This window comes from Yersinia sp. 2545 StPb PI (assembly GCF_052217125.1).
GTDB classification, from domain to species: domain Bacteria; phylum Pseudomonadota; class Gammaproteobacteria; order Enterobacterales; family Enterobacteriaceae; genus Yersinia; species Yersinia enterocolitica_E.
Genome location: NZ_JAZGPY010000001.1, coordinates 3,280,365 through 3,395,707, shown reverse-complemented (window position 1 = coordinate 3,395,707; position 115,343 = coordinate 3,280,365). Strand labels below are relative to the sequence as shown.

The following is a 115,343-nucleotide window of genomic DNA, read 5'->3' as shown; positions in this document are numbered from 1 at the left end:
GGGCTGAGGCGCCTGCCAGCGCTTTCGCCATATCGCCACCCGCCAGGCCCTGTATGGCCGCTGTTGCGGCCTGAAGACCTTGTTGCAGTGCACTGCCGGTGCCGTATTTCTGCATTTCGGCTTTGTATTCTTTTGTCTCACGCAAGGCTTCCGCATCGCCTTTCAACGTCGGATTGGCCTTCAGCGCTGCTTCCAGACCGATGATATCCCCTTGCGTGCGCGCAATATCCATTGCCTGACCGCCAATCTCGCCAATCAGCTGTGCTTCTTTCAGGCGATTCTGCTCTTTCTCTTTATCAAAGATAGGATTGATGCTGCCGTTGGCATTGTCGGTGTCGCGGCTCAGGTCATCGACATTCTGCTGTTGTTTATCGGTGTCACGAATAGTGATGCTGCCCTCACTGACCGCTGCCTGCGTGGTACCTTCGGCATGACCGTCATTACCCAGACCCGACAGCACCACACTGCCCAGATTGCTCAGCAGGTCAGACCCCACCGGGCCACCGGTACTCAGACTGCCCCCTTGATGTTCCGCTTTAAAATCGGCTTTATTTTCAATATTGCTAAAGCCCAGTGTGCCGGTATCCAGACTGTTTTTGCTCTTGTCCGCGGTGCTGGCAATCACTGCGCCATCGAGCTGAGTGTGTTCACCCACGGTGATATCAAAGCCGCCAGAGCCTGCAAAAATACCGGTCTGCTCCTGTACCGAGTCATAATTGCTGTGCAGCTTATCTTTACTGATGCTCAGGTTGGCAGAGCCACCGCCGCCGACCACCGCCATGCTGACACCGCCGCTGGTACTGGTCTGCTTCGCATCATAGTTATCGCTGTCTTGCTGGCTTTGCAGTAACAGGTCACGGCCGACATCCACTTTGACAGTTTCACCGCTGGCTTGCGCACCTATCAGCGAAGTATCACGCCCGCTGCTGAGCGACAGTGTGCCGCCTGTGTCAATCTGCGTTTCAGTCCAGAAGGTGCCGTCGCCGCGCTCATTGCCCTGACCCTTGTTGGCATTGGCAAAGATGCTCAGGCCACCGCCAGCGCTACCGAACCCCAGACTGACCCCCACACTGCCACCGCTGCTGCTGTTGCTGCCGTCGGTTTTCTGCGTGTTGGCGGCACCGAGCAACAGCAAGTCGCGGGCGGCTACTCGGCGGTACGGGATAACGGCGAGCTAATTATAGGCGGCTACTGGCTCACCGAGTCCGGTATCAATGACGCCGAACAACTGGAGGTGACAGCTGCGCCCGGTGTTATTCGGTTGCAGCGGCGGGGGAGAGGGAGTTTTTAGGGCTTAAAGACAGTGACCCCGGTTACTATTGGTCGGGGTTGTATGTCAGATAAGAGCCAAACTACTACAGACTGCTTTAGCTGTAGACATATAAGTCAATGGAGCTTTCCGCGCCTATATCACCCAGAAATTTATTCGTTTCTGCCGACCAATAAATGGATGGTTTTTCGCCATTTTCTATCTCTATTAAGAGAGAGAAAATGAACGTAACAGCATATTTTTGTTTTATTTTCTCTAGGATTTCAGTTTTATCTTTGAATAAAAAAAGCAACTTTTTGGTCTGTTCATTAACATCATAAGACTCTTCCTTTTCTGTACATACTGACCAACTAGTCTCTGTACTAGGTCTTTTCCTTGTGCCACTGATAACACCTTTGATATAAATTTCAGATGGTTCTATTTGTAGCATGGCTGTTATTTCTTCTGGGTCAAAAACATCTCCACAAATAGAAAACTCAGCTTTAACTGTTGTTTTTTCCATGTAACTATCCTATTTTTTGATAAATTCGCCAGTTGGAATGCCTTCACCTGTACCGCCCTTTCTAAAAATCCATAGCTGCCCACTGTCTTTATCAACGTAAATATCATAAAGCTTGATTTCCGCTTTAGAACCTAGGAAGTCTTTTTTGATTTGATGAGCATCTATTTCATTATTTTTTAGAAATTTATCATCGGCAACTTTTATGTTGGAGGGGTTTTCAGCTCCATTGTCCTGTCCATCACTTACCATATGGTTAGGTAGGTCAGGTACAGCTTCAGTATTCCCCGTGTTGTTTGGTGATGGGTCTACAGTTTGGTTTCCACCTGTATTATTTGGCCCTGTATCAGTCTGACCATTATTGTTACCTGTATGAGTCACACCCTGTTCTGATAATTGGTTTCCACCCGTATTGGCTGGGCCCGAACCGGCGATCTGATCACCACCAGTATTAGAAGGGCCATTTTCTCCTTGCCCCATCATTGCCTGGATAGCCAATATTGCAACTTGCGCAGCCATTGGGCAATCCCCGCCAGAGAGGCATTTTGTCACAACATCTTTGCCAAACTCTTTCACCGCTGTATCCAGCTTTTGCGCTATCGGCGATAAGTTTAGTAATATATTCTCCACGTAGGTGAGTGACAGGTAAAAAAATCCCAGCTGTTAAGAGCTGGGATTCATCATTTAGAAGCCACTTAAAACCACTTCACCATGATCATATTTATTTGTGTCATACCCATTATTTTTAAAGATGCATCGATTAAAGTTTTTAATTAACAGATTGCATCCCTCATCCTCGATCTTTGTGTTTCCAATAAAGTGAAGCATCAGGTTATCCGAAAGGAATATTTTAAAACCATCTGAAGTTTCTTCTATTCTTTCAACCAAATACTGGTTATCAAAAGGTCTTCCATAGGGACCATCTGGCAGAAAGAAGTAAAATGAACTTCTCTTACTTACCCATTGTTCAACTATTTCATACGGCTTCATTTTTTTATGATCCAGTCATTTTGCGGAGTAGGTAAAAATATTTGAGTACCACCGCCATGTAGTGTTGGATTTGTCCCTTGAGTACCCGTTTGGGCTGCTGCTGCACCTTCGTAGTACGTCGTACCTTTAGGTATTTTTATAACGGCTTGATTTTGGAACGTATTTCCCCACTCAGGGAGAACCGCGCTGTCTAGTTGAGATTGTAATGGTCCTTTGGATGGTTCTGGTGTCCAATAACGACCATCAACTTTTGCTGAACCACCATAATCCCGGTATAGATAAATATCTGTTTCTGCAACTTTCTCAGTATATGAACCACTTCTGAATGTCGAAGCTGGCGCACGTTGATCATTTGGGTTTCCTAACGGACCAGATTCATGCGGCCCATAAGACTTTATTATTTGTGCTGATTGAGATGCTTCAGCCGACACAATTTTATTAGTCAAAGAACTTAGTTTATTTGCTGCTGCGGTTCCCAAAATAGGTGTTACTGACGCTGCAACGATCTTCATCCCATCGTAGGTTTCGATGTACGCCGTAGCAGTGGCTTTATCAACCCCAAGTTGCGCCATTGCATAATTCACCATAGCATCTTTCACCTGCTGCTGATTCTGTGCATCAACGCTGGTGATATTCAGCAGGTTTACTATCTGGCCGTAAGCATCCGGGTACATCTGACTGACTTTGTTGTTGTACTGCCCGGTTTCATACTCACCTTTGGCCACAATAACGTCTAATCTTGCACTCGCACAGGCGGCGCTACCCGCGGCACCATTCCCGCAAGCCTCTATTACCTTCTTGTCACGACTGATATCTAACTCAATCAGTTCGTTTATTTTTTGCTGCGCCTGCTCACGCTCTGCGGGGTCTTTGCTGTTCTGGAGTTTTTGTTTCTGTATGTTCAGCTCTGATTTCTCAGATACATTCAGATAGTTATTCTCCAGAGCATTCTTCCCAGCCTGCGCCCCGGCAACGGCGTCAGCGGTGCTGTCACCGGTCAAACCACCGGCCAATCCTGCCGCCAGTGTACCCAAGGCGCTGATGGTCTGTCGCTGCTCTTCAGTCAGGTCTTCACGATTAATCCCCGGATACATCTGCTGGGCGATATACTCACCCATCACTGCACCCGAAGCGCCCGCCAGTGCACTGTTGCCGTTTACCTGCGCCACTACCGCACCCAATACCGCATGAGCCATCAGATTGGCTTCAGTGTTTACCTTACCCGTAACCGGGTCGGTAGTCATATTGTGAATGACTTCAGCCAGATAAGGTGCAGAGGCTCCCGCCAGCGCTTTCGCCATATCTCCACCGGCCAAGCCCTGTACCGCTGCCGTTGCCGCCTGAATACCCTGTTGCAACGCGCTACCGGTGCCATATTGCTTCATGGAGTCTTTATATTCTTTGGTTTCACGCAGTTGATCCACTGGCAAATTGCCATACTTCTCTTTCGCGGCTTTTAGGCCGTTAATATCCCCCTGCGTCCGCACGATATCAGCGGCCTGACTACCAATTTCACCAATCAACTGCGCTTCTCGCAGGCGATTTTGCTCTTTCTCTTTATCGAAAATAGGGGAGAGGGCGTTATTAGCATGTTCAACATCACGGCTCAGGTCAGGTCATCAACATTTTTACTTATTATAAGTAAGAGTAGTCATATTTTTATAAAAATCATTTATATCAATAAAATACCGCCATGAATCATTACTAGTAAACATAGATATTTCATGTTTACTACCTAATTTACCAATGTAAATCTCAGGAAAATCAGTTCCTCGCACCCCAAATCTAAGACAATGGCTTGCTCGATAGTCGAACATTGCATCAACTATAATATCATTTCCTATTTCTTCACTTTCGTAGAAGTGCCAAATTTGATAAGCCAAGGATCCACTATCTGTGATATCTATCGGTAATTCTGATGTTTTGATTTCAGATTCATTATCAAGTAACCATTCAATAAATCTGGATAGATTAATATTTCCACAGAAAATAGATATTGAAATAGCCTTATTTTTTATTGATATATCAACTAATTGATATTCATCCTGTAATGAATTTTTAAGCAAACTGATTTTTAATTTATTCATCATTTTCCCTTTATCAATTTGTTATATTCAGCCTTATTAATATCACCACGAGCAAGAAACTCACGTAATATTTTTGGTGGTGCTTCAGTTCCTGGTATTGGATACCCATGCCAACCGCCAGCATTATCTGGTTGAAATTCATAGACTTTACTATCACTTATACCATATTTCTGTTTGCCACCTAGGATTGAGTTGTTTAGTACCTCTTGCGCTTTTGCATCACTTAAATCCATTGGTGTTCCCCAGCCTCCGGCTGCATGTTTTGGGCTAGGTACATACTTACTGCTGTCAGATGTATATGCCAAATCATCTTTATTCTGTTCAGGGATCGGCGTTACCGTGCTATTCCCACCCACATCAGGCTTACCATCAGTACTCCCAGTATTACTGGCACCATTCTCACCATTTTTATCCGGTGAGACCAACGCCGTTCCCTTGTTTTGATCGGGCGCAGGATTTACCAGCTTACCGCCTGTGGGATCATCAACTGGAGTAGGGAACCCCGTAATTAAACCCTTACCATTTTTTAATTCTTCGTAGGCTGCTCGCTCGGAAGGTGACAGTTTATCTATTTGTTCCTGATCACCTGACATTGCAGCCAGCATAACATTGGTTTTCTGTACGCCAGAAAGTTCTTCAATCGCCGATGTGGCAACACCAACACCGATGAGAGCACCAAACCCAAGATCTATGACCGCTTTGCTACAAACGGCTATCTCTGCACAAGCGGCTGCACCGGTACGCAAGATAGCAAGGTTATTATTCTCCAGAGCATTCTTCCCAGCCTGCGCCCCGGTAACGGCGTCAGCGGTGCTGCCACCTGCCAATCCACCCGCCAGCCCTGCCGCCAGTGTACCCAAGGCGCTGATGGTCTGTCGTTGCTCTTCAGTCAGGTCTTCACGATTAATCCCCGGATACATCTTCTGGGCGATATACTCACCCATCGCTGCACCCGAAGCGCCCGCCAGCGCACTGTTGCCGTTTACCTGCGCCACGACTGCACCCAGTACTGCATGGGCCATCAGGTTAGCTTCAGTATTCACCTTACCCGTAACCGGATCGGTAGTCATATTATGAATGACTTCAGCCAGATACGGTGCACTGCCTCCTGCCAGCGCTTTCGCCATATCTCCACCGGCCAAGCCTTGGATAGCCGCAGTTGCTGCCTGCGCCGCCTGCTGGAATTTGCCACCGGTGCCGTAGCCTGACTCATTGAACGCCTGATCATAGGCCGTTTTATAAACCTGCCCGTTGATATTCTCAGCCGTTGCAACCTGACCCGGATTGGCTTTCTCCCACTGTGCTTTGGCGTCACCCTTATCCTTTTCACTCACATTCAGCATTTTTTCATTCGCCGCTTTAGTGGCGATAATCTGTCCCTGTGTCCGAATAACATCACTGACCTGACTACCAATCTCACCAATAAGTTGCGCTTCCCGCAGGCGATTTTGTTCTTTCTCTTTATCAAAGATTGGCGAAAGCGCATTGTTGGCGTGTTCGACATCACGGCTCAGGTCATCAACATTTTGCTGTTGCTTATCCGTGTCACGCACCGTGATAGTGCCATCGGAGACGGCGGCATGGGTGGTGCTGTCGGCGTGGCCTTCATTGTTAGCGCCAACCAACAAGCCGTTGGCCATATTCCCGGCAAACTGACCGCCGATGCTACCGCCGGTACTGATGCCCACACTTTGATGCTCCACCTTGAAGTCCGCTTTATTCCCGATATCACTGAACCCCAGCGTGCCGGTATCCAGCGTGTTTTTATCGGCGGTAGCCGTTGAGCCAATCACTGCGCCATCGAGCTGAGTATGCTCGCCCACGGTGATATCAAAGCCACCAGAGCCTGCAAAGATACCCGTCTGCTCCTGCACCGAGTCAAAGTTGCTGTGCATTTTATCGCGGCTGGCATTGATGCTGGCACTGCCGGTCATCGAACCAAAATTGAAGCTGCCACCCACACTGGCGTCTTGCTGCTTCGAATCGTAACGGTCACTGTCTTGCTGGCTTTGCAGCAGCAGGTCACGCCCCACATCCACCTTGACGGTTTCCCCACTGACCTGCGCACCTTGCAGCACCGCATCGCGGCCACTGGTGATGTTGAGCTGGTTACCGGCGTTGACTGTGGTTTCCGTGTGAGTCACGCCGTTGCCACTTTCACTGCCTTTGCCCTTGTTCAGGCTGGCGGAGACATTAATCCCCCAGCCGCCCTGACCGGCACCTATTCCTATCCCCAATGAGCCGCCGCTGCTTTTGTTACTGCCGTCCAGCGTTTGGCTCTCTTGTGTTGATTGCAATATCACATCGCGATTGGCCGTCAGACGGGTGTCTTTGCCCGCCTGTAACTGGCTGCCCTGCACCACAATATCACCATCCTGACCCTTCACGCCGTTACCGGTGGCGGTGATATTCAGGTTATTACCCGCCGTCAGGCTGCTGCCTTGGTGGGTGGTCTGGTTGACGGTTTGTTCTGATTTTGACGACTGGCTGCCATAAGACAGGCTCACGCCAATAGCATTTTGGTCACTGGCATTCACGGCGGCCAGTTGCCCACCTTGCACCGCCTGAACACCACTCAATGCCGCTTTAACACCTTGCAGCGCAGCCAACCGGCCATTGCTTTCTTCGCTGGCGGCTTTAGCCGTGGTGACGGCGGTATTGGCAGCACTGCCAATGGTGCCAGACAACGCCAGTGTCAGGCCGCTCTGTTTTTGCTCAACGGTATGAGTCTGGCTAAGCTGATTTTCCGCCGCCACAATAGCGACATTTTTACCGGTCAGACTGATGTCTTTACCGGCTAACACGTCAGAGCCTTGCACCGTCAGGTCTTTACCGGCGGTCATGCTGACATTACCCCCCACACTGCCCACCGTGCTGCCCACGTTGGAGAGAGATTTGCCAGTGTCGGTGGTTTTTTGGCTGTTGCTGCCCACCGTGACACCAATCCCGCCAGTACTCATCAGGCCCGATTTTTTCTGCTCATACAGATGAGACTCACTCTCGATCTGTTGCGCGGTGCCCACGGTAATGTTTTCTTTTGCCCGCAGGGTAATATCCTTGTCTGCCACCACATTACTGCCGGTGACCGCGATATTGTTGCCGCTGACATCGATAGAACCCGCTGACAGCATGGAGCCCACCGCCAGCGTCTGGCTAATACTGTCTTCGGTACGCGTGGTGGTGCTGGAGGCCAGCCCTTTTTTGGTGCCGGTATGAGTGCGCTGCGCATCATGCTGTTCAGTCTGGGTGGTGAGGGTGACATCACCGCCCGCCGCCAGATTCAGTGCGCCATGGGTTTGTACCGCACTGGCACTGATATTGATGTCTTTTGCCGTCTGCAAATTGATATCGCCGGTGGCGTTCAACTGGCTGCCGCGCAGCGTTTCATCGTAGAGATCCACTGAACTGGTATGGCGCTTGCTCGACGATTCGCCGGTGACGTGCAGGCTGTCGGTCGCTGCACTCAGGTTAATGTTCTGCGCCTGCACATCCACCGTGCCGGCGTTAATGTTAGCCCCCACCGCAGTCAGGTTGTTGACGTTGGCCGTCAGCGCACCACCGACATTCACCTCGCTGCCCAGTTGGCGAATATGCTCACTGGTGGCGCTGCCACTGCCATAATTCGTGCTGATCTGGTCGCTGCTTTGTACCGTATTCAGCAGCCAGTCGCCGCCCGTATTGACTTGAAGATCCTGACCGACATTGAGGCTGGCACCTTGCATGATAAAATCACGTTCGGTATTGATAGTCGCGTTATGACTGACATTGATACTCGCCAGCGGCCCCAGTACGGTTTGGCTGCGCTGAACCGCACCATTATCACTGGTGAGTTGCTCACTGCTGGTGCGTAGGATCACATCGCGGCCGCTATCGAGTTGCAGGTTGGTGGCATTTAACCGCGCGCTGGTCAGGTCAATATCGCTGTTCAGTGTACTGAGCCGCATATTGCCACCGGCCTGAAGTAAGCCGCCGCGGTTATTGAGCGTGATGCCTTGCGCCATGCTAATGCTCAGGTTATTGCCGGCTTTCATCGCGCCCTGATTAGTGAACCCCTGAACCTCGGTTAAGCTGATATTCTCGGCGGCAATTAATGCGCCGTTGGCCTGTAAATCGCCCGGCTTGACCCCCGCCAGATAGACCACCGGCACCAGCACGGTTTGCCCGGCGACTTCGCGGCTTTCCATCAGCACAATGTTACGGGTCAATGCCGCCATCTGCTCGGCACTGAGGTGGGTGCCAAGGGCAAGATTGAACGTCTTGCTGTACTCGAGTCCCGCCGCAAACAGTTGTTCGAACTGTTCTTGTGCACTGCGGTAATCACTGGCGACCGCCTGACCGGTCAGTGCCAGTACCTGATCGCGCACCAGACGCTGTTCATAGGCGTTATCCCCCAGGCGTTTGAATATCACATCCGGGTTACTATTCAACTGCTGGAGCACGTAGTCTGATCCGCGCCAGTTATTCAGATTGGCAAACGCCGGGTTAGTTTCAATCAGATAACCGCCGCTGACTGTGTAGTCGGTATTGAACTTATACAGTCCACCGTTGGGCTGTGTCAGCGAGATACCGTTAAACTCGATGGCCAGATCTTTTCCGCTATTGTCGCTACTCTGGGGAGGCGCAATGGCACCGGGGTTGGCACCGTTATTGATCGTGGTGCCACTGCCGCTGAGGGTTTGTGCGGTAATACTGGAGGCATATTGGTTAGTCGCGTGCTCTTTGACCTCTGGCCCCCAACTTCTGCTCCACAAGCCGCCTTTATAGTTACGGTAATTCCACTGACCGCTGGAGGTGGTGCGTTCGATCAGGCGTTGTGCGCTGCCCCAGCCATCCTGTTGCAACGTGACGCCAGAGAGTGAAATCTCGCCCTGTGCGCTCACTTTACTCCAGAAGTTTTCCAGCGTGCTGACCTGCGGCGTCAGGTTCCCGCCGGCCAGCAGTTGTGCCTCTGGGCTGATTTGATCAATGCTGTTATAGGCAATAGTCGACGTATAATCGGTGCCGATATAATCGCTATTATTTGCCCCGCCATGTTCGGGTTCACTGTAGCGTCCGCCTGGAATATCAGGGTTTTCTTCTGTCCAGACCGCCGACCCATTCACGGTGTCGGCCACAACAAAGTTACTATTGGCGGTGAGAATATGACGGCGATTGGTCAGCGTCGTGGCGTAAATCAACATATCTTTGCCGGATTCAATCAAACCCGAAATATTGAGCACCTGAGCCGCCGCCAGATAATTGCCGCTATTGTCCAACGCACCGGCAAAGATAACCTTGCCCATGCCTAAAAGGGTGGTGGTTGGGGCGGAATCAGTGTTGGTGACGGTATCACTGTTTTCAATTACCGGTGCCAACAAGGCTAAGGTGCCGTTTTCATCGGTGGCACCGATCAGGGCACCAGGGCCGGAGTTGGTAATACGCTCCCGTGCTTTAAGCGTGGCTTCGGCACTGATCAGGGTGCCGGTGTTGAACAGGGTATTGGAGTCGGTATCAAGTCGCCCGCGGGTTAATATCTCACCACGGTTAATTAATGCGCCCGCTGCGCTGAGGCTGGCTTGCGTCGCAATAATATGGCCACTATTGAGCAAGCTGCTTGAGCCGGTGCTGAGTTTGCCACCCGCTAATAATTGCCCGTCATTGGTTAACGCGCCGCGGGTGGTTAAGGTTAAATCATGTCCGGCCTGCAGTGTCGAGTCGGCCAGATTGCTGAAATCACGCTGTAAATCAAGGGTCAGATCCTGACTGGCAACTATCTTGCCTGCGTTATTGTCAAGCTGGCCCAGATTCAATGCGATGTTATTCGCCGCCAGTGTGCCACTCTGGTTATTGAGGGTTTGCCCGGCATTCGCCCCCGCATTAATGGTCAGCGTTCCAAGGGCGAGAATATTGGCGCGCTGCGTACTGATATCGCCACTGTTGGCGGTGATGTCTATCTCTCGGGCTTGGGTATGGCTGTCGGTCAAATCAACCCGGCTACCGGTTAGCGTCATCGCACCGGCGGCGAGGGTCTGCCCTTGCGCGATCAGGTCCTGACGGGTGGTTACCCTCAAGTCACCGCTCTCCATCAGGCGGCCATCACTGTGTACGCCCGCCGCTAACAGGCTGCCCCCGTTGCTATTCAGGCGCTGTGCATTGACCGCCACATTGCCTTTAGAGAGAATTGTGCCGCCCCGGTTATCGACATCACCCGGCAGATTCAGGTTGAAGTCCGTAGTACCGGTTTGCGCTATCACCCCGCCAACATTGGAGAGCGATTGGGCGTTCAGCGTGACCCTCTCCGCAATCAGTCTGGCGCTGTCGGTACGTAACAGCGCGGCGGTCGACGCAGACAGGTTGCCACTGGCTAACAGTTCAGCGCCGGTGAGATCGATAGCGCCACCTTGTGCGGTGAGTGTCAGGTCACGGCTCTGGGTTTGGCTGCCACTCAGATCGATACTGTGCGCGTTAAGCACTTGCGCCGTCCCGCTAATATTTTTGCCTTGGGCGGTTAACATCCCGCTGGCATCAACGCGCAAGGTGCCACTGGTGATCGCGCTGTTGTCGGACTTGACACCGGCACCCAGTACCGAGTTGCGGCTACTATTGACTTCTGCCGCGCGCAGCGAGGTATCACCCGCCGCCGCGACAGTGCCGGTGTTATTCAACTTGCCTGCGGTGGTGAGCTGGGTATTGCCCTGCGCATAGAGCACACCTGCGTTCGCTATACCGGCGGCGGTATTCACCGCCAAATGTTGAGCACTGTTGATCTGACCGCTGTTGACCAGCATGCCATCCGCCGTGATAGTGATATCACCGGCTGACGCCCCTATCTCACCGGCATTGCGCACCCCGACACCGGTTTCAGTCCCGATCAGGCGAATTTTACCGGCGTACATGCCACCCAAATTGGCGACATCCACCGCCACGGTAGGGCGGGCGCTGCCATCGTCGGCTTTGGTGGTAATATTTTGGTGCGCGGCGTCAACCTGATTGCGTCCGGCGGTGACTTTTAGATCATTGGCCCAGAGACCGGCATTGACTTTAACCGAACGGGCAATCAGGTCGGTATGGTCCTGACGGCTGCTGTCCAGACCTTTGCCCTGAATAACAATCTCACCCCGATCCACATTGTAGCCAGTGAGTTGGCCGTTATTGAGCTGTGCCTGACCGGTGGTTAAGGTCGCACGGTTGGCGTTGATAAAGCCGCAGCCATCACAGGTAATGCCTGATGGGTTGGCGATAACCACCTGCGCTTTGCGGCCAGCGACCTCGATATAACCGTTAAGTTTACTCGGGTCGCGACTGTTGACTTCGTTGAGGATAATACTGGCTTCACCGCGCGCCAGCGACGGGTTACCGTTGACAAAACCGCCGAGTTGGGTCTGGTTGACACCGTGGCCGTTATTGAGGATCACCCCGCGATTATCAACATCGAACTGGCTGTAAACGTTACGCGAAACCCCACCGCTACTGGGTGTCTGGATATTGACCTGTGGCGTACCGTTGGCACTGCTGATAATGGTCGGCTGTTGGTTACCCGGCGCACTGGCATCGGCGACAATAGTGGCTTGCGCGGATAACGAGACGCAGCCCAAGGCCAGTAACAGACTAAAACTCAGCGACGATAAGGCACTGATACGGCGGCGTTGAGTATGCCCAAGACCTGATGAAGGCGACGAGGCGGCCCGACCGGAGGCGGCGATATCGGCTACCACCATTAATAAGCCACGCGCCTTGTTAAATACGATACGGTACAGGTTCTTATTCATGGTGACTCTCAACAGCTAAAGGGTTAATAAGGTGCATCAGTATTGCCAGTTCAGGTTAAAGCCCACAGTCACTGAGTCGGCTTTGAAGCCATCAGGTTTTGACAGTGGCTTGCCAGCAAACAGGTCATAACGGGTATTCAGCACAGTGCCGCGCACACCGACGACACTGCCCGCCAGATGGTGGCCCAGCAGATAAGGGTCGCTGCGACCACTGACCTCGCCGTAATCCACGCCGACATACAGTTCATGGCCTGGTAGCGGGGTATACCAGCCGAGATCATTGCGCACCGTCCAGCCGCGATCGGCATTCAGCGTGCGTTCGCCATCAAATCCGCGCACTGACCAGCGGCCGCCGATGGAGAATTGATCCTGTGGTGTCAGGGGTGTGTTGGTGCTTTGCCGTTGATATTGCAGGTTGTAATGGACGTTTTGCGTCGCAATCACAAAAGGAATATCCAGTTGCGCATTCAAACGCAGAATTTTGCTCAGGGCAGTGGCTTCGCCGAAATACTCTTCTTGTGCCGGTACTGCACCCAACCAGCGGGTGCCGCGCTGGTAACTGATACCTGCGTCCAGTGTGGCCTGCGAGATAAAGTGGCGATGTTCCAGCCCGACACGCCAGGCCGAGGTACGGCGGCGCTGCACTTCAATTTCGGTATCATTGATATAGTTTTTCGACGAGCGGGTCAGCACATCGTAGGTCAGGGTAGTTTTTTGGCTGGCATTGCGGTGCAGCAGGCGGCTGAGTTGCAGCGTGACGTTCTCCGTCTCCCCCCGGTAATGGATATCGCCATTGAGGCCTGCCACCGTTTGGTGGTAGTCATAGCTGCTGGCGGTGATGCCCGCGGTCCAGTAACCGAACGGCAGCGAGTAATGGCCGGTGAGGTTATTGGTGCCTTTGTCGCCGCGATTTTTTATTGAGCCACCCGCAGAGACATAAAACAGGTCACTCAGTGAAAGCGGGTTATCCAGAAACAAGGTTGCGCCCCCTTGATAACGGCCGGTACTGCGGGTGCCGGAGTCATCCAGTGAAGCCGCCAGCCGCCACATTTTGCTCTGCTGCCAGCTCAGGGCGATATCGGTCTCGCCGGGGGCCTCACCGGGGACCAATTCCATGCTGGCTTGCACGGTGGGGACGCGCTGTAGGTTCTCCAGTCCTTGCTCGATATCACGCAAATCCAACAGGTTACCGGGGCGGGCAGGGAAGGCACTGAACAACGTGACATGGCGGTCACTGCCGGGCGTCAGCTCAACATGGCGTATTTTGCCGGGCACCACGTGTAACGCCAGCGTGCCGCGGTTTAAGTCCTGCTGCGGAGCCAGTACCCGGGTAGTCACATAGCCGTGGTCGATCAGGCGGTTTTGCATCTGGCTCATCAGCAGGTTAATGCCCTGGCCCCCCAAACACTGGCCTTGCGCCTGATTGGCGATACGTTGCAGTGGCAACCAGCGAGGTAATGGCTCTGCGCCACTGATTTTTATACGATCAATGGCAAAGCAGGGGTGCTCAACCGGGAAGATAATACGGCCCAAAGAGGCCGCTGGCGCTGATAAGCGCACATCCGGTGTTGCGGGGGCCAAACGCTCTTCCAGTGCCCGTTGCCGGGCCTGTTGATGAATACTTTGCTCAACGGGGGGGAATTCCGCGCCATAACTGACAGGCGAAATAGCCAGTAACGGGAATAACACACTCGCGATAAAGGAGAAATAACAGGCGCGCAGCACAGGGCATATCCTCTTTGCCCGGCTGGGGCAGAATAAAAGGGCTGAATAAAATTTCGCCGCATTATGCCTAGGTAAAAGTTATTTTCAATCTATTTTCAGAATATAAGAAAATATGAGAAATAACTCGTGTGATTCATGGGAAATATCCTACAAAAAGGCGTTTTTGTGGGAAATATCTTGTTGATTGTCTTTTTTTGAATAAAAAATAAAAGAGAGGGAGTAATAAATATCGCCGTAAATAAGATGCCCCTCAGAGGAGGGGCAGAAAAATTAGAACCGTAGGCGGAATCCGATATTAGCTGTTACCGGTGTTTCAATTTTTGAACCATTGAGATAATTCACTTCAGCAAAAATAGAAGTGTTACTGGCAACGGTGGCATCAATACCCACACCATATTTGCCGACATTACCGGAGAAATTGTTATCGAAGCCAATACCGTTAATGGCGACGGTATTCGTTTTGATAAATTCACGGGCAATAGCCAGTTTAACGTAAGGCTTGACTGCCATTTGATTGACGGTATAAGAAGCCGACAATATCGTGCCTAACTCACCTTGCACACTGTCTGCTTTCGCCACGTCCGCAGCCATTCCGTTACTGAGGGTATAATCTGCACTACCTATACGTGAATAACTCACTTTGCCATAGGGTTCCAGTACCAGGTTGTTATAAACAGGTAACTGATAGCCACTTTCTACCGAGGCGGTAAACGCATTCTGGCTGTATTCCGCCCGCGCGCTTTGCGTACTCAGTTCATTATTAAAACGGTTAGCTTTCAACACCGTATCAATATAAAGTCCGCTTTTATCCAGGTAGGTTAGGTAGAGGCCACCACTGTAACTGCGAATATCACCATTGGCCCCCGCACTGTGAGTGGCTTTGACATCTGATGAACTGTAGCCGGTAAATGCCCCAATTAGCACATTACCCCGGTTCAATCCCAATTGTTTATCTGCCCCGATCTCCATACCGTTCAAGGTATTCTTGAAAGCGACGTTTTTATTGTCGGACAAGCGGCTATCATCGGTGAGATAACGCGCCCAAACGCCGACGGTGCCATCAGCATCGGTTTTCAACTCGCCCTGGCGCTGGCGCAAGGTACTCAATTCCGCATTCAGGATATGCCGTGGTGCTGCCGCCATATTCAACACACCTTGTGCCGCAGAGCTGAGCACGGGAACCGCCGTGTTTGGCCTGTTCGGCGTTATGCCGGGGAGGTCGGCTGCCTTGGTAGCTAAATACCAGTCAGTACTGCCATTGCTTTCCTGACTGTATAGCCCGTATTGGTAAACGCCTAAATCCACCACGCCGCCCGCATTAAGCAAACGGAACTGAGCATCGCCACGATTAATATGCACCAAGGCCAGGCTGTTGGCAGATTGCGGTTCTTTACCGCTGTCCTGAACGGTAATACCAAATTGGCCGGTCGCCTGCTGCGAGACCGTAATAAAATCACCGGCATTGCTGGCAAGCTGGGTAGTCATCGCAAAATTACCCTGACCAGACAGATTCTCTATCTCCAGCCGGTTAAATTGCCCGCCGGCAGAATAGGGCAGCAGGTTGATATCCCCCCCTTGCATCGTCACATTATTGATGCGGGTAACCAGCACCGGTCCCAAGACTTCAGGAGGAGAAACCGGCACCACACTTGCTCCTATCCAGGAAGGGCCAATGTCGACTAAGCCAGCCACATTGAGGTTCTCAATGGTAACATTGGCAGGCAGGGCGGGATTGTTGGTGGTCACATCGCTGGTATAGGTATCGTTATTGGTAATAAACAGTTCCGCACCCGCCGCGATATTAAGATAACCTTTCGACTGGCTATTGAGTCCTAGATTCATATAGCCGCCATTATTTATCTGGCTATCTGTCACGATCCCTGCGGTTTTAACCTCAAGCAACCCGCCCTGATTAACAACAGTACCGGTTGCAAAAGCATCGGTAACCTGTAACCAACCGCCATCACCCACGGTGGTATTATTGGCTGTACCGGCACTGCTCCCGTTGGTGATAGCAATTGCGACTCTCGTCATTATTCCATTATTGGTGGAGCCATAAACCCAGCCATTATTAATGACGCCACCGTTACGTACAATTTGTTCGCCACTATCGACGACTTCATTGTTGACGGTTATTCCCTCTACAATCGGTGTAAAAGCCAATACCTGAGCAGGTAATGTAATCAAAGACAGACTAATTGCTCCGGCCAAAAATGTTTTGTCCATAAAACCTCAAAAAGATTAAACGTAATGTAATGATGTTATGTAACCCGTTGCAAAAAGAGAGGCTCTGTCCTTGGAACAGATTAAATATAATGTTTATCCGTGGTGATATGCCTTGGGAGGAAATACGCTGAGTCTCAAGAGTTATTTACTCCAGATAAAAGAATATTACCTTATATTTTTGCGCGATGAAGGTATCACATTTTCTCTTGGAACTATAATAGGATTAAAGCTGTTTTTTGATAGATGCGGCAAAGAATGAAGTGAGTTCCTATTGTGTGAGACTTTTCTTGATTACGATCAAGAAAAGTCTCAAATAACATCAAAACTATTCTTGTAAATAACACCAGATTTATTGCTGGTAAGGATGGCGGGTATTTAGGCTATTTCTGGATTCACCCATGAAGAACCTGATAACACGCCACCATCAATGGTAATCGCTTGCCCGGTCAAATAGGCCGAGGCAGACGAGCTTAAAAAGAGTACCGCGCCAATCAAATCATCTGGGTTACCTAAACGCCCTTGCGGAATAAAGTTCTGGAACCATTTTGAACGATATTCGTCATCCCACAAGGGGCGCGTAAATTCGGTTTTAATAAAACCAGGTTCAATCGCATTAACTTGAATATTGTCACCCACCCATTCGCGGGCCATCGCCTTGGTTAATTGGCTGACGGCTGCTTTTGATGCGGCATAAACAGAGATCGTATTGAATGCATGTTTCGCGCTAAGTGAGCTGATATTAACGATTTTACCGCCACCCTGTTTCGCCATATAGGGTTGGACGGCTTGTGCCAAAAAGTAGACGCTACGTAAATTAATATCAATGATGGCATCAAAGTCTTCAGCAGTGACATCTTTAATAGGTTTTCTGCGATTGACACCAGCACTGGTGAGCAAAACATCAATCTGCCCCAGTTTGTCATACACGGTATCGACCAACTGTCGGCAAGCCGCGACATCACTCAAATCAGCGGTAATCGATAAGGCGTTGCCTCCTTCAGCTTCAATCGCTTCTTGCACCGGTTTGATACGTGCGATGTCAATATCGTGTAATGCCACGGTCGCACCAGCATTTGCCAGCGCCTTACTTAGCACACTGCCAATCGCTCCGCCAGCCCCAGAAACCAGCACCACTTTGCCCTGTAAAGAAAACAACTTATCAATAATATTACTCATAGATACCTTCAGATAGTGACCTGCTGACGCGACAGCCAGCATTGAGATAAAATGTTAAACGCCGTATCTCCACGAAAAGCTACAATTCAACGGCACGGGTGGGATCAATAATCCATTCACTCCAAGAACCTACATAATGTTTGGCATCCCCCAGACCGGCATGCGCTACAGCCAACAGATTCTGTGCCGCAGTGACCCCAGATCCACAGTAAAATACTGTGCGATCAATCGGCACATCCCCCAATAAGCGGGTGTAATGCTGGCGTAACTCTTGTGGTGAGCGAAATTGCCCATTGCTATCGAGCGTGTTCGCACGGTCAGCCAACCTGGCGCCAAGAATGTGGCCACGAACGGGATCATGATAGACCCCCCCGCCATGGAAACCTTCTTCCGAGCGGGAATCAAACACCGCCCACTCAGGGTTCTGGCGAACGTTATCGACCAGCGTTACGTTCGCGATATAATCAGGGCGCTCTTGCGCAACGAAGGTGGCAAAAGCCGGTGGCGGAATCTCGATGGTGGTTGGGTAACCGGACTTAAGCCATAAAGGCCAGCCGCCATCCAATACCGCCACCGCATCATGTCCCAACCAGCGCAACATCCACCATGTTCGTGATGCAGCCATCAATCCCCCGCTTGCGTCATACACAATAACTTGGGTGTTGGGGCCAATTCCCCACTGAGACAGCGTTTTTGCAAACACATCAATTTGTGGCAGTGGTCGCCGGCCGGTATGCCCTGGAATGACGGTGCCAGATAAATCAGTGGCCAAATTTGCATAGTGAGCGCCGGGGATGTGCCCCACCAAGTACTGACTTTGCCCCCAACTTTCATCATCCAGTGTGAAGCGTGCATCCAAAATGACCCAATCGGTATCATGTAGATGTTCAGCTAATTCTTTGGCAGAAATTATTGTTTTGTATGTCATAAAACCCCCTGGTAAAAATAACGGGTCTGCGTTTATACCGGCAGGCCGGGTAGTGGAATATGTTCCGCAATCAACCCCTGCGTTCTTAAGGTATGCCAAAATGCTGTTGGAATAGGGTGCTGAAAACTCAATGAATTTTGCGTAACTTCAGCGAATCTGGAGGGGCCGTACAGCACACTAGTGACGGCACTGAATCCTAACGGAAATTGCAAGGCGGCCGCCGCGAGTGGCACCGCAAAGTCAGCCGCGACGGCTTGCAGTTTTTTGACTCTATCAGCAACAGAAACCGGTAATTTGCCATAGTCATAACGTGCGCCATCATGGATGCCGGTCGCCAATACACCGGAGTTAAATACGCCGCCAATGACAATGCCGGCCCCTTGTTGTTGCGCCCGCAATAGCTCGTCAGCGTAGATCTCTTGCTCCAGTAAGGTGTAGCGAGACGCTACCAGAAACACATCTAAGGGATAGCGATCCAGAAAGCGGTTAATCATACCCGGCTCATTAATTCCAGCCCCGAACGCGGCAATCTCACCGGCTGCTTTCAACTCTTCCAATGCCCTGAAACCGCCAGACTCCAACTCTTTTAACTTGCCAAGTAACGCTTGCTCATGGGGGAAATAGCCAGTATCTAAGTCATGGATATATAAAATATCGACTTTATTGATCCCCAATCGCTGTAGGCTGTCTTCATACGAGCGCAAGATGCCGTCATAGGTGTAATCATGGACATGGTCAAAGGCCAGGCCACCTTGCCAGGGTGCTGTTTGGAAGGTGTCACGCGAGCGGGGCGCTAACAAGCGTCGGCCTACTTTGGTTGACAGCACATAATCGTCACGATGCTTTCTATACAGAAATCGCCCGGTTCTATGCTCTCCTTGGCCGCGCCCATACCAAGGTGCGGTGTCATATAAGCGGATACCACTATTCCATGCGGTTTCTAGTGTTGCTTGCGCATCCTGTTCAGTAATTTCTTCGAACAATTCGCCGAGTGGGCATGTTCCTACCCCAATGGTCGGTATTTGCAACCCTGATCTTCCCAGCGGCCGTGTATTTTCTAATCCCATCATTTCACCTCGTGATACTTAATCTCTCTCGGGCAGAACTTGCTGCGCAGTGGCCGCTGACAAATAGGCCGCCTCAAGCAAACCATAGGTTAATAAACTGTCCCGCCCCGACGTCTCCGGTTCGCGATTCTGGCGCAAACACTCAATAAAATGGCGTTGCGTATGCACCACGCTGTCCTGAATCTGTTTCCATGGCTCACTCGTCCATGAACGCGCGTCATGTTCGATCTTTTCTTGCCGGGACTCACCCTGGGTATGGAGGGTTAGCACCTGATCGGCGCCAATTAACAAGGTGCCTGCGGTACCTTCAATCTCGACCAATGTTTGTGGGAAGGGGTCTGGATAGCGTTGTGAGGCATAGCTGAAATCGAGCACTGTCGTTGCGCCATTCTCATGTGAGAGCAAGAGGGTGGCAGCATCTTCACCGGCAATACCCACCTTGATTTGCTGCGTGCGGCAAAACACCCCCTGAACCTCGCCAAATAGGAATCTCGCCAGATCCAATAAGTGGATCCCGACGTCCATGATCATGAAACGTTTAACTTTTATCAGATAGGATTGGTTCGAATAGACATCAATGGCGGTTCGCCAGGAGAGCCGGCCAAAGGTTAATTGGCCCAATTCACCACGGTCGATAATCTTTTTGGCGGCCCTGAATACATTCTGAAAGCGAAAGTCTTCATGGACCATCAGCGGCACATTCGCGGCTTGTGCCATGGCAACCATCCGTCGGCATCCCGCAAGGTCGGGCGCAAACGGTTTTTGCACAATCACCGCGATATGGTGTGACACCGCAGTGCGAACCAAGGCTTCATGGGTTTCCATCGTGGTGGGAAGATCGACAAAATCTAATGTTTGTGCCGCCAACAGCGCATTAGCATCGTCGGTATAATGCGCGATGCCGAATTTCTCTGCCGCTGCTTTGGCTTTCTCAATATCCAGATCACATACCGCGACAATGTCGACATCTTCAATATCTTTCCAACCGGCCAGATGATTTTGGGCAAAAAAGCCACAGCCAATAACGGCCCCTTTCAGTTTTGAAGTCATTTATTTAATGGTCTCTGATAACTGATTCTTGCGACCGCATAGGCATCCAGACTGATGCCCTGACCAATATCCCGTGCCTCACTTGCTTGGCGGAATAGCTGTGGTGATAGTGCGGCCTGCTCACTGTGAGCAACATCCAGGATACGAACCTTTACAAGATCCACATCTGCCACCGTGACATTCACCGGTTCACTGGCAAGATTGGCAATCAACAAGATGTTTTCACGGTTTTCCTGCCAGCCAATAACGGCCAGTTTTTCATTGCTTGATGTCACCTCAAGGCGCGGTTTACCACTGGCGGAAGCCAAATCAGCCACCACATGAAATAACGGATACACGCTACCTTGACTCTGTTCATCCCACCACTGGCGGGCATAGCGCTGTTTAGTTGAAATCACGCCAAACGGCCCGGTCGGTGCCGCCAGAACCAAGCTATCAATGCCATATTTTGCGATTACGGCGGCGTAGCCAACATGCCACGCCGCAGCAAATAGGCCGCGCTGGCGAGGATCATTCGCGGCCAGCCCCACGCGGGCAGAATTCGGATTAACGACCGGACCCTCGCCATATGGGTTTAACCGCGCGCCAATCCCAATAGGGCCAATGCGATATGGCACATTGCCAGCGATGTGCCGAGCGGAGCGAATGATGTGTGGTAATGACTGCAAGGTTTCTATTACTGAGGCATCATCCGCCGCATGAACGGTGGGTGTTGTCGCATGTGTAATAAAATCAAATGCACCAAGAGAAGGGCGCTTGCGGTTGAATTCAGTAAAGAATGCAGGGCTTCCGCCCCCTACCGGAATACCAGGGAAGGCGTTTTTAGCTTCAGCATAGATAGTGGTATCAGTGGGGGATGGTGGGCGAACCTCACCGGGCTGGAATGAGCGTTCATCCGTTTTGGCGAAAATAGCCACTGATACCGGCGAGATGCCAACATCTTGCAACAGTTTTGCTGCCTGTGCTATCTCCGGTGCCGGGTCATGGCTGGCGGTTAACAGTAATTCAACCGCTACCGGAAACGTTGTGCGGGAAGCCAGTTGGCTTGCGGCGGCGAGATGTTCAATATTGTGTGACGAGGAGGGGTCATAGCGCAGCAAAAAATGTACCGGGCCAATATTGGCCAGTTGTGATGTATAAGCGATAGCCTGTGCACTCTCATCAGCAGACAGCCCCAAGCCAATGGCTGGCATGGATTGTTGGGTTAGCGCGCCAACATCCACGCGGGCAATGGGTGCCGCATCAATGACCGGTTTATCTGGTGATCGGTTGGTGTTGTCGCTGATATGAATGATGACTGATTGATGCAACACCTGCTCTGGTAGCAAGCGATAGGGATAAGGCAAACCAATCGGGCGGTTGTATATCTTAAAAGAGGCATCCGACCAATTGCGATGGTCTTCGGCTTCAAAAATATCACCATCAAATCGAGTGACAACGGAGATATTCTCAATCGGCCGATGGGTAATTGCCCGAATATTGAATATAGGTTGCCCAGGGCTGATGGCATCAGGGATGGTTAAATCGGTACTTTCTCCCGTCGCATGTTCGACATGAACGGTGGTACCGGCAAACCCGACCAAGGGATACAGTACAACAAAACCGGTACGATTGGTTTCAAAAGAGGTGTCGGCAGCAATACGGGCGCTTGCTGACAATGTTCCATCGCTACGGCCTGCAAAGTGGATATTGACCCTGAGTTGTTCGCTGCCATTAACGTAATGTGCCTGATAGTTCACTTCAAAGGCATCATCACTCTGATGAATATCCAACCCACTAACCTGCGGTTCTGGCGTTCCCCATCCCGGAGTGCGAACCAAGAAGGTCACCGCCCGTAAAATTTCTACGCCATGCCAGCGAATCCAACGTAAAGATCCATTGTCAAATTCAGCGGATAAAGAGGTTGCTGACAGAGTTTGTTTGGCCGCCTCGATGACAGAGGTGCCGGTAAGGAAGATAGCTCTGCTCATCTTTTTTGCCTCTTGATGAAAATATCAAATGTCACGGCTGCAACAATAATGATGCCGATCAGCAACTGCTGTATGTATGGGGATATATTTAGAATGACCAGTCCGTTTAACAACACACCAATCAGCAGTGTGCCAATTACCGTTCCCCAAATACTGCCGGTTCCGCCATACAAACTGGTGCCACCAATAACTACCGCCGCTATCACATACAATTCATACTGGTTACCCGCCACGGCTTCTGCCGAATTCAGGCGTGCGGTGAGTAAAAAGCCGCCTAGCCCGGCGAATAATCCGGTTAGCGCATAAACACTGGTCACCACGCCTTTCACATTCAGGCCACATAAACGTGCCGCTTCAGGATTCGATCCAATGGCATAAATGGATCGGCCATAGCGGGTAAAGTGCAACGTGAGTGAGGCAATAATCGCGACCAGCGCAAAGACGATGACTGGCACCGGAACCGGGCCAACCATGCCACGCCCCCACCAACCAAAGGCTTCATCAACCCCACTGACCGGGCTGCCATTACTTATCATCAGCGTTAGCCCGCGAAATACGGTCAGCCCGCCCAAGGTCACGACAAAGGCGGGTACAGTCAGGCGGGCAATAATCAATCCTTGTAATGCGCCCGCTAGTCCGCCGGTGATAATTGCGGCCAATGCTGCCCATTGCCAGGCAATTTCCCGCCCATCAGAGAACAACATAAACTGGCCTTCAATACCGCCTTTGGCGACTACCGCGGCGACCATTCCCGATAAAGCGGCAATCGCCCCGACGGATAAATCAATGCCACGGGTCAGAATAATAAATGTCATTCCCACCGCGATAATGCCGTAGATAGAAACTTGCCTGACAATATTAAAAAGATTGATTGATGAGAGAAAACGCGGAGCCAATAACGTAAATAGCGCCATCAACAACACAAGAAAAATAAGTGGGGCATAACGCGCCAGAAGAGCTTTTTTCTTATTGCTGTTTTGATTTTTAATCAGGATTGTCGAGCTCATAGTCATATCTCTAATCCAATAAATTAATTCACACTTGCGCAATAGGGCGCGTCATTAATTGCATAACGTTTTCTTCATTCGCTTCCTGTGCCGACAACTCCCCGGTCAATTGACCGGCGCGCAGAGTGAGAATACGGTCACTGACGGCAAGGACTTCAGGTAAATCCGAGGAAATCAGAATGATAGCGACACCCTTTGCCGCCATATCACGTAGCAACCGGTGGACATCCGCTTTTGCGGCAATATCGACGCCGCGCGTCGGCTCATCGACAATCAGCAACGCTGGGTGCTGAGCCATCCAACGTGCCAGTACTACCTTTTGCTGATTGCCCCCTGATAAGGTGGCAATATTGGCCCCTAAACTGACGGCGCGCAGGTTTAGCTGTTTTTTAAAATCAAGAAAGGAAATCCGTTCACGTTGACGATCAATGACGTGGCGGGTCGTGCGTAAAGGGGAGTAGATAATCGCGAAATTCTCTTCCACCGTGAGCGACATAAACAAGGCTTGCTGCTTACGGTCTTCCGGCACCAGACCAATACCGGCAGCAATTGCATCACGGGGGGAGGCCGGGTGGTAGGCTTTGCCCTTAATACGTAATGTCCCGCTTCCTATTGGGTCTGCGCCAAATAACAGCCGGGCAATCTCAGTTCTTCCGGCCCCTACCAGCCCGGCAAAACCGACAATTTGACCCGCCCTGACCGTAAAGCTGACATTACGTACGGTGATACGTTCAGCTCCCGTCGCTGCACTCGACAGGTTTTCGACTTCCAGAATATTGCTACCTGTAATATGGCTCGCATTGCGGTCGAACTGTGCTAAATCGCGCCCTACCATCAAACGGACCAGACTCTCAATAGAGATATCTTTGACGTCTCCTTCTCCGACCAGTAGACCATCTCTTAACACGCTGTAGGTTTGGCATAAGGCTTTAATTTCTTCAAGGCGGTGACTGACGTAAATAACAGCCACTCCGCTTTTAGCAATGGTACGTACCACCTGTTGTAATTTATCCACTTCCGTTGGACTTAATGCAGCGGTTGGCTCATCCATAATAATTAATCGGGGTTTGGAGGTTAGCGCCCGTGCAATTTCAACTAACTGCTGTTCAGCAATGCTTAATTCAGCAATCTTGCGTAAGGGATTGATAGTCACGCCAAGTAATGCCAATACGTGGTGCGCATCTTTCACTATGGTGTTCCAACGGACAAAACCAAATCGATTCACCGGTAAATGTCCGGTGAAAATAGTTTCGGCCACCGTTAAATCAGGGAACAGGCTAAATTCCTGATGAATAGTTGTAATACCCGCCTTCCAGGCATCAAGTGGTTTATTAAATGAGGCCGTATGACCTTGCAAAATAATAGTGCCGCCATCAGGTTGGTGCACGCCACTTAATATATTAATTAGTGTTGATTTACCGGCCCCATTTTCGCCTAATAACGCTCTTATTTCCCCCACCTGCAAAGAAAAAGAGACGTTATCAAGCACCGTCTGACCAAAAAATAATTTGGTCAGATTCCTGACACTAATATATTCATCTATTTCCCGATTGATTTCCGGAGAATCGGGTGGCGATGAGAGTGATAACATAGTGGACGACATTATTTTACGAGCCCGATTCGTTCTGCATCATTAAGATTTTTGCTGGTAATTGCGACAGGGCTAACCAAGACATCTGCTGTTGCCGGGCGAGCACCTGTACGGATGTAATCGGTCAGAATTTTTACTGCCTCTCGGCCTTGTTTCCCTGGGTACTGATCGATTGTCGCGGTGAGTACACCGTCTCGTACCGCTTTCAATGCATCAGTTGAACCATCGTAACCAAAGATAGCAATCTTGCCTTTTAAGCCTCGCGCTTCAACCGCTTGGGCGGCCCCTAATGCGCTGTCATCATTAGCTGCAACAATAACTGTTGGGGTCTCAGCCAGGCCAGTTAACAGATTTTCTGTAACAGATAAGCCCTGGTCACGGTTAAAGCGTGCGGTTTGCTCGGCAACAAATTTGTAAAGTTCAGGCTGCTTATCCAACGTGTCATGCACACCCTTATTACGATCGTTTGCTGTTTTGTCGCCCGGAATGCCCTGTAAGTTAATAATAGTGGCTCCTTGAGGGAATAATTTTGCTACGGCTTCCCCTTGGCGCTGTGCACCAATCAAATTATCTGCGGCTACATTGGCAATAACTTCGGGTACCCCATTTACCGGGCGGTCAATAGTGACCACGGAAATACCTTCTTTAATCGCATTACGTAATACGGGAGCCAGAGCGGTTGCATCGGCTGGGGCAATAATAATGCCATCAACCCCTTGAACAATTGCTGCTTCAATATCGGCAATTTGTTTAGGTGCGCTTAATTGGCCATCAGAGCGAATGATTTTTATATTACCTAATTTTTTAGCTTCATCTTCAAGTTGCTCTTGTAGAAAAACAAAATGAGGAAAACTGTATGTTAATGCTGAAACTAAAATAGTCACCGGAGCGTCTTTGCCTTTCGGCGCAGCATTAGCTGACAATGCAAAGGTGCTCAGTGTGATAGCTAATGTTGTTATTAAATAAGTTATTTTGCGCATAAGATAGTACTTCCCCGTTATATAAAATTATCTAATATATAGTTTTTGTAAAAACAACATGAAAAGAGTGGTTAATTACACTTATTGTGAATCTTATTGGTGAAATAATAGGATTTGACTATATCATGAGGATGATTGTTTGAAATGGCAGTTCTACAGAATAATTTCGTCTTTAAATATGCGAAAAATAGAATATCAATTTCAGCAAATAATTAGCTAAAGAATATATTGATAATATGACTGTCGAAGAGCGACTACCTTGCACAGGCAGCTAAGATATTAAAATAAGTCAGACCAGCATGTTAAAATTATACCGGTCGGCAACGGAGAATATTGTTTAAAACCGGTATGGGCGGTGGGCAGCCCTGAGTCAGGGAGGGTAACACTGGCGACTTGAAATCCGGTCTGCTGCGGGGCAGATAATCAGCATGCGACTCAATATGCCGATATCTGGTGCAGAGGACATCGTTTAAGAACACGTGGGTTCAGTCAAATAAACCACTGTTTACTGGCTATTGTCGCAGCGCCGCTGGCACCGTTAAATGCTGACGATGAAGCTTGCACGAAGCGCACTACGTCATGGGAAAGCGGGCGGCGCAAATAAGTTCGTATTTGCCGGATCAATGCTTCTAGTGGGAAACCCGGCATATCCATCACCCCTCCGCCGAGCACTATCGCATGGGGATCAAACAGGTTAATGCTGGTGGCAATAGCTTTTGCCGTCCGTTGCATAAACTGCACAATAAATGGCTGCCCAGCGGCATAGAGAAACAGTTCACTTAGCTCAAATTCGCGCGGCGTGCTGTCATACCATCGGCGTAATGCCAAACCGGAGCAGGTGGTTTCCAAACAGCCGTAATTGCCGCATCCACACTGCTTTTCATCATCTCCCATGGGGATATGCCCCAATTCACCTGCTACGCCGTGTGCTCCAGTCCAGGGGGCGCCATTCATCCAGATAGCAAACCCCATGCCGGTACCAAGATAAGCACCGAGCACCAATTGCTGCTCAAGTTGATGTTCATGTACGTCATAGGAGAGTTGCATATTAACATCACGCTCGAATTGAACCGGGCAGTGTAGCGCCGCACTCAGCTTATCGGCCAGCCCCGCCAGGTCAGTCGAGGTTAACGGTAAATTTGGCGTGGAAATAATGCTCTTTTTGTCGTTCTCTACCAGTGCCGGGAACCCCATGACCAGCCCTTGGCAGCATGCATTATAACGTTCAAGATATTGATGCAGTCGGGCGCTTAATCCAGCAACTAACCCCGAGGCAATGACATCAGCGGTACGTAACTTCTCACAATGAAGCATCACACCATCGCGCTTGAGTAAACAAAAGCGGATATGGGTCGCCCCCATATCGACCCCGATCACCACGTCATATTTAGGCATGCTGTAACACCTCACTCTTGGCATGAATGATTTGTTGCGACATCAGCGCCCAGGCTTTATCGATATCAGAGGCATGATTGAACAGCCCAGAAGAGCCAACAATTAGCACATCGGCCCCAGCCTCAATCAGACGTTGGTAAGTTGCCTGATTACAAGAACCATCAATTTCAATTTCATAATTAAGCTGGTTTTTTTCACGCCAGGCTTTCAGTTCAACAATTTTATCTAACATTTCAGGGATAAATGGCTGTCCGGCAAAGCCAGGGTCCACCGTCATGACGGTTATTTTATCTGCTTTATGAATGTAATATTTCATGCTATCGACCGGTGTTTCTGGATTGAGGATCAGGCCGACTTTCATCCCTAAACTGCGGATCTCCTCGATCAAGCGAAATGCTTGCCCGTTGAGGGTTTCTGGGTGCAGCGTGATAAAGTCTGCGCCCGCTTTTGCCAAAGGAGCAATGTAATCCTGTGGGCGCGTCACCATTAAGTGGCAGTCCAGTGGTTTGTTGGCGATACGTTTCACTTGGCTGACGAAAAAGGGGGACAGTGTCAGGTTAGGCACAAAATGGCCATCCATAATGTCGATGTGAAAATAGTCCGCATTTTGGTCAATAAATTCAATTTGCTCTTTAAATTTCAGCAAATCCATACACATCAGGGAGGGAGATATCTTCATTATCGAGTCCTTACTTACTGATAAGTCGGTCGAGGGCGACAGCGGCAATAATCAGGCCGCCCATCACCACCAGTTGGTAATAGGTTTGTACTTGGAGAATATTTAGACCGTTATTGATGGTGCCTATAATCAGGCCACCAATAACCACAGAAAAGATGCGCCCCTTGCCCCCAAAGAAGCTGGTACCACCAATAATGGCACTGGCGATGGCATAGGTTTCAAACCCCATCCCGGCCAGCGGTTCAGCCGCGCCAAGGCGGGCTGTCGAAACCACGCCAGCAAGACCGGCACAAATACCCGAGATGATAAACACGACTAGCATGTGAAATTTCACATCGATGCCGGAATAGAAAGCTGAGTTTTTATTGCCGCCCAAGGCGTAGATATTGCGACCAAGGCGTGTACGGGTGGTCAGAAACCAAAGCACTATGGCGATAAACAGGGCGAATAACACCGGTACCGGAATGCCTAACACACTGGCAGCAAAGAAATTTACAAACTCAAACGAGAAGCCATACACCGAGTTGGCATCAGAAATCACCAAGGTGATACCGCGAAAAATGGCATTGGTGCCAAGAGTGATGATGAAAGGGTGCAGGCCGGTCCAGTTGACCAGACAGCCATTGATGGCCCCCAGCGCGCCACCTACCAGCACACCACCAATCAGTGCTGCGAATATTGGATCGACCCCAGCCAGCATCAATTTTGCGGTAACCATGCCAGACAGCGCCAGAATCGCACCAACAGACAAGTCTATCCCCGCCACTAAAATGGCAAAGAACTCCCCCATCCCAATTAATACGGTGACCGAGCTTTGGACGAATATTTGCGTGATGTTATTGGTAGTAAGGAAATACTCCGACGAAATAGAGCCAAAGATAGCCACAATGATCGCCAGAATGAAAAAAGTGCCGTATTTATCCCAAAAAGCGGCGAAGTTAAACTGCTTTTTCCCAGCCGTATCCGATTTCACTCTTGTGGTAATGCCCATGCCATAATCTCCTCTTCGCTGATGTCATCGCGGTTGGTCAGGATTTGCGTCAATCGTCCTTCACAAAACACCGCAATACGGTCGCAAACGGTAATAATTTCGGGAAGCTCAGAGGAGACCATCAGAATGACTTTCCCCTCATCCGCAAGGGTGCGCATCACTTTATAGATCTCGGCTTTAGCACCCACATCAATGCCTCGGGTGGGTTCATCAAAAATAATCACGTCGGGATGACAGCATAACCATTTAGAAATCAATACTTTTTGCTGATTCCCGCCAGACAGTTCTGTGATGTTTTGCGACACCGAATGGCACTTTAGTGCCAGTAGGCTTCGTTGTTCTTCGGCAATTTCCTGCTCAAGCTGTGGCTTAACCAACCCCATTGCACCTTTGTAACCCCCTTCTTTTAAGCTATGGCTGATAGCCATGTTTTCAGCGATAGAGAAATTGCCGAAAAAACCGTTTTCACGCCGGCTTTCAGTGATATAGCCCATGCCTTTTTTCAGTGCATCCAGCGGGGAGCGGGGGGTGATATTTTTGCCATTCAGCCAGACTTCGCCATGGCTGGTTTTGTCGACACCAAACAGGCAATTCATTAATTCGGTGCGGCCAGAACCCACCAAACCGGCAAACCCGAAGATCTCGCCCCGGTTGACAGCAAATGAAATATCGCGGACTTTTTTCTTATCGCGACTGGTCAGGTTTTTCACCTCAAACACCGTGTCGCGTACTACGTTGCCGGTATTTTCTTTGAAGGCAATAAAGCGGTTTTGTAATTCGCGCCCGACCATCAAGCGCACAATATCGTCGTTAGTGACATCCTGAATCATGCCGCTACACACACTGCTACCATCTTTCATTACTGTATAGCGATCGCAAATACGGCGGATCTCATTCAGTTTATGAGAGATATAAACAATGGCTGTGCCCTCCTTGCGCAACTGATTCATAATTAAGAAGAGATAATCCACCTCTTTATTAGTTAGTGATGAGGTTGGCTCATCCATAATAATAACTTTAGCATCGAGCATTAATGTTTTAGCAATTTCCAACATCTGTTTATGACTGATAGATAAATTAGCCACTTTTTCATCAAGGCTGACTTTTAAACCCACGCGCAATAACATTATTGCTGCCTGGATACGCATTTTTCTCCAGTCTACAATGTTTATACCGCAGACTTTTTTCGTCAGGTGACGGCCAATATAAAGATTTTCTAATACTGTCAATTCATCAATAACACTAAGTTCCTGATAAATGATTCCGATACCTAATTGCGCTGCCTGTTTATGGTCCAGTTTGTCGTAATTAATATCATTAATAGTTATTGAGCCACTCGTTGGAGAGTGAATACCTGACAATACTTTCATTAACGTTGATTTACCTGCGCCATTCTCACCTAATAACGCATGAATTTCATGTGTGAAAACAGTTAAATCAACGGACTTTAAGGCATGAACCGGCCCAAAGGATTTGCCGATCCCCGCCATAGAGATATAAGGCGTGACCATATAATCACCTTAGTTTTTTATTCCTACCGAAATCTACCCTTACCCGACCTAACCCGTAAGAGGAAAACCGAGTGAGTGGCTCTGCTCTTTAATCGGATATTAGCCGGGTGGGTACGGCTATAATGCTATTTGGTGACCAGTACAGAATCCACTAGCGTAAACTGCGGCTGTTTATCCAATGGGATCACTTTCCCCCGTTGAACCGCTTCCACCAGCAGCTTCAACCCGGTAGCACCGATATTCGCTGGGTTTTGTGCAACCGTGGCGGTCATTTGCCCGGCATCTACCATCTTACGTGCTTCGGGTATTCCGTCGGTGCCGACAACCAGAATCTTGCCAACTTTACCTGCATTGGCGACTGCCTGTGCTGCCCCCATCGCCATGGTGTCATTGGCACAATAGATAGCTTTCAGATTGGGGTTGCGCTGCAAAACATTGGTGGCGACATCTAGCGCTTTAATACGATCCCAATCAGCAGGCTGGCTGGCAACTAATTTGATTTGGCTGGCTTGCTTAAATGCTTCCGTTGCTCCCGCACGGCGTGCTTCACCAGAAGCGTTACCCGCTTTACCTTCGATAATAGCGACTTCACCACCGGTAGTGCCTAATTTATCAATAATAAAAGCCGCTCCTTTGGCACCTACCGCATTATTGTCGGTCGTGACAAAGGCCTCGACATTGCCTTTAGCTTTTTTCAGATTATCCATATCAATTTTCTCGTCGAGATTGACCAGATAAATTCCTTTTTGCCAGGCACGAGCCACAGGCATAACCAGGTTAACTGAAGACAGTGGCGCAAAGGCTATACCTTTGTAATTCTTATTACTCAGATCTTCGAATAATTGCAGTTGAGACTGAAAGTCACCTTCAGAGGGGGACGCAAATATATCTACACTGACACCTAATACTTTTGCCTCCTCTTCAATTCCTTTTTTCATATCCACCCAAAAAGGATTAGAGAGCGTTTTTAAAATAACCGCATACTCTGCGGCAGCGAACGCACTGGTGGATAACATCATACCTATGGCTGCACCACTAAAGAGTTTTAGAAGTTTATTCATGGCTCATTTCTCATTGTAGGGAGAGAGTTCCGGCATGTCTTAAAATAGAGACATGCCGGTTTTTTATTACTATTATTTATCTCGCCGGAAAAAGTCGACAATAGCGCCGGTTTTTTCCAGATTAATCGTGGCTCGTTCAATATCTTGTTGTGCTACAGAAACAAAAAATGCATCTAATAATGTGAGTTGTAATATACGCGCTGAGGCGTTTCGCCCTAATAAAGGGGTCTCTGGTGCTGGCGAACAAATAATAAAATCAGCCAGTTTGGCAATAGGGGAGTGATAGCTATGAGTAATACATATAATCTTCGCTCCATTCTTCTTTGCCAATTCTACAGCGGCTTTTAAATCACTGGTGCGCCCGGAATGGGACACTACCAGCACCACATCACCTTCTTTCAGTAATGCAGCGGACATCATCATAATGTGTGCGTCTTGGTAAGCCTGGCAACGCACGCCTATACGCAGTAGTTTATGCGCGATATCGGCACAAATCGAATTCGAGCCACCCACGCCGTATAAATCACGCTGTCTGGCACCATAGAAAAAGCGTGCAGCACGGTGGATTTCATCGACGTTAACGATCGATTGCCCTTCCATAATCGTGCGCAGGGTGATGTTAAATACCTTATTAACCACATCCTCTGGCGCTTCATCAAACGATAACTCAGCCGGTAACACCTGTTCAGACTGCGAGAAGTAATCAATCAACGTACTGCGCAGATTGCGAAAGCCACTAAAACCCAGCAGTTTTGAAACTTTAACAATCATTGCTTCCGACACCATGAGGGTCTCGGCAACATCCTTAATCGCCGGTGCGGCACTCAAGTTCCCAGGTGTAAGAAACCATTCAACAATACGGCTTTCATTTTCCGTCATCCCCTCCTGCTTCATTCGTAGGTAGGGGGCGATACCGATCCCGTTAGGAATACCTTGATCAAACTCTGACTGACTCATCTCGGTCCCATGTCCAAAAATTGAAGACGTCACTATATCACCACAATGTGTTGACGAAATATGCAATCAACTTCACAGAATTTGATAATTTATAAAGTAACTATGGTTTGTGTAGTTTCTCATTGGCGGGGTTAAATATTATAAATCAATTTATTATAATTAAAATCAATTGGTTGTGTGTATTGCGTGGAGGTTATTTAACGGGATGTTCTTTATGGTTACTACACAAGTTATTTAAATTCGATGATTATTGTGCGTAAAATGGACACATTGCTGCGCGCCATTGTCGGGGTTTTTAACTAAAAGTATCGTTTTAGCTCACATAAAAATGAAATTTGTGAAGTTTGGCTTACTGACGAATGAGAGGTTATTCAATGAAAAGTATTGCTCTGGGTTGCGATCATGTTGGATTTATTCTGAAAGCGGATATTGTTGCTCACTTACAAACGCGTGGCATCAAGGTGATTGACAAAGGTTGGTGGTCTACAGAACGTACGGATTATCCACGTTATGCCAATGAAGTTGCTGAGGCGGTGACGGCTGGGGAAGTTGATGGTGGCGTCTTGATTTGTGGTACGGGCGTAGGCATCTCGATTACGGCAAATAAACATCCCGGTATCCGCGCGGTAGTGTGCAGCGAACCTTATTCGGCACAGCTTTCCCGACAACATAATAATACTAATGTACTGGCTTTTGGCTCTAGGGTCGTAGGGTTGGAACTGGCTAAGATGATTGTGGATGCCTGGCTTGATGCAGAATTTGAAGGGGGGCGACATCAAACACGGGTAGACGCCATAACCGAGGTGGAAACACGATTTAACGCATTGTAATAAGACCGACCACTATTCCTGTCGATATGTAGAAAGGGTTCGTTATCCCCCCATCTTGCGAGGGGGGATAGACTTATTTGCTGATGCGCTCGACATAGCCTTGACCAATGACAAGGCGGCCTATGGGGCAGCCACTTTATAATCAGGGCCGTTTGTCTTCTCACTGGTGTTAAAGCATGGCTTATCAACTTAATCTTAATTGGCCCGAATTTTTAGAGAAATACTGGCAAAAACAACCTGTTATATTAAAAAATGCCTTCCCTAACTTCATTGATCCTATTACGCCAGACGAACTGGCGGGTTTGGCGATGGAAGCGGAGGTAGATAGCCGCCTAGTCAGCCATAGTAATGGTCAGTGGCAGGCCAGTAATGGGCCGTTTGAGCATTTTGATAATCTGGGTGAGACCGGATGGTCGTTGTTGGCTCAGGCAGTTAACCACTGGCATGCTCCGTCTGCCGAACTGGTGCGCCCATTTCGCGTGCTGCCGGACTGGCGTTTAGACGATCTGATGATCTCTTTTTCCGTACCGGGTGGGGGTGTTGGACCGCATATCGACCAATACGACGTCTTTATCATTCAGGGGATGGGCAGCCGCCGCTGGCGCGTGGGTGACAAATTACCATTGAAGCAGTTTTGCCCACATCCGGCGCTGCTCCACGTTGAGCCTTTCACACCAATCATTGATGAAGACCTCGAACCGGGTGACATTTTATATATCCCGCCGGGCTTTCCGCACGACGGTTTCACCCATGAGACGGCGCTCAATTACTCTGTCGGATTTCGCGGGCCGAATGGCAGGGATCTGATCAGTAGTTTTGCTGACTATGCGCTGGAGAAAGATCTCGGCGGTGAGCACTACAGTGATCCTGATTTAACCTGCCGGGAACATCCGGGGCGGGTTGAGGAACACGAGCTTGATCGCTTGCGCCAGATGATGGTTGATATGATTAATCAGCCGGAAGATTTTAAGCAGTGGTTCGGCCGCTTTGCTACCACGCCGCGCCATGAGTTGGATATCTCTGCCGCGCAACCACCCTACGAGCAGGATGAAATTGTGGGTGCTTTGATGGATGGTCAGATCTTGACGCGCCTGAGTGGCTTACGTGTTCTGCAAGTTGGCGACAGTTTCTTTATCAACAGTGAACGGCTGGAAACGACCGATGCTAAAGCTGCTGACGCACTGTGTCGTTACACCATGATTGGCAAGAAAGAGCTAGGTGAGGCACTAAATAACCCAGCTTTCATGGCTGAGTTAACCGAATTGATTAATCAGGGTTACTGGTTCTTCGACGAATAAAAATGCAATCAAGAGTGGCTTCCGAATGCGAATATCATGATGAGATTCGGAGGCCGCAGTGATTTTCCCACCTTGTATACAAACCAAACGATTAACCAAGCCGGGGCATTTTTATGGCTATAACCGATCTTTTATTGGCGATTTTTTATAAAGTTAATTTGATTTGAAGGGGAATAAGATAAGAAATAATTTAATGATAATAAAATAAATTACGGATGGCTGAGGGGATGTTTAATACTACAGGGATAAATGTAAAGGCATTAATAAATAGCCCCACTTAATCTAAGTGGGACTTTATGCTATTATTTTGTCTTAGTTTTTGGCTGTCTGATCAGTGGTGGTAGTATTCTGGCCCTGGCTGATAGAGTAGGTCCCTTTATAGCTATCACTGTCGCCGATATTTGCCATTGAAACAGTTGGTGCCAGGATTGCTGCGATAAGTGCGATTGCTGCGATGGTAGTTTTCATAATAAATTCTCTTCTATTTGTGTATGTGAAAGCGGGTTGCTTTCGATAGGAATAATGTTACTCCGATCACAGAATTTGAATACTAAAGAGAATTGTTCATCTTGTTCAAAAAAAATGAATGAATAAGGGCGATGGACCCTTTGTTATAATGAGCATAATTTATCACTGCACAGAAACAAGAGGCGCGCGGTTGCGCAACTCGCTAACTATTGATGAGTTTCATCTGCTTTACCGTTGCTCAACAGGGTACTTACGCAGGCATATCAATGAATGAGGAAAGTGGTCTTCTAAAATCTTCAGGATGTGGGGATAACGCCACTGTTCGTAAATGGCGATTACAGATAAACCATATCTCATCGCGGTCATTAGACAATATATAGTAAGCATCTGAGGTTTCTGATGGATTGAATAGACCTAATGCTCGATAGGCAGATGTTTCATTAAAGCCGCTCTGAAGTGGTAGTGGCCTTGGCCCATTGTCCATTTCACTGACTCTTAGATACAGCCTTTGTTCCAGCCACACCATCAGATAACCTCAAATTAAGTAAATTTGCATTAATTATAGTGCACAAATATTTATGATTTATAAGACTCGTCTGTTAATCAAAAAAAGAGGGGCAAGTGAAGTGAGTCCCCCCATTGATTCCCTATCATCCTAGGGGCAGGACAACTCAGCATAGGTCGCTAAATTTTACGGCGACAAGATATTGATAGCCTCATTAGGCCATTCCACTTATACGTGGCAGAATATAAAAAAATAAATACAACTATTTCACCTGAGATGACAAATAGATAAATATGGATCGTTCACGCTTACTAAAGTTCCTGCTGCCTTATCTGTGGCCTAAAAATAACCCTAAGCTTCGCTATTATTTGGTTGCTGCGGTGATATTTATGGTGGTTTCCAAGGTCAGTACCACTCTGGTCCCACTGGCCTATAAGGCAATGGTTGATACATTAAGCAGTGAGAACGCCAAGATGCTGGCTATTCCAATTGGTTTCATTATTGCATACGGCATCGCCAGAATTAGCGCCTCCTTATTTGAGGAACTGCGGAACGTGATGTTTGTACATGTTAGCCAGAATGCGACTCGGTTACTCGGCTTACGTGTATTTAAACAATTGCATGAGCTAAGTTTGCGCTTTCATCTGGACCGACAAACCGGTGGTTTATCACTGTCAATTGAGCGAGGAACTCAAGCCGTTGCTACTGTACTTTCGCGCTTGCTGTTTTCTATCTTCCCAATTTTGTTTGAAATAACACTGGTTTCGTTGATCATGTGGCATCTATTAGATGGCTGGTTTGCTATCGCGATTTTGGTGACGGTTGGGTGCTATATCTTGTTTACGGTTATGGCCGTCAGTTGGCGAACCCGCTTCAGGCGTGAGCTAAATAAAGCCAATGCCGATGCTAACACTAAGTCTATCGACAGCTTGCTCAATTATGAAACAGTGAAATATTTTGGTAATGAAGCGTTTGAAGCGCAGCGTTTCAACACCTCACGGCAACTCTATGAACATGCGGCAATCAAAAATCAATTCAGTTTTACTGCATTGAGCCTTGGGCAGACTGCAATAATCTCAATTGGATTGGTCGTCATGATGGCGATGGCGGCGCAAGGTATCACGCAGGGCAACATGACTATCGGTGATTTCGTATTAGTTAATGCCTATCTGCTTCAGTTATATCAACCACTTAATTTCTTTGGGTTTATCTATTCTGAGATCAGACAAGCCCTGATTGATATGGAAAATATGCTCGATCTGCTGATGGTTAAGAAAGAAGTGACTGATAGACCAGATGCATTACCTTTGAAACTGACACAAGGTGAAGTCCGTTTTGAGTCGGTCAGCTTTGGTTATGACCCTCGCAGACCTATTCTGGATAACGTGAGTTTCAGCATCCCTGCAGGTAAAACAGTCGCTGTAGTGGGGGCCTCCGGTGCGGGGAAATCAACGCTTTCACGTTTATTGTTCCGTTTTTATGATGTGACGGGCGGCGCGATTTATATTGATAATCAGGATATTCGGGCGGTTACCCAGTCAAGTTTGCGCGAAGCGATTGGCATTGTACCGCAGGATACCGTGCTGTTTAATGACACATTGCGTTATAACATCGCTTATGGCAGAACGTCTGCAACTTTTGCAGAGATAGAACGCGCGGCAAAACTGGCACATATCCATAAATTTATTACTAGCCTGCCAGATGGGTATGATACGCGGGTAGGGGAACGGGGGTTGAAGCTTTCCGGTGGCGAAAAACAGCGGGTAGCCATTGCGCGCACTATTCTCAAAAACCCCGCAATATTGGTATTCGATGAAGCGACCAGTGCGTTAGATACGCAAACTGAGCGCGAAATTCAGGCTCATCTGCGAGAAGTTAGTCGCGACCATACTACGTTGGTGATTGCCCATCGCCTATCAACAATCATTGATGCGGATGAAATTATTGTATTGGATGCCGGCGCAATTGTAGAGCGAGGCCGCCACGACGCACTATTACTGACCAATGGGCGTTACGCCGCTATGTGGCAAAATCAATATCATGAGGAGGAGCAACTCGTAGTGTAACTCGCCGCCCGTAAGGGTTATTCAAAAGAGTGCATTAAGATGAAGGTGCCCTCGCTTCTTTGGTATCGGTTGATTTGTGGAACCAATTCTCTGAAATGCGCAGTGGCACAATGTATGTCTAAAGCGGCTTGATCTGGCCATTCCTCAACAAAAATAAAATGGCCAGGGTCTTTATGGTTGATACATAAGTCATAGGATATACAAAGTGGTTCACGCTTTGTACTGGCCACTAATTGTTTATACAGCGGCATAACATCGATAATGTGTTCCGGTTTTATAAAATCTTGGGCAATAACTTTTAGCATTTTTTACTTATGTAACCTCGATTCAATGGAGATAAATAACGCGCGGTGCCAGAAAATGTTATGTAGAGATCGCTCTCTGGCAATTGTCTCATTGTTGGATGATGGCTACGCCCCGGTAAAGTAGGTATAAGCGAATACCGCCAGTGCAATGGCTATCATAATCATGGTTGTCTTTCTCATTCCTGCTCCGATTCTGTGGTCTGTTTTTGTTTTGAGGTTAATCCAACAAGATAACGGAAAATAGCTTAAAAGACACTGATGTGCAGTTCAATATGAGAAATGATCCCTGCGAAAAATTGATCTGTGGATGGCATCGCTGTCACCCCAGCGATGCTATTTAAGTATGGTATTACCTGTGCCGCCAAAATAGTGATAGATAGTTTCAATTGAAGTAAACATGCGCATGTCATTTTTAGTGATCTTGCTCACGGTATTGGCGTGATGATTTGTGTTAATTATATTTGTGTGGTAGCGAAGTAGGGGGTGTGAAATGTCAGCACTAGAGAAACTGGTTTCTGAATATTGCCATACCAGCCTGGACTTTGTGGCATCCACGGTTGCTTTTATGGAAAGCCAAAAGAAGAACATTGATGTTGATGAAGTTGAGGCCAGCCTTTCGTTGGACGAACGAGACTATTTCCACGAAAGATTAGCGCATTACAGGGGCATATACCGGCCTTTGTAACAGTGCCTCAATGCTAAATAAGCCGCCTAAGGGCGGCTTATTCGATCATGATATGCCATTCTCACCAAGCAAATCGGTGATTACGCTTGGTGGCGAGGATCACACTTGATGCTTTAAAAGGAGCAGTTACCTCACTTCTTACAACCAACGCCATTTCCTCAAGACTTTCATTGGTAATCACTGAAATAAGTGCCAGCCTGTTGGCGGTAACGGCTTGAACCACAGAAAATAGAGATATTTACTGCTCAAAAAACATTCAAGTAAGCTAAGGTTAATACAGGCCATACACTGACTGTGGAGCCTGGTATGTACCATAAAATAGACGGCAGCGAATACCAACGTATCTTCGTGGTTGGAGATATTCATGGCTGCTATAAAAAACTGATGGATGCCTTGGAACGTGTTCAGTTTGAGCGTTCGACTGATTTACTGGTCTCTGTCGGAGACTTGGCTGATCGGGGTTTGCAGAATATTGAATGTTACGAACTGCTTAATAGCCGCTGGTTTCATGCGGTGCGTGGTAATCATGAACAGATGGCAATTGATGTGTTAGCGGGTGGAGAGGTTGACACTTGGATAGCAAATGGTGGGCGATGGTTTTTTTTACTAGATGTAAGTAATAAACATCTGGTAGAACAACTCATTAGGCGGGCAGAACAATTACCTTTAATTATTGAGGTTAACACTGACCAGGCGAAATATGTTGTTGCTCATGCTGATTATCCTTCAGATGAATATGTCTACGGCAAAGCTGTTAGTGAGCAATTAGTGCTCTGGAACCGTAAGCGTCTTAACGCATCGATGAAAGGGGAAAACCACGAAATTGTAGGGGCAGATAAATTTATCTTCGGTCATACACCGCTGGTGAAACCCTCACTATTTAAAAATCAGCTTTATATCGATACCGGTGCGGTATTTGGCAATACGCTAACCGTGATTCAAATCCAGTAGCCGGTCAACCCCACTGCTGCCTTCTTAACGACCTCAAGACGAGATACAACCAGGCATAATCAAAAGCTCTGGCTGGCCTATTATCACGTTTGGTCGGCCAGCCGATAGCAATTAAAATGAGATAAAGCGGGATGTGTACTTATTGAGTAATAGGATACGCGACAATAATACAGAAGCAGCAAACACTGACAGTAGTAACGTAAATCTCAGCGTGACGTCGGATAAGTTATATGCACTGGCAATGAAATAGAAAATTCCATCATGCAGTATATACACCCCGATCATTGAGGGGCTGATATAGGCCAATGTTTTCTTTATCCATTGGTGTTTAGTGTCAAAGTTATCAAATATGACAAATAAACATAAACTTAGTATTAAAACGTGTAAGTTATCAAGGAAATAACCTGCATTCACTGTTTTATATACATGTATCGACATAAAACTTTCGTAAAAATACATTGAGATTGCTGTTGGCAGCAGCAGCACTTTAGCGATGAGACGCACTCTCGGTAACTTGGTTATTTTCTGGCACATCTTTGAGCAGAGGAACCTACCGGTTATATAATAGAAAACCCAAGTCCATAATCTAAAATATTGTGGGAAATCAATTAAATATGGCCTTTCAGTGAAGGCGCTGATCAGATCGATCGTAATCGAGAAAATAACCAGACACGAAAGGGTTATGATGGCCGTTCTGTTGCTTTTCAAAACCTTCGAGATTATCGGGTTAAGCAGATAAATAATGGCAATGCTGAACAAAAGCCAACTTTGTAGGAAATACCCTCGTTTGAAGCCATCCTCATTGATAAAATAGAAAAGGACGTTCCAAAAGATAATAATCGTTATTATAGATTTTAATTTACTGAGGATATCCTTTTGATCTATCTCATCATTAGAGTCGATATAACCGATGATCATGAAAAATAATGGGGTAGCAATAATCGATAAAAAGTATAGAACACTCATTACTTCGCCGCCTAAAAAACACTGGTCAGTACAGGTTTTACTTGCAGAGTAGAAAGTAACGGCAGAAAAGCAGCTTAACGTTTTTAGGGCATGTAAACCGACGTTTCTCATAAAGTAGTTTGACTTAAAATAAGGTTAAATGAGAGATGCAGCTTCATAGGGTGTATGGTTTGCATCAGAACCTTCCTATTCAGACTACTAATATTTTTACATTTTTGCATACAATCTGAATGCTGTCACGTTTGGCAAACTGAAACAAAAATAAAAAATAAGGAAATATTCCACAGAGAAACAGACGTTTCCTACACCCTCCGGTGTTGACATCCTATATCGCTCTCCTTTCCCCTATGTTCTACTAACAAGTAGGAAAGTATATTGTGTTATCTATTTGATTTATAATGATATTTATTTCATTGCAAACAGATATGAGTTAACCATTCATGGGGTGCTGAAGCGCTAACGGGTGTGGCCAATATGATAAGCTGTATGATAGTCGATAACGATAAATATCAAACACTGGGTATGGTAACTGTCGTAAAAAAAATATTTGCATCGTTAGGTTTTAAAAAAGAGATTAAATTCTATCGAAAAGCATTTTATTCAGCAGATGTGATTTTTATTGGTGTTGATGAATTCAGCTTTTTCGAAGCGCTGAAACGTTTGGATAAGGCTCCTTCTGAAGCCGATGTTTTTTTGATTTGTGATGCCAGACTGAATAGCTTTTTACAAGGTATTCCTAGGTTCAGCAATGTAACCATGATCTTCAGAGAAGATTCGGTTGATACAGTAATCAACAAGATTACCTCTGTATTTAAACGAAAACTGCGCGGACTTAAAGAGAATCTGGTCGAACGTAAAGTTACCAAGGTGTTGGGGCTGGCATCATCAGAGCGGCAATATTTGACGCCAAATGAAAATATTGTGTTGAAACTATTTAATGAAGGTTTTTCAGGCGGCGATATCGCCAGAATTTTGAAGAAAAGTGAGAAGACAGTTAGCGGACAAAAACGTTCTGCTATGAAGAAGCTAGGTGCTCGTACTGACGTTGAGTTGATTAAAATGTTTATGTTCAAGTAGTTAATGAAAATAATCTGATTTTTATTATTTCTAGCGTCAACACCAGAGGATATCAAAGGGATGTTCTTGCGTTAGCGGGCAGGGATGCCAGCATCTAACTTTCCGGGTAGACCGGACAGCCCCAAAGGCATTTGGGGCTGCTTTAGGGTGCTGATATCCCCTAGTTTCAAGAAAAATAGAATCAGTATTAAATACTCTTCAATTTAGCAACCGTACTCTCGATATCAACCTCATGTTCAGAAAACGTATAAGTTACATTCTGGAATGTCGTAATTGATAACATTTTCAATGGCACGGTTTTTTCTGAAATATCTTCTTCCTGCGGCCGGATTTTGTTCATCAGTAAATTTACTGAAAGTATAGTATTAGCCTTGTCTACCTCGGCCTGTGCAGGGACTTCTTTAGTAAAAGTATTGAATGACTTGATGCTGGTGAGTTTGATTCTCTCGTTAGCAATGAATATGTATTTACTCTCGATTGCTACTTTTACCGCAAATGCCGACAACCCTTTGGTATTGGTTGTTGGCTCAAAGGTAACCTCGGCCCCTTTTTTGATCATCTCGGGATTAGCAACTTTAATAACGTGAAAATAACGGTTATCTCCGTTCTCATCGGTGATAAAACCAAAGCCTTTATCTTCAAAAAAAGTTGTTATTCTACCGTTCATCATGCGTCTCATATTAGCGTATCCAATGGCTAAGTATAATACAGGTGAATAGCGTTCAGATACAGCCTGTCAGTTCGCTGAGGCGTTTATCAGCGCCATAATGGTGAACTACAAAAGCAAAAAAATGTGGTTTTCTGTGCTAGAAACAGAGCCAAAAAACGGCGTTTTTCACTTTTTCTCTTCTTTTTGTGATCTCGGCTGTGGACAAAAAACGGTTCTATTGCTGTACTGTAGTTGACACACTATTTGTGTCCAACATTCACGTAAAGGTAAGTTTGATGTCTAAGATTAAAGGTAGCGTTAAGTGGTTCAATGAGTCCAAAGGTTTCGGCTTCATTACCCCAGAAGATGGCAGCAAGGACGTTTTCGTTCATTTCTCAGCCATCGCTAGCAATGGTTTCAAAACTCTTGCTGAAGGCCAGCGTGTAGAATTTGAAATCACGAACGGTGCCAAAGGCCCATCTGCTGCTAATGTTATCGCTATCTAAGTAGCCCATATTTGTTAAAACCCGCCTCTATAGGCGGGTTTTTTATGGGTATTACCAATAAGGTAAAAAGAGGGCTTTTGTTGAACGACACGACACAACTCGTTGTTTTACAATCAACAAAAGTAGAATTGAGAGAAGTAACACATCAAGGTTAGAACAGATAGGCTTTGAGAAATATCACGGTGATGACCAGGCAAAAAATAACTGTTAGCCACTCAGCCCGTTTTTTTGGTAATCCAAACATAGTGTTATCCAGCACATCAGTCACCACCATCGGCTAACTGTTCTCTGGCAAATGATTATCCGGTTCGTAGATTAAGAAAACATTAAGACGATACCACCCGACCCGTGATTTTCTTTATCTTGCACGTTTCCGGGCAATATAATTGACTACCCGGAAAGTTAAACTATTTATAGTTACTCGCTATTATTGCCCCGCGAAGTGATTGACCAATATAAAGGCCAGCATCGTCATCGCAAGTGACCCGGCCAGATTAAGTAAAACAGTCCCCGCCGCCCATGCCAGCTTACCTTCCTGAATGAGATAAACCACTTCCACAGAGAAGGTGGAAAATGTCGTTAGACCACCACAAAAACCTGTCGTAATCAGAAGCTTCCATACGGGATCAATATGTGCAATGCGGGTAAACAGCGCTAATGTCAGACCAATGATAAAAGCACCTATCAGGTTTACCAGCAGTGTTCCCACGGGGACATGGGGTGATAAGCTGTTTAGCTTCATACTGACCAGCCAGCGAGCAACGCTGCCCACGCCACCACCAATAAATACTGCGAGTAATGTATTAAACATAAATACCTTTCATTATGGATACCCATCGTGCGGGGTAGTTGGTCATTATTAATGGGCTTTTCAGAAAGGCTTAGGCGCAATACTACGCACCTTAATGAAAAGGTTACGTAGACATCATCAGCCTTGAAGGGCGGTTATGGAGGAATGTCATCTCCAGAGCTTACGAATCAATAATACACTGACTTTTTACATCATGAAATCTATTGGGAATAGTTTTTAACTGGCCAGCTCAATACGATTACGACCATTATCTTTTGCCTGGTACAGTGCGGAGTCAGCCGCTTTCAACCATTGCTGATAATTAATCATGTCGTGCCTGTAATCAGCAATGCCAGCACTTACTCTAAGTTGCAGCGTGGGGGCTTGCGTAAAGGCTAATTCAGCTAGTTTTTCTTGAATTCGCGTTAATACTTCGCGGGTTTGTTCGGCGGTGGTATTGGGCAAAATAGCACCGAACTCGTCGCCACCATAGCGACCGACAATATCAATGGCCCGCAGCCCTAATAATAACTCCTCAGCAAGAACCGTAATGGCTTCATCGCCGACGGCATGGCCAAAGGTGTCATTTATGGCTTTGAAGTTATCAATATCAAGTAAAATGAGTGTTGCGCCGTGCTGATAGCGCCGGCAACTGTCAAATTGATTATGTAACTGGTGTTCCCAATGTCTGCGGTTATACAAACCAGTTAACCCATCTCTTACACTAATACGTAATAGCTCTTCTTTGTTTTCGGCCAAACGCTTGGCAGTTCGATAGGTTACTAATCCGAGTAGGGAAGGGTAGATAATTATCATCGGCAAACAAGCATAAACCTGAATGGGGGAAGTTTCAGGTTCAAAGGGCAAGTTAAATATCCATGCGGTCAATAAGCTACAGGAGATTTGCAAGGCTAAACCTTTGCAAAAAATGTTCTTACCCCCGGAAGCAATATTATTCATACTCATCATGGATAGAATAACAATGGATGGCAAAGCATTGAACGACATTATTGCCACCCAGACGCCACCCAACGCAGAGTCTATTTTCATGTTGATTATTTCTTGCTCAAACGGTTGTTCAGACCGCAACGCCAGCAAGAATGCAATATGTGGCCATATCAACCCATTAATAGCTAGCATCAGCCATAGCCATAATGGGGAATGCTGTGTGTAGAGCACTGAGCCTACACAAAACATACCTACACCTAAGCCAAATGCTCGAGGTAAATAAGTTCTTTTAGCAAAACTTAACCCTGACCGACGGGTGTTTATTCTACTTGAATAAGGCAATTGGCGGCTCCCTCTTTCTTTTTGCTTTGGGGGGATGTTAACGGCAATGTCTCATCCGGAATGAGTCAAAATAAGTGATAATAGACTCTGAGTAATCATAGTTCACTAACGAAATCTGTTACATATTACTGTTGTTTTAATCGGTAATTTATTCGTAAATAGGCCATTATTTAACAATATCCAACGTCATTGGCGTTGTCGCTCGCGAGTGAATCCCACCATTCTGACTCATGTGAGTGATTCAGGGCGTGAGATGTGCTCACATTGGCGCAATATCCAGTAAGAAGGATATATTCATTGTTTAATGAACAGAGCTAATCAAGAAGGTGAGTATGGAAGGTATCAGTATTACCAAATTGTTGGTAGTCGGCATATTGATTGTGTTGTTGTTTGGAACCAGCAAATTGCGCACGTTGGGCGCGGATCTGGGGGCTGCCCTGAAAGGCTTTAAAAAGGCTATGGGTAATGATGATGCACCTGCGGCGACGCCTGTTGCTGAAGCTAAAACGGCCGTTGAAACCAAAACAACACCGCCAATTGAGCATAAGGACTGATTGCCCTCGCTCGATATAACCGGTATTCCGGTGAAAGCGGCAGGATGAAAATTCTTTAACTTAGCTATTATCAGCAAACTTATTATGTCTGATAACAGAAAACGGATCTCCAGTGGAAATCCGTTTTTGCTTGTCTGGCATTTAAGGTGTAACTAAATATTTCATAAAATTGGCCTGAAAGTCTCATCAGGCCAATTTATTTATTTTACTTCCAACCCTTTTGCTTGCAGATCGGCATGATAAGAAGAGCGAACAAACGGGCCACAAGCAGCGTGGGTAAAGCCCATTGCCATAGCTTCTGCTTTCATTTCGTCAAACTCAGCCGGGCTGACGTAGCGCTGTACGGGTAAATGGTGGCGGCTTGGTTGCAAATATTGCCCTAGCGTCAGCATGGTTACTCCATGGCGGCGCAGATCATGCATAACCTCAACGATTTCAGCATTGGTTTCCCCCAAGCCAACCATCAAACCTGATTTAGTCGGAATATCAGGATGAGCCTCTTTAAAGCGCTGAAGTAATTTAAGCGACCACTCATAGTTAGCCCCAGGTCGCACTTGGCGATACACCCGTGGTACGTTTTCCAGATTATGGTTAAACACATCCGGTGGGGTGACAGTCAAAATATCTAACGCGCGATCCATACGGCCACGGAAGTCAGGCACCAATGTTTCAATTTTTATGGTCGGATTTTTGGCTCGAATGGCTGCGATACAATCTGCAAAATGTTGAGCGCCACCATCGCGTAAGTCATCACGGTCAACCGAGGTGATAACCACATAGCGCAATCCCATATCTTTGATTGTTTGAGCCAGCTTTTCTGGCTCATTGGCATCAGGTGTAACCGGACGACCATGGGCAACGTCACAGAATGGGCAGCGGCGGGTACAAATTGCGCCGAGGATCATAAAGGTCGCCGTTCCGTGGTTGAAGCACTCTGACAAGTTAGGGCAGGATGCCTCTTCGCAAACCGAGTGCAGACCGTTTTTACGCATTGCTGCCTTGATACCCTGAATGCGGCTGGAGTCAGCGGGTAGCTTGATTTTCATCCATTCGGGTTTACGTAACAGTTCCTGACGTTCGGTAACCACGGTTTTAATCGGGATTAACGCCATTTTATCTGCGTCGCGGTATTTTACGCCACGTTCCATCTGAATCGGTTTACTCATAATCGTGCAGGTTCCAGTTCTGAATCTCTCAATTTGAGATTTTTCATTAAATTCAACGTGATACGGCTTGCGTTAAAAATTTTTTGAAAATTGTTTAAAAATTATATCATCATTACCCTATCCTATTCAGCCCCCAATTACGTGGGCTATCTTAAAAGAGTCAGGGCATTCACGATTTCAATTGGCTAACTTAGGATACGTCAGATGATAAATAGTCTGCCAGTGACCATGGCTGCTGTTCCGCTTGCGGATAGCCCAATTGGCGGGTAAATTCGCGCACCAAGATTGGCTGGATATCAGCAACAGTTGTCCCTGTTTTTAAGGCACTGACTTGGGTCATTTGCATGCCAGCATAACCGCATGGGTTTATGCGTTGGAACGGCTCCAGGTCCATATCGATATTCAAGGCCAGCCCGTGAAACGAGCAACCTCTACGGATGCGTAATCCCAACGAGCATATTTTCTGCTGGCCGACATAGACACCGGGGGCATCTGGGCGGGCTTGTGAGTCAATAGCAAAATGAGCCAATGTCTGAATCACGGTATTCTCAATCGCGGTAACCAATTGCCGCACGCCAATTTTGGCACGCTTGAGGTCAATCATGACATACATGACTTGCTGGCCGGGGCCATGATAGGTGACCTGACCGCCTCTATCACTTTGGATAACCGGAATATCACCGGGCATCAGCACATGTTCGGCTTTTCCCGCCTGACCTTGAGTGAAAACGTGCTGATGCTCAACCAGCCAGATTTCATCTGGAGTGGCGTCAGTACGGAACTCAGTGAAATTATGCATAGCTTGAGATACGGGGGCATAGGGTTGTAGCCCTAGCTGACGTAAAATGATCTTGTGTTGTTGCAAGCGAGGCATCATCTGGTTACAGAAATGGTGGCGTCAGTATACCAGCCCAGCGATGTGGGGCTACTATTTTGACATTTAAAAAAGCAGGTTTGCGGTTCAACCATGGGGTTAAAAGGCAAAATAAGGCCCAGAGCGTGAATAACCGCTCCGGGCCATAATAAGGCGGGCTTGGTACAAATTAGGTATCTTGCTCGTAGGCAATATGGACTTAACTCGATGGTCCTAACTATATGGTCTTAACTACAGTACCATTCGCACCAGTTCAAGGTCGGCCAGCTCTTTATACAGGATTTCCACTTGATCAATATGGGTGGCTGTAATGGTGATGGAGACGGAGTGAAAGTTGCCTTTGCTGCTCGGTTTTACCTGCGGGGTATAATCACCCGGAGCATGGCGCTGTACCACTTCTACCACCTGGTTTACCAACTGTGGTTCTGCAATGCCCATTACCTTGTAGGTAAAAGAACAAGGGAACTCAAGCAGTTCGTTCAGTTTAGTTTTCATGTGCGCTCTTGGGGTGTTGACGGACAGATTACTGCCGGATAGATACTAGGATAAAGAAAGAATTATCCGACCTTAAAATTATAACTCCCGCCGGGGCGGGAGTTTCAGATTATTTATAATATGGGGATAGTCTGCTGATTTTCAAGCCCGCCAACTAACCGAACCAGCGGTGGAACATCAGTTTGATGTAGTCCACCATGCGACTAAAGAATCCGCCTTCTTTAACTTCATTCATCACCACTAATGGGCGCTGATCGATAGTTTTGCCATCTAACTGGAAGTTAATCATGCCAACAACCTGATTCTTCGCCAGTGGCGCATGAATCTCTGGGGTATTCAGTACATAGCTGGCTTTCAGGTCTTTCATACGGCCACGTGGAATAGTCAGGTAGACGTCTTTATCAACACCCAACTGCACTCGGTCACTGTCGCCGAACCAGACTGGCTCTGACGCAAACTCTTTACCCACTTTCAATGGTGCGACAGTTTCAAAGAAACGGAAGCCCCAGGTCAGTAATTTTTTACTCTCGGTTTCACGGCCTTTATAGGTGTGACCGCCCAGCACGGCTGAGATCAAACGCATTTGACCATCGGTAGCGGAGGCCACCAGATTGTAGCCAGCAGCATCGGTATGACCGGTTTTAATACCATCAACATTCAAACTGGTATCCCACAGTAAACCGTTACGGTTCATCTGACGGATATTGTTGAAGGTGAATTCTTTCTCTTTGTAAATGGCATACTCATCCGGTACATCGCGAATCAGTGCTTGACCAATCAGCGCCATATCGCGCGCAGAGCTGTACTGGCCTTCAGCATCTAAACCGTGAACTGTTTTGAACTGGGTATTTTGCAGGCCCAGTGCTTTAACGTAGTTGTTCATCAGGTTGACGAATGAGTCCTGGCTGCCAGCAACATAATCAGCCATCGCGACACAGGCGTCATTACCGGATTGCAGATTGATACCCCGAGTCAGTTTAGAAACCGGTACACGGTCACCGGGTTTCAAAAACATCAACGAAGAGCCTTTGAATTCTGGATTGCCGGTTGCCCAGGCATCTTTCCCCACGGTAACCATATCTTCTGGCCCGATTTTGCCTGCTTTGATTGCTTGGCCGATAACATAACTGGTCATCATTTTGGTCAAGCTGGCCGGATTACGACGCGCATCAGCATTCATTTCTGCCAATACTTTGCCGGAGTTGTAATCAATCAGCACATACGCTTCTGAGTCGATCTGTGGCACGCCGGGGATCATGGTTTTCAGATTGACGTCATCAGCGTTTGCAGCAGACGCTGTGCTCATAACAATAACAGTGCTGAGCGCCAGGCTCTTGATAATGCGAGAAGTAGTTACATATTTCATGATCAGGACAACAACATCCGTGGGAGTAAGTTAAGAAAGTGCCACACTATACCATACCCTTACTTACTTAACGTTGTAGCGGCGTTAGCGGCACTCACTCATCCGAATCACATGTTCATCGGGATGCATTCATTTGCGGCCTTGCTGCAACGCCAATAAATTTGGCTATACACCTGTGTGGCGTTTATTGGTTTCACCGTAACATCCTGTTTGCACAAGGGGTTACGGTTATTTTTATCTGACAGACCTTAAATTGCTACAAGGTATGTATGTTTTAAGGCGCCGCGACCACAAATGATTGCTGCTGAGCTTCGCTCGATAGGCGCTGTTGCAGTTCTACGGCTTGTTGGCGGCTACTGAATGGCCCAAGTTGGACACGATGCACGCTACCATTGGTGTCTACTTTACCCGGGACCCCAAAACGTTGGCTCAGGCTTTGCTGCCAAGTTTGCGCCCGTTGAGCATCACTCAACGCACCGACCTGAACCACATAACCACCAGAGGTCGCAGCACCTGTTGTTGCTACTGATGAGGTCACGGGACCGGGGTTGGCAACAACCGGTGGTGTCACCGGCCCTGCACCCAGAGTGGATACAGAATCCACGGCAGGTTCTGAGCTTTCCAACACGCCAGCCGGTACCGGGGTCGATGCCCTCAGGAAGCCGCTACTTTGTGGCGCGACCGGTTGAGTGGCATCCGCACCAGACAAATTACTGTTAGCGATAGGGCGCACTGGCGCACTTACTGCGGGCGCATCCTGTTGCACTGGCGTCCCCATCCCGCTGGAGGTCAAGTCCGGGCGGCTTGGTAAGGCATAACTTTGCTTGGCAATGGTGGTACCGACCATACCTGGGCCTGACAGCGAGCCATCAGGTGCGACATTGATAAAATCAATTTTCACTTTGGTATTATTCGAAATATTCAGGCGATCAGCGGCCGCTTTGGATAAATCAATTACTCGCCCAGGGGTATACGGGCCACGGTCATTCACGCGCACCACAATCTGGCGGCCATTACTGACATTGGTGACGCGCACATAACTTGGAATGGGCAAAGTAGGGTGGGCGGCGGTCAATGCATTAGGATCGAACGTTTCGCCAGTGGCGGTTGTATTGCCGTTAGCTTCTTCGCCATACCAAGCGGCAAGACCCACCTGAGTGAAGTTTTGTGGATCTTTAATAATGCTGTAAGACTGGCCATTGGCTTTATAATCCTGATTAAAATTAGGATTAAAGGGTTCATAGCGCGGTTCTGCCCCGCCAATCTCTTCAACCGGGCCGTTGTACGTCTGTTGCACCTGTTGCTGGGGTGCCGGAGGCTGACTGGTACATGCTGATAACAGCACGCCTGCGATGCCTATCCAAAGCCATTCCTTACGCATTGCTCACCTCTATAAATTCTTCGATAACATTTTGCGATGAGTATGTATCGACATCACGATACCAAACCCGGCCATCAGAACTATCAGTGCCGAGCCTCCATAGCTGACCAAAGGCAAAGGTACGCCAACCACAGGTAAAATTCCACTGACCATACCTATGTTAACAAACACATATACAAATAGTATCAGCATTAATCCTCCTACCATCACTCGGCCGAAGGTGGTTTGTGCGTGGGCGGCAATCACCAAACCACGCATAATGAGACAGAGATAAAGCGCTAATAGTACCAGCACGCCAATTAAACCTAGCTCCTCTGCCAGTACGGCAAAGATAAAATCAGTATGGCGTTCCGGTAAAAACTCCAGTTGTGACTGAGTCCCGTGTAGCCAGCCTTTCCCTGATAAGCCACCTGAGCCGATGGCGATTTTTGATTGGATAATATGATAACCGGCGCCGAGCGGATCACTTTCCGGGTCCAGCAGCATCATCACGCGGTCGCGCTGATAGCCGTGCATCAGGAAGAACCACAATATCGGGATAAATGCGGCGACCAATACGGCGGCAATAGCGATTAAACGCCAACTCATACCGGAGAGAAACAGTACGAACAGGCCAGAGGCCGCAATCAGGATAGAGGTACCCAAATCGGGCTGAGCGGCTACTAATAAGGTGGGCATAAAGATTAAAATTAGCGCAATACCGGTGTTTTTCAATGAGGGCGGACAGACGTCACGGTTCATAAAGCGAGCCACCATCAGCGGAACCGCAATTTTAGCAATTTCAGAAGGTTGAAAGCGGATAAAACCCAAGTCCAGCCAGCGCTGTGCACCTTTACTTATTTGGCCAAAGGCATCAACCAATACCAACAAAATTACGCACACGAAATAGAGGTAGGGTGCCCAGTTTTCATAGACGCGCGGCGGTATCTGCGCCATAACCAGCATGACAATCAGGCCCATCGCGATTTGGCCAACTTTGCGTTCCATCATGCCGATATCTTGCCCGCTGGCGCTCCACATCACAAAGGCGCTATAAGCCAACAGCGCCAGGATGCAAATCAAAAACGGCAGATCGATGTGCATTTTGTACCACAAAGAGCCTTTTTGTTGATTATCAGTCATGAGTTACCTTAGTCCACTTCAATTAATCTGCTTCAACACCTGGAGGCAGAGGGGCCGCATCCGGTAATTCAGTATTGTTATCACCCAACAAAATGTGGTCGAGAATTTGGCGAGTAATGGTCCCCACCGCAGGCCCGGCACCCCCATTTTCTAAAATCATGGCGACAGATACCGTTGGATTTTCGTAGGGCGCAAACGCAACCATCAATTTATGGTCGCGTAAGTGTTCTGCCACTTTATGGGCATTATAGGTTTCATAGCTATACACTTGGGCGGTACCGGATTTTGCCGCTGCTTTATAAGGTGTACCTTCAAAAAACTTACGCCCCGTTCCGTTCGGACGGTTGGCTACACCATACATGCCATCTTTAGCAATTTCCCAATAACCGGAATGTATATCACCAATTTGCGTGCGATCTTCTTGTTGATAGGGGACTAACTCTCCATTAATCCGGGTGCTTTGTAGCAGATGTGGCGTTTTAACCGCGCCATCATTAATCAGCGTCATTAACGCTTTTGCCATCTGGATTGGGGTGGCGGTCCAATACCCTTGGCCGATACCCACCGGAATGGTATCCCCTTGGTACCACGGTTTTTTGTGGCGTTTTTGTTTCCACTCACGGGTCGGCATCAGGCCCGCGCGCTCTTCGGATAGATCGATACCAGTATATTCACCGTAGCCGAATTTACTCATCCATGAGGACAAACGATCAATCCCCATGTCATAGGAAACCTGATAGAAGAAGGTATCCGCCGACTCTTCCAGCGCCTTGGTGACATTCAACCGACCATGACCCCATTTTTTCCAGTCGCGAAAGCGTTTTTCTGAGCCAGGCAGTTGCCACCAGCCAGGGTCAAACAAGCTGGTATTTTTGGTGATAACCCCGGCACTCAGGGCGGAAACGGCAATATAAGGTTTTACTGTAGACGCAGGGGGGTAGACACCCTGGGTAGCACGGTTAATCAGCGGGCGGTCAGGATCGTTCAACAACCCCTGATAATCTTTGCTGGAGATCCCATCGACAAATAGGTTCGGGTCATAACTTGGGTTCGATACCAAGGCTAAGATAGCGCCGGTGCGTGGGTCCGTGACCACCACTGCGGCGCGGCTGCCACTCAGCAGTTTTTCAATATAGGTTTGCAGATGTAAATCAAGCGTCAGGTAAATATCTTTACCGGCCTGCGGCGGCTGCTCATGTAGCTGGCGGATCACCCGGCCACGGTTATTGACTTCAACTTCTTCATAACCGGTTTTGCCGTGTAATACGGATTCATAATAGCGCTCAATACCCAGTTTGCCGATATCGTGGGTTGCGGCATAGTTAGCCAGAATGCCTTCTTTATCCAACCGTTCGACATCTTTATCGTTAATTTTCGATACATAACCGATAACGTGAGTCAGGGCCGAACCATAGGGATAGAAACGGCGTTGATAGCCTTTGACTTCAATACCGGGGAAGCGGAATTGGTTAACGGCGAAACGGGCGACCTGCACCTCGGTAAGGGGGGTCTTAACGGCAATGGAGGTAAAGCGGCGTGAGCGCTTACGCTCTTTTTCAAAATTAGCGATATCCTCATCCGTCAGATCCACTATCGGGCGTAGTGCATTGAGTGTCGCGGGGAGGTCTTCGATTTTTTCCGGCATCAATTCTAATTGATAAATGGTCCGGTTCATCGCCAACGGGGTGCCGTTGCGATCAAATATCATACCGCGGCTAGGAGCGATAGGGACCAGCTTAATGCGGTTTTCATTGGAACGGGTGCGATAGTCTTCGAAACGCACTATCTGCAAATTGTACAAGTTTACAGTCAATATTCCGCTTAGCAGCAGGATACCGAGGAAAGCCACAAGGGCGCGGCGGACAAACAAGGCTGATTCAGCTGAATAGTCGCGAAAAGGGTTAGGTTCTTTTTTCATCCCGCAGCTACTTCATCTTGTCCAAAACCAACACGTTACTCAAAGCCATCACTTTACTCAGGTTCATCGCCGCTTATTCCCGGTGATAAGGGTGATTGGTCGTAATACTCCAGGCGCGATAGAGGCTTTCAGCCACTAAAACACGCACTAAAGGATGGGGTAGCGTAAGCACAGAGAGCGACCAGCTCTGCTCTGCGGCAGCTTTACAGGCTGGGGCTAATCCCTCCGGCCCGCCAATCAGCAGACTGACATCACGGCCGTCCTGCTTCCAGCGTTCTAATTGCTGAGCCAATTGTGGAGTTTCCCAGGGAGTGCCTGGGATATCCAGCGTGACAATGCGGTTATTCTTGCCAACCGCCGCCAGCATCAGTTCGCCTTCTTTTTCCAAAATGCGTTTAATATCCGCATTTTTGCCCCGCTTACCGGCCGGTATTTCTACCAGCTCGAAGGGCATATCTTTGGGAAAGCGGCGCAGGTAATCCATGAAACCTGTCTGCACCCAGTCTGGCATTTTGGTGCCGACAGCCACCAGTTGCAGTTTCACCGCTTAGCTCCAGAGTTTTTCCAGTTCATACAGACGGCGGCTTTCTTCTTGCATGACATGCACAATGATTTCGCCTAAATCCACAACAACCCAGTCAGACACACCCTGGCCTTCTACGCCCAGCGGTATCATGCCTGCCACACGGGATTCCTGCACCAGATTGTCTGCCAGCGCCATAACATGGCGGGTAGAAGTCCCGGTACAGATGATCATGTAATCAGTGATGCTGGACTTACCCTGAACATCCAAAGTGATAATGTCCTGGCCTTTCAAGTCATCGAGCTTGTCGATAACAAATTCTTGGAGCGCTTTACCTTGCAAAGGTTCCCCCTCGGGTGATTTCTGTCCATACCCTTCGTCCTTGAAGTTGCTGGGGTGTTAGCTGCACTTTCTCACCCGAATCACTTACCTGTAGTTGACCCTACATAAATAAGCTTATCGGAATTCGTGCGCTGGCTGGCTACCTGCAACGTCAAGTTCTTTGGGTATTAACGTTCTTCCGTATTGTTTGCAGGAGTTCCCACGAACAGTTACCGGTATGAACAGTTAGAATGTAACGGTTTTTCAGCGAATACCTGAAATTTAGCGGCGGAGTATAACATGGGTGAATGCGTCGCGATATAAACCCTCAGTTCCTCAACCGCGATATAAACCTTGTAACTCAATATATCGCTGGACAGCACGTGGCAGCAGGTCATCGCAGCTCTCACCATTATGACGCCGATGACGAATATCGGTAGCTGAAATATTCAATAAAGGTGTATCAGCCAGATAGATTAACCCTTGTGGTTGCAGGTTTAATGCTTGCGGATCCAAGACTCGTCGCTCATCAAGCCATTGCTGTAACTCAGGTGTTTCCAGCGTTTGTGAGTAACCAGGGCGGGCGCAAACCAGCAAATGGCACACATCCAATATCGATTGCCAGCGATGCCATTTATGCAGCGATAATAATGAATCCTGCCCAATGATAAACGCTAACGGCAGTTCAGCACCACGTTCTTTACGCAGTGATTCCAGGGTATCAATGGTGAATGAGGGGGTATCGCGCAATAACTCCCGCGAGTCGACGCTGAACAGCGGGTTACCGGCTACCGCCAGTTCCACCATTTTCAGCCGTTGCTGTGCATTGGCCTCGGGTTGTGGGCGGTGAGGTGGGACATTATTGGGTAATAAAATAATATGTTGCAGACCCACTTGTTGAGCCAATGCTTCAACCGGCGTCAAGTGGCCGTAATGAATGGGGTCAAAGGTACCGCCGAACAGGGCATGTAGGGCGCGAGTCGGGGATTTATTGGGCATCAAAAAAGCTCTCAGGTAATATTTTGCCACACATCAGCATAGATAGCGTTTCTAATTCAGGCCAGATTGACTGACCATAATCCTGTTTCAAGCGAACTTCTATCTGTGCCAGCAAATGAACGGCTTGTTGCAATTGTGGCAGCGAAAGGCGTTGCAGAGCCTGCGTCATCATGGGCCGGCGATTTTGCCACACTTTTAACTGATCAAATAGCGTACGCAGTGGCACCTGATCCATGCGGCGCTTCAACGTTAGCAGCAAGAGCAGTTCTCGCTGTAAGGTGCGCAGCAAAATAACCGGTTCACTCTCTTCCTGCTGCAATTGTTGCAGGATATGCCAGGCGCGTTTGCTCTTCCCAGCTATTAGGGCATCGAGCCAGTGGTAAGGGGTGAAATGCGCGGCATCGTTGACCGCTTGCTCAACTTTAGGCAGCGTCAGTTTACCGTCAGGGTAGAGCAACGATAACCGTTCCAAAGCTTGTGATAGCGCCAGCAGATTGCCTTCGTAGCAGTAACAAAGCAGTTGAATGGCGGGGTCATCGACCTCCAGATTCAGGCTTTTGGCCCGTGTACTGACCCAACGTGGCAGTTGTGCCTGCTCCGGCGTTTGGCAACTGACAAATACGCCATTACTACCGAGTGCTTTAAACCAGGCACTGTTTTCTTGTGCTTTGGTTAGTTTATTTGCGCGCAAAATCAATAAAATATCTGAATGTAACAGGCCCGATAACTTAACCAATTGTTCGTTCATTGGTGCCGTTAAACCACTGTCAGGGAAGCTCAGCGTCAATGTCTGGCGGCTGGCAAATAGACTGAGTGCCTGACAAAGACTAAAGATATTGTCCCACTCGGTATGAGTATCCAGCGCAAAACTGAAATGTTCGGTGAAATCATGCTCTATTGCTACCCGACGAATGTGGTCCTGACTTTCTTGTAACAGCAATGGCTCATTGCCGCATAACAGATAGCAAGCGCGCAGCCCCTCATGGAGCTGCGCGACAAGTTGTTCAGGATAGACTCGGATCATTGGGCCGGGGTACTGACTGCGGGTTTGCCAATATTGATTTCTTTAGTTTCTGCCATCTTGGCGGCGCCTGTTGCTGTATTATTGCCAACCGGCTTGTCACCATTTTCTTGCGCATTTTTGACTTCTGCAGCATGTACGGTCAGAAGCTGACGTACTAACTGCTGAGCGGCTTGTTCACGCATTTCCTGACGGAGAACCTGAGCTTCAGCATCTTTGGCGAGCGCTGTTAACGGGTTATCGAAGAATGTGCGGAAGATATTAACCCGTAATGGGTAAATATCATGACCCGGTATCAATACCTGCGCCTGCACATGCAACACTAACTGATACTCCGCCGTTACCCCATTGCGGAAGATTGACACGGTATCCTGATTTTCTGATGAACCAAGGATCCGCAAGGCGGGTAAGTCTTTACGCATCGGGTCATCAACAATGGTGACATTGCTTAAACGCAACTGTTGACGTACAGCTCGGGTTAACGGGCCATAAGGGTCACTACTTTCCAGCAACAGTTTTTGCAGTTCAGGTGGCACCTGAGTGGTGCCTCGCAGATTAAAGCCACAGCCAGCGGTGACCAGCACCGCTAACCCCAGCAACAATGTCAGAATACGATGTCGCACAACTCCTCCTTGTCTTAACCTACAACCAGGTTAAGCAGTTTGCCAGGGACGTAGATTACTTTACGCACAGTAACCCCATCCAGGTATTTAGCCACCAGGTGCTCTTGACCAGCGCGTTCGCGAACTTGCTGTTCAGTGGCATCGGCAGGCACAGTAATTCTGCCACGCACTTTACCATTAACCTGTACGACTACTAATTTAGAGTCTTCGACCATCGCCTGTTCATCAGCAATTGGCCATGGTGCGGTATCGATATCACCTTCACCACCCAGAGCTTGCCACAAACTGAAGCAAACGTGCGGGGTGAATGGATAAAGCATACGTACCACTGCCAGTAATGCTTCTTGCAGCAGAGCACGATCTTGCTCAGTTTCCTGAGGTGCACGGCCCAGCTTGTTCATCAACTCCATCACCGCAGCGATGGCGGTGTTGAAGGTTTGACGGCGGCCCACGTCATCAGTGACTTTGGCAATCGTTTTGTGCAGATCACGACGCAGTGATTTTTGCTCTTCCGTCAGGCTGGCAATATCCAGCGGCGCAGTTGCACCTTTGGCAGTGCTTTCAAACACCAGACGCCAGACACGTTTTAAGAAGCGGTTAGCCCCTTCAACGCCAGACTCCTGCCATTCCAACGTCATTTCTGCCGGCGATGCAAACATCATAAACAGGCGCACAGTATCGGCACCGTATTTTTCTACCATAACTTGCGGGTCGATACCGTTGTTTTTCGATTTCGACATTTTGCTCATACCGGCATACACCAGTTCATGGCCTTGCGCGTCGGTCGCTTTAACAATCCGCCCTTTCTCATCACGCTCGACAATAGCATCAGCCGGTGAAACCCAGATACGTTCACCGCTGGTACCGGTGTAGTAGAAGGCGTCAGCCAATACCATGCCTTGGCACAACAGACGTTTGGCTGGTTCGTCGGAGTTCACCAGACCGGCATCACGCAGTAGTTTGTGGAAGAAACGGAAGTACATCAGGTGCATGATGGCGTGTTCAATACCGCCTACATACTGATCAACGGGCAGCCAGTAGTTGGCGGCGGCAGGGTCCAGCATGCCCTCGTCAAATTGTGGGCAGGTGTAGCGTGCGTAATACCAAGATGATTCCATAAAGGTATCGAAAGTATCAGTTTCACGCAGGCCCGGCATCCCGTTAACGGTGGTTTTCGCCCACTCAGGATTAGCCTTGATCGGGCTGGTAATACCGTCCATTACAACATCTTCTGGCAGGATAACCGGCAGTTGGTCTTCTGGTGTTGGCACGACGGTGCCATCTTCCAATGTCACCATTGGGATAGGCGCACCCCAATAACGCTGACGTGATACACCCCAATCGCGCAGGCGATAATTCACTTTACGCTGGCCAACACCGAGAGCCACCAGTTTGTCAGCAATGGCATTAAAGCCCGCTTCATAATCCAGACCGTCGAACTCGCCGGAGTTGAACAGGGTGCCTTTTTCGGTCATGGCTTCCTGACTCAAATCAGGCTCGCTACCGTCAGCGGCTAAAATAACTGGCTTGATTGGCAGGTGGTATTTGGTGGCAAATTCCCAGTCACGGGCATCGTGGCCTGGAACCGCCATTACCGCGCCGGTACCGTAATCCATCAAGACAAAGTTAGCGGCCCAGATAGCCAGCTTCTCACCTGTCAGTGGATGGATGGCGTATAGGCCGGTCGCCATGCCTTTTTTCTCCATCGTTGCCATTTCAGCTTCGGCAACTTTGGTATTGCGACATTCAGCCACAAAATTAGCTAGCGCCGGGTTGGTGGCAGCCGCTTGCAGTGACAATGGGTGACCGGCAGCAACCGCCACATAGGTCACACCCATAAAGGTGTCTGGGCGGGTGGTATAAACTGACAGTTTTTCTTCGCTATCTTGCACGTCGAAAACGATATCAACCCCTTCGGAGCGGCCAATCCAGTTGCGTTGCATGGTTTTCACCTGCTCTGGCCAGCTTTCCAGCGTGTCGAGATCATTAAGCAACTGATCAGCGTAATCGGTGATTTTAATAAACCACTGCGGGATCTCTTTGCGTTCAACCTTGGTATCACAACGCCAACAGCAGCCGTCGATTACCTGTTCGTTGGCTAACACGGTCATATCTTGTGGACACCAGTTAACCGCAGAGGTCTTTTTGTAGACCATGCCTTTTTCATACAACTTGGTGAAGAACCACTGTTCCCAACGGTAATAGTCAGGTTTACAGGTGGCAATCTCGCGATCCCAGTCGTAACCGAAGCCCAGTAGTTTCAACTGGTTCTTCATATATTCGATGTTGTCGTAAGTCCATGGGGCCGGTGCGGTGTTATTTTTAACTGCTGCACCTTCTGCCGGCAGGCCAAACGCATCCCAGCCAATCGGCTGTAGGACGTTCTTGCCCAGCATACGTTGGTAGCGTGAGATAACATCACCAATGGTGTAGTTACGAACGTGCCCCATATGTAGGCGTCCTGAAGGGTATGGCAGCATAGATAGGCAGTAATATTTTTCTTTGCTGGTATCTTCAGTGACTTTAAATGTTTGCTTCTCTTGCCAGTGAAGCTGTACTTGCGTTTCGATATCTTCTGGGCGGTATTGCTCTTGCATGGCGGCCAGTGGTCCTATAGTGAAAAACAGCTACGCCTGTAGCATCATCTGTTTCATATCATAAAGAGAGATCCGCATAGCATAGCTGATAAGCGGCAGGCGCAACAACACTCAGCATCCCGCAGAACGGTTTTTCTGCGCGGTGAATGGCAGAAATCATCAAAGTGGGGGAGTAACAACCTTATGATGACGTGACTTCAGTCATTTACGGCTAAAATAATAAACGTTAGCTTTAATATCAGAGTAAGTACCAGCAGACAACAGCAGCGGGGCAACCATAAGCAGGCGAGAGATTGGCTCTATCACTATTTTCTTTGTAACAACCTTTGCTGTACCACAATCGCGGATCGAGGAGACAGTATGAACAAGGTAGCTCAATATTATCGTGAGTTGGTGGCATCACTGACAGAACGCTTGAAAAATGGTGAACGTGATATCGATAAGCTGGTGGAAAGCGCCGAGCAGCGGTTAGACGCAGTAGAAGAGTTGAGCCGGAGTGAGGTTGAGCAAATCATTCAGGCGGTGCGCCGCGATCTGGAGGAGTTTGCCCGTAGTTATGAAGAGAGTAAGGACGAATTCACTGATAGTGTATTTATGCGGGTGATTAAAGAGAGCCTGTGGCAGGAGCTGGCGGATATCACTGATAAAACACAGCTAGAGTGGCGTGAAGTGTTTAAAGATGTCAGCCACCATGGGGTGTATCACAGTGGTGAGGTGGTTGGATTAGGGAATCTGGTGTGTGAAAAGTGCCACCATCGCCTGGCTTTCTATACCCCTGAAGTGTTGCCGCTCTGCCCTAAGTGTGGGCATGACCAATTTAACCGCCGGCCATTCCAGCCCTAACATTAATTTGGGCTAAAAAGAGACACTCCGCAGTGGCGGAGTGTCATTCGATTATTCGCTGTAGCGGGCAACCCGTTCAACCAGCAAATCAATAAATCCTTTCCTGTCGATACCCATCAACACTTCTGCATTAGGCACATTATCTGTGAGCTGGTAATAATCGACCACCGTCATGCCTTGGGTGTATTCACCACGCGTTTCGATGCCGACCCAGCGTTCAATGCTAGTGAATAACTCGGGGGCCAATAACCAGGCAATGGTGCAAGGGTCATGTAGCGGGGCACCTTGAAAACCCCAGCGTTCCTGGCGGTGATACAGCATGAAGAAGTCCAGTAAGCCTGCTACCACGTCGGCGACCGGATTATTCAACTGACGAATGCGATCGATATCTTCATCCATTACTTGTGCCTGATGGGTCACATCCAACCCGGCCATAGTAAGCGGAATACCTGATTTAAATACCCGATCAGCGGCCTCAGGGTCGACAAAAATATTAAATTCAGCAGCGGCGGTCCAGTTTCCTAGCATCACGGCCCCCCCCATGATGACTATACGCTCTATTTTGGCCGTCAGAGCGCCATGACCGGCCAGCAGCAAGGCAATGTTAGTCAATGGGCCTGTAGCCACAAGGGTCACCGGATGAGGGCTGGCACGCAATATTCTCGCCATTAGCTCCACCGCATTGTCAGTTTGCGGGGCAAAATCTGGATCCGGTAATGAGGGGCCATCTAACCCGCTTTCACCGTGAACATTGTCGGCAATAATCAATTCGCGCAGTAATGGTTTGAGTGCGCCGCCTGCCACCGGGATATCCTGACGCTTGAGCAGTGTCAGAATGCGCAGGGCATTACGCAAAGTTTTGTCGGGAGTTTGGTTACCGGCACAAGTGGTAACCGCTGCTACGTTGAGTTCGGGGGAGGCCAACGCCAGAATCAATGCAATAGCATCGTCATGGCCGGGATCGCAATCAATGATAATAGAGCGGGGCATCACTTTTCCTCTTGTTAGTCACAGTGTTAATCAGAGGATGCGCACAAAAAAACGGATAAGCAATCACGCAGGGCGTAAAAAGAGAACAGACGCAAATTTCCTCCCCTACGGGCGCAGGGGAGGTGGTGTGATTAATGCAGAATTTTTGCCAGGAAATCTTTGGCGCGATCTGATTTAGGATTATTAAAGAAATCATCTTTGTTGCTGTCTTCGACGATTTTCCCTTCATCCATAAAAATAACGCGGTTAGCCACTTTGCGGGCGAAGCCCATTTCGTGGGTAACTACCATCATGGTCATCCCTTCCAATGCCAGTTTGACCATCACATCCAACACTTCGTTGATCATTTCCGGGTCAAGTGCGGAGGTGGGCTCATCAAACAGCATGGCAATGGGGTCCATGCAGAGTGCGCGGGCAATTGCCACGCGCTGCTGCTGGCCACCCGATAACTGAGAAGGAAATTTATCTGCATGGGTAGAAAGGCCCACGCGATCTAACAGTTTCAACCCCTTTTCACGTGCTTCTGCTTTATCACGTTTGAGTACTTTGATTTGCGCCAGCGTCAGATTTTCAATGATAGACAGGTGTGGGAACAGCTCGAAATGTTGGAACACCATGCCCACTTTGGAACGCAGTTGGGCCAGATTAGTGCCTTTATCATTCACACCAATACCATTAACTGTAATGCTGCCTTTTTGAATAGGTTCCAGCCCATTAACAGTTTTGATTAAGGTTGATTTGCCTGAGCCTGAAGGACCACAGACCACCACAACCTCACCTTTTTTAACTTCGGTGGTGCAGTCAGCCAGCACCTGAAAGTGGCCGTACCACTTAGAAACATTTTTCAGGGAAATCATCAAACAGTCCTTTTCTTCAAATAGTTAACCAGCATCGACGCGGCAATACTGATAACGAAATAAACCAAACCGGCAAACAGCACCATTTCGACCTGAGTACCGTCCCGTTCGCCAATGGTGGTGGCGGTGCGGAAGAAATCGGCCAGGCTAAGGACATACACCAGTGAAGTATCCTGAAATAACACTATCCCCTGAGTTAACAGCAGCGGCACCATTGCGCGGAAAGCCTGGGGCAGGATAACCAGCCGCATTGACTGCCCATGGGTCATGCCCAATGCCAACGCAGCAGAGGATTGCCCACGGGAAATACTCATGATCCCGGCGCGGATAATTTCTGAGTAATAGGCCGCTTCAAACAGCGAAAAGGCTACCATGGCTGAGATTAACCGAATATCAGTTTTTGGTGATAAGCCCAGCACATTTTGTAATAAGCTCGGGACAACCAAATAAAACCACAGCAGCACCATCACCAACGGAATAGAGCGGAACACGTTGACATAGGCAGTTGCAAACCAACTGATGGCTTTAATCGGCGACAAGCGCATGACTGCCAGAACCGTCCCCCAGATAATGCCAAATACGATAGCGGTAATGGTTATCTTGGCGGTGACCACTAACCCTTGCAGCAGATAGGGCATGCTGGGGGCGATAGAACTCCAATCAAATTCGTACATTATTTACTCCCCAGATTGCCGGGTAACTGCACTTTCTTTTCAACTAATCGCATCAACAGCATGATCACGGCGTTGATCAGTACATAACCAAGAGTGATGGCGGTGAAGGACTCATAGGCGTGAGCTGAATAATCCAGCAATTTACCGGCTTGAGCGGCCATATCGACCAATCCGATTGTTGAAGCAATGGCGGAGTTTTTTACCAGGTTGAGCATTTCTGAGGTCATCGGGGGAATGATCACCCGATAAGCATTGGGCAGTAACACATAGCGATAGGTTTGTGGCAGGGTCAACCCCATAGCCAAACCCGCTGCTTTCTGGCCTCGAGGCAGTGACTGAATCCCGGCACGGACTTGTTCACAAACACGTGCTGCGGTAAATAAGCCAAGGCAAAGCATCGATGAAAGAAAGAACTGTATGTTCGGGTCAAGTTCACTTTTAAACCACATGCCAATATCAACTGGCAACAGTTCAGGTACCACCAGATACCAGGTAAAGAATTGCACAATCAAGGGTACGTTACGAAACAGCTCAACGTAGCAGGTCCCAATCCCTGACAGGATTCGATTGGGCACGGTTCTTAAAATACCAAACAGTGAACCGACAAAGAACGCGATCACCCAGGCGCACAGTGACAAAGCGACGGTGACTTGAAAGCCGGACCAGATCCAGCCGAGGTAGGTGGTATTGCCGAAGGGGGCAGGTTGCAAGAAGATGCCCCAGTTCCAGTCTATTGACATAACAAACTCCCTTAAAAGGATGGATAAGCCACCCTGATGACTGATGATTTAATGCGTAGCGACCTTGAGGACTCACAAAAAAATGCGGAGTGGGGAACGGCCACCCCGCATCCTGTCTTTACCCTGCATCTTTCAAATTGCAGATGTGTTGGCTGCCCTCGTTCACCTGAATCACTTATTTGTATAAGCTCATCAGGATTATGAACCTCATCAGAGGCTCACCCTACGGGCCAGCGCAAGCGCTGTTCAAAATGGTTTACAACCAATTTGTCTCTTGCTTGCCGTCTTCCTGCACTCTGAAATCTATTGGGTATCTCCTATCGGCCCATCATCAATCGAATCGGGCAGGTAACCACCCGCCCTGATTTATTATTGTTAGTTCAATGCTTTATCGTTAGGTGCTTTGAACAGCGCCTTCATTTCATCAGACAGTGAGAAATTCAGGTTAAGATTTTTAGGTGGAATTGGGTTTTTGAACCAGCGATCGAATGATTTTTCAGCTACACCAGAAGTTTGTGCACTGGCAATGGTTTCATCCAATAAGGCTTTAAAGGCCGGATCATTTTTGCGCAACATACAGCCGTAAGCTTCCTGAGACTGCGGAGTACCGACGATATCCCATTGGTCTGGTTTCTTGGCTTTGGCTCGCTCACCGGCTAGCAGAGCATCATCCATCATAAAGGCCACTGCGCGGCCACTTTCCAAGGTGCGGAAAGAGTCACCGTGGTCTTTGGCGCTGATGATGCGCATATCCATTTTGTCTTTTTCATTTAGCTTATTCAGCAGGACTTCAGATGTCGTACCTGAAGTTACAACCACTGCTTTACCGGCCAAATCTTTGAAATCTTTAACTTCAGACCCTTTTTTGGTCAGTAAACGGGTACCGACTACAAAAATGGTATTACTGAACGCCGCTTGTTGCTGACGCTCCAGATTATTGGTGGTGGAACCACACTCAAAGTCAAAGGTGCCGTTTTGCAGTAGTGGAATACGATTCTGTGAGGTGATTGGGATCAGTTTGACCTGTAAGTCTGGAGCATTAAGTTTTTTCTTAACTGCATCAATGATCAGATTAGAATAATCTTGTGCGTAACCAACAACTTTCTGCTGATTATCGTAATAAGAGAAGGGAACGGAAGATTCACGGTGACCCACTACGATAACGCCGCTGTCTTTAATCTTTTTCAGAGTATCAGCCTGGGCTTCAGCTTTCGCTGCGGGTTGTGCTGCCGCTTCTTCTGCTTGGGCTACGCCACTTGCCATCCCAGCTAACAGTAGCGCTAACGCCAATTTACGCATATGCATGGTCCAACTCCTTTGCTGTTGTTTTATTACTTGATGTTGTGATGCTAAAAATACGTTGTTGCTAAATCTCGTCAGGCGAGAAATCGTTTTGTTTCGTTTCAGCGGTACAACCACCGATGTTTTGTTGGCCAGTACGTGGTTTTCGCTGTTACTTGTATCAGATTATCTTTAAAAAATAGCCAAATGTTATGCGAATGATGAATAAATGTTTGTTTTTTGGGATGCAAATCGCACCAAATAGAGGCAATAAAACAGCAATGCACTTCTATGGTGCGGGATATGCCCTATAAACGAGCGTGTAAATAATCCTGATCCCGCATTTGAAACGCTGTGTTCCCTACATGTTGCGGTAATCCCCGACAACGGCTAAAAGATTGGCGGGCATTGGCAGAGAGTTAACACATAATGGTTAGAAACAATGCAAGGTCTGTGCCAGTCGCGGCGAAGAGATGAGGATAATAGCTCTACAATTGAGAGCTATAGAATACCCACGGGGAGTTGTGGGTATTAATCAGCCGCCAAACAGCGGCTTTACTGCCAGTTAGCCTAATTGCTGGTTGTTGATAGCCACGTGGGCCTTAAACACATCCAATGCTGTCGGAATGGTCTCTTTTGCGGCGTGTTTTTCTGGGCTCCACAGCTTGGCAAAGGTAATCGCGCGGCCACAATGAATAAACACTTCATCAACCTCGATCACTAACACACTGCGGGCGGGGTGGCCATTTTGGCTAAAGCGCTCACACAGTTCAGGATCGACCGAAATCTTAGCCCGGCCATTCACCCGAAAACCTTCGTCCCAGTTGGGTATCAGGAACAAGATACCGATAGCGGGGTTATGCAGCAGGTTGCGGATACCATCCAGGCGGTTGTTCCCCGGGCGGTCTGGTAGCATCAGGGTTTTACTGTCCTGTACATGGATAAAACCCGGTTCCCCACCTTTGGGTGAGCAGTCGATACCATTGGCGCCGAGGGTACCCAGTACGGCGAAGGGGGCTGCCGCGATGAGTTTTTTAGCATAATCATCAATGTGATCTATCTGTTTCTTCAACACGGTTTCAAAGGGGGCGGCGTAGTGCTCGCTGAGTTGTGCTTCGCTGGTGAGGATAAATTCAGGCTTCAGTGACATAAGGCTCTCAAGATTAACGGGCATGCAGATAACATGCCCACATATTATGTTATTTGTTATCAGAACGACTACGGATCGCGCGGTACAGCGTGAGGGCGCCAAGCACCAGCGTGATAATCCACATCGGCCATGAACCCAAACGGGCATAGGGGGTGACGCCCGTTGTTGGTGTAACTTTGGCCTCTAACACCTGTTGGGTAAATTGCGGGATCTGGGCGAGCACTTCACCGCTCGGGCCAACCACCGCAGTGATACCGTTATTGGTACTGCGCAGCAGAGGGCGACCCAATTCAAGCGCGCGCATCCGTGCCATCTGGAAATGTTGCCATGGTCCAATTGAGTGGCCGAACCAGGCATCATTCGAGACGGTCAGCAGGAAATTGGTATCAGGATTGAAATTATCCCGTACCTGCTGGCCTAACACGATTTCATAACAAATAGCCGCAGTCAGGTTATATCCTGCCACCTTGAGCGATGGTTGCACATAACTGCCACGGCTGAACGTTGACATCGGTAGGTCAAACAGCGGTGCCAGCGGACGCAGTAAGGATTCTAACGGCACAAATTCACCAAATGGGACCAGATGGTGTTTGCTGTAACGGTTTCGGCTCGGATATTGATACGGTTCTTTATCGCCTAAGACGATGACGCTATTAAAGAAATGATACCCCTGACCTTCAGGCCGACGCTGGGCATCGACAATCCCCGTGATCAAGCTGCTATGATTGGCTCGCATCAGATCATCAACCATTGTCAGGAAGCCGGTTTGATCGGTTTCAATATCAGGAATGGCAGATTCCGGCCAGATGATGATCGGCGCTTTGCCCATAAACGGGCGAGTTTCATCCAGATAGACTTGCAGGGTCGAAAGCAGGACTTTAGGGTCCCACTTCATGGACTGAGCAATGTTACCTTGCACCATGGCGATATTGACAGCGCGCTCCGGCTCTGGCGTGAACCAATGCACTTGGCGCAGTGGCCATGGTAACAATAACAGTGCCATCGCCACTATTGCCGCAGTCACCCGGCGCTGATAGCAGGCGTAGACCAGTAATCCACTGATTGCCATCAGTACAAAGGTGATGCCATCAACCCCGAGTATTGGGGCAATCCCACGCAGCGGGCCATTAATCTGGCTGTAGCCAAATTGCAGCCACGGGAAGCCGGTCAACACCCAGCCGCGCAAGAATTCCGTCAGTTGCCATACAACCGGGGCGGCAATCGCTAGCCGCCACCATGTCGCTTTTGGGCTGAGACGCGCTAACACACCGGCAAATAGCAGGGTGTAGAGCGATAGGTAGGCCGCCAGTAGTACCACCAGGAAAATATTGATTGCCGTTGGCATTCCGCCGAACTCGGAAATACTGACATAGACCCAGTTAATACCGCTACCGAATAGCCCCATTCCCCAACAAAAGCCAATAAAGGCGGACTGCCGGGTATTACGGTTCAGGGTTAGGCTGAGTAAGCCAAACAGTGAAACAATGGCTGCGGGCCAGTAATCAAACGGTGAATAGGCCAGCGTACCGCAGGCACCAAAAAATAGCGCCAGTAGGGCGCGAACCCACTGGCGTTGAAGATATGAAGCAATAGGCATCAAGGATTTATTCTTCCAGTTTGGGTTGCGGAGCATCATCCGGGATTTTTACATGAACCTGAATGATACGTCGGCTATCCGCCATGGCAACTTTAAATAAGTAACCTTCAATTTCAATGGTTTCACCCCGGGCAGGTAAATGGCCAAATGCCTGCATTACCAAGCCACCAATGGTGTCAACCTCATCGTCGCTGAAATGGGTATTGAACACTTCATTGAAATCTTCAATTTGCGTCAGCGCACGAATGGTATAGGTATGCTTGCTGAGTTGACGCACATCTCTGTCTTCTTCATCGTCATACTCATCTTCTATTTCGCCAACGATCAGCTCAAGAATATCTTCAATGGTCACCAGCCCTGACACGCCACCAAACTCATCAATGACAATAGCCATATGGTAGCGCTGGGAACGGAACTCCTTCAGCATCCGATCGACACGCTTACTTTCTGGCACTACAACCGCCGTCCGTAACACTTTATCAATACTGAATGGCTCGGAGTCGGTGCGCATAAACGGCAACAAATCCTTGGCCATCAGGATACCTTCGATGTGATCTTTATCTTCGCTAATCACCGGAAAGCGGGAGTGAGCAGATTCAATAATCACATCCAAACACTCATCCAGCGTTTGGTTACGCTTTAATGTGACCATTTGAGAACGGGGGATCATGATGTCCCGCACGCGCTGCTCGGCAATATCCATCACGCCTTCCAGCATGTCACGGGTATCGGGATCGATCAGATCGTTTTGTTCAGAATCACGGATAAGCTCTACCAAATCACCACGGTTTTTAGGTTCACCGTGAAATAACTGGTTAAGGATAAGAGTAAAGAACCCTTTCTTGGGACTGGGGCTATCGTTGTTTTGTGAGTGGTCGTCGCTCATGGCGTTTTAGTTAAGTTTACTCATGTTATACCCTTGTATCTGATGCCGTAGGGGCTAGCGAGGTTTGCTTGCCGCCTACCTGCAATTCCAATGACGTTGGGTAAAGATTATATTTTATCGGTAGCAGTAGACTCACACCGCCGACAGTTTTCCCCGACTAACAGGGCATTATAACACCCGATATGATGGGTTTATTCGGGGTCTTTCTCCGAAATATACGGATCTGGATAACCCAGACTTTGCATAATTTCAGTTTCGATTGACTCCATTTCTTCTGCTTCATCGTCCACGATGTGGTCATACCCTAGCAGATGGAGACTGCCGTGAACAACCATATGCGCCCAATGAGCTAATAGTGCTTTTTCTTGCTCGATAGCTTCTTGTTCAACCACCTGACGGCAAATGATTAAATCACCCAATAGTGGCAGTTCAATTTCAGGTGGGGCCTCAAAAGGAAAAGACAAGACATTGGTCGGTTTATCTTTACCGCGATAGGTTAGATTCAGCTCATGGCTTTCAGCTTCATCAACCAACCGAATGGTCACTTCTGCTACGTCTTGAAACTGCGGTAATACCGCCTCCAACCAACGCTGAAAGTCAGCTTCGGCAGGTAAACCCTGGCTATCGGCGCAGGCAATTTGTAAATCGAGTATAACTTGGCTCACGGAGCCTCCTGCTCAGACGGGGTATGGTTTTCCCGCTTACGTTGTTCGGCAATAGTCTCTTTGCGTTTTTGTTCCGCCGCTTCCCAGGCCTCATAGGCAATAACCACACGGGCCACCACGGGGTGACGCACCACATCTTCGCTATGGAAGAAGTTAAAGCTCAGCTCTTCTACCTCAGACAGCACTTCAATGGCATGACTTAAGCCAGATTTTTGGTGGCGCGGTAAGTCGGTTTGCGTCACATCACCGGTAATAACTGCCTTGGAGTTAAAGCCCATACGGGTGAGAAACATCTTCATCTGTTCGATGGTGGTGTTCTGGCTCTCATCCAGAATGATAAAGGCATCATTGAGTGTCCGGCCCCGCATATATGCCAGCGGAGCCACTTCAATCACGTTACGTTCGATCAATTTTTCAACGCGCTCAAAGCCAAGCATTTCAAACAGTGCATCATAAAGTGGGCGCAGGTATGGATCGACTTTCTGACTCAGGTCCCCGGGCAGGAAACCCAATTTTTCGCCCGCTTCAACGGCCGGGCGGGTCAGTAAGATACGGCGCACATTCTGGCGCTCCAGAGCATCAACTGCCGCGGCTACCGCCAGATAGGTTTTACCGGTCCCGGCAGGACCAATCCCAAAGGTAATATCGTGATCAAGAATATTGGCGATGTATTGCGCCTGATTGGGGGTACGCGGTTTAACCATGCCGCGCTTGGTACGGATATTCACGGCTTTTCCGTAATCGGGTACGCTCTGTGCCGTTTGCTCCAATACATGACTCTCTTTCACCGCAAGGTGGATATCTTCTGGGGATATCTCTGGGGTAACACCCCGAATGGGGGCGGTGTCAACATACAGATGGCGCAGGATATCTGCCGCTGCAACAACGCAGATATTCTTACCGACTAACTTGAAACGGTTGTCTCGGCGATTAATTTCAATACCTAACCGGCGCTCCAACTGCTTGATGTTGTCATCAAAAGGGCCGCACAGACTCAACAAACGCTGATTGTCGGTGGGCTCTAGCAAGATTTCTTGTGTCACTACGTGCAAACTATTTCTCTGAGTCACTGTGTTCCTCTGGATATATCATTCACGGATATTATTTGTCTGATACCCGATTATACCTTTCGTATTGGAAATGGCCTTGGGCATATAACGTCAATCATACATGTCATTTAAGAATTATTCATGGTGCATGGTGCTGACGCAAGTTTACTTATCAATCCGTGCTTTCACGCTCTATTCAAGTAGCGACCCTCTGGAGGTGCAACTTAAACAGTCCGAATCTGCGCAGCAGCCCACTAAAATAAAACAGGCACTGAGAATGCAGCGCCTGCTAATGCGAGTCAACTCGAACAACTATGGTCAGGGTTGATACTGCCCCACGCCAATTTCATTTTCTTTTCGGGTCCGCGCAATGACCGATTGTGGCGATTCATGAACCCGTAGCGCCATCTGGTCTTCGGTGCGCTGCAAAATACCGCGCAGTGAACTGGCATAAACGTCTACAATTTCGACATCAACGAATTTGCCAATCATCTCTGGTGTACCTTCAAAATTCACCACCCGGTTATTTTCGGTACGCCCGGCCAGCTCCATTGCACTTTTGCGGGAGGGGCCTTCTACCAGAATACGTTGCACACAGCCAACCATCTCGCGGCTGATTTCCATGGCCTGCTGAGTGATACGCTGTTGCAAAATATGCAGTCGCTGTTTTTTCTCCTCTTCACTGACATCGTCTGGTAGCTCTGCCGCGGGTGTGCCAGGGCGTGGAGAGTAAATAAAGCTGTAACTGGTATCGAAATGAATCTCCGCGACCAGCTTGATGGTTTGTGCAAAATCCTGCTGAGTTTCACCAGGGAAACCGATAATAAAATCGGAACTTATCTGGATATCTGGCCGCGCCTGCCGCAGTTTGCGGATGATAGCTTTGTACTCCAGTGCGGTGTGGGCGCGTTTCATCATGGTTAAAATTCGGTCGGAACCACTTTGCACTGGCAGATGCAGAAAACTCACCAGTTCTGGCGTATCGCGATAAACATCGATGATATCGTCGGTAAACTCAATCGGATGGCTGGTGGTAAAGCGAATGCGATCGATACCGTCAATGGCGGCAACCAGCCGCAATAACTCGGCAAAACTACAGATATCGCCGTCATAGGTGGCACCGCGATAGGCATTGACATTCTGGCCGAGCAGATTCACTTCCCGCACCCCTTGGGACGCTAACTGTGCAATTTCAAACAGAATATCGTCACTTGGGCGGCTGATCTCTTCGCCACGAGTGTAAGGCACCACGCAGAAGGTACAATATTTATTGCATCCTTCCATGATAGAAACGAACGCGGTCGGGCCTTCAGCACGCGGCTCTGGCAGCCGATCAAACTTTTCAATCTCAGGGAAGCTGATATCTACCACCGGACTGTGCGTGCCTTGGACGTGGTTAATCATTTCTGGCAGGCGATGCAGGGTTTGCGGCCCGAAAATGACATCAACACAGGGCGCGCGTTGGCGCAGATGTTCGCCTTCCTGTGATGCTACACATCCACCGACACCAATAATCAGATTGGGATTCTTTTCTTTCAGGAGCTTCCAATGGCCCAGCAGGCTGAATACTTTTTCTTGTGCTTTTTCGCGAATTGAACAGGTATTCAGTAGCAGTAAATCGGCTTCTTCCGGGATCTCAGTCAACTGGTAGCCATGGGTGCTGGCCAGCAAATCTGCCATTTTAGATGAATCATATTCATTCATCTGGCAGCCCCAGGTTTTAATATGCAGTTTTTTCGTCATGGCTTATCTACCATCAAAAATTCATCATAAATGTCACATCGCGCGGTGCGGTGATCCATGTGTTCGCCAGGCGCAAAGGCTCACTAGTTGCGGGGTATTGTAGTCATTTGCAGTTGCGATGACCACCGCAGTTCGGCTTAGTTATTCTGTGGGGTGATGAAAAATCCGGTACACTGAGGGCAGATAAAGTATGGATGTTATTTTAACTTTTAAAAAATGGCCAAAATGAATAAATCGCAACCAAATTATGATGTTGTGGTGGTGGGGGGCGGTATGGTTGGTGCTGCCGCCGCGCTTGGACTGGCACAAACAGGCTGGTCAGTCGCGTTACTTGAGCATGAAGCCCCAGCCCCATTTGAGGCTGACAGCGTGCCCGATTTACGAGTTTCCGCTATCGGCTGCACTTCGGTGTCGTTGCTGAAACAGCTCGGTGTCTGGCCGCAGGTACAGCAGATGCGTTATGCACCTTATCGTCGGTTGGAGACCTGGGAGCAGCCCGGTTCACAGGTGGTGTTTGATGCCGCCTCGCTCTCTTTGCCTGAGCTGGGGTTTATGGTTGAGAACCGGGTTTTGCAGTTGGCATTATGGCAACAGATAGCGGAATGCCCCAATTTAACGTTGCTGTGCCCGTCACGGCTGCAAACTATGGTTAGAGTAGATGAGTGCTGGCAAATCACGTTAGACGCTCAGCAACAGATACAGGGCCGTTTAGTGATAGGTGCTGATGGTGCCAACTCTCTGGTACGACGGTTAGCCGGTATCGGCACCAATGGCTGGCAGTATCGCCAGTCTTGCATGTTAATTACGGTAGAGACGGATACAGCTCAGCAAGACACCACCTGGCAGCAGTTTTTCCCAACGGGGCCGCGTGCTTTCTTACCGCTATTTGGCCAGTGGGCATCATTGGTCTGGTACGACAGCCCGCAGCGTATTCGTCAGCTTCAGGCGCTGCCGATGGCACAGTTGAATCAGGAAATTGCCAAGGCTTTCCCATCACGTTTGGGGGCTGTTAAAGCGATTGCTGCTGGCTCTTTCCCGCTAGTGCGGCGCCATGCACAACGTTATGTACAGCCGGGATTGGTCTTACTCGGGGATGCAGCCCATACCATTAATCCACTGGCCGGGCAGGGGGTGAATCTGGGATATCGCGATGTTGATGCGCTGTTGGAGGTGCTAAATCAAGCGCGTGAACGGGCAGAACCGTGGCACAGCGAGCGGGTATTACTGCGTTATCAACGCCGCCGCCGCACTGATAATCTGATTATGCAAAGTGGTATGGATGTGTTTTACACCACATTCAGCAATGATCTGCCACCGGTGAAATTCGTACGGAATCTGGCGTTGATAGCCGCTCAGCGCGCGGGCAAATTGAAAGAACATGCGTTGAGGTATGCATTGGGGTTGTAGGGGATGTCTGTTTTTTTGAGTTCAATACTTAATATTTGGGACAGTTCGGAGCTGGTTTCGGTTGATATTCGATCTGTTCTTTTGGCGGGCGTTGTCGCCTCAAGCAACCATCAATCGAAACCTAATCCAACCTGGACTTGAGACATCGGACTCAAGTAAGAGGGAATATAGTGAAATCCCAGAATGCAAAAAGCCCGCCGAAGCGAGCTTTTCTAAATTTGGCTGGGGTACGAGGATTCGAACCTCGGAATGCTGGAATCAGAATCCAGTGCCTTACCGCTTGGCGATACCCCAAAAGATGGTGGCTACGACGGGAATCGAACCTGTGACCCCAGCATTATGAGTGCTGTGCTCTAACCAGCTGAGCTACGTAGCCATCTTTAAATCTTTAATCTTGAGAAGTTGTATGGCTGGGATACCAGGATTCGAACCTGGGAATGCCAGGATCAAAACCTGGTGCCTTACCGCTTGGCGATATCCCAACTGAAATACAATTCTTTTTTATATGACAACTCTCTTGCCTTACAGCTATCCATCCAAAAAAAAGATGGCTGGGATACCAGGATTCGAACCTGGGAATGCCAGGATCAAAACCTGGTGCCTTACCGCTTGGCGATATCCCATCCGCTGTGACAAACCGATGAACGAATAATGGTGCGGGAGGCGAGACTTGAACTCGCACACCTTGCGGCGCTAGAACCTAAATCTAGTGCGTCTACCAATTTCGCCACTCCCGCAAAAAGATGGTGGCTACGACGGGAATCGAACCTGTGACCCCAGCATTATGAGTGCTGTGCTCTAACCAGCTGAGCTACGTAGCCATCTTTTTCCGCATTACCTTCATCGGCGTTGCGGGGCGCATTATGCGTATATGGCCGAATTGCGTCAACTAATTTTTTCCCAAAAAAGCGCTGAAAGGGTTCGTTTGTGTGGCTTGTGAACAGTCTGGTGATTAAAGCAGCACTTATGGTGATTAATTGTTGAATTTGCCAGCAAAAAACAAGGCTACCCTAGGGCAGCCTTGAGATTGGACAGTCAATATAGGCAGACCATCACATTCAATTATTTATAAGCGTCCTGATGCACGCCAACCGCACGGCCGGAAGGGTCATCCATACTTTTGAATGATTCATCCCACTCGATGGCTTTTGCTGATGAACAGGCGACTGATGGGCCACCAGGGACACATTCAGCGGCACTTGGCAGCGGGAACAGCTCTTCAAAAATTTCGCGATACAAGTAGCCTTCTTTTGACGATGGCGTGTTGTATGGGAAACGGAAGTGGGCAGTTTCCATCTGTTGATCAGTGACTTGCTCTGCGGCTTTCTCTTTTAGTGTGTCAATCCAGCTATAGCCGACACCATCAGAGAATTGTTCTTTCTGACGCCAGGCGACGCTGTGTGGTAAGTAAGATTCAAAACATTCACGCAGGACATGTTTTTCCATTTTGCCATTACCACACATTTTGTCCTGCGGATTGATACGCATCGCAACATCGAGGAAGTTCTTATCTAGGAAGGGGACGCGGGCCTCAACACCCCAGGCAGACATCGCTTTGTTGGCACGCGCACAGTCATACATGTGCAGGGCTAGCAATTTACGCACAGTCTCTTCATGCAATTCTTTCGCATTTGGTGCTTTGTGGAAGTAGAGGTAGCCGCCGAACACTTCATCAGACCCTTCGCCAGACAGCACCATCTTGATCCCCATCGCTTTGATTTTACGCGACATCAGATACATTGGTGTTGAGGCACGGATGGTGGTGACATCATAGGTTTCAATGTGATAAATCACATCACGGATAGCATCCAAACCTTCTTGCACGGTGAAATGAATTTCATGGTGCACGGTACCTAAATGGTTGGCGACTTCTTTCGCAGCACGTAAATCCGGTGAGCCAATCAGACCTACTGCAAAGGAGTGCAGTTGTGGCCACCAGGCTTCACTGCGCTCATCGTCTTCGACACGACGGGCGGCAAATTTTTTGGTGATAGCAGAGATAACGGAAGAGTCCAGACCACCGGACAGCAATACACCGTAAGGCACGTCAGACATCAAGTGGCTTTTTACCGCTTCTTCTAACGCGTTAGCCAACTGAACTTTGTCAGTTACATTGTCTTTGACGTTGTCGAAATCAAACCAATCGCGATGATAGTATTCGCGAATCTCACCCTCTTTACTCCACAGATAGCTGCCCGCTGGGAACTCTTTAATGGTGCGGCACACCGGTACCAATGCTTTCATCTCTGAAGCCACAAACATGTTGCCGTTTTCATCATGGCCCATATATAGCGGGATAATCCCCAAATGGTCACGGCCAATCAGATAGGCATCTTTTTCTGTATCGTACAGGACGAAAGCGAACATACCTTGCAGGTCATCAAGGAAGTCTGGGCCTTTTTCCTGATACAACGCCAGAATCACTTCACAATCTGAGCCGGTTTGAAACGCGTAACGGTCACCATATTGCTGACGTAATGCCTGATGATTATAGATTTCACCGTTAACGGCCAGAATATGCGTGTGGGCCGCATTAAACAGGGGCTGGGCACCGGTATTGACGTCAACGATAGACAAACGTTCGTGGGCGAGAATGGCTTTATCATTTGCCCACACACCAGACCAATCCGGGCCACGATGGCGCATTAAACGTGACATTTCCAGCGCTTTTTTACGTAACTCAATGGGGTCGGTTTTAAGGTCGAGGACCCCGAAAATAGAACACATAATAATCTCCCTAACTTCTCTGCTTTGGCGGTGATGATGTTGAATTTGAGTCGTTCATCGCTGGATCTGTTTTTTCACACTTGCTTATGAGTGATGCAAGTTATGCCCCATGACGATGCAGTCATCCAAATTATTTCTAAACTAGATGTGAGAAATACATGCAATTTATACGCCAATTCACAGCGCTATTATTTTGGTGCAATGGTTGGTACGGCAATGGGTACCTATACCCAAAGCACTTGACGTTGCAGGCAGGCAGCCAGCGAGTCAGTCCCGATGAGCTTAACTCAGTCAAGTGATTCGGGTGAGTGAACCCAGCTAACACCCCAGCAGCTTCAAGGACGAAGGCTATAAAAGAAAATGCGCCAAAATAGGGCGTAATGGCAAGAAACTTTGGTGCACTGCACTAAAAAAAGGCATAGCGCTAAAGGGGGTGGGGGCAAAAAAGAGAGTGGCGGCCATGACATGACCGCCAACAGAGATTAGATAATATTGATATCAACCACGGAAGAGAAAACGTAGTTCGGGCGAAATGGCATGGCTTCAATATCTGTTAGCGTTGAAACACCGGACAGGACCAAAATCGTTTTCAACCCAGCCTGGAAACCGGCCAGAATATCGGTACGTAGGTTATCACCGACAATTACCGTGTTTTCTGAATGGGCATGCATTTTATTCAGCGCCGCGCGAATGATCCACGGGCTGGGCTTGCCCACATAAAACGGCTTGCGACCGGAGATTTTCTCAATAGGTGCGCACAATGCGCCACACGCCGGAGCAAACCCGTGCCCGTGGCTATCGGGGTTGGTGGCAATAAAACGCGCACCATTGGCGACAAAATAGGCGGCTTTATGCATCATGTCCCAGTTGTAGGACCGGGTTTCACCGACAATCACAAAGTCAGGATTGATATCGGTGATAGTAAAGCCAGCTTTATAGAGTTCATGTACTAATGCACCTTCACCCACAACATAGGCTTTTTTACCTTCCTGATTGCGCAGGAAGTCGGCAGTGGCCATTGCCGAGGTATAAAAGGCACTTTCTGGGACATCCAGCCCAGCAGAACTGAAGCGGTTAGCCAGATCCTGCGCGGTTTGTGACGGATAGTTGGTCAGAATAACCAGCGGCATTCCGGCATTTTGGATCCGGGCCAGAAAGTCGTTAGCGCCCGGTATCGCTTTATTATCATGTAACAACACACCATCGATATCGCAAATAACGCTTTTAATTGTCATGGTTAAACCCAAATTAATTGGAGTTACAGTTAGGCAGCAAATGAGTGCATCCCGATGTGCTGACGCTGGTCAGTATTCGGGTCAGTGAGAGCAGCAGCCTCAAGTCAGAAGGGTATTATATTACTCATTTTTGCACGGCAATGGTCCACTATAACATGACCGATAAGGCGTTTACCCCTGCCGTTGCCTTATTTGCATCTACGCGTTAGCTTTCCAGCAGGCGTTGCAATAATACACCGTTCAACATGGCGCGCTTAGCCAGAGCAAAAGCACCAATTGCAGACTGATGATCAAGCTGCGACGTCACGATAGGCAGATTCAGGCGGAAGTTTTTCAATACTTGTGTATTGATGCAACTCTGAATGGCTGGCAGTAGGATTTTATCGGCTTCAATGATTTCACCCGCAATAACGACTTTTTGCGGATTAAATAAGTTGATGGCGATAGAAATGGCTTTGCCCAGATAGCGGCCCACGTGCTCAATCACTTCGCTTGCCAGCAAGTCACCCCGGTTAGCCGCTTTGCAGATAGCGCCGATATGACAATCATCCAACGTTAATTTGCTTGGGTAGCCCTGACCGAGCAGGTGGCGCACTCGATTTTCAATGGCTGCATTGGAGGCAACCGTTTCCAGGCAGCCAAAATTGCCGCAATAACAGCGCTCACCCAATGGATCAATCTGGATATGACCGATTTCACCCACGTTACCGTTACTGCCCAAGAATATCTGGCTGTTAACGATAATACCCGCACCGGTACCACGATGCAGACGAACCAAGATGGAGTCTTCACAGTCACGAGTTGCACCAAAGTAGTGCTCCGCCAGTGCCAAACTACGAATATCGTGGCCAACAAAACTGGTGACATTAAAACGATTTTGCAGATTTTCGACTAATGGCCAGTTGCTGACACTGATATGGGGCATATAGCGCACGATACCTTTGTGCGGTTCAACCAGGCCTGGGAGGATAACCGCAATGGCAATCAGCTCACGCAATTTGCGCTGATAGGCTTCGATAAACTGACTGATAATAGTAAACAGCGCGTGTTCCAGCGTTTCTTGCGTGCGTTCAGGTAGCGAATAATGTTCTTCACCCAGTGATTTACCGCTCATATCAAACAGGGTAATAGTCGCATCATGGCGGCCCAGGCGCACCGCAATGGTATGGAACTGGCGGTTTTCTGTCACTATAGATATAGCACGGCGACCGCCGGTAGAGGCTTGCTGATCAACTTCCTTGATAAGCCCCCGTTCCAGCAGCTGACGCGTAATTTTGGTGACACTGGCGGGGGCGAGTTGGCTGAGATCGGCAATCTGAATGCGCGAGATCGGGCCTTGCTGATCAATAAGCCGGTAAACAACGGCACCATTGAGTTGTTTCACAAGATCCACATTACCAATTTGTGACTGTCCGCCGGTGCTCATCAATAAAATTACTCGCTTATTTTAAAACCTCGTTACCGTTAACGATGGTTTTAGTGATTTTATAATCGCGGGTAAAGGCAGTCAGGTTGGCCACTTTGCCGACTTCAATACTCCCTAACTGCTTATCCACGCCAATAGCGCGGGCCGCATACAGTGTCGCCATACGCAATGTTTCGTCCAGTGCGATGCCAACGTGTTCCACACTATTTTGTACCGCTTCGATCATCGTCAGTGCTGAACCGCTTAATGTGCCATTCTCATCCACACATAAACCATCGCGATAGTATATTGTTTTGCCAGCAAAAATAAATTGATCAATTTCAGCACCCGCCGGAGCGGTAGCATCAGTTACCAGTACCAGCTTGTCACCTTTCAGACGTTTTGCGTTGCGAATATTGGCCCAGTCGACATGCAGGCCATCTGCTATCACCCCGGTGTAGATTTCCGGCGTATCAAAAATCGCTCCGATCAGGCCGGGTTCACGCCCGGTGATGTATGGCATGGCATTATACAGATGTGTCGCAAAGCGGATACCGGCCGCAAAGCCTTGGCGGGCTTGCTGATAAGTGGCATTCGAGTGACCGGCTGAAACCAAAATACCGGCTTCAGTCAACTGGCGAATGTATTTGTCATCAACCATCTCTGGTGCCAGAGTGAATTGGGTAATCACATCCGCATTTGCACACAGATAATCAATCATCTCTGCGGTTGGTTTGCGAATAAACGCTGGGTTATGTGTGCCTTTCTTGAGCGGGCTAAGATATGGCCCCTCCAGATGCAGACCCAACGCTTTATGTTGGTTTTTTTGCAGGTATGAACGCATGACATTAATGCCGTGCTTCATAAACTCATCACTACATGTGATGAGTGTTGGCAGGAAGCTGGTGCAACCAGACTTTTCATTCGCGCGCTGCATGATATCCAATGTCTCTTCGGAGATAGCTTCGAGAGAATCATTGAATTGCACGCCGCCGCAGCCATTTAACTGCACATCAATAAAACCGGGGGCCAGAATGGCGCCACCCAAATCGCGCACCTCAATATCAGCCGGAAGTTCAGCGGCAGGACAGATACGTTCGATCAATCCATCAGCCACGACAACAGCATGATTATCCAGTACTTCGTGGCTGGTATAAATACGGCCGTGAGTTAAAGCGTACATCTTAGCCCCCTGATGACTGTTACAGACCTTTGATATTTTCAGCTTCCAATTCGTGGAAGTATTTTACAGTTTTAACCTTCAATTCCATAGTGGAAGGTTCATCACACACCATGATGGCTTTGGCATGCAGTTGCAGGCAACTGATGGTCCACATGTGGTTGATGCTACCTTCGACCGCAGCTTGCAAGGCTTGTGCTTTACCGTGGCCAGTGACCAGAATCATCACTTCTTCCGCATCCAGCAAGGTACCTACACCTACTGTAAGCGCATATTTCGGCACGAGGTTTGCATCACCACCAAAGAAGCGGGAGTTAGCGATGCGGGTTTCTTGCGTTAGCGTTTTGATACGAGTACGGGATGCCAAAGACGATGCCGGTTCATTAAATGCGATGTGACCGTCAACGCCCACGCCACCCATAAACAGGTTAATTTTACCGTAAGACTTAATTTTTTCTTCGTAACGACGACATTCTTCATCGATATCTGGCGCGTTGCCATTTAACAGGTTGATGTTCTCGGCTGGGATATCAACATGATCGAAGAAATTGGAGTGCATGAAGGTGTAGTAACTTTCGGGGTGTTCTTGTGGCAAACCGACATATTCGTCCATGTTGAACGTAACCACGTTTTGAAAACTGACGTCACCGGCTTTGTGCATCGCGACCAGATGTTTGTATGCTTCCATCGGTGTGCCACCGGTTGGCAGACCCAGTACAAACGGGCGCTCAGCGGTTGGTTTAAATGCGTTGATACGGCTAACGATATGACGTGCTGCCCATTTACCAACTTCTGTGGTGTTTTTCAGTGGGATAAGTCTCATCTTGCACCTCTTGGATTGCTAATAGTGGCTATACTCAACGCGATTTGAATCATCAGCTAAGCGTAACCCAGATTTTGACTCATGCGTTGGTACAATGCTTTGTTCATTTTTCGAATGATAAAATAAGTTTTGTATCGTGGCTAGTGCATTGGTGCTTTTTCACTAGTTTTTGGTGACATTTATCACAGAATAGGGGGTTTTAATTTGCGTTACGAAATAATTTTTTTACACTCCGCAATGAGTAATACGTGCCGTGAATAAATAAAAAGTGTGCCATGCGTTTTTCTAAAAGGTAGTGAGTCAATTAAATAAACTACTTAAAGGGTCCGATAGCGGACGAATAGGGGGAAAGGTGAATATTCTTAGTTACTTACAAAAAGTGGGCCGGGCCTTGATGGTCCCAGTGGCCACACTACCAGCAGCCGCGATACTGATGGGCGTAGGCTATTGGATCGATCCGGTAAGCTGGGGTGGTGATAATGCACTGGCGGCATTATTTATCAAATCCGGTGCGGCGATTATCGACAACATGTCCGTGCTGTTCGCAATTGGTGTTGCTTACGGTATGTCAAAAGACAAAGACGGTGCGGCTGCACTGACCGGCTTTGTAGGTTTCCTGGTATTAACCACGCTGTGCTCGCCTGCTGCGGTGTCGATGATTCAAAAGATCCCGGTTGATCAGGTGCCGGCAGCTTTTGGTAAAATCAACAACCAGTTCGTGGGTATTCTGGTGGGTATTATCTCTGCTGAGTTGTACAACCGCTTTAGCAGCGTTGAATTGCCAAAAGCACTCTCCTTCTTCAGCGGCCGCCGTCTGGTTCCAATTCTGACGTCCTTCCTGATGATCGTGGTTGCCTTCATTCTGATGTACGTTTGGCCACTGATTTATAACGCACTGGTGACCTTCGGCGAATACATCAAAGATATGGGTTCAGTGGGGGCGGGTATCTATGCCTTCTTCAACCGCTTGCTTATCCCAGTCGGCCTGCACCATGCCCTGAACTCAGTGTTCTGGTTTGACGTTGCTGGTATTAACGATATTCCTAACTTCCTCGGTGGCCAACAATCTATCGATTCTGGTAAAGCTGTTGTGGGTATCACTGGCCGTTATCAGGCTGGCTTCTTCCCAATCATGATGTTTGGTTTACCGGGTGCGGCGTTGGCGATTTATCACTGCGCGCGTCCTGAAAATAGAGCGAAAGTGGCTGGTATCATGTTGGCGGGTGCATTTGCAGCTTTCTTCACTGGTATCACCGAACCACTTGAATTCTCCTTCATGTTTGTCGCACCGGTACTGTACTTCTTGCACGCCGTGCTGACCGGTATTTCGGTGTTCATTGCTGCCAGCATGCATTGGATTGCCGGCTTTGGTTTCAGCGCCGGTTTAGTGGATATGGTGCTCTCTTCTCGCAACCCGCTAGCCACACAGTGGTATATGCTGATCCCACAAGGTTTGGTGTTCTTCGCCATTTACTACGTGGTGTTCCGTTTCACCATCCAGAAATTCAACTTGCTGACACCTGGGCGTGAATTGGCAGTTGAAGGCAGTGAAGAAGATGGTTATGACGTCAATGTTGATAACGCCCCAGCAGTAAACGAAAGTGAAATCAACGGTTTGGCGCGTCGCTATATTGGTGCTATCGGTGGTTCAGATAACCTGACTGCCATTGATGCCTGCATCACCCGCCTGCGTCTGAACGTAAAAGATTCTGCCCAGGTTAATGACAGTGTTGCCAAGCGCTTAGGTGCGTCAGGTGTCATTCGTCTGAATAAACAAAGTGTGCAAATCATTGTGGGTACCCGCGCAGAATTGATTGCTTCGGCCATGCGTACTGTGTTGGCAGGTGGTTCGGTTCCTGCCGCCACCAGCAGTTCTGTGGCACCCGCAGACGTTAAGCCTCAGGCAGTTATTAACACCACTAAAACAGCCTCTCTGGTACTGGTTTCGCCTATTACAGGTGATGTTGTCGCACTGGATCAGGTTCCTGATGAAGCTTTTGCCAGCAAAGCAGTCGGTGAGGGTGTTGCCATCCGTCCTACTGATAAAATGGTGGTTTCTCCGGCGAACGGGACTATCGTAAAAATCTTCAATACTGACCATGCATTCTGTCTGGAAACTGAAACCGGCGCAGAAATTGTGGTTCATATCGGGATTGATACGGTAAAACTGAACGGTCAGGGCTTTGCTCGTCTGGTTGACGAGGGAGCCACTGTCGTTGCCGGTCAACCGATATTGGAACTGGACCTGGCTTATCTGAACGCCAATGCGCGCTCAATGATTAGCCCGGTTGTGGTAAGCAATATTGATGATTATGCCGGTATCTCGGTATTGGCAGGCAGCTCTGTTGTTGCCGGTCAAAGCCCGTTGTTTGAGATTCAGAGCAAATAATTGGCTTATACTCGTCATACTTCAAGCTGCATGTACGTTGGCTGCGTTCAATCACCCGAATCACTTACTACAGTAAGCTCATCGGGATTCATTCGCTTGCCGCCTTCCTGCAACTCGTATTATTTAGAGTATAGAATTCGCGGTAGTAGAGTACTTATGTATTGAATGACCGGACTGAGTTTTAATCAAATCAGCGGGAAGAGAGCAATCTCTTCCCGTTTTTTTGTTTTATTTCCTGTAACAAACGGTTGTTTCCAAGTCGGGCTTGTTGGATTATATGCGGTTATATTTGTTGCGTTTGCATTGAGGAATAGAACAATGAGTGAGGCAGAAGCCCGCCCGAGTAATTTTATCCGTCAGATAATTGACGAAGATTTAGCCAGCGGTAAACACACGTCGGTTCATACCCGCTTTCCGCCAGAGCCAAATGGCTACCTGCATATTGGTCATGCCAAATCTATCTGCCTGAACTTTGGCATCGCACAAGATTATCAGGGTCAGTGTAATTTGCGTTTCGACGACACCAACCCGGTGAAAGAAGACGTCGAGTTCGTCGAGTCGATTAAACACGATGTAGAGTGGCTAGGCTTCACCTGGAGCGGTGATGTGCGTTACTCCTCAGACTATTTCGACCAACTGTACCAGTACGCTGTCGAGCTGATTAATAAGGGCCTGGCGTATGTCGATGAGTTAACCGCTGAGCAGATGCGCGAATATCGCGGCACACTGACTGCGCCGGGGAAAAATAGCCCGTACCGTGATCGCAGTGTGGAAGAGAATCTGGCGCTGTTTGAAAAGATGCGTGCTGGTGGTTTTGCTGAGGGAACTGCGTGTCTGCGTGCCAAAATCGATATGGCGTCACCGTTTATCGTGATGCGTGACCCGGTGCTGTATCGTATTAAGTTTGCCGAACACCATCAGTCTGGTAACAAGTGGTGCATCTACCCGATGTATGACTTTACCCATTGTATTTCTGATGCGATTGAAGGGATCACCCATTCACTCTGTACGCTGGAATTCCAGGATAACCGCCGCTTATATGATTGGGTGCTGGATAATATCTCTATCGAATGTCATCCGCGTCAGTATGAATTCTCTCGCCTGAATCTAGAATACGCCATTATGTCTAAGCGTAAGCTGAATCAATTGGTGACCGAGAAAGTCGTGGAAGGCTGGGATGATCCACGTATGCCAACGATTTCTGGTTTGCGTCGCCGTGGCTACACCGCGGCTTCCATCCGGGAGTTCTGCCGCCGTATTGGGGTGACCAAGCAGGATAACAACGTTGAAATGATGTCACTGGAGTCTTGTATCCGTGATGATCTCAACGAAAATGCCCCACGGGCCATGGCGGTTCTTGACCCAATCAAGGTGATTATTGAAAATCGTGTAGCCGGGGAAGAGTGGCTGACTATGCCAAATCACCCGAATAACCCGGAGATGGGCACGCGTCAGGTTCCTTTCGATAGCGAGCTTTATATCGATCGCGCCGACTTCCGTGAAGAAGCCAATAAACAGTACAAGCGTTTGGTGCTAGGCAAAGAAGTGCGCTTACGTAATGCCTATGTTATCAAAGCTGAACGTGTCGAAAAGGACGCAGAAGGCAATGTGACTACGCTTTATTGCAGTTATGACGCAGAAACCTTAAACAAAGATCCAGCCGATGGCCGCAAAGTTAAAGGCGTTATTCATTGGGTTTCTGTTAAGCATGCATTGCCGGCAGAAATTCGCCTGTATGACCGTCTGTTTAGCGTACCAAACCCTGCGGCGGCGGAAGACTTCTTGTCTACCATCAATCCTGAGTCGTTGATTATCCGTCAGGGTTTTGTTGAACCAGGTTTGGTTGATGCGGTTCCAGAGCGAACCTATCAATTTGAACGTGAAGGTTATTTCTGTGCCGATAGCCGCTATTCACGCCCTGATGCCTTGGTATTTAACCGTACTGTCGGTTTGCGTGATACCTGGGCGGCAAAAGCGACCAGTTAAGTTTTAGTTCTCACTCAGAACACTAGAATTGGCGTGGCTTAGTCCACGCTTTTTTTATGCCCTGATTTCCTGCAAATTTGATGTTAACAACGGGTATTCACCCAAATCACATGACTGCGTAAGTTCATCCAGATAGCTGTGCGTTGTCTGGTTGCACACTCGGTTTATTAGAAATAAAACTGAAATTGTTTATTCTACTAAACACTAATGACTCCCTTTCTCTTTTCCACTTCTGCGTTTTATCCCCTGGTCAATGTCGACATATTGCTCCTTTTTTTAGCAACAAAGCGGCTGTCTGTAAGTCTTTCTTAAATATTCGCTTTACGAATTAACTGAGGAAAAACCCCTATTTCATGGAGAGAAAACGCAGGCTTTATTGCATCGGCTGAAACCATTCAATATGTCAATGAGAGAAGATTTACAATTAAGAATATGACATTATGCATTGTTTTTAAAGCTTTTGTGAACTCTGTAATATTTTTTCACAGTTATGTGCTCGTTGTCATACTTTGAATAATTAGCGTTATTTTTAATTGATAATTCGCGTCGCGAAAAATAGTCTGTGTGGCAGCAGCAATCTACAGAGCGGTTGTTTTTCGCAACAGAAGTTTTTTAGCAGTAATGGCTGGTGGTTATTTCTCCCCAGCAAAAATTTTACCCACTAGGGTTTTTTTGAGGCTAAACCTGTGAGCTGTGGTGGACACAGGCAACGCACTTTAAATGTGATGTCAAAGAGGAATTTTTTCATATGGTTACGCACGGTGCTAAACGTAAAACGCTGGCGCTCGCAGTCGCGGGTGCATTGTTAGGAACGGGGTTCATGGTAGCCCCAGAGGCCAAGGCTAAAGGCTTTATTGATGATTCGTCACTGACCGGTGGGATTTATTATTGGCAGCGTCAGCGTGACCGTAAAGATTTAACGCCAGGGAGTGCGGAGTACGGCAAATATGTCGCCAACTTGCACCATTCTACCTTTAACGCCAATCTGGATTTCTCTTCCGGTTATGCGGCTGACATGTTTGGTATTGACTTGGCTGCTTTCGGCGCAGTTGAAATGACCAACAGTGGCCCGGCAGCGCCAAACGAAATTGGTTTCAGTGACGCTAAAACCCGTTGGGATGAGAAATGGACCGGTGATAAGAGTGGCGTCAGTGTTTATAAAGCCGCGGCCAAATTTAAGCTAGGTGATTTCTGGGCGCGGGGTGGTTATATCCAGCCAACGGGTCAGACACTGCTCGCACCACACTGGAGCTTTATGCCAGGGACCTACCGTGGGGCTGAAGGTGGCGCCAAATTTGATTTTGATACTGCCGGTGCCTTGTCCATGTCTTACATGTGGACTGATGAATATAAAGCACCTTGGTATCAGAATATGTACAACTTCCGCCAGGCTGATGGCAAGACCGGCGTAAGTTACCTGCACTCAATCGGTGCTAAATACGATTTCAAAAACAAACTGGTGATGGAAGCGGCATTTGGCCAGGCAAAAGATTACATGGACCAGTATTTCGCCAAGGCTTCTTACGCCTTCCCGGTGGCTGGCAATGATCTTCGTACCTCTTATCAGTTCTACGGCGCAAAAGATAAAGTTGATGGCGGTGCCAGCAATGTAAACGACGTCTATGACGGATTAGCCTGGCTACAAGCGCTGACATTGGGCTACACCACCGGGCCATTTGACTTGCGTCTTGAAGGTACCTGGGCCAAAGCTGACGGTAACCAAGGTTACTTCCTGCAACGTATGACGCCAGGCTATGCGACCTCTAATGGCCGTTTGGATGTTTGGTGGGATTCCCGCTCTGATTTCAACGCCAACGGCGAAAAAGCGCTGTTTGGTGGCGTGATGTATGACCTGAAAAACTGGAATCTTGCGGGTTGGTCAGTGGGAACCTCCTATGCGTATGGCTGGGATGCAAAACCAAGTACTAACCCAATTTATGACCAGAATACGCGTCTGAAAGAATCTGCTTGGAACTTTGATGTTCTCTACACTCTGCAAGAAGGCCGGGCGAAAGGCACGCTCTTCAAACTGCATTACACCATGTATGACAACCACACCAATATTCCAAGCTTTGGCGGCGGTTTTGGCAACGTATTCCAGGATGAAAAAGACGTTAAATTCATCGTGATTGCACCCTTTACCATCTTCTGATGTTGACCACTTTTTGATTGCCATCCCGGTAACCAACCCGGGGACATAATGGAGCACCCGCCATGAAGAAAATGCTTTTTATTATTACCACAGTATTGGGATTAAGTGCCTGCGCACCACAAACCCCAGTTCAACCGGAAGATAGCAAACTCAAACAAGCCTACAGCGCGTGCATCAATGCCAGCGAAGGTTCGCCAGAAAGATTGATCCCCTGCAAGGCGGTGCTAGATGTGCTGAAACAAGAGAAAGCGCATCAGGCTTTTACTGAGAAAGAGACCGTTCGAGTATTGGATTACCAGCGTTGCATTGATGCTGCACATACCGGTAATGGCCAGGCCTATGACGCGCAATGCGGGAAGCTGTGGCAAGAAATACGCAGTAATAATAACCCAGATAAATAATAGTCCTGATAAAAGTGACCAGGATAACGGCAATTGAGCTAACAATAACGCTGCCAGCAGCAATACTGTCAATAGCCGTTTTGGCAGCAGTTATTAATTACGGATGAGGTTAGTGATGAATAAATTCAAATTAAATGCTTTAGCGGCGATAACCGCAACCTTTGGCTTGATGGGATATGCCAATGCTGATACCCGTAATCAACAACTTGTTGATCAACTCAGCACATTGAAAGTTAATTATAAATTGTTGGATAACCGTGCTGCTGAAAATGGCGTTGATTGCGCCAAACTGGGTGCCGACTGGGCATCATGTAATAAAGTCATGATTACTCTGACCAACACCGGGGATGAGATAGTCGGCCAAGACTGGGCTATTTATTTCCATAGTATCCGCCAGATTCTGACCGTCGATAATAGCCAGTTTAAAATTACGCATCTGACGGGCGATTTGCATAAAATTGAACCTACCGCCAAATTCACCGGATTCCCCGCCAATCAAGCGGTTGAAATCCCTATTACTGGCGAATACTGGCAGTTGTTTGCCACTGACTTTATGCCGCGCTGGTATGCCACTGCTGGCGATGCTAAACCCAAAGTACTAAAAAATACCGATACCGAAGATATCAATGAGTATCTGACACAGTTTACTGGCGATCAGTGGAAACGCACCAAAGATGACAATAATGTGCTGATGACGCCGGAATCACGCTTTGTTAAAAACGAAGCGGTAAAAACGTTATCTGTGGCTAACTTGCGTGGGCAAATAATCCCTACGCCTATGGAGATTAAGCTCTATAAACAGGATGTGGATCTGAGTCACGGGGTTGCGCTGGATCTGAGTGTATTGCCTAAAGCTGCCGCAGAGGCAGCTCAGCAGCGCTTCGAATTACTGGGTCTGAAGGCCAATTCAGCCGGTTTCCCGATAAAAACTGTGATTCAACCTGCCGCGTTTAAAGGTGACTTAGCGGTTTCCGGTGCTTACGAGCTGAAAATTGGCGAGAAAGGGGCACAGGTTATTGGTTTTGATCCGAGCGGCGTGTTCTATGGCCTGCAATCCATTCTATCGTTGGTTCCGACTGACGGCACTAAGACTATTGCCACTCTTGAGGCGAAAGATGCGCCACGTTTTGAATACCGGGGTGTGTTCCTCGATGTTGGCCGTAATTTTAAAACCAAAGATGCAGTGCTGCGCTTACTTGATCAGATGTCAGCTTATAAGCTGAACAAATTCCACTTCCATCTAAGTGATGATGAAGGCTGGCGTATTGAAATCCCAGGCTTGCCCGAATTGACCGATGTTGGTAGCAAACGTTGTCACGATTTGACGGAGAATACCTGCTTGCTGCCGCAATTGGGTTCTGGCCCAGACAGCAATAATATGGGTAGCGGCCATTTCACTCGTGATGATTATATTGAGATTCTGAAATATGCCAAAGCACGCCAGATTGATGTGATCCCTGAAATCGATGTGCCAGCACACGCCCGTGCAGCCGTAGTGTCGATGGAAGCCCGTTATAACAATCTAATGAAACAGGGCAAAGAAAAAGAAGCTAACGAATTCCGTCTGCTTGACCCGACTGATGATTCCAATACCACGTCAGTTCAGTTCTATGAGCGTAAAAGCTATCTCAACCCATGCCTCGACTCTTCTAAGCGGTTTGTCGATAAAGTGATTGGCGAAATGGCGCAGATGCATAAAGAAGCCGGTATGCCACTGACTACCTGGCACTTTGGTGGCGATGAAGCGAAAAATATCCGTTTGGGTGCGGGTTATCAGGACAAAAACGGGCCGATTGAAGCGGGTAAAGGCATTATTGATAAGAGTGTTGAAGATAAACCTTGGGCCAAATCACAAGTTTGTCAGGATATGGTCAAACAAGGCAAGGTGCAGGATGTTGAACATCTTTCCAGCTATTTTGCCATTGAAGTCAGTAAGTTGGTTAATGCTCACGGCATCGAGAAGATGCAGGCTTGGCAGGATGGGTTGAAAGACGCCAAAGACGCCAAAGCGTTTGCCACTAAACGCGTTGGTGTCAACTTCTGGGATACCCTCTATTGGGGTGGTGCTGACTCAATCAATGATTGGGCCAATAAAGGTTATGAAGTGGTTGCGTCAAATCCAGATTATGTCTACTTCGATATGCCATATGAAGTTAATCCGAATGAACGCGGTTACTACTGGGCAACCCGCTTTAATGACGAAGCGAAAGTATTCAGCTTCGCACCAGATAACATGCCGCAGAATGCCGAGACCTCAGTGGACCGCGATGGTAATCACTTTAGCGCGAAAAGCGATAAACCTTGGCCGGGTGTACATGGCATCTCGGGTCAGTCATGGAATGAAACCGTCCGCACTGATGAGCAGATGGAATACATGATCTTCCCGCGGATGTTGCCATTGGCCGAGCGTGCCTGGCATCGCGCTTCGTGGGAGCAAGATTACAAAGCGGGCCGCGAATATCAAGGTGGCCAGACGCATAGCGTCGATACCAAGGCGTTGGACATCGATTGGCAACGTTTTGCCAACATCATGGGCCAACGTGAACTGGCAAAACTGGATAAAGCCGGTGTGTCATATCGCCTGCCTGTCCCCGGTGCTCGGGTTGTGGCGGGGCAGTTGGAAGCCAATATCTCACTGCCGGGCCTGATTATCGAGTATTCAACTGATGGCGGTAAGCAGTGGCAGAAGTATGATGCGAAGGCAAAACCTACCGTGAGTGGCGAGGTGATGATCCGCTCCACCAGCCCAGACGGTAAGCGTAGTAGCCGTGCTGAGTCGGTTAAAGTCTGAAAATTGGTAATATCGAGCTGTGTCTAATGTTATCTCCTGTTTGCTTTATTTTTTGGCCAAACAAATTTAAGTGAAGTTGAGTTGATGGTTTTTCCCCCGGCAGGTCCGGGGTTTTTTTTGCTGTAAAATTGATGCAGCTCGCTAAAGGGGGGAGAGTCAATAAATGGGGGCGATAAACAGTGAATTTGTCACTCAGGAAAGAACAATAACGGGATAGATACCCAATGTTATTGGTGTTGCAGATAGCTAGCAGGCGAACGAACCCAGAACATCGCTAACACTCTAGTGGGTTTCAGTACCAAGGGGATAAATATCAAGGACATAAATAAGAACGACCACCTGACTCCCAACCGAGAGATACTCAGGTATAGAACGGGAAAGGTGGCCATCTTGCTGATAGCTTATGTTAACCAAACAGTAGAACCTATCAATCTGGATTAAACATAAGCCGTAGTGTATTCAGTGCTTAAAATCTTTATAAGATAATGCTTTCAAAGCACATTATCTTTTATCGTGTGCCGACTCGTTTTCACGGCAATCACCGGTCTCACAATGGCCGTACAGATACAGACTGTGATTGGTCAGCTTGATACCATGCTGTTTAGAAATTTCACGTTGAAGCGATTCAATGGATTCATTGCTAAACTCAATCACTTTGCCGCAATCCAGGCAAATCAAGTGATCATGATGATGCTGCTGCGTCAGCTCAAAGACTGATTTACCGCCTTCGAAATTGTGGCGGGTAACAATACCGGCATCATCAAACTGGTTCAGTACGCGGTAAACCGTGGCTAAACCAATCTCTTCACCAATATCGATCAGCTTTTTATAAAGATCTTCCGCGCTGACGTGGTGGCACGCCGGATCTTGCAACACTTCCAGAATTTTAAGCCGGGGCAGTGTTACTTTAAGGCCTGCGTTTTTTAAGGCTTTGTTGTTGTCAGTCATGCGGATTCAGTCCTGTTACTATCGTTTCAAATTAAGGCTGTTCAGCCTATGACATCCGTGGCGCAATAATTACAATTGCGTCTCATTATAGAACTGCTAGCCCCAAATGAAAACCGTGGTTGTTAACAAAGATATAATTGCACACTTTGTAAGATTAATCATGCAGTGTATTGATGAATGGGGATAACACATCATTTAAGTGTACAGTGACGAGGGATAAAGTTACAAATTTGTAGCAGTTTATTTTCATTTTGCGCGCAGGAAGATGTGGATATGTGGGCCGCTTAACAAAGCACAATCGGATAGCCGGACGCGCTGTTCACCATGGATGGGAGCTAAAGAGAGAGAAAACAACGTTATGACAAAAAGCACAGCTCAAAAGGATAAAAGGCAACGGAAACGCCCGGCAGTGTTGAACACGACCATAGCGTTTCCGACAGGCTTGATTAACCCACTATCTCAGACAGGCTCAGTTCTTCAGTAATCTGTTTTACCCATGCCTCAACCCGCTCATTGGTAAGTTCTGGCTGACGGTCTTCATCAATTGCCAGACCAATAAAGTGGTCGTCATCCGCCAGACCTTTGGACGCTTCAAAATGGTAGCCCGCGGTTGGCCAATGGCCCACGATTGCGGCACCACGTGGCTCAATGATGTCGCGCACGGTACCCATCGCATCACAGAAATATTCTGCGTAGTCTTCCTGGTCACCACAACCAAACAGCGCCACCAACTTGCCATTGAAATCGATCTCTTCCAGTGTTGGGAAGAAATCATCCCAATCACACTGCGCTTCGCCGTAATACCAGGTTGGGATCCCAATCAGCAAAATATCGAAGCCTTCTAAATCTTCTTTACTGCTTTTGGCAATGTCGTGAACCTCAGCAACATCTTTGCCCAGTTGCTTTTGGATCATCTTGGCAATGTTTTCAGTATTGCCAGTATCGCTGCCAAAGAAAATGCCTACAGTTGCCATATAGCTAAATACCTTTTAAATTCAAATAGTTATGCAAATTACTGAGCGTTCTGCCCAATATTATAACACATGTATAGGGCGACATAATGCCAGAGAACCCCATCAGGCTTTTATCAAGTTTATGCGATATTAAATTTTTGTGAGTCGCTCAACCTTATAACGCCATTGCCGATAACCGTTGTGTAACTGAATAGTTGCAATTTGCGGTGCCAGGGGGAAACCCGTCAGATGAAGGTCTGCCGGCAAAGGAGTTGTCGTTAGCTGTATGAACGTCCTTTATTGCTTTTCGGTCATCAAATAACACCAGAGTCTCTAACGATAACTATCCGATATATAAGGGGAACGAACATGCAGTTTTTAAAAAATATTACTATCAGGGCGGCATTGCTTTGGGTACTTGGCGCATTTTGTCTGCTCTGGGGCGGTGTATCGGCCTATACCTTGTTATCACTCAACCAACTGACACAATCCTCCAACGCAAATACTGTGTTGGTTGAAAATATGAATTTGGTTAATCAGGGGACGGATCAATATTTCCGTATGGTGACACGTCTGTCTCGTTCAGTAGATTACCGCCAGAGCGGTAATATCGTGGATGCTGACAAAGAATTGAAATCATCCCATGTTGCATTGGAAAACCTGAAACAAAAGTTGGCAGAATTTAAAACTATTGACCATGCACAGTTAGACTCCGCTTTGGTTAGCGGCGTGATTGATGGATGGAGTGGGTTAATTGAACAAGGGGTTACGCCGCTGTATCAAGCTGCAATGGACAATAACAGCGCCGCTTATCAGGATTTAGCGAAAAAAACGGTACCTGCATTGAGTCGCCAGTATGGTTCAGTGGCTGAAAAGTTTAATCAGGCGGCATCAAAAGCTATCGGGGTGGCTAAAGATCAATTCTCTCATTTGACCAAAGTGAGCAGCATTACCCTTATCTCAGCGCTGATCGCCGGTCTGGTGATTTTACTGGCAACAGATCGCTATCTGGTTGCCAACCTGGTGCGCCCACTGGACGATATTCGCGAGCATTTTCGCGTGATTGCTTCTGGTCAGCTTGGTCTGCCTATTGCTGATTTTGGTCGCAACTGTGTTGGGCGGTTATTCCCGCTGCTGCGTGATGTACAAACCAGTTTGGTGAATACTGTTCAGGCAATTCGTAGTAGCACCGATGGGATCTATCATGGTGCAGCCGAGATTTCAGCCGGTAACACCGATTTGTCATCCCGCACTGAGCAGCAAGCTGCGGCGCTTGAAGAAACAGCGGCTAGCATGGAGCAGTTAACCGCAACCGTAAAACACAATGCTGATAATGCACACCATGCCAGTCAACTGGCGGCGAATGCCTCCGCCACCGCGAAAAAGGGCGGAATATTGGTAGCAGATGTGGTTAACACCATGAATGAGATTTCAGCCAGTTCGCGGAAAATAGCCGATATCACGACGGTAATTAACAGCATTGCTTTTCAGACTAACATTTTGGCACTGAATGCAGCCGTTGAAGCCGCCCGTGCCGGTGAACAAGGTCGTGGCTTTGCTGTGGTTGCCAGCGAGGTGCGTAATCTTGCACAACGCAGTGCACAGGCCGCGAAGGAGATTGATGGCTTGATTAATGAGTCGGTTAGCCGTGTCAGTAGTGGTTCGGCCTTGGTGGAAAGTGCTGGTATTACTATGGATGAAATTGTTCGTTCCATCACCAATGTGACCGATTTAATGGGTGAGATAGCTTCTGCATCTGATGAACAGAGCAAAGGTATTAGCCAGGTCGGACAAGCGGTGGCAGAAATGGACAGTGTGACACAGCAAAATGCCGCGTTAGTACAGCAAGCTTCCCGTGCTGCGGCCTCGCTAGAAGAGCAGGCCACTCAGTTAAACCGGGCGGTGGCCGTGTTTAAACTAAAGGCAGATGACGAACGAGTAAAACCGGCAGTGAAAACACGGGCAAATCCGTTAACCGCAGCACCTGCCAGCGCGAGAGTGGATAACAACGCAAACTGGGAAACATTCTAAAAACCGCTAACAGCCCGGTGACTTCAGTATGAGCGGGGTAAAGTAAAAACGGCGTAGCGTAAGTGATTACGCCACGCCGTCGTGGTAACCGATAGGGTTAAAACCCTTCTTGTGAATGGGCTAATTGAGCCAGCAACATTTGTTCAATCAGCTCACTACGGCTGATGTTACGCTGCTCTGCAAGGCTGTTGAGAGCATCGACGGCATCGGCATTAATCTTCAGTTCCACGCGTCGTAAGCCACGCACTTTATCGCGCCGTAGTTGATTTCGCTTATTAATTCTAAGCTGCTCATCACGGGATAATGGATTTGTTTTCGGACGCCCCGGACGGCGTTCATCTGCGAACAGATCCAGCGTCGTGCGATCCGTTTGTTCTTTTGCCATAGGTAGCAGTACTACAAGGGATTTACATCAGAAAGCGTAACGAAGCCTTGTCTGACGATTCGGTTTACATGTTTCAGGTTGAGAACATAGCTTGAGCGCATTGAATAACCTATATACCAGCAGCCTGAATTTGCATTTGCACCGGTTACGATCTGTGAACAGCGACCGAAGTCCGCAGCAAAATTAGAGCGCGCCATAATACCCCAGCCAACTGAGCAACGACAATGCTTTACTGTGATTAGATTGTGCTAATTCGTTCTTTTTTGCACAATTTTTCCACAGGAAATACATTTTTTTTCCCCAGGGGATGATTTTTAATCAATCGCCATCGTGCGCTGTACTTTTTTTATTCAGCCTCTTTTTCATCGATGCTGTTTTCATCAATAAAGCGGTGGATAGCCCGCAAGACAGAATCCGGCTTTTCCGCATGTACCCAGTGGCCAGTCCCTGCGACCACATAGGCTCGGGCTTGCGGAAATTGGCGGGCAATATCATCACGATGGCTATCTTGAATGTATGGCGACAGCTCACCGCGAATAAAGAGGATTGGGTGCGGCCACGGTGGAATAGGCTGCCAGCCGACAATATTTTCGTATTGATCCCAGAGTGCGGGCACATTAAACCGCCATTCGCCGTTGTGGAATGATTTCAATAAGAACTGAATGACCCCTTCTTCTTTTATCGACTCACGCATCAATTGAGCGGCTTCTTGTCGCTGGGTTATACCCGCAGTACTCACAGCATTGAGGGCAGTAAAGATAGTGTCGTGGCGGCGTACTTGATAGTTAACCGGGGCGACATCAATCGCGACCAGCTTTGCAATACGATGAGGAGCAATTGCTGTCAGTGCCATTGCCACTTTACCTCCCATCGAATGGCCGATGATAATGGCTTTCTCTATTGCGAGGTGGTCGAGCAGCTCCAGCACATCCTGCGCCATTGCAGGGTAATCCACTTGCGGTGAGCGGGGTGATAAACCATGGTCACGCATATCAACCTGAACCACGGTATGATCTCTTTGCAAGTCACGGGCCAAAACACCCAGGTTATCCAGATTACCAAATAGCCCATGAATCAGCATGATTGGCAGGGAAGGTGTGGCAGAAAGCGCGTTTTGTAAGCGGAAGTTTAATTTCATAGCGACGTTCATACTGAGAGATAATGTGGTTAGGATATCATGGCTGAACAAAGGTGTGCTGTTACACAATTATTTGCCTTATCATCAGTCATATGTAGATTATTGAGTTGCTGTGGGTGGGGTGGGCCATTTATCCCGATAAAGCCATTATAAAGGTACTCGTCAGCGCACTTTGACTTTATAATCCTAAGATATGTATAAGAAAGTAGAAACCCGTACTGGATAAAGATGAAAACTATTGAACTCGACGAAGAACTTTATCGCTATATTGCCAGCCATACGCAGCACATTGGCGAGAGCGCGTCTGATATTTTACGACGTATGCTGAAGTTTACGGCCGGTCAGCCGGTACCCAGTATCCCTGCCAGCACTGATGCGGTGAAAGCGGCTACAGCTCCAGCACCACGAGATCGGGTTCGTGCAGTGCGTGAATTGCTGTTGTCCGATGAGTATGCAGAGCAAAATAGGGCGGTTAACCGCTTTATGTTGGTGTTATCCACACTTTACACGCTGGATGCACAGGCGTTTACCGAGGCGACTGAATCATTACATGGTCGCACCCGGGTTTATTTTGCCGGTGACCAACAGACATTGTTGCAAAACGGGACGCACACCAAACCCAAACATGTCCCAGGTACGCCATACTGGGTTATTACCAATACCAATACCGAGCGTAAACGCAGTATGGTGCAACATCTCATGCTGGCAATGCAGTTCCCGCCGGATTTGACCGAAAAAGTGTGCGGGACTATTTAATTTCGTTGAACCGATACCCAAAGAAATTGGAGTTGCAGGTAGGCAGCAAGCGAACGACAAATGGGTTGTAAACCATGTTGAACAGCACTTGCACTGGCCCGCAGGGTGAGCCTCATCAGAGGCTCATAATCCCGATGAACTTACGCAAATATGCGATTCGGGTGAGTGAACGCAGCTTGCGGCTCCAAGTGCGAAGGGGATATATAGGGAGTAGTGACTGTGGCCAATCACCCTCGTGCCGGGCAACCCGCTCAGCAAAGCGATTTGATAAATGTTGCGCAGTTAACGTCGCAATATTATGTATTGCAGCCAGATGCTGAAAATCCGGCCCATGCGGTCAAATTTGGCACCTCCGGCCATCGTGGCAGTTCATTACGCCACAGTTTTAATGAAGCACACATCTTAGCAATCGCTCAGGCGATCGCCGAAGTTCGTCATCAACATGGCATTAGTGGCCCGTGTTATGTGGGTAAAGATACCCATGCACTCTCTGAACCGGCATTTATCTCGGTATTAGAAGTGCTGACGGCGAATGGTGTGGATGTCGTGGTACAGCAAGATAATGGTTTTACACCAACCCCGGCGATTTCACATGCTATTCTCTGCCATAATGTGCAGGGGAAAGCCTTGGCTGACGGCATTGTTATCACACCGTCACACAATCCGCCTGAAGATGGTGGCATCAAGTACAACCCACCGAATGGCGGCCCGGCCGATACCAATCTGACCTCGGTAATTGAAAAAAGAGCTAATCAGTTACTCAGCCTGAAATTAGAGGGCATCAAACGCCAAACGCTGGATAAAGCCTGGCGTGGTAATCATCTGCGTGAGCAAGATTTGATTCAGCCGTATGTTGCAGGCTTGGTGGATGTGGTCGATATTCCGGCTATTCAACGTGCTGGTTTGAAATTAGGTGTTGATCCTCTCGGTGGCTCCGGTATTGCTTATTGGCAACGTATTGGTGAGCACTATAAGCTGGATCTAACACTGGTTAATGATTCTATCGATCAGACCTTCCGCTTTATGCATCTGGACCATGATGGCGTGATCCGGATGGATTGCTCGTCAGAGTCCGCCATGGCTGGCTTATTGGCGTTACGCGATAAATTTGATTTAGCTTTTGCTAACGATCCCGATTATGACCGCCATGGTATTGTGACTCCGGCAGGGTTGATGAATCCGAATCATTATCTTGCAGTATCGATCAATTACCTGTTCCAGCACCGTCCACAATGGGGAGCTGAGGTGGCCGTGGGTAAAACCCTGGTCTCCAGTGCGATGATTGATCGCGTGGTGGCTGATTTAGGCCGTAAGTTGGTAGAAGTTCCGGTCGGCTTTAAATGGTTTGTTGACGGTTTGCACGACGGTAGCTTTGGTTTTGGCGGTGAAGAGAGTGCTGGGGCTTCCTTCCTGCGCTTCGATGGCACGCCGTGGTCTACTGATAAAGACGGTATTATCATGTGTTTGCTGGCAGCAGAAATCACAGCAGTTACCGGTAAAAATCCACAGCATCACTATGATGATTTAGCTAAACGCTTTGGCGCACCGAGCTATAACCGTATTCAGGCTCCGGCGACTCAGGCGCAGAAAAACGCGTTGTCTAAACTGTCACCTGAGATGGTGACAGCCAACATGTTGGCGGGTGATCCTATTACTGCTCGTTTAACCACAGCACCTGGCAATGGTGCATCCATTGGCGGCCTGAAAGTGATGACGGATAACGGCTGGTTTGCGGCCCGTCCATCCGGTACTGAAGACGCTTACAAAATTTACTGTGAAAGTTTTATCAGCCCAGAGCATCGTGAAAAGATAGAGCAGGAAGCCGTAGATATTGTCAGTGAAGTGCTAGCGGGTAAATAGTCATAACCGGTAAGAAATAGCGCCTATTGGCGCTATTTCTTCGCCAGAAGTTAGATCAGCCGATAAGCTGACACCTAATATTATATTTCTTCTTTTAGCCCTGTTTTCCATTGCCAGGAGCCGATTACCCCAATGCTACTAGCAATGCTCCGGCGGTAATCAGTGCGACGCCCAAACTCGCCACCAGCGAGATTTTTTCACCAAACAGGATAACCGCCAGGATCACCGCAAAAACTACACTGAGTTTATCAATCGGGGCTACTTGAGAGACATTGCCATGCTTGATAGCCATAAAGTAAAACAGCCAGGATAACGCACCCGCAACGCCACTGAGAATAATGAATAACAGGGCTTTTTTATCGGCCAATACACCACTGATCAGATTGAATTTCCCTTGAGCTAACACCACACCGACCAGGAACAGCGCCATCACGACAGCACGAACGGCAGTCGCAGTATTGGCATCCAACTGCTGCAAGCCGATTTTACCGAAGATAGCGACCAGAGAGGCGGTGAAGGCAGATAGCAGGGCGTAAATCAACCATGTACTCATGAATAATAAGACCTATTAGCATTTAAAAGTTTGATGCTACGCCGCTGACAGCTATTTTCCTAGTATCAATGTAAATTTTTATATCACACAAGGTGTTACGGGATAAAGCGATAGCCGACGCCGGTTTCAGTTAGCAGATGCTTAGGGCGGGTCGGGTCTGTTTCTAATTTCTGCCGTAAATGGCCCATATAAATACGCAGATAGTGGCTGTGTTCGACATAATTTGGCCCCCAGACTTGGCTTAATAACTGGCGCTGGGTAATGACTTTACCGGCATTCGCCAATAATGCAGAGAGCAGGCGAAACTCAATCGGTGTCAGGTGCAGATTTTCGCCGGCACGGGTAACCTGACGATTAATCAGATCAACGCTGATATCCGCAAAGCCCACCAGCGGGCTTTCCTGACTACCACCGCTATGGCGGCGCAAAGCAACCCGCACTCTAGCCAATAACTCACTGATTCCAAATGGTTTGCTTAGGTAGTCATCGGCTCCGGCATCCAACGCGGCCACTTTATCTTCTTCATTGTTACGAGCCGATAAGACGATAATAGGAATGGCACTCCACTGGCGCAGGTCTTGAATATAAGTCAGTCCATCGCCGTCTGGTAACCCCAAATCCAAAATAATCAGGTCCGGTTTGCGGGTACCGGCTTCAATTAGCCCCCGTTGCAAGGTATCACTCTCGAATACTCGCCAGCCCTCACTCTCCAGCGCAATACGAACAAAGCGCCGGATCTCTTTTTCATCTTCTACGATTAGAATGTTAGTCGGGGATATAGTCACTTCTCCTTCATTAGGCTATTTTATTTGCCATTTTGAACCTGGGCAGTGCTCAGAATCCTCACGTACTCGGTGTACGCTCCGGTTCTTCCGCTCTGTCCGTGTTCAAACTGCCTGCAACAATGACGCCTACTGAGATAGGTTCTATACCCGTCATACTTCAAGCTGCTTGTGTGTTGGCTGCTTTCGTTACTCGGCCCGTCCATGGGCCTCGCCTCTGTGAGGCCGCTGCAAGCAGCGTTCAAATCTGCTCCTGGCAGGTTTGTCACCCCGGTCACTTACTTAAGTAAGTAACCGGGGACTTACTCAGTTGCCGCCTTCCTGCAACTCGAATTATTTAGGGTATATCATTTTTCAGCATCAAGGTGTTCACTATCAATGTTTTCACCATCAATATCTGGCGCTCTCTCGAGTGGTAGCGTGAAGCGGAAGCTAGCACCGCCATCTTTATTGTTCTCAACCCAGATACGCCCGCCGTGTACATCAATAATGGCACGACAAATGGCTAAACCCAAGCCGACACCGGGAATGGCTGACTCTTTGTTACCTCGGGAGAATTTATCAAAGATTAGCTGTTCTTGCCCAAGGGTCACTCCTGGGCCATTATCCCATACTTCTACATTTAGCCACTCACCTTGTACCGCGGCCCGAATCCCCAGCAATGCCCCCTGACCGGCATATTTATGTGCATTTTCCAACAAATTGATAAACACCCGTTCCAGTAAGCTGCCGTCACAGTTGATCAACACCATTTCATCCGGTAACTCGACGTTGATGTGATGATGATTGAGGGCGGTTTCTAGCATATGCAGGGCGCTACCCACGATCTCTTCCAGTGATTGCCACTCTTTACGTAGATTAAACCCACCCGATTGAATACGCGCCATATCCAATAAGTTATTCACCAGTCGGGTGGTACTCAGCACTTGTTGGCGGATTTGATTGGCTTGCGGCGCATGGCGTGAACCTTCCGCTGCCAGATCCAGCGTCAAAATTTCGGCCTGACCGAATAGCACCGTCAATGGGGTACGTAAATCATGAGATAGTGCCGCCAGCAGTGAGTTACGCAGTTGCTCGCGTTCGGCATCCAGTTTTGCCAATTCGGCACTGCGTGCCAGATGTAGCCTTTCCAGAGCATTGGCGATCAGACTGGTAAAGGTTTGCAGCAAGCGCTGCTGCTCCGGCACCATTAATTGGCGCAGGTTGGCAGGTTCGATTGCCAGCACGCCAAAAGTTTGCTTGGAGGCGGTCAACGGTAATAACTGATAGGGGACACCGGGCAAGGTGTCGGTACCGGCACCTGCCGGTGCGCCTTTGTCAAAACTCCAGCGGGCAATAGCCACATCAACAGAAAGTGCGCCGCCTTCGTCAGTGGCGACTTGCTGCAAGCGTCCATCTTCCTGTGGCAGTAACAGGTCAGTTTTCGCTTGAAAACTGCTGGAGAGAAAATGACGACTGGTTTTGACAATATCCGCAGGCGTTAGGGCACGGCTTAATCCGCGCGACATCTCATACAAATGCCTGGCGCGTTGCTCGCGATAACGGGCAATTCTGGCTTGATAGCGCACCCCAGCGGTAAGATTACCCACCACGATACCGACAATCAGCATCACGCCAAACGTCACCAGATACTGCACATCAGTGACCGCCAGTGACCCATGCGGTTGAACAAAAAACAGATCGAAACTGGCGACATTAATCACTGCCGCCAAGACTGACGGCCAGCGGCCATAGAACAGTGCAATAATCACCACACCCAGTAAGTAGACCATCACCAGGTTGGCTTGATCGAAACCGGGGATGAGCCACTGCGATAACACCGTAATCAGGGCACACAAGCCGATGGCTGCCGCACAGCCACGCAGTTGCATCCGCCACTTTTCAGTAAAGGTACGAGAATCACTCTCTTTCACCACATTGGGGGGGGTATCGCCCTCCAGTGCAATAATCACCAAATCCAGATCTGGCCCCAGCTTGCCCAGGCGATCTGCAAAGCTACCACGCAGTTTCCACTGTTTTTCCGTGCGGCGACCAATGATGATTTTCCCCAGATTATGTTCTCGGGCGTAACGCAAGATGGCCTGTTCTTCACGGGGTTCTGACAGCGTAGCGGTTTCTGCTCCTAACTCTTGCGCCAATTTTAGTGTGCGTAAAATGGCCCGGCGCTTCGCTTCTGGCAGGCCATGCAGACGGGGTGTTTCCACATAGACTGCATGCCAGATACACCCCAATCGGGCTGCCAGCCGGGCAGCAGTTCGGACCAGTTTTTCGTTACCGCTGTTATGGCCAATACACAATAAGATGGCATCACGGGTATGCCAGACACGTTCGCGCCCCTGAGTGTCACGGAAAGCACGCATCTGATCATCAACCCGATCCGCGGTACGGCGCAGTGCCAGCTCGCGTAGGGCGATTAAATTGCCCTTACGGAAGAAGTGCTCAATGGCTCGCTCCGCCTGACCCGAAATATAGACCTTGCCTTCATTCAGCCGCTGGCGCAGGTCATCGGGGGGGAGGTCGACCAAAACCACTTCAGTGGCTTCATCAAACATATGGTCGGGCACGGTTTCCCGCACCCGGATACCGGTCACGCCGCCGACCACATCATTCAGGCTTTCTAGATGCTGTACATTGACGGTGGTCAGCACATCAATGCCAGCATCCAGCAGTTCTTCAACATCCTGCCAGCGTTTCGGATGGCGCGAGCCATAGGCATTACTGTGCGCCAGCTCATCCATCAGGATCAGTGCCGGGTGGCGTGCCAGGGCCGCATCCAAATCAAATTCACGTACCTGACGATTGCGGTGATGAATTCGCTTTTGCGGTAGGATGGTCAGCCCTTCGAGCAGCGCTGCGGTTTCGCTACGCCCGTGTGTTTCCACCACACCAACCAATACATCCAGCCCTTGAGTCCGCAGGCGCTGAGCCTCTTGCAGCATGGCGTAAGTTTTGCCTACCCCCGCACAGGCCCCGAAAAACACTTTTAGCCGGCCACGGGTCTTCTCATTGGCTGCTGCGAGCAGGCTGTCGGGGTCGGGGCGGGTTGGTTCTGCATCCACCATGTTATGTCCTTAAGATTTTGCCGGGTTGATCGGTACTTTTACCGGGCTTTGGGCATCCAACGCCATATTCAGATTCAGCACATTCACCACTGATTCACCGAAGAAGTTCGGTGTCGCTTTTTGCACACTACTATCAATCAACTGCTTCACTTCAGACAATGGCATCTGGCGCACGCTGGCGATGCGGGGAGCCTGATAATAGGCCGCTTCCAGTGAAATACTGGGATCCAGACCACTGCCTGATGCTGTCACCAAATCAACCGGGACTGGGCCAGTTTGTGTCGGATTAGCCTGACGCAGTAATGTTACTCGCTCACTGATAACCTGATCCAGTGCGGGATTGCTGATGGACAGATTACTCCCACCAGAGGCCATTGGATTATAAGGTATATCTGCTGTTACCGATGGGCGGCCAGCAAAATAGCCTGGCTGAGTAAAGTTTTGGCCTAGCAAGGTAGAGCCGACAACTTCATCACCCAGCATCGCCAGTGAACCACGCGCTTGCTCGGTAAACATCAATTTTGCCAATCCGGTAGTCAGCAGAGGATAAGCTATCCCGGTGATAAGTGTCAGTAATATCAGTAGAACCAATGAAGGTCGCAGGTATGACATGGATATTGCCTCTCTATTCGGTCTTAATAGCGGCCACGAGCAAAACACGCCGTGGCCATTGCAAACATTAATTACTGAGTTTTCAGCTCATCATTAGGGCGGTCAGTACCAGATCGATCAGCTTGATACCGACAAACGGCACCAATAGGCCACCCAGCCCATAAATCCACAAGTTACGGCGCAGCAGCGCCGCTGCACTCATCGCCTTGTAACTCACCCCTTTCAGTGCCAGCGGGATCAGGAACATAATCACCAGTGCGTTAAAAATAACCGCCGACAGTATGGCCGACGCCGGGGAGTGCAACTGCATGACGTTCAGGGCATTAAGCTGCGGATAGGTAGCTGCAAACGCAGCCGGGATAATGGCGAAATATTTAGCAACGTCGTTGGCGATACTGAAGGTGGTCAGCGAGCCACGGGTCATCAGCATCTGTTTACCGATATGCACCACTTCAATCAACTTGGTCGGGTTAGAATCCAAATCCACCATGTTGCCAGCTTCTTTCGCCGCTTGTGTCCCCGAGTTCATCGCCACGGCGACGTCAGCCTGCGCCAGTGCCGGGGCGTCGTTGGTACCGTCACCGGTCATTGCCACCAATCGACCTTCGGCCTGATACTGGCGAATCAATGCCAGTTTGGCCTCTGGCGTGGCTTCCGCCAGAAAATCATCCACACCCGCTTCGGCGGCAATGGCGGCTGCTGTCAGGCGGTTATCACCGGTGATCATCACTGTTTTGATGCCCATTTTGCGCAACTCGGCAAAACGTTCTTTGATGCCACCTTTGACGATATCTTTCAGCGCCACTACACCCAGCACCCGTGGCCCATCGGCCACCACCAGTGGCGTACCACCGGTGCGGGCGACGCTTTCCACCGCGTCTTCCACTGCCCGCGGGAAATGGCCCTGATTGGACTCGACATGGCGGCGAATAGCATCCACAGCACCTTTACGGATCATTCTGTCCTGCACGTTCACACCACTCATCCGTGTTTGTGCCGAGAAAGGCACAAAGGTGGCATTTAGACTGTGCAAGTCACGTTCGCGCAGGTTAAAGCGCTGTTTCGCTAACACCACGATACTGCGGCCTTCTGGCGTTTCATCCGCCAAAGAAGAGAGTTGCGCGGCATCGGCCAGTTGTTGCTCGGTGACACCCGGTGCAGGTAAAAACTCAGACGCCTGGCGGTTACCCAGTGTGATAGTGCCGGTTTTATCCAACAACAGCACATCAACGTCACCGGCCGCTTCCACCGCGCGCCCGCTGGTGGCAATCACGTTAGCGCCCAGCATCCGGCTCATCCCGGCAACCCCGATGGCTGATAGCAGGCCACCGATAGTGGTTGGGATCAGACAAACCAGCAGCGCCACCAGTACCGTAATTGTCACCGGTGAACCGGCATGGTTGGCCTCAACACTGAACACCGAGAACGGATAGAGTGTCGCCGTCGCCAGTAAGAAGACAATAGTCAGAGCCACCAGCAAAATGGTCAACGCCACTTCGTTAGGGGTTTTACGCCGTTTCGCGCCTTCAACCATGGCGATCATCCGGTCGAGGAAGGTTTCGCCGGGGTTAACGCTGCACTCAACTACCAACCAGTCGGACAGCACGCGGGTACCGCCGGTCACGGAAGAGAAGTCACCACCGGATTCACGGATAACCGGAGCAGATTCGCCGGTAATGGCGCTTTCATCAACGGATGCACCACCTTCCAGCACTTCGCCGTCACAGGGCACGGTATCGCCAGCTTCAATCAACACCACATCGCCTTTGCGCAAGCTATCGGCGGAGACTTTCTCCTGTGGCGCATCAAAGCGGGCTTCTGACAGTTTTTTGGCCCAACTGGTTTTTTTCACCCCACGCAGACTTTCTGCTTGCGCTTTACTGCGCCCCTCGGCCAAAGCTTCGGCGAAGTTGGCAAACAGCACGGTAAACCACAGCCACAGAGCCACATTGCCGGTAAACATGGCACTACCGGTGGTTTGGCCGCTTAATATCGCCAGCCAAATCAGAGTGGTCAGCCAACTCCCCAGATAGACCACGAACATCACTGGGTTACGCCATTGGACGCGTGGGTCCAGTTTCTTCACGGCATCAATAAGCGCAGTACGAACCAGTGCTGGCTCAAAAATCGCGCGTTGTTTGCGTGTCATAGTAGTTCTCTCATCAATGTGCTAACCAAACTTGCAGATGCTCAGCAACCGGACCTAAGGCCAGCGCTGGGATAAAGGTCAATGCGCCGACCAACAGCACCGTACCTACCAGCAAACCGATAAATAGTGGTCCAGCGGTTGGCAGCGTGCCATTACCCGCGGGTTGCCGCTTCTTCGCCACCAATGAGTTGGCAATGGCTAATACCGGCAGAATCACGCCAAAGCGGCCGAAGAACATGGCGGCAGCCAGCAGCAGGTTATAAAACGGCGTATTGACACTCAGACCAGCAAAGGCGCTGCCGTTATTGTTGGCCGCAGAGGAGAGGGCGTAGAGAACTTCGCTAAAACCATGCGCACCGGGGTTAAGAATCCCCGCCCGCCCGGCATCAGTGCAGAGTGCCAGTGCGGTACCCAGCAGCACGATAGCCGGGGTGACCAGAATGGCCAGCGCGGTCATTTTCATATCAAATACGTCAATTTTCTTGCCAAGATATTCAGGGGTACGACCAATCATCAACCCGGCAATAAAGACGGTCAGCAGCACGAATAGCAGCATGCCGTATAACCCAGAACCGACCCCACCAAACACCACCTCGCCAATCTGCATTAACCACATCGGTACCATGCCACCTAAGGCGGTAAAGGAGTCATGCATGGCGTTAACGGCCCCACAAGAGGCTGCGGTAGTGACCACGGCATACATACTGGTTGCCAGAATGCCGAAGCGGGATTCTTTACCTTCCATATTGATATTGCTGTCGGCACCTAACTGAGTTAAGTGCGGGTTACCGGCCAGTTCTGCATACATCACCACGACTACGGCCACCACAAAAATCAGTGACATAGCCCAGATCAGCGCATGGCCCTGACGGCTATCACCCACCACCTGACCGAAGGCAAAACAGAGTGCACAGGGTATGAGGAAAATCGCCAGCATCTGCACAAAGTTACTAAAAGCAGTTGGGTTTTCAAATGGATGTGCGGAGTTAGCGCCAAAAAAACCGCCGCCGTTGGTCCCCAACATTTTTATGGCTTCCTGCGAGGCTACCGGCCCCATTGGTAGGGTCTGTTTTACCCCTTCAAGGGTGGTGATATGCAGGTAGCCATCCAGGTTTTGTAATACCCCCTGACTGACGAAAATTAGCGCGATAATCAGCGCAATCGGCAGCAACACATATAAGGTGATGCGCACCAGATCGACCCAGGCATTTCCCAGTGTGTGGGCAGAATGGCGGGCAAAGGCACGGATCAGAGCAAAAGCGACGGCAATGCCGGTTGCAGCAGAGAGGAAGTTTTGTACCGTCAGACCGGCCATTTGACTCAGATAACTGAGGGTGTTTTCGCCGCTATAGGCTTGCCAGTTGGTGTTAGTGACAAAGCTGACCGCGGTATTTAAGGCCAGATGCCATGACATACCCGGCATGTGTTCAGGATTTAGCGGTAACGAACCTTGCGCCATCAACAGCGTGAACAGCAAGGCAATACCCAGTAAGTTAAAGCAGAGAATGGCGAGCGCATATTGCCAGCCGTTCATCTCTTCATTTTTTACACCGCTACAACGCCATAAACCGGCCTCGACTTGGCGCAATGGCGCAAAGGGTTCGCCTTCGATTATGCGAGCCAAAAAGCTCCCCAACGGGCGGGACAGCACCAACAACACCAGCATGAAGCTGGCGATAAGCAGAAATCCTGACGCTGCCATTTAAAAATCCTCCGCATTAAACAAGGCATAAACCAGATAGCCAAGAAGCAGTAGGACCAACAGCGCACCACTAATGATGCTGAAACTCACGATACACCTCCACAACGCTTATTTTTGATAACAACAGCTTATGAAGTCGAGCGAAAAGTTCCTGATAAAAAATGGCCGAGAGGTGTAAAAAAAGTATAAAAACGGTCAAAAAATAGACACGAAATGGGTGTAAATTAACCAGTGGCGGCGCAGTATCGCCAATTCTGGCCCTTGAAGGGTTAGGCACTGAGTCAATACATATAATGTGCCAATTACTAAAGAGTACATAACTGCAATGTAACTAATGATTGGTTTTAAATTAACCTTGTTGTAACAAAATTACAGAATTGACAATTTATTTCGGATTTTGACGTGATTGAGTGGTCGGATGAGTGGTAAAATTTCAACCGATACGGTAAAATTTTGTCCAGTTTCCAATTTTGTTTATTTTATTTTTAACGCCAAGTTGTAAATCGACTCTCTGTTTAACCGAGTTGGCTGTTACACCAAGGCGTTTTAAAGGAGGATCGTTATGACCATGTACAACGCATACCCATTGCATCAGGTTCTCTTGCGCCGGAGCGCAGTGATTCTGGTCGGTTTACTGGCACTGCCGGTGATGCTTTTCCGCAAAGATCGCGCCCGTTTTTACAGCTATCTGCACCGGGTTTGGGCTAAAACCAGTGATAAGCCGGTGTGGTTGGCACAGTCTGAATCGGCAATACAGGATTTTTACTGAGATAAATCAGTAAGCTGCTCGTAGATAAAAACGGCGTAAAATTAATGGCCCGTGGGTTAACACTCGCGGGCTTTTTACTGCCTTTATATCTGCCCCAGATATAAAGGTATCAAGCAAGAGCGTGGTTCTCGGGCAACAACTGTTATGCTGTGATGAGAAAAGCTGCCAAGGCCAAGGGAGAATAGAATGCTGGAGAGTAATCAGGTAACCCACAGTATCGAGTACTGCCATGCGCGAGACGAGCTTGATGCGTTATATGCAGCAGGCATAACACGTGGCCAATTGATGGATTTTCATAGCCGCTATAAGTTAGTGCTGTTGGCGCATTCGCAGCCTGAATACCGCGAAATCGGTCCTTTTATTGCCTCAATGGATAGATGGTCATCATTAATTGAGTTTACTGATGAGTATCGCCAGCGTTTACTGCATTTGTTGTCTCATCAGCCAACGTCCGCCAATCACACCAACGTATTAATGCATGTACAGGGTTATTTTCGGCCTTACCTTACGTCAACACAACGTCAGGCATTGGCACAGCTTATCGAGCAGTATCGGGTAGGTGAGTTGCCTTTGAGTGTCCCCATCGGCCAAATAAATGCTTACTTGGTTGAATTCCCGAATGAGTATCTGGCCGGACAACGCTATTTTACATTTTACTCGGCACAAGGATAAGGCATGGCGACGCATCTGGTCTGGTTTCGTAATGATTTACGCGTAACGGATAATCTGGCGCTGCATGCCGCTTGTCAGGACCCACAAGCCACTGTGATTGCGCTATTTATCGCGACCCCTGCACAATGGGCCGCACATGATATGGCCCCTCGGCAGGCCACCTTCCTGCTGCAAAACCTACAACAGTTACAGCACGCACTGGCTATCCGGGCGATACCGCTACACTATCATCAGTGTGATGATTTTCAGGACTCCATTATCTGGCTGGATGATTTTTGTCAGCAGCAGCAAGTTGATGCGCTATTTTTTAACCAACAGTATGAGTTAAATGAACAACTGCGAGATGGGGCGCTAGTGACGCGGCTCAATCATCGGCAAGAAGCCGGTCACACCATTACCTGCCACCGTTTCGATGACAGTGTGTTATTGCCGCCGGGCAGTGTCCTGACGGGTAATAATGAGATGTACAAAGTATTTACCCCGTTTCGTCGTGCTTTTATTCAGCGTTTAATGATGAGTGAATGCCGTTGTGTCCCTGCGCCAAAAACGCGCGATAACGTGGTAGCTGCCATGCCATTACCACTGCTCCCGTTTGACTATCCGCAACAACCGGTAGATAGCCAATTATTTCCGGCAGGCGAAGAGGCGGCATTACATCGCCTGCGCAGTTTTTGTCGCGAGCAGGTTCAGGACTACCAGCAACAACGTGATCTGCCTGCTGTGGCAGGAACCAGTTGTTTGTCACCTTATCTGGCGTTGGGGATACTTTCGCCCCGTCAATGCTTTAACCGCTTGTTGGCAGAATGTCCCGCGTTGCTGGAAAACTCCGACGGTGGTGCTTTTACTTGGCTCAATGAGTTGGTCTGGCGTGAATTTTATCGTCATTTGTTAGTGGCTTATCCGCGTTTATGCCAGCATCGTCCCTTTATTGACTGGACTGATGGCGTAATATGGCATCACTCAGAACAGCAACTACTTGCCTGGCAGCAGGGACAAACAGGTTACCCTATTGTTGATGCAGCTATGCGGCAGTTGAATGAAACCGGCTGGATGCATAACCGCCTGCGAATGATCAGCGCCAGTTTTCTGGTTAAAGACCTGTTGATCGATTGGCGACACGGCGAACGCTATTTTATGTCCCAACTATTGGATGGGGATTTGGCCGCCAATAATGGAGGCTGGCAGTGGGCTGCCTCCACGGGTACTGATGCTGCACCCTATTTTCGTATTTTTAATCCCACCACCCAGGGCGAGCGTTTTGACCCGAGCGGCGTTTTTATCCGCCGTTGGTTACCTGAGCTGGCTAGGGTGCCAGACAGTGATATCCATCAGCCATGGCGCTGGGCGCAGCGGCAACAGCAACATCTGGATTACCCACTACCGCTGGTGGATCATAAGCTGGCCAGATTGGCTACACTCGCGGCATTTGAAGCCGCTAAGCGGGATGGCCGCAAGGATCCCTAATCACCAGGAGCTTGCATGTTTTTGACATATATTTCGACTAAATTCTGTGTTTCAACTAAAACCCATGTTTTAACGAAACCCACGTTATGTACCAATAAGATAACCCACATGGTGCTTAACGCCGGGCTGATTTTATCGTTTAGCCTATATAGCTCGCTGGCAGCGGCCGGTTTTGAGGTGGTGGCACTGGGGGTGGATGGTGGTGTCAGCGATGGCAATCTGACATCTTATCTGATTCGTGATGATAGTCAGCCGGTCTATTTAGCTCTGGATGCCGGTTCGGTGCTACCGGGTATTGCCAAAGCTCTGGAGAAGGGCGCTTTCCCCGATATTACCGATGAAACCGCCGCCCCGCTGACACGTCAGGGTTATATCTTCCGCCAGCGCATCAACAGCTATTTTCTTAGTCATGCCCATCTTGACCATGTTTCCGGCCTGATTATCGGTTCGCCGCAAGACAGCAACAAGCCCCTTTATGCCTCGGCAGACACGATTGATGTATTGCGAAACTACTATTTTAACTGGCGTGTCTGGCCTAACTTTACTGACAGCGGCAGCGGTACCCGGCTGGGAACCTATCGCATGCAAATGGTGCGGCCAAACCAGCCTCTAAGCCTGGGCTTAACCCGTTTGACGGGGGAATTGTATCCACTGAGTCATGATAAGTCCCCCTCTGCTATGTTATTGATCAGTAGTAATAATCAGTCATTTGCCTATTTTGGTGATACTGGCCCGGATGAGATGGAAAAGTCGAAAAATCTGGATACGGTGTGGCGTAACTTGGCCGAAAAGGTTAAACAGCAGCAATTGAAAGGGATGATAATCGAAGTTTCTTTCCCCAATGACGTTGCTGATAACAAGTTGTACGGCCATATGACGCCTAAGTGGTTGCTGAAGGAATTGAAAAATCTGGAGAAATACAGCGGTGAAGGCCAACCATTAAAGGGGCTGCCGGTGGTTATCAGTCATATAAAACCTTCATTTAAACAGGGACAAGATGTGCGTAAAACCATTGCCACTGAGTTGCAACAAGGTAATGATATGGGGGTTAATTTTATCCTGATGGAGCAAGGCGATAGCCAGCGTTTTTAACTACCCATTTATATTTTTTGAGGCTGATGAAATGCGCAATACCGAACTGGAAACTCTACTCAATAGCCAACTGAATATCTCGGTTTTTCAAGACTATGCACCCAATGGTTTGCAAGTTGAGGGGCGCGAAGAGATCAAGCGCATTGTCACCGGCGTGACCGCCAGCCAGGCACTATTGGATGCTGCGGTTGGGCAACAGGCCGATGCTATTTTGGTTCATCACGGTTATTTTTGGAAAAATGAACCGGTCGTGGTGCGTGGAATGAAACGTAACCGGCTGAAAACATTGCTTACCAACGATATCAATTTGTATGGCTACCATTTGCCACTGGATGCTCATCCTGAATTAGGCAATAACGCGCAATTGGCTAAATTACTGGGTATTCGGGTGTCGGGTGAAATTGAATCTTTCTTACCTTATGGTGAGTTTGATGCACCGTTAAATGCGGTAATTTTACGTGAACGGCTGGAAAAATTGTTGGGCCGTGAGGTATTACATTGTGGTGATCGAGCGCCAGTAGATGTGCGTCGTCTTGCCTGGTGTACCGGCGGCGGGCAGGGTTTTATCCAACAAGCGGCTGATTTTGGTGTTGATGCATTTATCACTGGTGAAGTTTCAGAGCAAACAATTCATATTGCCCGGGAGATGGGCGTGAATTTTTATGCTGCGGGGCATCACGCCACTGAGCGCTACGGCATCAAGGCGTTAGGTGAATGGTTGGCTAGCAAGCATCAATTTGAAGTTATCTTTATCGATATCCCCAATCCCGCCTGACCATTATGCAACATTATGCACTGGTAATAAGTATCGGTGCATAATCTACTGTAGGTATCTCCTTGTTTATGTGCAATTAAACCATACTTTAAACAAGGTTTTATCCTCTCTCTGGCTATTTAAAATCATCATCTGGCCATAGTTGGATGATAAACCGACAGTTTTTAAGAATATTTGCTCTCTATAGCCTGATTCTAAATAAGAAAAGAATCGATTATTTACCACTTTCCTTCGTAAAAAACTTCAAAATACGCTGTTTTCAGCGGTTAATTTCAGTATTTACATTGAATCTAGTGATTGCTGATATCTATTGGTTGATTCAGTTCTATTGACAGCAGTTAGGTGCTAACGCATAAATATGTCCTTATAAAAGCTATTTATCTAATGAAAATAAAAACTATACATGTCTTAGGGGGACGGGAGTGCAAAGAGCACGATGCTATTTATTGGGAGAGAGTGCGGTGGTTCTGGAATTGGAACCGCCGGTAACATTAGCAAGCCAGCAACGGATCTGGGGCTTAGCTGATCGTCTGATTCATCATCCTGATGTCCTTGAAGCGATTCCGGGTATGAATAATCTGACTCTATTATTGTCAGATCCACAAAATACGGCGCTGGACGCCATTGAACGCCTCCAACGCTGGTGGGAAGAGAGCGAATCATTAGTGCCTGAATCACGTGATATCACCATTCCAGTGATTTATGGCGGTGATGCAGGCCCAGACCTGGCTGAAGTGGCTCGTCACACTGGCATGACAGAGCGTCAGGTGGTGGAGTGCCACGCTGGCGCGAGCTATATCGTCTATTTTTTGGGGTTCCAGCCGGGCTTCTCATATCTGGGGGGGATGCCGGAAAAACTCGCCACGCCACGGCGTGCTGAACCACGTTTAGTGGTCGCGCCCGGTTCTGTCGGTATTGGCGGTAGCCAAACCGGTATCTATCCACTGGCAACGCCCGGCGGCTGGCAACTTATTGGCCGCACATCATTGGCACTGTTTAACCCGCTGGAGATGCCGCCAACCTTGTTACGGCCCGGCGATAATGTGCGCTTCCTGCCCTTAAAGGAGGGCGTATGCTGAATATTATTCGTTCAGGTATTTATACCACAGTACAAGACAGTGGCCGTGGCGGTTTTCGCCGTTTGGGAATCAGCCAGGGTGGGGCACTCGATTTACCGGCGCTCAGCATGGCAAATATGCTGGTAGGTAATGAGCCTGATGCTGCCGGGCTGGAAATTACCCTTGGTCAGTTTACGGCACAATTTACGCAACCAGGCTGGATAGCGGTGACAGGAGCTGGTTGCGATGCCCGGCTTGATAATCAGTTGCTGTGGACCGGCTGGCGTTATCCGGTCAAGCCGGGGCAGCAGCTAAAACTCAGTGTGCCACATCGGGGAATGCGCAGCTATTTAGCCATCTCTGGAGGGATTGCAGTACCGGAGATGTTGGGTTCACGCAGCACCGACCTGAAAGCCGGTTTTGGCGGTTATCAGGGGCGACTGATCAAAGATGGCGACACCCTGCCATTAGGCCAAGCCACACGTTTACCACGTGAATCAGTCGGTATCAAACAACTGTTATTTGGTAACCGTGTCCGGGCTGTTCCTGGCCCGGAATATCATGAGTTCGACGATATCGCACAGGGTGCTTTTTGGCGTGAAGCCTGGCAACTCAGCCCACAGAGCAACCGTATGGGATATCGCCTGACCGGGCGCGAATTAGCGCGCACCACGGACCGCGAGATGCTATCCCACGGATTATTACCTGGCGTGGTGCAAGTGCCGCACAACGGCCAGCCGATTGTGCTGATGGCTGATGCGCAGACAACCGGCGGTTATCCGCGCATTGCCTGCGTTATCGAAGCAGATCTTTATCATTTAGCTCAGCTTAGGCTCGGCGAACCAGTGCATTTTGTGCCATGCACAGTTGAGGAGGCGCTGCGGGCCAAAGCGGAGCAACAGCATTTCTTAAAACAGATCGAATGGGGTTTACAGCAAGGATTCGATGCGACGGAGGCCAAATGAAGATTGATTTAAACGCCGACTTAGGTGAAGGCTGCGCTAATGATCAAGCACTGCTGCAATTGGTCAGTTCAGCCAATATTGCCTGTGGCTTTCATGCCGGTGATGCGCAGACCATGCGCCAGTCGGTGCGCTGGGCTATGGAATATGGCGTTGCTATCGGTGCGCATCCGAGTTTCCCTGATCGCGAGAATTTTGGTCGAACCGCGATGCAGTTACCCCCTGAGACGGTGTATGCCCAAGTGGTTTATCAATTAGGTGCCTTGGCAGCTATCGTGAAGGCGGAGGGCGGCGTGATGCAACATGTGAAGCCTCATGGCATGTTGTATAACCAGGCGGCGGTTGATCCTCTGCTGGCGGATGCCATAGCGAAAGCGGTGAAAGCCGTGGACACG

Annotated in this window: 94 protein-coding genes, 6 tRNA genes, 3 pseudogenes and 1 riboswitch (2 of these 104 cut by a window edge); of the genes and pseudogenes, 26 read left to right on the top strand and 77 right to left on the bottom strand. The window is 48.6% G+C overall.

The features are described from left to right. The 24 genes and pseudogenes from V1955_RS15845 to V1955_RS15730 all read right to left on the bottom strand — a co-directional run. Positions 1 to 106, bottom strand: a pseudogene (locus V1955_RS15845) (VENN motif pre-toxin domain-containing protein) (its annotated part extends 965 nt beyond the left edge of the window); the annotation flags it as partial. Between the two features lie 92 nt (positions 107 to 198). Beyond that, positions 199 to 1,147: pseudogene (locus tag V1955_RS15840) on the bottom strand (hemagglutinin repeat-containing protein); the annotation flags it as partial. Positions 1,148 to 1,367: 220 nt separating this feature from the next. Then, positions 1,368 to 1,772 carry a DUF4279 domain-containing protein gene (locus tag V1955_RS15835; protein WP_442821135.1) on the bottom strand — a complete coding sequence of 135 codons (405 nt, stop codon included), beginning with the start codon at positions 1,770 to 1,772 and terminating at the stop codon, positions 1,368 to 1,370. 9 nt (positions 1,773 to 1,781) lie between these two features. Next, positions 1,782 to 2,345, bottom strand: coding sequence for a polymorphic toxin type 33 domain-containing protein (locus tag V1955_RS15830; protein WP_442821134.1), 564 nt, complete (start codon positions 2,343 to 2,345; stop codon positions 1,782 to 1,784). Between the two features lie 108 nt (positions 2,346 to 2,453). Then, the gene (locus tag V1955_RS15825) at positions 2,454 to 2,759 is read right to left on the bottom strand and encodes a hypothetical protein (RefSeq protein ID WP_442821133.1); all 306 of its coding nucleotides are present in this window, start codon (positions 2,757 to 2,759) and stop codon (positions 2,454 to 2,456) included. Then, positions 2,756 to 4,372, bottom strand: a pseudogene (locus V1955_RS15820) (VENN motif pre-toxin domain-containing protein); the annotation flags it as partial. The pseudogene V1955_RS15820 and the gene V1955_RS15825, both read right to left, overlap by 4 nt. Positions 4,373 to 4,387: 15 nt before the next feature. Further along, the gene (locus V1955_RS15815; protein ID WP_442821132.1) at positions 4,388 to 4,849 is read right to left on the bottom strand and encodes a hypothetical protein; all 462 of its coding nucleotides are present in this window, start codon (positions 4,847 to 4,849) and stop codon (positions 4,388 to 4,390) included. Beyond that, complete coding sequence (locus tag V1955_RS15810; protein ID WP_442821131.1) at positions 4,846 to 12,594, bottom strand: hemagglutinin repeat-containing protein; 7,749 nt, start codon at positions 12,592 to 12,594, stop codon at positions 4,846 to 4,848. Before V1955_RS15810 ends, V1955_RS15815 begins: the two co-directional genes overlap by 4 nt. A 36-nt stretch (positions 12,595 to 12,630) precedes the next feature. Then, the gene (locus V1955_RS15805) at positions 12,631 to 14,316 is read right to left on the bottom strand and encodes a ShlB/FhaC/HecB family hemolysin secretion/activation protein (protein WP_442821452.1); all 1,686 of its coding nucleotides are present in this window, start codon (positions 14,314 to 14,316) and stop codon (positions 12,631 to 12,633) included. A 273-nt stretch (positions 14,317 to 14,589) separates the two neighbouring features. Continuing rightward, entirely contained in the window at positions 14,590 to 16,545 is a 1,956-nt protein-coding gene (locus V1955_RS15800; protein WP_372568846.1) for an autotransporter outer membrane beta-barrel domain-containing protein, read from the bottom strand. A gap of 375 nt (positions 16,546 to 16,920) precedes the next feature. After that, the gene (locus tag V1955_RS15795) at positions 16,921 to 17,721 is read right to left on the bottom strand and encodes an SDR family NAD(P)-dependent oxidoreductase (protein WP_227746551.1); all 801 of its coding nucleotides are present in this window, start codon (positions 17,719 to 17,721) and stop codon (positions 16,921 to 16,923) included. Positions 17,722 to 17,800: 79 nt separating this feature from the next. Then, positions 17,801 to 18,649: a sulfurtransferase gene (locus V1955_RS15790; RefSeq protein ID WP_083159729.1), complete on the bottom strand. Its 849-nt coding sequence runs from the start codon at positions 18,647 to 18,649 to the stop codon at positions 17,801 to 17,803. A gap of 32 nt (positions 18,650 to 18,681) precedes the next feature. Beyond that, the gene (locus V1955_RS15785) at positions 18,682 to 19,719 is read right to left on the bottom strand and encodes an aldo/keto reductase (RefSeq protein ID WP_227746550.1); all 1,038 of its coding nucleotides are present in this window, start codon (positions 19,717 to 19,719) and stop codon (positions 18,682 to 18,684) included. A gap of 15 nt (positions 19,720 to 19,734) precedes the next feature. Beyond that, positions 19,735 to 20,766, bottom strand: a complete 1,032-nt coding sequence (locus tag V1955_RS15780; protein WP_442821130.1) for a Gfo/Idh/MocA family protein — start codon at positions 20,764 to 20,766, stop codon at positions 19,735 to 19,737. Further along, entirely contained in the window at positions 20,763 to 22,736 is a 1,974-nt protein-coding gene (locus V1955_RS15775; protein WP_442821129.1) for a hypothetical protein, read from the bottom strand. The genes V1955_RS15780 and V1955_RS15775 overlap by 4 nt, the downstream gene beginning before the upstream one ends. Continuing rightward, positions 22,733 to 23,743, bottom strand: coding sequence for an ABC transporter permease (locus tag V1955_RS15770; RefSeq protein ID WP_083163817.1), 1,011 nt, complete (start codon positions 23,741 to 23,743; stop codon positions 22,733 to 22,735). The genes V1955_RS15775 and V1955_RS15770 overlap by 4 nt, the downstream gene beginning before the upstream one ends. A 28-nt stretch (positions 23,744 to 23,771) precedes the next feature. Beyond that, a complete protein-coding gene (locus V1955_RS15765) occupies positions 23,772 to 25,346 on the bottom strand; it encodes a sugar ABC transporter ATP-binding protein (protein WP_442821128.1) in 1,575 nt (524 codons plus the stop codon). Further along, positions 25,346 to 26,314 carry a substrate-binding domain-containing protein gene (locus V1955_RS15760; RefSeq protein WP_083159721.1) on the bottom strand — a complete coding sequence of 323 codons (969 nt, stop codon included), beginning with the start codon at positions 26,312 to 26,314 and terminating at the stop codon, positions 25,346 to 25,348. The genes V1955_RS15765 and V1955_RS15760 overlap by 1 nt, the downstream gene beginning before the upstream one ends. Before the next feature lie 489 nt (positions 26,315 to 26,803). Beyond that, positions 26,804 to 27,709: an allose kinase gene (gene alsK / locus V1955_RS15755; protein WP_442821127.1), complete on the bottom strand. Its 906-nt coding sequence runs from the start codon at positions 27,707 to 27,709 to the stop codon at positions 26,804 to 26,806. Then, a complete protein-coding gene (gene alsE / locus V1955_RS15750; protein WP_083159717.1) occupies positions 27,702 to 28,388 on the bottom strand; it encodes a D-allulose 6-phosphate 3-epimerase in 687 nt (228 codons plus the stop codon). The genes alsK and alsE overlap by 8 nt, the downstream gene beginning before the upstream one ends. A 10-nt stretch (positions 28,389 to 28,398) precedes the next feature. Next, positions 28,399 to 29,379 carry a D-allose ABC transporter permease gene (gene alsC, locus V1955_RS15745; RefSeq protein WP_442821126.1) on the bottom strand — a complete coding sequence of 327 codons (981 nt, stop codon included), beginning with the start codon at positions 29,377 to 29,379 and terminating at the stop codon, positions 28,399 to 28,401. Further along, positions 29,358 to 30,890: a D-allose ABC transporter ATP-binding protein AlsA gene (alsA, locus tag V1955_RS15740; RefSeq protein WP_372568852.1), complete on the bottom strand. Its 1,533-nt coding sequence runs from the start codon at positions 30,888 to 30,890 to the stop codon at positions 29,358 to 29,360. The genes alsC and alsA overlap by 22 nt, the downstream gene beginning before the upstream one ends. Positions 30,891 to 31,015: 125 nt before the next feature. Further along, positions 31,016 to 31,951 carry a D-allose transporter substrate-binding protein gene (gene alsB, locus V1955_RS15735; protein WP_050081748.1) on the bottom strand — a complete coding sequence of 312 codons (936 nt, stop codon included), beginning with the start codon at positions 31,949 to 31,951 and terminating at the stop codon, positions 31,016 to 31,018. 72 nt (positions 31,952 to 32,023) lie between these two features. Further along, a complete protein-coding gene (locus V1955_RS15730) occupies positions 32,024 to 32,908 on the bottom strand; it encodes a MurR/RpiR family transcriptional regulator (protein WP_083159713.1) in 885 nt (294 codons plus the stop codon). 374 nt (positions 32,909 to 33,282) lie between these two features. Here V1955_RS15730 and rpiB point away from each other — a divergent pair, with 374 nt between their 5' ends. Both rpiB and V1955_RS15720 read left to right on the top strand, forming a co-directional pair. Beyond that, entirely contained in the window at positions 33,283 to 33,738 is a 456-nt protein-coding gene (rpiB, locus tag V1955_RS15725) for a bifunctional allose-6-phosphate isomerase/ribose-5-phosphate isomerase RpiB (protein WP_050286045.1), read from the top strand. Between the two features lie 176 nt (positions 33,739 to 33,914). After that, the gene (locus V1955_RS15720) at positions 33,915 to 35,036 is read left to right on the top strand and encodes a ribosomal protein uL16 3-hydroxylase (protein WP_083159711.1); all 1,122 of its coding nucleotides are present in this window, start codon (positions 33,915 to 33,917) and stop codon (positions 35,034 to 35,036) included. Positions 35,037 to 35,348: 312 nt separating this feature from the next. Here the strand turns inward: V1955_RS15720 and V1955_RS15715 are convergent, their stop codons facing one another. Continuing rightward, on the bottom strand, positions 35,349 to 35,504 hold the full coding sequence (locus V1955_RS15715; RefSeq protein ID WP_193784700.1) for a hypothetical protein: 156 nt from the start codon (positions 35,502 to 35,504) through the stop codon (positions 35,349 to 35,351). A 250-nt stretch (positions 35,505 to 35,754) separates the two neighbouring features. Further along, complete coding sequence (locus tag V1955_RS15710) at positions 35,755 to 36,030, bottom strand: hypothetical protein (RefSeq protein ID WP_442821125.1); 276 nt, start codon at positions 36,028 to 36,030, stop codon at positions 35,755 to 35,757. Between the two features lie 272 nt (positions 36,031 to 36,302). On the opposite strand from V1955_RS15710, the gene V1955_RS15705 reads away from it, so the two are divergent. Further along, positions 36,303 to 38,075, top strand: coding sequence for an ABCB family ABC transporter ATP-binding protein/permease (locus V1955_RS15705; protein WP_083159706.1), 1,773 nt, complete (start codon positions 36,303 to 36,305; stop codon positions 38,073 to 38,075). Between the two features lie 17 nt (positions 38,076 to 38,092). Here V1955_RS15705 and V1955_RS15700 read toward each other — a convergent pair whose 3' ends face one another. Further along, on the bottom strand, positions 38,093 to 38,380 hold the full coding sequence (locus V1955_RS15700) for a putative quinol monooxygenase (RefSeq protein ID WP_083159704.1): 288 nt from the start codon (positions 38,378 to 38,380) through the stop codon (positions 38,093 to 38,095). Positions 38,381 to 38,870: 490 nt separating this feature from the next. Here V1955_RS15700 and V1955_RS15695 point away from each other — a divergent pair, with 490 nt between their 5' ends. Continuing rightward, positions 38,871 to 39,065, top strand: coding sequence for a glycogen synthase (locus V1955_RS15695; protein ID WP_083159702.1), 195 nt, complete (start codon positions 38,871 to 38,873; stop codon positions 39,063 to 39,065). Between the two features lie 306 nt (positions 39,066 to 39,371). After that, positions 39,372 to 40,016, top strand: coding sequence for a metallophosphoesterase (locus V1955_RS15690; RefSeq protein ID WP_083159700.1), 645 nt, complete (start codon positions 39,372 to 39,374; stop codon positions 40,014 to 40,016). A 111-nt stretch (positions 40,017 to 40,127) separates the two neighbouring features. On the opposite strand, the gene V1955_RS15685 is transcribed toward V1955_RS15690, so the two are convergent. Further along, positions 40,128 to 41,093 carry an acyltransferase gene (locus V1955_RS15685; RefSeq protein WP_083159698.1) on the bottom strand — a complete coding sequence of 322 codons (966 nt, stop codon included), beginning with the start codon at positions 41,091 to 41,093 and terminating at the stop codon, positions 40,128 to 40,130. Positions 41,094 to 41,468: 375 nt separating this feature from the next. Between V1955_RS15685 and V1955_RS15680 the strand changes: the two genes are divergently transcribed. Continuing rightward, complete coding sequence (locus V1955_RS15680) at positions 41,469 to 42,059, top strand: helix-turn-helix transcriptional regulator (protein ID WP_102970450.1); 591 nt, start codon at positions 41,469 to 41,471, stop codon at positions 42,057 to 42,059. Positions 42,060 to 42,246: 187 nt separating this feature from the next. Here V1955_RS15680 and V1955_RS15675 read toward each other — a convergent pair whose 3' ends face one another. After that, a complete protein-coding gene (locus V1955_RS15675) occupies positions 42,247 to 42,726 on the bottom strand; it encodes a cold-shock protein (RefSeq protein ID WP_083159694.1) in 480 nt (159 codons plus the stop codon). 278 nt (positions 42,727 to 43,004) lie between these two features. On the opposite strand from V1955_RS15675, the gene cspE reads away from it, so the two are divergent. Further along, positions 43,005 to 43,214 (top strand): transcription antiterminator/RNA stability regulator CspE, encoded by a 210-nt coding sequence (gene cspE / locus V1955_RS15670; RefSeq protein ID WP_002210315.1) that lies wholly within the window; start codon positions 43,005 to 43,007, stop codon positions 43,212 to 43,214. A 427-nt stretch (positions 43,215 to 43,641) separates the two neighbouring features. Here the strand turns inward: cspE and crcB are convergent, their stop codons facing one another. After that, positions 43,642 to 44,025, bottom strand: a complete 384-nt coding sequence (gene crcB, locus V1955_RS15665; protein ID WP_083159692.1) for a fluoride efflux transporter CrcB — start codon at positions 44,023 to 44,025, stop codon at positions 43,642 to 43,644. 101 nt (positions 44,026 to 44,126) lie between these two features. After that, a riboswitch (Fluoride riboswitch) is annotated at positions 44,127 to 44,189 on the bottom strand. Between the two features lie 52 nt (positions 44,190 to 44,241). Further along, complete coding sequence (locus V1955_RS15660) at positions 44,242 to 45,294, bottom strand: diguanylate cyclase (protein ID WP_083159690.1); 1,053 nt, start codon at positions 45,292 to 45,294, stop codon at positions 44,242 to 44,244. Between the two features lie 332 nt (positions 45,295 to 45,626). On the opposite strand from V1955_RS15660, the gene tatA reads away from it, so the two are divergent. Beyond that, positions 45,627 to 45,848 (top strand): Sec-independent protein translocase subunit TatA, encoded by a 222-nt coding sequence (tatA, locus tag V1955_RS15655; protein ID WP_372568854.1) that lies wholly within the window; start codon positions 45,627 to 45,629, stop codon positions 45,846 to 45,848. A 200-nt stretch (positions 45,849 to 46,048) separates the two neighbouring features. Here tatA and lipA read toward each other — a convergent pair whose 3' ends face one another. The 13 genes from lipA to leuS form a co-directional block, all read right to left on the bottom strand. Then, positions 46,049 to 47,014 (bottom strand): lipoyl synthase, encoded by a 966-nt coding sequence (lipA, locus tag V1955_RS15650; RefSeq protein ID WP_442821124.1) that lies wholly within the window; start codon positions 47,012 to 47,014, stop codon positions 46,049 to 46,051. A 190-nt stretch (positions 47,015 to 47,204) separates the two neighbouring features. Next, positions 47,205 to 47,891 carry a lipoyl(octanoyl) transferase LipB gene (gene lipB / locus V1955_RS15645; RefSeq protein WP_083159684.1) on the bottom strand — a complete coding sequence of 229 codons (687 nt, stop codon included), beginning with the start codon at positions 47,889 to 47,891 and terminating at the stop codon, positions 47,205 to 47,207. A 228-nt stretch (positions 47,892 to 48,119) separates the two neighbouring features. Beyond that, positions 48,120 to 48,383, bottom strand: a complete 264-nt coding sequence (ybeD, locus tag V1955_RS15640) for a DUF493 family protein YbeD (RefSeq protein WP_032905731.1) — start codon at positions 48,381 to 48,383, stop codon at positions 48,120 to 48,122. Positions 48,384 to 48,537: 154 nt separating this feature from the next. Beyond that, complete coding sequence (gene dacA, locus V1955_RS15635; protein ID WP_083159682.1) at positions 48,538 to 49,749, bottom strand: D-alanyl-D-alanine carboxypeptidase DacA; 1,212 nt, start codon at positions 49,747 to 49,749, stop codon at positions 48,538 to 48,540. Positions 49,750 to 50,023: 274 nt separating this feature from the next. Next, on the bottom strand, positions 50,024 to 51,130 hold the full coding sequence (gene rlpA, locus V1955_RS15630; RefSeq protein ID WP_083159680.1) for an endolytic peptidoglycan transglycosylase RlpA: 1,107 nt from the start codon (positions 51,128 to 51,130) through the stop codon (positions 50,024 to 50,026). Between the two features lie 9 nt (positions 51,131 to 51,139). After that, entirely contained in the window at positions 51,140 to 52,252 is a 1,113-nt protein-coding gene (gene mrdB / locus V1955_RS15625) for a peptidoglycan glycosyltransferase MrdB (protein ID WP_005182719.1), read from the bottom strand. Positions 52,253 to 52,274: 22 nt separating this feature from the next. Then, positions 52,275 to 54,170 carry a peptidoglycan DD-transpeptidase MrdA gene (gene mrdA, locus V1955_RS15620; protein WP_083159678.1) on the bottom strand — a complete coding sequence of 632 codons (1,896 nt, stop codon included), beginning with the start codon at positions 54,168 to 54,170 and terminating at the stop codon, positions 52,275 to 52,277. Positions 54,171 to 54,243: 73 nt separating this feature from the next. Next, entirely contained in the window at positions 54,244 to 54,714 is a 471-nt protein-coding gene (gene rlmH / locus V1955_RS15615; protein WP_083159676.1) for a 23S rRNA (pseudouridine(1915)-N(3))-methyltransferase RlmH, read from the bottom strand. 3 nt (positions 54,715 to 54,717) lie between these two features. Next, positions 54,718 to 55,035 (bottom strand): ribosome silencing factor, encoded by a 318-nt coding sequence (gene rsfS / locus V1955_RS15610; RefSeq protein WP_083159674.1) that lies wholly within the window; start codon positions 55,033 to 55,035, stop codon positions 54,718 to 54,720. Positions 55,036 to 55,350: 315 nt separating this feature from the next. Continuing rightward, complete coding sequence (gene nadD, locus V1955_RS15605; protein ID WP_083159671.1) at positions 55,351 to 56,013, bottom strand: nicotinate-nucleotide adenylyltransferase; 663 nt, start codon at positions 56,011 to 56,013, stop codon at positions 55,351 to 55,353. Beyond that, positions 56,003 to 57,037 carry a DNA polymerase III subunit delta gene (gene holA, locus V1955_RS15600; protein ID WP_372568855.1) on the bottom strand — a complete coding sequence of 345 codons (1,035 nt, stop codon included), beginning with the start codon at positions 57,035 to 57,037 and terminating at the stop codon, positions 56,003 to 56,005. The genes nadD and holA overlap by 11 nt, the downstream gene beginning before the upstream one ends. Next, a complete protein-coding gene (gene lptE, locus V1955_RS15595; RefSeq protein WP_083159667.1) occupies positions 57,034 to 57,657 on the bottom strand; it encodes an LPS assembly lipoprotein LptE in 624 nt (207 codons plus the stop codon). Before lptE ends, holA begins: the two co-directional genes overlap by 4 nt. Before the next feature lie 14 nt (positions 57,658 to 57,671). Further along, a complete protein-coding gene (gene leuS / locus V1955_RS15590) occupies positions 57,672 to 60,254 on the bottom strand; it encodes a leucine--tRNA ligase (protein WP_442821123.1) in 2,583 nt (860 codons plus the stop codon). A 360-nt stretch (positions 60,255 to 60,614) separates the two neighbouring features. Here leuS and V1955_RS15585 point away from each other — a divergent pair, with 360 nt between their 5' ends. Then, positions 60,615 to 61,097 carry a zinc ribbon-containing protein gene (locus V1955_RS15585; RefSeq protein WP_083159663.1) on the top strand — a complete coding sequence of 161 codons (483 nt, stop codon included), beginning with the start codon at positions 60,615 to 60,617 and terminating at the stop codon, positions 61,095 to 61,097. Between the two features lie 51 nt (positions 61,098 to 61,148). Here V1955_RS15585 and rihA read toward each other — a convergent pair whose 3' ends face one another. The 11 genes from rihA to miaB all read right to left on the bottom strand — a co-directional run bounded on the left by rihA (position 61,149) and on the right by miaB (position 72,729). Next, positions 61,149 to 62,087, bottom strand: a complete 939-nt coding sequence (gene rihA / locus V1955_RS15580) for a pyrimidine-specific ribonucleoside hydrolase RihA (protein ID WP_083159661.1) — start codon at positions 62,085 to 62,087, stop codon at positions 61,149 to 61,151. 131 nt (positions 62,088 to 62,218) lie between these two features. Next, a complete protein-coding gene (locus tag V1955_RS15575) occupies positions 62,219 to 62,944 on the bottom strand; it encodes an amino acid ABC transporter ATP-binding protein (protein WP_025377565.1) in 726 nt (241 codons plus the stop codon). Next, positions 62,944 to 63,618: a glutamate/aspartate ABC transporter permease GltK gene (gene gltK / locus V1955_RS15570; protein WP_032905734.1), complete on the bottom strand. Its 675-nt coding sequence runs from the start codon at positions 63,616 to 63,618 to the stop codon at positions 62,944 to 62,946. The genes V1955_RS15575 and gltK overlap by 1 nt, the downstream gene beginning before the upstream one ends. Then, positions 63,618 to 64,358: an amino acid ABC transporter permease gene (locus tag V1955_RS15565; RefSeq protein WP_005182751.1), complete on the bottom strand. Its 741-nt coding sequence runs from the start codon at positions 64,356 to 64,358 to the stop codon at positions 63,618 to 63,620. The genes gltK and V1955_RS15565 overlap by 1 nt, the downstream gene beginning before the upstream one ends. Positions 64,359 to 64,733: 375 nt before the next feature. Next, entirely contained in the window at positions 64,734 to 65,663 is a 930-nt protein-coding gene (locus V1955_RS15560) for an amino acid ABC transporter substrate-binding protein (protein WP_083159659.1), read from the bottom strand. A gap of 541 nt (positions 65,664 to 66,204) precedes the next feature. Then, complete coding sequence (locus V1955_RS15555; protein WP_372568856.1) at positions 66,205 to 66,789, bottom strand: MSMEG_1061 family FMN-dependent PPOX-type flavoprotein; 585 nt, start codon at positions 66,787 to 66,789, stop codon at positions 66,205 to 66,207. A gap of 49 nt (positions 66,790 to 66,838) precedes the next feature. After that, entirely contained in the window at positions 66,839 to 68,386 is a 1,548-nt protein-coding gene (gene lnt, locus V1955_RS15550; protein ID WP_083159655.1) for an apolipoprotein N-acyltransferase, read from the bottom strand. A gap of 7 nt (positions 68,387 to 68,393) precedes the next feature. Then, positions 68,394 to 69,272: a CNNM family magnesium/cobalt transport protein CorC gene (corC, locus tag V1955_RS15545; RefSeq protein WP_083159653.1), complete on the bottom strand. Its 879-nt coding sequence runs from the start codon at positions 69,270 to 69,272 to the stop codon at positions 68,394 to 68,396. Between the two features lie 191 nt (positions 69,273 to 69,463). After that, complete coding sequence (gene ybeY, locus V1955_RS15540) at positions 69,464 to 69,937, bottom strand: rRNA maturation RNase YbeY (protein WP_083159651.1); 474 nt, start codon at positions 69,935 to 69,937, stop codon at positions 69,464 to 69,466. Beyond that, a complete protein-coding gene (locus tag V1955_RS15535; RefSeq protein ID WP_193784699.1) occupies positions 69,934 to 71,007 on the bottom strand; it encodes a PhoH family protein in 1,074 nt (357 codons plus the stop codon). The genes ybeY and V1955_RS15535 overlap by 4 nt, the downstream gene beginning before the upstream one ends. A gap of 297 nt (positions 71,008 to 71,304) precedes the next feature. Next, positions 71,305 to 72,729, bottom strand: a complete 1,425-nt coding sequence (gene miaB, locus V1955_RS15530) for a tRNA (N6-isopentenyl adenosine(37)-C2)-methylthiotransferase MiaB (protein ID WP_442821122.1) — start codon at positions 72,727 to 72,729, stop codon at positions 71,305 to 71,307. Positions 72,730 to 72,954: 225 nt separating this feature from the next. Here miaB and ubiF point away from each other — a divergent pair, with 225 nt between their 5' ends. Further along, on the top strand, positions 72,955 to 74,136 hold the full coding sequence (ubiF, locus tag V1955_RS15525; protein WP_442821121.1) for a 3-demethoxyubiquinol 3-hydroxylase: 1,182 nt from the start codon (positions 72,955 to 72,957) through the stop codon (positions 74,134 to 74,136). A gap of 219 nt (positions 74,137 to 74,355) precedes the next feature. Here ubiF and V1955_RS15520 read toward each other — a convergent pair. The 11 genes from V1955_RS15520 to nagB all read right to left on the bottom strand — a co-directional run bounded on the left by V1955_RS15520 (position 74,356) and on the right by nagB (position 81,506). Continuing rightward, positions 74,356 to 74,430 (bottom strand) — tRNA-Gln (locus V1955_RS15520). A 5-nt stretch (positions 74,431 to 74,435) separates the two neighbouring features. Further along, positions 74,436 to 74,512: transfer RNA gene (locus V1955_RS15515), tRNA-Met, on the bottom strand. A gap of 31 nt (positions 74,513 to 74,543) precedes the next feature. Next, positions 74,544 to 74,618: transfer RNA gene (locus V1955_RS15510), tRNA-Gln, on the bottom strand. A 66-nt stretch (positions 74,619 to 74,684) separates the two neighbouring features. Next, a tRNA-Gln gene (locus tag V1955_RS15505) sits at positions 74,685 to 74,759 on the bottom strand. 29 nt (positions 74,760 to 74,788) lie between these two features. Beyond that, positions 74,789 to 74,873, bottom strand: a tRNA-Leu gene (locus V1955_RS15500). Between the two features lie 7 nt (positions 74,874 to 74,880). Next, positions 74,881 to 74,957: transfer RNA gene (locus V1955_RS15495), tRNA-Met, on the bottom strand. A gap of 241 nt (positions 74,958 to 75,198) precedes the next feature. Beyond that, positions 75,199 to 76,863 carry an asparagine synthase B gene (gene asnB / locus V1955_RS15490; protein WP_420072732.1) on the bottom strand — a complete coding sequence of 555 codons (1,665 nt, stop codon included), beginning with the start codon at positions 76,861 to 76,863 and terminating at the stop codon, positions 75,199 to 75,201. A 482-nt stretch (positions 76,864 to 77,345) separates the two neighbouring features. Continuing rightward, positions 77,346 to 78,098 carry an HAD-IIA family hydrolase gene (locus tag V1955_RS15485; protein ID WP_442821120.1) on the bottom strand — a complete coding sequence of 251 codons (753 nt, stop codon included), beginning with the start codon at positions 78,096 to 78,098 and terminating at the stop codon, positions 77,346 to 77,348. Between the two features lie 205 nt (positions 78,099 to 78,303). Continuing rightward, entirely contained in the window at positions 78,304 to 79,524 is a 1,221-nt protein-coding gene (nagC, locus tag V1955_RS15480; protein WP_442821119.1) for a DNA-binding transcriptional regulator NagC, read from the bottom strand. A 16-nt stretch (positions 79,525 to 79,540) separates the two neighbouring features. After that, the gene (gene nagA, locus V1955_RS15475) at positions 79,541 to 80,686 is read right to left on the bottom strand and encodes an N-acetylglucosamine-6-phosphate deacetylase (protein WP_083159641.1); all 1,146 of its coding nucleotides are present in this window, start codon (positions 80,684 to 80,686) and stop codon (positions 79,541 to 79,543) included. Positions 80,687 to 80,705: 19 nt separating this feature from the next. Continuing rightward, complete coding sequence (gene nagB, locus V1955_RS15470; protein WP_442821118.1) at positions 80,706 to 81,506, bottom strand: glucosamine-6-phosphate deaminase; 801 nt, start codon at positions 81,504 to 81,506, stop codon at positions 80,706 to 80,708. Positions 81,507 to 81,858: 352 nt separating this feature from the next. On the opposite strand from nagB, the gene nagE reads away from it, so the two are divergent. The 5 genes from nagE to V1955_RS15445 all read left to right on the top strand — a co-directional run bounded on the left by nagE (position 81,859) and on the right by V1955_RS15445 (position 91,225). Beyond that, positions 81,859 to 83,895: an N-acetylglucosamine-specific PTS transporter subunit IIBC gene (gene nagE, locus V1955_RS15465; RefSeq protein WP_442821117.1), complete on the top strand. Its 2,037-nt coding sequence runs from the start codon at positions 81,859 to 81,861 to the stop codon at positions 83,893 to 83,895. 318 nt (positions 83,896 to 84,213) lie between these two features. After that, complete coding sequence (glnS, locus tag V1955_RS15460; protein ID WP_442821116.1) at positions 84,214 to 85,881, top strand: glutamine--tRNA ligase; 1,668 nt, start codon at positions 84,214 to 84,216, stop codon at positions 85,879 to 85,881. Positions 85,882 to 86,629: 748 nt separating this feature from the next. After that, positions 86,630 to 88,033 (top strand): chitoporin ChiP, encoded by a 1,404-nt coding sequence (chiP, locus tag V1955_RS15455; RefSeq protein WP_083159637.1) that lies wholly within the window; start codon positions 86,630 to 86,632, stop codon positions 88,031 to 88,033. 62 nt (positions 88,034 to 88,095) lie between these two features. Continuing rightward, a complete protein-coding gene (gene chiQ / locus V1955_RS15450) occupies positions 88,096 to 88,434 on the top strand; it encodes a ChiQ/YbfN family lipoprotein (RefSeq protein ID WP_083159636.1) in 339 nt (112 codons plus the stop codon). Between the two features lie 115 nt (positions 88,435 to 88,549). Further along, a complete protein-coding gene (locus V1955_RS15445; protein ID WP_083159635.1) occupies positions 88,550 to 91,225 on the top strand; it encodes a beta-N-acetylhexosaminidase in 2,676 nt (891 codons plus the stop codon). Between the two features lie 501 nt (positions 91,226 to 91,726). Here V1955_RS15445 and fur read toward each other — a convergent pair. Next, on the bottom strand, positions 91,727 to 92,173 hold the full coding sequence (gene fur / locus V1955_RS15440; RefSeq protein ID WP_083159634.1) for a ferric iron uptake transcriptional regulator: 447 nt from the start codon (positions 92,171 to 92,173) through the stop codon (positions 91,727 to 91,729). Between the two features lie 446 nt (positions 92,174 to 92,619). After that, a complete protein-coding gene (gene fldA / locus V1955_RS15435) occupies positions 92,620 to 93,147 on the bottom strand; it encodes a flavodoxin FldA (RefSeq protein ID WP_083159633.1) in 528 nt (175 codons plus the stop codon). Positions 93,148 to 93,495: 348 nt separating this feature from the next. On the opposite strand from fldA, the gene V1955_RS15430 reads away from it, so the two are divergent. After that, the gene (locus tag V1955_RS15430; protein WP_083159632.1) at positions 93,496 to 95,157 is read left to right on the top strand and encodes a methyl-accepting chemotaxis protein; all 1,662 of its coding nucleotides are present in this window, start codon (positions 93,496 to 93,498) and stop codon (positions 95,155 to 95,157) included. A 97-nt stretch (positions 95,158 to 95,254) separates the two neighbouring features. Here the strand turns inward: V1955_RS15430 and ybfE are convergent, their stop codons facing one another. Together ybfE and ybfF are read right to left on the bottom strand one after the other, a co-directional pair. Beyond that, the gene (ybfE, locus tag V1955_RS15425; RefSeq protein ID WP_005163374.1) at positions 95,255 to 95,542 is read right to left on the bottom strand and encodes a LexA regulated protein; all 288 of its coding nucleotides are present in this window, start codon (positions 95,540 to 95,542) and stop codon (positions 95,255 to 95,257) included. 346 nt (positions 95,543 to 95,888) lie between these two features. Continuing rightward, positions 95,889 to 96,680: an esterase gene (gene ybfF / locus V1955_RS15420; protein ID WP_372568860.1), complete on the bottom strand. Its 792-nt coding sequence runs from the start codon at positions 96,678 to 96,680 to the stop codon at positions 95,889 to 95,891. A 228-nt stretch (positions 96,681 to 96,908) separates the two neighbouring features. Here ybfF and seqA point away from each other — a divergent pair, with 228 nt between their 5' ends. After that, positions 96,909 to 97,436: a replication initiation negative regulator SeqA gene (seqA, locus tag V1955_RS15415; RefSeq protein WP_083159628.1), complete on the top strand. Its 528-nt coding sequence runs from the start codon at positions 96,909 to 96,911 to the stop codon at positions 97,434 to 97,436. 219 nt (positions 97,437 to 97,655) lie between these two features. Beyond that, positions 97,656 to 99,296, top strand: coding sequence for a phosphoglucomutase (alpha-D-glucose-1,6-bisphosphate-dependent) (gene pgm, locus V1955_RS15410; protein ID WP_442821115.1), 1,641 nt, complete (start codon positions 97,656 to 97,658; stop codon positions 99,294 to 99,296). Positions 99,297 to 99,420: 124 nt separating this feature from the next. On the opposite strand, the gene V1955_RS15405 is transcribed toward pgm, so the two are convergent. The 7 genes from V1955_RS15405 to V1955_RS15375 all read right to left on the bottom strand — a co-directional run bounded on the left by V1955_RS15405 (position 99,421) and on the right by V1955_RS15375 (position 108,246). Next, positions 99,421 to 99,849 carry an EamA family transporter gene (locus V1955_RS15405; RefSeq protein WP_442821114.1) on the bottom strand — a complete coding sequence of 143 codons (429 nt, stop codon included), beginning with the start codon at positions 99,847 to 99,849 and terminating at the stop codon, positions 99,421 to 99,423. A 95-nt stretch (positions 99,850 to 99,944) separates the two neighbouring features. After that, positions 99,945 to 100,634 (bottom strand): two-component system response regulator KdpE, encoded by a 690-nt coding sequence (kdpE, locus tag V1955_RS15400; RefSeq protein ID WP_083159624.1) that lies wholly within the window; start codon positions 100,632 to 100,634, stop codon positions 99,945 to 99,947. Between the two features lie 344 nt (positions 100,635 to 100,978). Then, positions 100,979 to 103,693 (bottom strand): two-component system sensor histidine kinase KdpD, encoded by a 2,715-nt coding sequence (gene kdpD / locus V1955_RS15395; RefSeq protein WP_102970448.1) that lies wholly within the window; start codon positions 103,691 to 103,693, stop codon positions 100,979 to 100,981. Positions 103,694 to 103,702: 9 nt separating this feature from the next. Further along, entirely contained in the window at positions 103,703 to 104,305 is a 603-nt protein-coding gene (gene kdpC, locus V1955_RS15390) for a potassium-transporting ATPase subunit KdpC (RefSeq protein ID WP_442821113.1), read from the bottom strand. Between the two features lie 82 nt (positions 104,306 to 104,387). Further along, positions 104,388 to 106,454: a potassium-transporting ATPase subunit KdpB gene (gene kdpB / locus V1955_RS15385; protein ID WP_083159618.1), complete on the bottom strand. Its 2,067-nt coding sequence runs from the start codon at positions 106,452 to 106,454 to the stop codon at positions 104,388 to 104,390. 13 nt (positions 106,455 to 106,467) lie between these two features. Further along, the gene (gene kdpA, locus V1955_RS15380) at positions 106,468 to 108,156 is read right to left on the bottom strand and encodes a potassium-transporting ATPase subunit KdpA (protein WP_083159617.1); all 1,689 of its coding nucleotides are present in this window, start codon (positions 108,154 to 108,156) and stop codon (positions 106,468 to 106,470) included. After that, complete coding sequence (locus V1955_RS15375) at positions 108,157 to 108,246, bottom strand: K(+)-transporting ATPase subunit F (protein WP_032907040.1); 90 nt, start codon at positions 108,244 to 108,246, stop codon at positions 108,157 to 108,159. Positions 108,247 to 108,718: 472 nt separating this feature from the next. On the opposite strand from V1955_RS15375, the gene V1955_RS15370 reads away from it, so the two are divergent. The 8 genes from V1955_RS15370 to pxpA form a co-directional block, all read left to right on the top strand. After that, complete coding sequence (locus tag V1955_RS15370; RefSeq protein ID WP_083159616.1) at positions 108,719 to 108,925, top strand: YbfA family protein; 207 nt, start codon at positions 108,719 to 108,721, stop codon at positions 108,923 to 108,925. Between the two features lie 186 nt (positions 108,926 to 109,111). Next, complete coding sequence (locus tag V1955_RS15365) at positions 109,112 to 109,597, top strand: YbgA family protein (protein ID WP_083159615.1); 486 nt, start codon at positions 109,112 to 109,114, stop codon at positions 109,595 to 109,597. A gap of 3 nt (positions 109,598 to 109,600) precedes the next feature. After that, the gene (gene phrB, locus V1955_RS15360; RefSeq protein ID WP_083159614.1) at positions 109,601 to 111,061 is read left to right on the top strand and encodes a deoxyribodipyrimidine photo-lyase; all 1,461 of its coding nucleotides are present in this window, start codon (positions 109,601 to 109,603) and stop codon (positions 111,059 to 111,061) included. Between the two features lie 108 nt (positions 111,062 to 111,169). Continuing rightward, entirely contained in the window at positions 111,170 to 112,153 is a 984-nt protein-coding gene (locus V1955_RS15355) for an MBL fold metallo-hydrolase (RefSeq protein WP_420072739.1), read from the top strand. A gap of 31 nt (positions 112,154 to 112,184) precedes the next feature. Continuing rightward, a complete protein-coding gene (locus V1955_RS15350) occupies positions 112,185 to 112,928 on the top strand; it encodes a type 2 GTP cyclohydrolase I (RefSeq protein WP_442821112.1) in 744 nt (247 codons plus the stop codon). 422 nt (positions 112,929 to 113,350) lie between these two features. Beyond that, a complete protein-coding gene (gene pxpB, locus V1955_RS15345) occupies positions 113,351 to 114,007 on the top strand; it encodes a 5-oxoprolinase subunit PxpB (protein ID WP_442821111.1) in 657 nt (218 codons plus the stop codon). Further along, positions 114,001 to 114,951 carry a 5-oxoprolinase subunit PxpC gene (gene pxpC / locus V1955_RS15340; protein WP_372568866.1) on the top strand — a complete coding sequence of 317 codons (951 nt, stop codon included), beginning with the start codon at positions 114,001 to 114,003 and terminating at the stop codon, positions 114,949 to 114,951. The genes pxpB and pxpC overlap by 7 nt, the downstream gene beginning before the upstream one ends. Then, positions 114,948 to 115,343, top strand: the 5' portion of a protein-coding gene (gene pxpA / locus V1955_RS15335) for a 5-oxoprolinase subunit PxpA (protein ID WP_083159610.1). Its footprint extends 342 nt past the window's final position; the window shows 396 of its 738 coding nt (coding positions 1-396); it begins with the start codon at positions 114,948 to 114,950; its stop codon lies off the right edge, out of view. The genes pxpC and pxpA overlap by 4 nt, the downstream gene beginning before the upstream one ends.

What these genes read in the sequence shown, in the direction of transcription:
- V1955_RS15835 (WP_442821135.1), bottom strand. Translation starts at nt 1,772, where the DNA reads ATGGAAAAAACAACAGTTAAAGCTGAGTTTTCTATTTGTGGAGATGTT.
- V1955_RS15825 (WP_442821133.1), bottom strand. Translation starts at nt 2,759, where the DNA reads ATGAAGCCGTATGAAATAGTTGAACAATGGGTAAGTAAGAGAAGTTCA.
- V1955_RS15815 (WP_442821132.1), bottom strand. Translation starts at nt 4,849, where the DNA reads ATGATGAATAAATTAAAAATCAGTTTGCTTAAAAATTCATTACAGGAT.
- V1955_RS15810 (WP_442821131.1), bottom strand. Translation starts at nt 12,594, where the DNA reads ATGAATAAGAACCTGTACCGTATCGTATTTAACAAGGCGCGTGGCTTA.
- V1955_RS15800 (WP_372568846.1), bottom strand. Translation starts at nt 16,545, where the DNA reads ATGGACAAAACATTTTTGGCCGGAGCAATTAGTCTGTCTTTGATTACA.
- V1955_RS15795 (WP_227746551.1), bottom strand. Translation starts at nt 17,721, where the DNA reads ATGAGTAATATTATTGATAAGTTGTTTTCTTTACAGGGCAAAGTGGTG.
- V1955_RS15790 (WP_083159729.1), bottom strand. Translation starts at nt 18,649, where the DNA reads ATGACATACAAAACAATAATTTCTGCCAAAGAATTAGCTGAACATCTA.
- V1955_RS15785 (WP_227746550.1), bottom strand. Translation starts at nt 19,719, where the DNA reads ATGATGGGATTAGAAAATACACGGCCGCTGGGAAGATCAGGGTTGCAA.
- V1955_RS15780 (WP_442821130.1), bottom strand. Translation starts at nt 20,766, where the DNA reads ATGACTTCAAAACTGAAAGGGGCCGTTATTGGCTGTGGCTTTTTTGCC.
- V1955_RS15775 (WP_442821129.1), bottom strand. Translation starts at nt 22,736, where the DNA reads ATGAGCAGAGCTATCTTCCTTACCGGCACCTCTGTCATCGAGGCGGCC.
- V1955_RS15770 (WP_083163817.1), bottom strand. Translation starts at nt 23,743, where the DNA reads ATGAGCTCGACAATCCTGATTAAAAATCAAAACAGCAATAAGAAAAAA.
- V1955_RS15765 (WP_442821128.1), bottom strand. Translation starts at nt 25,346, where the DNA reads ATGTCGTCCACTATGTTATCACTCTCATCGCCACCCGATTCTCCGGAA.
- V1955_RS15760 (WP_083159721.1), bottom strand. Translation starts at nt 26,314, where the DNA reads ATGCGCAAAATAACTTATTTAATAACAACATTAGCTATCACACTGAGC.
- alsK (WP_442821127.1), bottom strand. Translation starts at nt 27,709, where the DNA reads ATGCCTAAATATGACGTGGTGATCGGGGTCGATATGGGGGCGACCCAT.
- alsE (WP_083159717.1), bottom strand. Translation starts at nt 28,388, where the DNA reads ATGAAGATATCTCCCTCCCTGATGTGTATGGATTTGCTGAAATTTAAA.
- alsC (WP_442821126.1), bottom strand. Translation starts at nt 29,379, where the DNA reads ATGGGCATTACCACAAGAGTGAAATCGGATACGGCTGGGAAAAAGCAG.
- alsA (WP_372568852.1), bottom strand. Translation starts at nt 30,890, where the DNA reads ATGGTCACGCCTTATATCTCTATGGCGGGGATCGGCAAATCCTTTGGG.
- alsB (WP_050081748.1), bottom strand. Translation starts at nt 31,951, where the DNA reads ATGAATAAACTTCTAAAACTCTTTAGTGGTGCAGCCATAGGTATGATG.
- V1955_RS15730 (WP_083159713.1), bottom strand. Translation starts at nt 32,908, where the DNA reads ATGAGTCAGTCAGAGTTTGATCAAGGTATTCCTAACGGGATCGGTATC.
- rpiB (WP_050286045.1), top strand. Translation starts at nt 33,283, where the DNA reads ATGAAAAGTATTGCTCTGGGTTGCGATCATGTTGGATTTATTCTGAAA.
- V1955_RS15720 (WP_083159711.1), top strand. Translation starts at nt 33,915, where the DNA reads ATGGCTTATCAACTTAATCTTAATTGGCCCGAATTTTTAGAGAAATAC.
- V1955_RS15715 (WP_193784700.1), bottom strand. Translation starts at nt 35,504, where the DNA reads ATGAAAACTACCATCGCAGCAATCGCACTTATCGCAGCAATCCTGGCA.
- V1955_RS15710 (WP_442821125.1), bottom strand. Translation starts at nt 36,030, where the DNA reads ATGGTGTGGCTGGAACAAAGGCTGTATCTAAGAGTCAGTGAAATGGAC.
- V1955_RS15705 (WP_083159706.1), top strand. Translation starts at nt 36,303, where the DNA reads ATGGATCGTTCACGCTTACTAAAGTTCCTGCTGCCTTATCTGTGGCCT.
- V1955_RS15700 (WP_083159704.1), bottom strand. Translation starts at nt 38,380, where the DNA reads ATGCTAAAAGTTATTGCCCAAGATTTTATAAAACCGGAACACATTATC.
- V1955_RS15695 (WP_083159702.1), top strand. Translation starts at nt 38,871, where the DNA reads ATGTCAGCACTAGAGAAACTGGTTTCTGAATATTGCCATACCAGCCTG.
- V1955_RS15690 (WP_083159700.1), top strand. Translation starts at nt 39,372, where the DNA reads ATGTACCATAAAATAGACGGCAGCGAATACCAACGTATCTTCGTGGTT.
- V1955_RS15685 (WP_083159698.1), bottom strand. Translation starts at nt 41,093, where the DNA reads ATGAGAAACGTCGGTTTACATGCCCTAAAAACGTTAAGCTGCTTTTCT.
- V1955_RS15680 (WP_102970450.1), top strand. Translation starts at nt 41,469, where the DNA reads ATGATAGTCGATAACGATAAATATCAAACACTGGGTATGGTAACTGTC.
- V1955_RS15675 (WP_083159694.1), bottom strand. Translation starts at nt 42,726, where the DNA reads ATGAACGGTAGAATAACAACTTTTTTTGAAGATAAAGGCTTTGGTTTT.
- cspE (WP_002210315.1), top strand. Translation starts at nt 43,005, where the DNA reads ATGTCTAAGATTAAAGGTAGCGTTAAGTGGTTCAATGAGTCCAAAGGT.
- crcB (WP_083159692.1), bottom strand. Translation starts at nt 44,025, where the DNA reads ATGTTTAATACATTACTCGCAGTATTTATTGGTGGTGGCGTGGGCAGC.
- tatA (WP_372568854.1), top strand. Translation starts at nt 45,627, where the DNA reads ATGGAAGGTATCAGTATTACCAAATTGTTGGTAGTCGGCATATTGATT.
- lipA (WP_442821124.1), bottom strand. Translation starts at nt 47,014, where the DNA reads ATGAGTAAACCGATTCAGATGGAACGTGGCGTAAAATACCGCGACGCA.
- lipB (WP_083159684.1), bottom strand. Translation starts at nt 47,891, where the DNA reads ATGATGCCTCGCTTGCAACAACACAAGATCATTTTACGTCAGCTAGGG.
- ybeD (WP_032905731.1), bottom strand. Translation starts at nt 48,383, where the DNA reads ATGAAAACTAAACTGAACGAACTGCTTGAGTTCCCTTGTTCTTTTACC.
- dacA (WP_083159682.1), bottom strand. Translation starts at nt 49,749, where the DNA reads ATGAAATATGTAACTACTTCTCGCATTATCAAGAGCCTGGCGCTCAGC.
- rlpA (WP_083159680.1), bottom strand. Translation starts at nt 51,130, where the DNA reads ATGCGTAAGGAATGGCTTTGGATAGGCATCGCAGGCGTGCTGTTATCA.
- mrdB (WP_005182719.1), bottom strand. Translation starts at nt 52,252, where the DNA reads ATGACTGATAATCAACAAAAAGGCTCTTTGTGGTACAAAATGCACATC.
- mrdA (WP_083159678.1), bottom strand. Translation starts at nt 54,170, where the DNA reads ATGAAAAAAGAACCTAACCCTTTTCGCGACTATTCAGCTGAATCAGCC.
- nadD (WP_083159671.1), bottom strand. Translation starts at nt 56,013, where the DNA reads ATGCCCAATAAATCCCCGACTCGCGCCCTACATGCCCTGTTCGGCGGT.
- holA (WP_372568855.1), bottom strand. Translation starts at nt 57,037, where the DNA reads ATGATCCGAGTCTATCCTGAACAACTTGTCGCGCAGCTCCATGAGGGG.
- leuS (WP_442821123.1), bottom strand. Translation starts at nt 60,254, where the DNA reads ATGCAAGAGCAATACCGCCCAGAAGATATCGAAACGCAAGTACAGCTT.
- V1955_RS15585 (WP_083159663.1), top strand. Translation starts at nt 60,615, where the DNA reads ATGAACAAGGTAGCTCAATATTATCGTGAGTTGGTGGCATCACTGACA.
- rihA (WP_083159661.1), bottom strand. Translation starts at nt 62,087, where the DNA reads ATGCCCCGCTCTATTATCATTGATTGCGATCCCGGCCATGACGATGCT.
- V1955_RS15575 (WP_025377565.1), bottom strand. Translation starts at nt 62,944, where the DNA reads ATGATTTCCCTGAAAAATGTTTCTAAGTGGTACGGCCACTTTCAGGTG.
- gltK (WP_032905734.1), bottom strand. Translation starts at nt 63,618, where the DNA reads ATGTACGAATTTGATTGGAGTTCTATCGCCCCCAGCATGCCCTATCTG.
- V1955_RS15565 (WP_005182751.1), bottom strand. Translation starts at nt 64,358, where the DNA reads ATGTCAATAGACTGGAACTGGGGCATCTTCTTGCAACCTGCCCCCTTC.
- V1955_RS15560 (WP_083159659.1), bottom strand. Translation starts at nt 65,663, where the DNA reads ATGCATATGCGTAAATTGGCGTTAGCGCTACTGTTAGCTGGGATGGCA.
- V1955_RS15555 (WP_372568856.1), bottom strand. Translation starts at nt 66,789, where the DNA reads ATGTCACTGAAGCCTGAATTTATCCTCACCAGCGAAGCACAACTCAGC.
- lnt (WP_083159655.1), bottom strand. Translation starts at nt 68,386, where the DNA reads ATGCCTATTGCTTCATATCTTCAACGCCAGTGGGTTCGCGCCCTACTG.
- corC (WP_083159653.1), bottom strand. Translation starts at nt 69,272, where the DNA reads ATGAGCGACGACCACTCACAAAACAACGATAGCCCCAGTCCCAAGAAA.
- miaB (WP_442821122.1), bottom strand. Translation starts at nt 72,729, where the DNA reads ATGACGAAAAAACTGCATATTAAAACCTGGGGCTGCCAGATGAATGAA.
- ubiF (WP_442821121.1), top strand. Translation starts at nt 72,955, where the DNA reads ATGAATAAATCGCAACCAAATTATGATGTTGTGGTGGTGGGGGGCGGT.
- asnB (WP_420072732.1), bottom strand. Translation starts at nt 76,863, where the DNA reads ATGTGTTCTATTTTCGGGGTCCTCGACCTTAAAACCGACCCCATTGAG.
- V1955_RS15485 (WP_442821120.1), bottom strand. Translation starts at nt 78,098, where the DNA reads ATGACAATTAAAAGCGTTATTTGCGATATCGATGGTGTGTTGTTACAT.
- nagC (WP_442821119.1), bottom strand. Translation starts at nt 79,524, where the DNA reads ATGAGCACCGGCGGACAGTCACAAATTGGTAATGTGGATCTTGTGAAA.
- nagA (WP_083159641.1), bottom strand. Translation starts at nt 80,686, where the DNA reads ATGTACGCTTTAACTCACGGCCGTATTTATACCAGCCACGAAGTACTG.
- nagB (WP_442821118.1), bottom strand. Translation starts at nt 81,506, where the DNA reads ATGAGACTTATCCCACTGAAAAACACCACAGAAGTTGGTAAATGGGCA.
- glnS (WP_442821116.1), top strand. Translation starts at nt 84,214, where the DNA reads ATGAGTGAGGCAGAAGCCCGCCCGAGTAATTTTATCCGTCAGATAATT.
- chiP (WP_083159637.1), top strand. Translation starts at nt 86,630, where the DNA reads ATGGTTACGCACGGTGCTAAACGTAAAACGCTGGCGCTCGCAGTCGCG.
- chiQ (WP_083159636.1), top strand. Translation starts at nt 88,096, where the DNA reads ATGAAGAAAATGCTTTTTATTATTACCACAGTATTGGGATTAAGTGCC.
- V1955_RS15445 (WP_083159635.1), top strand. Translation starts at nt 88,550, where the DNA reads ATGAATAAATTCAAATTAAATGCTTTAGCGGCGATAACCGCAACCTTT.
- fur (WP_083159634.1), bottom strand. Translation starts at nt 92,173, where the DNA reads ATGACTGACAACAACAAAGCCTTAAAAAACGCAGGCCTTAAAGTAACA.
- fldA (WP_083159633.1), bottom strand. Translation starts at nt 93,147, where the DNA reads ATGGCAACTGTAGGCATTTTCTTTGGCAGCGATACTGGCAATACTGAA.
- V1955_RS15430 (WP_083159632.1), top strand. Translation starts at nt 93,496, where the DNA reads ATGCAGTTTTTAAAAAATATTACTATCAGGGCGGCATTGCTTTGGGTA.
- ybfE (WP_005163374.1), bottom strand. Translation starts at nt 95,542, where the DNA reads ATGGCAAAAGAACAAACGGATCGCACGACGCTGGATCTGTTCGCAGAT.
- ybfF (WP_372568860.1), bottom strand. Translation starts at nt 96,680, where the DNA reads ATGAAATTAAACTTCCGCTTACAAAACGCGCTTTCTGCCACACCTTCC.
- seqA (WP_083159628.1), top strand. Translation starts at nt 96,909, where the DNA reads ATGAAAACTATTGAACTCGACGAAGAACTTTATCGCTATATTGCCAGC.
- V1955_RS15405 (WP_442821114.1), bottom strand. Translation starts at nt 99,849, where the DNA reads ATGAGTACATGGTTGATTTACGCCCTGCTATCTGCCTTCACCGCCTCT.
- kdpD (WP_102970448.1), bottom strand. Translation starts at nt 103,693, where the DNA reads ATGGTGGATGCAGAACCAACCCGCCCCGACCCCGACAGCCTGCTCGCA.
- kdpC (WP_442821113.1), bottom strand. Translation starts at nt 104,305, where the DNA reads ATGTCATACCTGCGACCTTCATTGGTTCTACTGATATTACTGACACTT.
- kdpB (WP_083159618.1), bottom strand. Translation starts at nt 106,454, where the DNA reads ATGACACGCAAACAACGCGCGATTTTTGAGCCAGCACTGGTTCGTACT.
- kdpA (WP_083159617.1), bottom strand. Translation starts at nt 108,156, where the DNA reads ATGGCAGCGTCAGGATTTCTGCTTATCGCCAGCTTCATGCTGGTGTTG.
- V1955_RS15370 (WP_083159616.1), top strand. Translation starts at nt 108,719, where the DNA reads ATGACCATGTACAACGCATACCCATTGCATCAGGTTCTCTTGCGCCGG.
- V1955_RS15365 (WP_083159615.1), top strand. Translation starts at nt 109,112, where the DNA reads ATGCTGGAGAGTAATCAGGTAACCCACAGTATCGAGTACTGCCATGCG.
- phrB (WP_083159614.1), top strand. Translation starts at nt 109,601, where the DNA reads ATGGCGACGCATCTGGTCTGGTTTCGTAATGATTTACGCGTAACGGAT.
- V1955_RS15355 (WP_420072739.1), top strand. Translation starts at nt 111,170, where the DNA reads ATGGTGCTTAACGCCGGGCTGATTTTATCGTTTAGCCTATATAGCTCG.
- V1955_RS15350 (WP_442821112.1), top strand. Translation starts at nt 112,185, where the DNA reads ATGCGCAATACCGAACTGGAAACTCTACTCAATAGCCAACTGAATATC.
- pxpC (WP_372568866.1), top strand. Translation starts at nt 114,001, where the DNA reads ATGCTGAATATTATTCGTTCAGGTATTTATACCACAGTACAAGACAGT.